This is a genomic window from Streptomyces hazeniae (assembly GCF_031845485.1).
Classification (GTDB): domain Bacteria; phylum Actinomycetota; class Actinomycetes; order Streptomycetales; family Streptomycetaceae; genus Streptomyces; species Streptomyces hazeniae.
In genome coordinates, this window is record NZ_JAVREQ010000001.1 from 677,650 (window position 1) to 792,992 (window position 115,343).

The 115,343-nt window shown below is 73.1% G+C and carries 87 protein-coding genes, 1 tRNA gene and 1 riboswitch (2 of these 89 only partly in view); of the genes, 47 read left to right on the forward strand and 41 right to left on the reverse strand.

What is annotated here, in order from left to right; all coding sequences use genetic code 11:
* From RM572_RS02760 to RM572_RS02790, 7 genes are all read left to right on the forward strand, one after another.
* Window positions 1-682, forward strand: partial view of an aminotransferase class I/II-fold pyridoxal phosphate-dependent enzyme gene (locus tag RM572_RS02760; protein ID WP_311671625.1) — the 3' portion only. The gene continues 533 nt to the left of window position 1, outside the view; 682 of the gene's 1,215 nt are visible here — the last part of the coding sequence; its start codon lies off the left edge, out of view; its stop codon occupies window positions 680-682.
* 93 nt (window positions 683-775) lie between these two features.
* Window positions 776-1,219 (forward strand): sugar 3,4-ketoisomerase, encoded by a 444-nt coding sequence (locus tag RM572_RS02765; RefSeq protein WP_311671626.1) that lies wholly within the window; start codon window positions 776-778, stop codon window positions 1,217-1,219.
* The gene (locus RM572_RS02770; protein ID WP_311671627.1) at window positions 1,216-2,337 is read left to right on the forward strand and encodes a DegT/DnrJ/EryC1/StrS family aminotransferase; all 1,122 of its coding nucleotides are present in this window, start codon (window positions 1,216-1,218) and stop codon (window positions 2,335-2,337) included. The genes RM572_RS02765 and RM572_RS02770 overlap by 4 nt, the downstream gene beginning before the upstream one ends.
* A gap of 153 nt (window positions 2,338-2,490) precedes the next feature.
* Window positions 2,491-3,672 (forward strand): macrolide family glycosyltransferase, encoded by a 1,182-nt coding sequence (locus RM572_RS02775; RefSeq protein ID WP_311671628.1) that lies wholly within the window; start codon window positions 2,491-2,493, stop codon window positions 3,670-3,672.
* Window positions 3,673-3,872: 200 nt separating this feature from the next.
* The gene (locus tag RM572_RS02780; RefSeq protein WP_136184081.1) at window positions 3,873-4,847 is read left to right on the forward strand and encodes a UDP-glucuronic acid decarboxylase family protein; all 975 of its coding nucleotides are present in this window, start codon (window positions 3,873-3,875) and stop codon (window positions 4,845-4,847) included.
* On the forward strand, window positions 4,844-5,560 hold the full coding sequence (locus tag RM572_RS02785; protein ID WP_311671629.1) for an SDR family NAD(P)-dependent oxidoreductase: 717 nt from the start codon (window positions 4,844-4,846) through the stop codon (window positions 5,558-5,560). The genes RM572_RS02780 and RM572_RS02785 overlap by 4 nt, the downstream gene beginning before the upstream one ends.
* Window positions 5,553-6,665 (forward strand): FAD-dependent oxidoreductase, encoded by a 1,113-nt coding sequence (locus RM572_RS02790; protein ID WP_311671630.1) that lies wholly within the window; start codon window positions 5,553-5,555, stop codon window positions 6,663-6,665. The genes RM572_RS02785 and RM572_RS02790 overlap by 8 nt, the downstream gene beginning before the upstream one ends.
* A gap of 49 nt (window positions 6,666-6,714) precedes the next feature.
* Here the strand turns inward: RM572_RS02790 and RM572_RS02795 are convergent, their stop codons facing one another.
* Window positions 6,715-7,890 carry an alpha/beta hydrolase gene (locus tag RM572_RS02795; RefSeq protein WP_311671631.1) on the reverse strand — a complete coding sequence of 392 codons (1,176 nt, stop codon included), beginning with the start codon at window positions 7,888-7,890 and terminating at the stop codon, window positions 6,715-6,717.
* Between the two features lie 147 nt (window positions 7,891-8,037).
* On the opposite strand from RM572_RS02795, the gene RM572_RS02800 reads away from it, so the two are divergent.
* Window positions 8,038-9,003 carry an ACP S-malonyltransferase gene (locus tag RM572_RS02800; RefSeq protein WP_311671632.1) on the forward strand — a complete coding sequence of 322 codons (966 nt, stop codon included), beginning with the start codon at window positions 8,038-8,040 and terminating at the stop codon, window positions 9,001-9,003.
* A gap of 95 nt (window positions 9,004-9,098) precedes the next feature.
* Here RM572_RS02800 and RM572_RS02805 read toward each other — a convergent pair whose 3' ends face one another.
* The 3 genes from RM572_RS02805 to RM572_RS02815 all read right to left on the reverse strand — a co-directional run bounded on the left by RM572_RS02805 (window position 9,099) and on the right by RM572_RS02815 (window position 20,326).
* Window positions 9,099-17,207 carry a type I polyketide synthase gene (locus RM572_RS02805; protein ID WP_311671633.1) on the reverse strand — a complete coding sequence of 2,703 codons (8,109 nt, stop codon included), beginning with the start codon at window positions 17,205-17,207 and terminating at the stop codon, window positions 9,099-9,101.
* 139 nt (window positions 17,208-17,346) lie between these two features.
* Window positions 17,347-18,432 carry an arylcarboxylate reductase gene (locus tag RM572_RS02810; RefSeq protein ID WP_311671634.1) on the reverse strand — a complete coding sequence of 362 codons (1,086 nt, stop codon included), beginning with the start codon at window positions 18,430-18,432 and terminating at the stop codon, window positions 17,347-17,349.
* A 190-nt stretch (window positions 18,433-18,622) separates the two neighbouring features.
* Complete coding sequence (locus RM572_RS02815; protein ID WP_311671635.1) at window positions 18,623-20,326, reverse strand: beta-N-acetylhexosaminidase; 1,704 nt, start codon at window positions 20,324-20,326, stop codon at window positions 18,623-18,625.
* A 9-nt stretch (window positions 20,327-20,335) separates the two neighbouring features.
* Between RM572_RS02815 and RM572_RS02820 the strand changes: the two genes are divergently transcribed.
* The 5 genes from RM572_RS02820 to RM572_RS02840 are packed head-to-tail and all read left to right on the forward strand — an operon-like array spanning window position 20,336 to window position 26,256.
* Window positions 20,336-21,673 carry a macrolide family glycosyltransferase gene (locus tag RM572_RS02820; RefSeq protein ID WP_311671636.1) on the forward strand — a complete coding sequence of 446 codons (1,338 nt, stop codon included), beginning with the start codon at window positions 20,336-20,338 and terminating at the stop codon, window positions 21,671-21,673.
* Window positions 21,670-22,551, forward strand: coding sequence for a glucose-1-phosphate thymidylyltransferase RfbA (gene rfbA / locus RM572_RS02825; protein WP_311671637.1), 882 nt, complete (start codon window positions 21,670-21,672; stop codon window positions 22,549-22,551). Before RM572_RS02820 ends, rfbA begins: the two co-directional genes overlap by 4 nt.
* On the forward strand, window positions 22,548-23,777 hold the full coding sequence (locus RM572_RS02830; protein WP_311671638.1) for a macrolide family glycosyltransferase: 1,230 nt from the start codon (window positions 22,548-22,550) through the stop codon (window positions 23,775-23,777). Before rfbA ends, RM572_RS02830 begins: the two co-directional genes overlap by 4 nt.
* Window positions 23,774-25,015, forward strand: a complete 1,242-nt coding sequence (locus RM572_RS02835; protein WP_311671639.1) for a macrolide family glycosyltransferase — start codon at window positions 23,774-23,776, stop codon at window positions 25,013-25,015. The genes RM572_RS02830 and RM572_RS02835 overlap by 4 nt, the downstream gene beginning before the upstream one ends.
* Window positions 25,012-26,256 carry a cytochrome P450 gene (locus RM572_RS02840; protein WP_311671640.1) on the forward strand — a complete coding sequence of 415 codons (1,245 nt, stop codon included), beginning with the start codon at window positions 25,012-25,014 and terminating at the stop codon, window positions 26,254-26,256. Before RM572_RS02835 ends, RM572_RS02840 begins: the two co-directional genes overlap by 4 nt.
* A gap of 89 nt (window positions 26,257-26,345) precedes the next feature.
* Here the strand turns inward: RM572_RS02840 and rfbB are convergent, their stop codons facing one another.
* The 5 genes from rfbB to mqnE are packed head-to-tail and all read right to left on the reverse strand — an operon-like array spanning window position 26,346 to window position 30,996.
* A complete protein-coding gene (rfbB, locus tag RM572_RS02845) occupies window positions 26,346-27,305 on the reverse strand; it encodes a dTDP-glucose 4,6-dehydratase (RefSeq protein WP_311671641.1) in 960 nt (319 codons plus the stop codon).
* 15 nt (window positions 27,306-27,320) lie between these two features.
* Window positions 27,321-28,529 (reverse strand): cyclic dehypoxanthinyl futalosine synthase, encoded by a 1,209-nt coding sequence (gene mqnC, locus RM572_RS02850; RefSeq protein ID WP_311671642.1) that lies wholly within the window; start codon window positions 28,527-28,529, stop codon window positions 27,321-27,323.
* 46 nt (window positions 28,530-28,575) lie between these two features.
* On the reverse strand, window positions 28,576-29,481 hold the full coding sequence (locus tag RM572_RS02855) for a menaquinone biosynthetic enzyme MqnA/MqnD family protein (protein ID WP_311671643.1): 906 nt from the start codon (window positions 29,479-29,481) through the stop codon (window positions 28,576-28,578).
* On the reverse strand, window positions 29,481-29,774 hold the full coding sequence (locus RM572_RS02860) for a ferredoxin (RefSeq protein WP_311671644.1): 294 nt from the start codon (window positions 29,772-29,774) through the stop codon (window positions 29,481-29,483). The genes RM572_RS02855 and RM572_RS02860 overlap by 1 nt, the downstream gene beginning before the upstream one ends.
* Before the next feature lie 55 nt (window positions 29,775-29,829).
* Complete coding sequence (mqnE, locus tag RM572_RS02865; RefSeq protein WP_311671645.1) at window positions 29,830-30,996, reverse strand: aminofutalosine synthase MqnE; 1,167 nt, start codon at window positions 30,994-30,996, stop codon at window positions 29,830-29,832.
* Window positions 30,997-31,412: 416 nt separating this feature from the next.
* Between mqnE and RM572_RS02870 the strand changes: the two genes are divergently transcribed.
* The 5 genes from RM572_RS02870 (at window position 31,413) to RM572_RS02890 (ending at window position 36,821) form a co-directional block, all read left to right on the forward strand.
* Window positions 31,413-31,841: a DUF6069 family protein gene (locus tag RM572_RS02870; protein WP_136184064.1), complete on the forward strand. Its 429-nt coding sequence runs from the start codon at window positions 31,413-31,415 to the stop codon at window positions 31,839-31,841.
* A 191-nt stretch (window positions 31,842-32,032) separates the two neighbouring features.
* Window positions 32,033-33,775, forward strand: coding sequence for a thiamine pyrophosphate-binding protein (locus RM572_RS02875; RefSeq protein ID WP_311671646.1), 1,743 nt, complete (start codon window positions 32,033-32,035; stop codon window positions 33,773-33,775).
* A complete protein-coding gene (locus tag RM572_RS02880; protein WP_027764863.1) occupies window positions 33,747-34,400 on the forward strand; it encodes an SRPBCC family protein in 654 nt (217 codons plus the stop codon). Before RM572_RS02875 ends, RM572_RS02880 begins: the two co-directional genes overlap by 29 nt.
* A complete protein-coding gene (locus RM572_RS02885; RefSeq protein WP_311671647.1) occupies window positions 34,397-35,404 on the forward strand; it encodes a 3-oxoacyl-ACP synthase III family protein in 1,008 nt (335 codons plus the stop codon). Before RM572_RS02880 ends, RM572_RS02885 begins: the two co-directional genes overlap by 4 nt.
* 61 nt (window positions 35,405-35,465) lie before the next feature.
* Window positions 35,466-36,821, forward strand: a complete 1,356-nt coding sequence (locus RM572_RS02890) for an aminotransferase family protein (protein ID WP_311671648.1) — start codon at window positions 35,466-35,468, stop codon at window positions 36,819-36,821.
* Window positions 36,822-36,901: 80 nt separating this feature from the next.
* Here the strand turns inward: RM572_RS02890 and RM572_RS02895 are convergent, their stop codons facing one another.
* The 6 genes from RM572_RS02895 to RM572_RS02920 all read right to left on the reverse strand — a co-directional run bounded on the left by RM572_RS02895 (window position 36,902) and on the right by RM572_RS02920 (window position 45,613).
* The gene (locus tag RM572_RS02895; protein WP_311671649.1) at window positions 36,902-37,630 is read right to left on the reverse strand and encodes a 4'-phosphopantetheinyl transferase family protein; all 729 of its coding nucleotides are present in this window, start codon (window positions 37,628-37,630) and stop codon (window positions 36,902-36,904) included.
* Between the two features lie 151 nt (window positions 37,631-37,781).
* On the reverse strand, window positions 37,782-40,553 hold the full coding sequence (locus RM572_RS02900) for a helix-turn-helix transcriptional regulator (RefSeq protein WP_311671650.1): 2,772 nt from the start codon (window positions 40,551-40,553) through the stop codon (window positions 37,782-37,784).
* 379 nt (window positions 40,554-40,932) lie between these two features.
* Complete coding sequence (locus tag RM572_RS02905; protein WP_311671651.1) at window positions 40,933-42,525, reverse strand: acyl-CoA carboxylase subunit beta; 1,593 nt, start codon at window positions 42,523-42,525, stop codon at window positions 40,933-40,935.
* A 49-nt stretch (window positions 42,526-42,574) separates the two neighbouring features.
* Window positions 42,575-43,438 (reverse strand): metallophosphoesterase family protein, encoded by an 864-nt coding sequence (locus RM572_RS02910; protein ID WP_311671652.1) that lies wholly within the window; start codon window positions 43,436-43,438, stop codon window positions 42,575-42,577.
* 38 nt (window positions 43,439-43,476) lie between these two features.
* Window positions 43,477-44,742: an FAD-dependent monooxygenase gene (locus tag RM572_RS02915; protein WP_311671653.1), complete on the reverse strand. Its 1,266-nt coding sequence runs from the start codon at window positions 44,740-44,742 to the stop codon at window positions 43,477-43,479.
* A 268-nt stretch (window positions 44,743-45,010) separates the two neighbouring features.
* Entirely contained in the window at window positions 45,011-45,613 is a 603-nt protein-coding gene (locus RM572_RS02920) for a response regulator transcription factor (RefSeq protein ID WP_311671654.1), read from the reverse strand.
* 801 nt (window positions 45,614-46,414) lie between these two features.
* Window positions 46,415-46,572: riboswitch (cyclic di-AMP (ydaO/yuaA leader) on the forward strand.
* Window positions 46,573-46,574: 2 nt separating this feature from the next.
* On the opposite strand from RM572_RS02920, the gene RM572_RS02925 reads away from it, so the two are divergent.
* Together RM572_RS02925 and RM572_RS02930 are read left to right on the forward strand one after the other, a co-directional pair.
* Window positions 46,575-47,237, forward strand: coding sequence for a transglycosylase family protein (locus RM572_RS02925; RefSeq protein ID WP_311671655.1), 663 nt, complete (start codon window positions 46,575-46,577; stop codon window positions 47,235-47,237).
* Window positions 47,238-47,818: 581 nt separating this feature from the next.
* A complete protein-coding gene (locus RM572_RS02930) occupies window positions 47,819-48,754 on the forward strand; it encodes an aminoglycoside phosphotransferase family protein (protein ID WP_311671656.1) in 936 nt (311 codons plus the stop codon).
* A 60-nt stretch (window positions 48,755-48,814) separates the two neighbouring features.
* Here the strand turns inward: RM572_RS02930 and RM572_RS02935 are convergent, their stop codons facing one another.
* The gene (locus RM572_RS02935) at window positions 48,815-49,921 is read right to left on the reverse strand and encodes a PucR family transcriptional regulator (RefSeq protein WP_027763583.1); all 1,107 of its coding nucleotides are present in this window, start codon (window positions 49,919-49,921) and stop codon (window positions 48,815-48,817) included.
* Window positions 49,922-50,216: 295 nt separating this feature from the next.
* Here RM572_RS02935 and nhaA point away from each other — a divergent pair, with 295 nt between their 5' ends.
* A complete protein-coding gene (nhaA, locus tag RM572_RS02940) occupies window positions 50,217-51,605 on the forward strand; it encodes a Na+/H+ antiporter NhaA (RefSeq protein WP_311671657.1) in 1,389 nt (462 codons plus the stop codon).
* Window positions 51,606-51,622: 17 nt separating this feature from the next.
* Here nhaA and RM572_RS02945 read toward each other — a convergent pair whose 3' ends face one another.
* The 4 genes from RM572_RS02945 to RM572_RS02960 form a co-directional block, all read right to left on the reverse strand.
* Window positions 51,623-52,975 carry a hypothetical protein gene (locus RM572_RS02945; RefSeq protein ID WP_311671658.1) on the reverse strand — a complete coding sequence of 451 codons (1,353 nt, stop codon included), beginning with the start codon at window positions 52,973-52,975 and terminating at the stop codon, window positions 51,623-51,625.
* A gap of 25 nt (window positions 52,976-53,000) precedes the next feature.
* Window positions 53,001-53,660: a hypothetical protein gene (locus RM572_RS02950; protein WP_311671659.1), complete on the reverse strand. Its 660-nt coding sequence runs from the start codon at window positions 53,658-53,660 to the stop codon at window positions 53,001-53,003.
* Window positions 53,661-53,810: 150 nt separating this feature from the next.
* Window positions 53,811-54,476 carry a response regulator transcription factor gene (locus RM572_RS02955; protein WP_311671660.1) on the reverse strand — a complete coding sequence of 222 codons (666 nt, stop codon included), beginning with the start codon at window positions 54,474-54,476 and terminating at the stop codon, window positions 53,811-53,813.
* Between the two features lie 77 nt (window positions 54,477-54,553).
* Entirely contained in the window at window positions 54,554-56,146 is a 1,593-nt protein-coding gene (locus tag RM572_RS02960) for a sensor histidine kinase (protein WP_311671661.1), read from the reverse strand.
* 136 nt (window positions 56,147-56,282) lie between these two features.
* Here RM572_RS02960 and RM572_RS02965 point away from each other — a divergent pair, with 136 nt between their 5' ends.
* Both RM572_RS02965 and RM572_RS02970 read left to right on the forward strand, forming a co-directional pair.
* The gene (locus tag RM572_RS02965) at window positions 56,283-57,248 is read left to right on the forward strand and encodes an ABC transporter ATP-binding protein (RefSeq protein WP_311671662.1); all 966 of its coding nucleotides are present in this window, start codon (window positions 56,283-56,285) and stop codon (window positions 57,246-57,248) included.
* The gene (locus RM572_RS02970; protein ID WP_311671663.1) at window positions 57,245-58,063 is read left to right on the forward strand and encodes an ABC transporter; all 819 of its coding nucleotides are present in this window, start codon (window positions 57,245-57,247) and stop codon (window positions 58,061-58,063) included. Before RM572_RS02965 ends, RM572_RS02970 begins: the two co-directional genes overlap by 4 nt.
* A 128-nt stretch (window positions 58,064-58,191) precedes the next feature.
* Here the strand turns inward: RM572_RS02970 and iolD are convergent, their stop codons facing one another.
* The 3 genes from iolD to RM572_RS02985 form a co-directional block, all read right to left on the reverse strand.
* Window positions 58,192-60,084 (reverse strand): 3D-(3,5/4)-trihydroxycyclohexane-1,2-dione acylhydrolase (decyclizing), encoded by a 1,893-nt coding sequence (gene iolD / locus RM572_RS02975; protein WP_311671664.1) that lies wholly within the window; start codon window positions 60,082-60,084, stop codon window positions 58,192-58,194.
* Window positions 60,081-60,980: a 5-deoxy-glucuronate isomerase gene (gene iolB, locus RM572_RS02980; RefSeq protein ID WP_311671665.1), complete on the reverse strand. Its 900-nt coding sequence runs from the start codon at window positions 60,978-60,980 to the stop codon at window positions 60,081-60,083. The genes iolD and iolB overlap by 4 nt, the downstream gene beginning before the upstream one ends.
* A gap of 74 nt (window positions 60,981-61,054) precedes the next feature.
* Complete coding sequence (locus RM572_RS02985) at window positions 61,055-62,137, reverse strand: 5-dehydro-2-deoxygluconokinase (protein ID WP_311671666.1); 1,083 nt, start codon at window positions 62,135-62,137, stop codon at window positions 61,055-61,057.
* 114 nt (window positions 62,138-62,251) lie between these two features.
* Here RM572_RS02985 and RM572_RS02990 point away from each other — a divergent pair, with 114 nt between their 5' ends.
* From RM572_RS02990 to RM572_RS03000, 3 genes are all read left to right on the forward strand, one after another.
* The gene (locus RM572_RS02990) at window positions 62,252-63,154 is read left to right on the forward strand and encodes a sugar phosphate isomerase/epimerase family protein (protein WP_311671667.1); all 903 of its coding nucleotides are present in this window, start codon (window positions 62,252-62,254) and stop codon (window positions 63,152-63,154) included.
* Window positions 63,155-63,382: 228 nt separating this feature from the next.
* Window positions 63,383-63,580 (forward strand): helix-turn-helix transcriptional regulator, encoded by a 198-nt coding sequence (locus RM572_RS02995; RefSeq protein WP_027763577.1) that lies wholly within the window; start codon window positions 63,383-63,385, stop codon window positions 63,578-63,580.
* A 181-nt stretch (window positions 63,581-63,761) separates the two neighbouring features.
* A complete protein-coding gene (locus RM572_RS03000; protein ID WP_311671668.1) occupies window positions 63,762-63,980 on the forward strand; it encodes a heavy-metal-associated domain-containing protein in 219 nt (72 codons plus the stop codon).
* A 425-nt stretch (window positions 63,981-64,405) separates the two neighbouring features.
* On the opposite strand, the gene RM572_RS03005 is transcribed toward RM572_RS03000, so the two are convergent.
* Both RM572_RS03005 and recD2 read right to left on the reverse strand, forming a co-directional pair.
* Window positions 64,406-65,719 carry a citrate synthase gene (locus RM572_RS03005; RefSeq protein WP_311671669.1) on the reverse strand — a complete coding sequence of 438 codons (1,314 nt, stop codon included), beginning with the start codon at window positions 65,717-65,719 and terminating at the stop codon, window positions 64,406-64,408.
* 115 nt (window positions 65,720-65,834) lie between these two features.
* The gene (recD2, locus tag RM572_RS03010) at window positions 65,835-68,120 is read right to left on the reverse strand and encodes an SF1B family DNA helicase RecD2 (protein WP_311671670.1); all 2,286 of its coding nucleotides are present in this window, start codon (window positions 68,118-68,120) and stop codon (window positions 65,835-65,837) included.
* 298 nt (window positions 68,121-68,418) lie between these two features.
* Between recD2 and RM572_RS03015 the strand changes: the two genes are divergently transcribed.
* Entirely contained in the window at window positions 68,419-69,342 is a 924-nt protein-coding gene (locus RM572_RS03015) for a bifunctional helix-turn-helix transcriptional regulator/GNAT family N-acetyltransferase (protein WP_311671671.1), read from the forward strand.
* A gap of 48 nt (window positions 69,343-69,390) precedes the next feature.
* On the opposite strand, the gene RM572_RS03020 is transcribed toward RM572_RS03015, so the two are convergent.
* Both RM572_RS03020 and RM572_RS03025 read right to left on the reverse strand, forming a co-directional pair.
* Window positions 69,391-70,806: a S28 family serine protease gene (locus RM572_RS03020; RefSeq protein WP_311671672.1), complete on the reverse strand. Its 1,416-nt coding sequence runs from the start codon at window positions 70,804-70,806 to the stop codon at window positions 69,391-69,393.
* A gap of 90 nt (window positions 70,807-70,896) precedes the next feature.
* A complete protein-coding gene (locus RM572_RS03025) occupies window positions 70,897-72,375 on the reverse strand; it encodes a hypothetical protein (protein WP_311671673.1) in 1,479 nt (492 codons plus the stop codon).
* A 108-nt stretch (window positions 72,376-72,483) separates the two neighbouring features.
* Here RM572_RS03025 and RM572_RS03030 point away from each other — a divergent pair, with 108 nt between their 5' ends.
* Both RM572_RS03030 and RM572_RS03035 read left to right on the forward strand, forming a co-directional pair.
* Window positions 72,484-72,969, forward strand: coding sequence for an NUDIX hydrolase (locus RM572_RS03030; RefSeq protein ID WP_311671674.1), 486 nt, complete (start codon window positions 72,484-72,486; stop codon window positions 72,967-72,969).
* A 14-nt stretch (window positions 72,970-72,983) separates the two neighbouring features.
* The gene (locus RM572_RS03035; RefSeq protein WP_311671675.1) at window positions 72,984-73,208 is read left to right on the forward strand and encodes a hypothetical protein; all 225 of its coding nucleotides are present in this window, start codon (window positions 72,984-72,986) and stop codon (window positions 73,206-73,208) included.
* A 13-nt stretch (window positions 73,209-73,221) separates the two neighbouring features.
* On the opposite strand, the gene RM572_RS03040 is transcribed toward RM572_RS03035, so the two are convergent.
* Window positions 73,222-77,040 carry an ABC transporter ATP-binding protein gene (locus RM572_RS03040; protein ID WP_311671824.1) on the reverse strand — a complete coding sequence of 1,273 codons (3,819 nt, stop codon included), beginning with the start codon at window positions 77,038-77,040 and terminating at the stop codon, window positions 73,222-73,224.
* A 566-nt stretch (window positions 77,041-77,606) separates the two neighbouring features.
* Window positions 77,607-78,605: an agmatinase gene (gene speB / locus RM572_RS03045; RefSeq protein WP_311671676.1), complete on the reverse strand. Its 999-nt coding sequence runs from the start codon at window positions 78,603-78,605 to the stop codon at window positions 77,607-77,609.
* A 113-nt stretch (window positions 78,606-78,718) separates the two neighbouring features.
* On the opposite strand from speB, the gene RM572_RS03050 reads away from it, so the two are divergent.
* The 3 genes from RM572_RS03050 to erm all read left to right on the forward strand — a co-directional run bounded on the left by RM572_RS03050 (window position 78,719) and on the right by erm (window position 80,715).
* Window positions 78,719-79,525: a phosphatase gene (locus RM572_RS03050; protein WP_311671677.1), complete on the forward strand. Its 807-nt coding sequence runs from the start codon at window positions 78,719-78,721 to the stop codon at window positions 79,523-79,525.
* 99 nt (window positions 79,526-79,624) lie between these two features.
* Window positions 79,625-79,762 carry a hypothetical protein gene (locus tag RM572_RS03055; protein WP_311671678.1) on the forward strand — a complete coding sequence of 46 codons (138 nt, stop codon included), beginning with the start codon at window positions 79,625-79,627 and terminating at the stop codon, window positions 79,760-79,762.
* 191 nt (window positions 79,763-79,953) lie between these two features.
* On the forward strand, window positions 79,954-80,715 hold the full coding sequence (erm, locus tag RM572_RS03060) for an ErmE/ErmH/ErmO/ErmR family 23S rRNA (adenine(2058)-N(6))-methyltransferase (protein WP_311671679.1): 762 nt from the start codon (window positions 79,954-79,956) through the stop codon (window positions 80,713-80,715).
* 57 nt (window positions 80,716-80,772) lie between these two features.
* On the opposite strand, the gene tesB is transcribed toward erm, so the two are convergent.
* The 3 genes from tesB to RM572_RS03075 are packed head-to-tail and all read right to left on the reverse strand — an operon-like array spanning window position 80,773 to window position 83,539.
* Window positions 80,773-81,690: an acyl-CoA thioesterase II gene (tesB, locus tag RM572_RS03065; RefSeq protein ID WP_311671680.1), complete on the reverse strand. Its 918-nt coding sequence runs from the start codon at window positions 81,688-81,690 to the stop codon at window positions 80,773-80,775.
* Window positions 81,691-81,695: 5 nt separating this feature from the next.
* A complete protein-coding gene (locus RM572_RS03070) occupies window positions 81,696-82,853 on the reverse strand; it encodes an acyl-CoA dehydrogenase family protein (RefSeq protein ID WP_311671681.1) in 1,158 nt (385 codons plus the stop codon).
* A 50-nt stretch (window positions 82,854-82,903) separates the two neighbouring features.
* On the reverse strand, window positions 82,904-83,539 hold the full coding sequence (locus RM572_RS03075; protein WP_311671682.1) for an SACE_7040 family transcriptional regulator: 636 nt from the start codon (window positions 83,537-83,539) through the stop codon (window positions 82,904-82,906).
* 96 nt (window positions 83,540-83,635) lie between these two features.
* Between RM572_RS03075 and RM572_RS03080 the strand changes: the two genes are divergently transcribed.
* The 4 genes from RM572_RS03080 to RM572_RS03095 are packed head-to-tail and all read left to right on the forward strand — an operon-like array spanning window position 83,636 to window position 89,500.
* Entirely contained in the window at window positions 83,636-85,267 is a 1,632-nt protein-coding gene (locus RM572_RS03080) for a carboxyl transferase domain-containing protein (protein WP_311671683.1), read from the forward strand.
* A gap of 17 nt (window positions 85,268-85,284) precedes the next feature.
* The gene (locus RM572_RS03085; RefSeq protein ID WP_311671825.1) at window positions 85,285-87,372 is read left to right on the forward strand and encodes an acetyl/propionyl/methylcrotonyl-CoA carboxylase subunit alpha; all 2,088 of its coding nucleotides are present in this window, start codon (window positions 85,285-85,287) and stop codon (window positions 87,370-87,372) included.
* Complete coding sequence (locus tag RM572_RS03090) at window positions 87,369-88,337, forward strand: hydroxymethylglutaryl-CoA lyase (RefSeq protein WP_311671684.1); 969 nt, start codon at window positions 87,369-87,371, stop codon at window positions 88,335-88,337. Before RM572_RS03085 ends, RM572_RS03090 begins: the two co-directional genes overlap by 4 nt.
* A gap of 2 nt (window positions 88,338-88,339) precedes the next feature.
* Window positions 88,340-89,500: an acyl-CoA dehydrogenase family protein gene (locus RM572_RS03095; protein WP_311671685.1), complete on the forward strand. Its 1,161-nt coding sequence runs from the start codon at window positions 88,340-88,342 to the stop codon at window positions 89,498-89,500.
* Window positions 89,501-89,594: 94 nt separating this feature from the next.
* Here RM572_RS03095 and RM572_RS03100 read toward each other — a convergent pair whose 3' ends face one another.
* On the reverse strand, window positions 89,595-90,578 hold the full coding sequence (locus RM572_RS03100; protein WP_311671686.1) for a sigma-70 family RNA polymerase sigma factor: 984 nt from the start codon (window positions 90,576-90,578) through the stop codon (window positions 89,595-89,597).
* A gap of 104 nt (window positions 90,579-90,682) precedes the next feature.
* Between RM572_RS03100 and RM572_RS03105 the strand changes: the two genes are divergently transcribed.
* Entirely contained in the window at window positions 90,683-91,444 is a 762-nt protein-coding gene (locus RM572_RS03105) for an SDR family oxidoreductase (protein ID WP_311671687.1), read from the forward strand.
* Window positions 91,445-91,474: 30 nt separating this feature from the next.
* Window positions 91,475-92,404 (forward strand): DUF4429 domain-containing protein, encoded by a 930-nt coding sequence (locus RM572_RS03110; RefSeq protein ID WP_311671688.1) that lies wholly within the window; start codon window positions 91,475-91,477, stop codon window positions 92,402-92,404.
* A 69-nt stretch (window positions 92,405-92,473) separates the two neighbouring features.
* Here RM572_RS03110 and RM572_RS03115 read toward each other — a convergent pair whose 3' ends face one another.
* Complete coding sequence (locus RM572_RS03115; RefSeq protein WP_311671689.1) at window positions 92,474-94,099, reverse strand: beta-N-acetylhexosaminidase; 1,626 nt, start codon at window positions 94,097-94,099, stop codon at window positions 92,474-92,476.
* Window positions 94,100-94,334: 235 nt separating this feature from the next.
* On the opposite strand from RM572_RS03115, the gene RM572_RS03120 reads away from it, so the two are divergent.
* Window positions 94,335-94,613 carry a hypothetical protein gene (locus tag RM572_RS03120; protein WP_311671690.1) on the forward strand — a complete coding sequence of 93 codons (279 nt, stop codon included), beginning with the start codon at window positions 94,335-94,337 and terminating at the stop codon, window positions 94,611-94,613.
* 74 nt (window positions 94,614-94,687) lie between these two features.
* Window positions 94,688-96,502 carry a glutamine--fructose-6-phosphate transaminase (isomerizing) gene (gene glmS / locus RM572_RS03125; RefSeq protein ID WP_311671691.1) on the forward strand — a complete coding sequence of 605 codons (1,815 nt, stop codon included), beginning with the start codon at window positions 94,688-94,690 and terminating at the stop codon, window positions 96,500-96,502.
* A 345-nt stretch (window positions 96,503-96,847) separates the two neighbouring features.
* On the opposite strand, the gene RM572_RS03130 is transcribed toward glmS, so the two are convergent.
* A complete protein-coding gene (locus RM572_RS03130; protein ID WP_311671692.1) occupies window positions 96,848-97,390 on the reverse strand; it encodes a universal stress protein in 543 nt (180 codons plus the stop codon).
* Between the two features lie 611 nt (window positions 97,391-98,001).
* On the opposite strand from RM572_RS03130, the gene RM572_RS03135 reads away from it, so the two are divergent.
* The 3 genes from RM572_RS03135 (at window position 98,002) to RM572_RS03145 (ending at window position 100,088) form a co-directional block, all read left to right on the forward strand.
* Window positions 98,002-99,282, forward strand: coding sequence for a helix-turn-helix domain-containing protein (locus RM572_RS03135; RefSeq protein WP_311671693.1), 1,281 nt, complete (start codon window positions 98,002-98,004; stop codon window positions 99,280-99,282).
* A gap of 10 nt (window positions 99,283-99,292) precedes the next feature.
* Entirely contained in the window at window positions 99,293-99,907 is a 615-nt protein-coding gene (orn, locus tag RM572_RS03140) for an oligoribonuclease (RefSeq protein ID WP_311671694.1), read from the forward strand.
* 108 nt (window positions 99,908-100,015) lie between these two features.
* Window positions 100,016-100,088 (forward strand) — tRNA-His (locus RM572_RS03145).
* A 160-nt stretch (window positions 100,089-100,248) separates the two neighbouring features.
* Here the strand turns inward: RM572_RS03145 and RM572_RS03150 are convergent.
* The gene (locus tag RM572_RS03150; protein WP_311671695.1) at window positions 100,249-101,025 is read right to left on the reverse strand and encodes a hypothetical protein; all 777 of its coding nucleotides are present in this window, start codon (window positions 101,023-101,025) and stop codon (window positions 100,249-100,251) included.
* 215 nt (window positions 101,026-101,240) lie between these two features.
* On the opposite strand from RM572_RS03150, the gene RM572_RS03155 reads away from it, so the two are divergent.
* Entirely contained in the window at window positions 101,241-102,878 is a 1,638-nt protein-coding gene (locus RM572_RS03155) for an adenosine deaminase family protein (RefSeq protein ID WP_311671696.1), read from the forward strand.
* Between the two features lie 41 nt (window positions 102,879-102,919).
* Here RM572_RS03155 and RM572_RS03160 read toward each other — a convergent pair whose 3' ends face one another.
* From RM572_RS03160 to RM572_RS03175, 4 genes are all read right to left on the reverse strand, one after another.
* Window positions 102,920-107,845 carry a DNA repair ATPase gene (locus RM572_RS03160; RefSeq protein ID WP_311671697.1) on the reverse strand — a complete coding sequence of 1,642 codons (4,926 nt, stop codon included), beginning with the start codon at window positions 107,843-107,845 and terminating at the stop codon, window positions 102,920-102,922.
* 83 nt (window positions 107,846-107,928) lie between these two features.
* Entirely contained in the window at window positions 107,929-109,938 is a 2,010-nt protein-coding gene (locus RM572_RS03165; protein ID WP_311671698.1) for a flotillin family protein, read from the reverse strand.
* A 42-nt stretch (window positions 109,939-109,980) separates the two neighbouring features.
* Window positions 109,981-110,592 carry a hypothetical protein gene (locus RM572_RS03170; RefSeq protein WP_311671699.1) on the reverse strand — a complete coding sequence of 204 codons (612 nt, stop codon included), beginning with the start codon at window positions 110,590-110,592 and terminating at the stop codon, window positions 109,981-109,983.
* 193 nt (window positions 110,593-110,785) lie between these two features.
* Window positions 110,786-111,814 carry a LacI family DNA-binding transcriptional regulator gene (locus RM572_RS03175; RefSeq protein ID WP_311671700.1) on the reverse strand — a complete coding sequence of 343 codons (1,029 nt, stop codon included), beginning with the start codon at window positions 111,812-111,814 and terminating at the stop codon, window positions 110,786-110,788.
* Between the two features lie 122 nt (window positions 111,815-111,936).
* Between RM572_RS03175 and RM572_RS03180 the strand changes: the two genes are divergently transcribed.
* Genes RM572_RS03180 through RM572_RS03190 form a run of 3 tightly spaced genes read left to right on the forward strand, consistent with a single transcriptional unit; the run spans window position 111,937 to window position 115,093 of the window.
* Window positions 111,937-112,845: a nitrilase-related carbon-nitrogen hydrolase gene (locus tag RM572_RS03180; RefSeq protein WP_311671701.1), complete on the forward strand. Its 909-nt coding sequence runs from the start codon at window positions 111,937-111,939 to the stop codon at window positions 112,843-112,845.
* Window positions 112,842-114,251 carry an MFS transporter gene (locus RM572_RS03185; RefSeq protein ID WP_311671702.1) on the forward strand — a complete coding sequence of 470 codons (1,410 nt, stop codon included), beginning with the start codon at window positions 112,842-112,844 and terminating at the stop codon, window positions 114,249-114,251. Before RM572_RS03180 ends, RM572_RS03185 begins: the two co-directional genes overlap by 4 nt.
* Window positions 114,248-115,093: a carbon-nitrogen hydrolase family protein gene (locus RM572_RS03190; protein ID WP_311671703.1), complete on the forward strand. Its 846-nt coding sequence runs from the start codon at window positions 114,248-114,250 to the stop codon at window positions 115,091-115,093. Before RM572_RS03185 ends, RM572_RS03190 begins: the two co-directional genes overlap by 4 nt.
* A 175-nt stretch (window positions 115,094-115,268) precedes the next feature.
* Here the strand turns inward: RM572_RS03190 and RM572_RS03195 are convergent, their stop codons facing one another.
* Window positions 115,269-115,343 carry the end of a M23 family metallopeptidase gene (locus tag RM572_RS03195; RefSeq protein ID WP_311671704.1) on the reverse strand. Its footprint extends 561 nt past the window's final position, so the window shows 75 of its 636 coding nt (coding positions 562-636); its start codon lies beyond the right edge, outside the window; the stop codon is at window positions 115,269-115,271.

Here is a 115,343-nt window from a genome sequence, read left to right on the forward strand (position 1 = left end):
CGCCGCACCGGCGGTGGGCTGCACCCACGACGACACGCAGATCGGCGCCTTCGGGGACGCGGAGGTCTTCAGCTTCCACGCCACGAAGGTCGTCAACAGCTTCGAAGGCGGCGCCGTCGTCACCAACGACGACGCCCTCGCCGAACGGCTGCGCCAGGCACGGAACTTCGGCTTCACCTCGGACGGCACGGTGGGACTGGTCGGCACCAACGGCAAGATGAGCGAGGCGGCCGCCGCCATGGGCCTGACCTCGCTGGAGTCGCTGGAGGAGACGATCGCCCACAACCGGGCGAACCACCGCACCTACCTGCGTGCGCTGGCTGACGTGCCCGGCGTGACCCCGTACGACTACGGGCTCCGGCACCGCAACAGCCATCACTACATGATGGTCACCGTCGAACCGGAACAGGCCGGACTGGACCGCGACCTGCTGCTCCGGGTGCTGCACGCGGAGCACGTGCTGGCCCGGCCGTACTTCTCCGAGCCGCTGCACCGGATGAAGCCCTACGCCGGAGCCGCCCCGGCCACCCTGCCGGGTGCCGAGTACCTGTGCCGGCGTCTCCTCGCGCTCCCCACCGGTCCCGCGGTCCGCGACGAGGACATCGAGATCATCTGCGACGTCGTCCGCGTCGCCGTCGCGCACGGCCCGGAGATCACGCGAAGACACGCGGCACGGGCGTGAAGCAGCACACGACGTAGCGGACGGCGGCCGGCCGGGGCGTCGGACCGTCCGGTGCGCAGCGCCGGGGAGCATCAGGGGCAAGGAGAGAGAGTGATGGTGGCCAGAACCACCGACACGCCCGTCGGCAGGGTCAAGCCCTGCCGGCTCATCGGGCTGGAGCAGCACCACGACGAACGCGGCAGCCTGTCGATCGTCGAGTCGGAGTGGACCACCGGGTTCCCCATCCGGCGCATCTACTACCTGCATAACACGCGCACCGGCACCGCGCGCGGCGCCCACGCGCACCGCGCGCTGGAACAGCTCTTCGTCGCGGCGCACGGCAGCTTCACGGTCAAGGTGGACGACGGCCACCGGCAGCGCGCGTACCGGCTGGACGATCCGGGCACCGGCCTGTACGTGGGTCCGATGGTGTGGCGCGACATCACCGACTTCTCGGACGACAGCGTCTGCCTGGTCCTCGCCTCCGAGCACTACGACGAGACGGACTACTACCGCGACTACGCGGCGTTCCTGGAAGACGTCAGGAGGCAGCCGTGAGCTGCGTTCCGTTCTTCGAGGTCCGGCGGCTGCACGAACTGAACGACGTCCAGGGGGAGATCGACGCCGCGGTCCTCCGCGCCACCCGCTCGGGGTGGTACACGCTCGGGCCCGAACTCGACTCCTTCGAGGCGGAGTTCGCGGCCTACTGCGAGAACGCCCACTGCGTCGGCACCGGCAACGGCCTCTCCGCCCTGGAACTCGCCCTGCGGGCCCACGGGGTCGGCCCGGGCGACGACGTGCTCGTCCCCTCGCACACGTTCATCGCCACCTGGCTGGCGGTGTCCGCGACAGGTGCGCGCCCGGTCCCCGTCGAGCCCGCCGAGGACGGCTTCCTGCTCGACACCGAGCAGCTCGAATCCGCGGTGACCGCTCGCACCCGGGCGGTGATACCGGTCCACCTGTACGGGCACCCGGTCGACCTCGACGCCGTCGGCCGCTTCGCCGCCCGGCACGGCCTCGCCGTCGTCGAGGACGCCGCTCAGGCCCACGGCGCACGCCACCGCGGCCGCCGGGTCGGCAGCGGCAACGCCGTCGCGTTCAGCTTCTACCCGGGCAAGAACCTCGGAGCGCTGGGCGACGGCGGCGCCGTCGTCACGGACGACCCCGCACTGGCCGACCGGCTGCGGCTGCACCGGAACTACGGCGCCCAGCAGGGCTACGACCACCGGATGCAGGGCACCAACTCCCGGCTCGACGAGGTGCAGGCCGCGGCGCTGCGGGTCAAGCTGCGCCACCTGGACGACTGGAACGCGCGGCGCAACCGGGTCGCGAGCCGCTACACGGCGGCGCTGGCCGGTGTTCCGGGGGTCGTCACGCCGGACGTGGCACCGTGGGCCGAGCACGCGTGGCACCAGTACGTGGTACGCGTCACGGACCGGGACGCCGTGCAGGCACGCCTGTCGGCCGCCGGGGTGGAGACGCGGGTCCACTATCCCGTGGCCGTGCACCGCACGCCGGCCTACGCGGAGGAGGGCTTCGGAGCGGACGGCGGGCTGCCCCGTGCCGAACGGCTCGCCGCGGAGGTGCTGAGCCTGCCCGTGGGGCCGTACCTGTCGGACGAGGCCGTCGACACCGTCACCGAGGCGCTCGGCGCCGTCCTCGCCCCGTCCTCCTGAGGGGCCCTCTAGATGTTCACTCAGACCCCGGCCGCACCACGCCGTCCGGCCCCGCGGAGCCGCCATGCTGACCCGTGCCCGCACCCGCGGCGGACCGCACGGCCTCGTTCGCGCCCTGCCCACACCGACCCACGTTGAACGGGTGATCTCCCCTTGACTCGTCGAAACGCCCACGTCGCCGTGATCGGCAACCCGGACCCCGGCCACATCATGCCCATGCTCGAGGTCATCCACGAGCTGGTCTCCCGCGGCCACCGGGTGACCGTCGCCAACGAGCCGGCCGTCGCCCACCTGGCGACGGTCACCGGCGGCGAGTTCGTGCCGGTGCTCCGCGAGCTGCCGGAGGCGGGCGGCGAGTGGGCCGAGGACGCGCTCTCCGCGATCAACGTGTTCCTCGACGGCAACATGCGGGCCCTGCCGCAGCTGAAGGCCGCCTACGACGACGACCCCGCCGACGTCTATCTCTACGACACCGGCTCCTACGTCGGCCGCCTGCTGGCCGAGTCGCAGGGCCGCCCGTGCGCCCACCTCTCGCCGACCATCGTCACCCCCCGGAGCGACGCGGACGCGGAGCCGGAGCCCGCGCCGAGCACGGACGCGGTGCGGGAGGCCGAGTACCAGGAGCGGTTCGCCAAGTGGCTGGCCGAGAACGGCGCCGTCACCACGGACGTGGGCGAGTTCACGGGCAGGGCGCCGCGGCTGGTGAGCCTGTGCGCGAAGGTGCTCCAGCCGAGGGCCGACGACTTCGACCCGGAGCGGGCGGCGTTCGTCGGTCCGTGTCTCGGCGGACGCGAGGCGCAGGGCAGCTGGACGCGGCCGGACGGCGCGGAGAAGGTGCTGCTGATCTCCTTCGGGTCCTCCTTCACCGACCAGCCGGAGTTCTACCGCCAGTGCCTCGCGGCCTTCGGCGACCTGCCGGGCTGGCACGTGGTACTCGTGATCGGGCTGAAGGTCGACCAGGCGGACCTCGGGCCCATCCCCGCGAACGTCGAGGTGCATCCCTGGGTGCCGCAGCTGGCGGTGCTGGAGCAGGCCGACGCGTTCGTCACCCACGCGGGGACCGGCGGCTGCGCGGAGGCCCTGTACCACGGGGTGCCCATGGTCGCCGTGCCGCAGGGGGCCGACCACTTCAGCAACACCGAGCAGCTGGTCGGACTGGGCGTGGCCCGCCACGTCCCGGCCGCGGACGCCACCGCCGAAGCGCTGCGGGACGCGGTGACCGCGATCGTCGCCGACCCGGAGGTGCCGGCCCGGCTGGCGCGGCTGCGCGAGGAGGTCCGGTCCGCGGGCGGTGCCGCGCAGGCCGCCGACCTCATCGAGGGCATGCTCGGCTGAGCCGCCGCTCCACGGGCGGCACGGGCGGGGGAACGCCCGTGCGCGGGCCGGGTTTCCCCGTGCCCGCCGCCCGCCTCGCCTCTATGACATTCACTAGCCGATCCACTTTTATGATCCTGGCTCCAGTCTCCTCTGGGATGCCCCCGTTCCCCCTGGGTGCATGCTCCGGAATTCGCAAGTGAGCCCGCAGGGAGTCGACGATGAGTCATGCCATTCCACCCGAGAAGGAGACGGGGCGGACGGCGCAGCACACCGTCGTCACGGGCGGCGCGGGATTCGTCGGCTCCCATCTGTGCCGGACCCTGATCGAATCCGGGGAATCCGTCACCTGCGTCGACAATCTGAGCACCGGGCGGCTGAAGAACATCGCCGACCTGAGGGAGAATTCCCGCTTCACCTTTCTCGAGGCGGACATCGTCGAGCCGTTCCAGGTCGCGGGCGACGTCGACTGCGTCCTGCACCTCGCGTGCCCGGCCTCGCCGGTCGACTACTTCGGCATGCCGGTGGCGACGCTCCGCGCCGGCGGACACGGCACCTTCCACACGCTGGAGCTGGCGCGTGAGAAGCAGGCCCGGTTCGTGATCACCTCGACCTCCGAGGTCTACGGCAACCCGCTGGAGCACCCGCAGCGCGAGGAGTACTGGGGGAACGTCAACCCGGTCGGGCCGCGCGCCTGCTACGACGAGTCGAAGCGCTTCTCCGAGGCGATGACCATGGCGTTCCGGCAGGAGTACCAGGTGGACGCCGCGATCGCGCGGCTGTTCAACTCCTACGGACCGGACATGCGCGGCGACGACGGGCGCGTGGTGCCCACCTTCATCAAGCAGGCACTCGCCGGCGAGCCGCTGCCGGTCATGGGGGACGGCTCCCAGACCCGGTCGCTGTGCTACGTCGAGGACACCGTGCAGGGCATCCTCGCCCTCGCCCGCAGCGGCGAGACCGGCCCGGTCAACATCGGCAACCCGCAGGAGATCACCGTGCGGGAACTGGCCGAGCACGTACTCGAACTGACCGGCAGCACCTCCTCCGTCTCCTTCGTCGAGGCCCACCCGGACGACCCGCAACGCCGCCGGCCGGACATCGCCAAGGCACGCCGGGTGCTGGGCTGGGAGCCCCGCGTCCCGCTCGCCGACGGGCTGAAGAGGACCATCGCGTCGTTCGCCGAGGAAGCATGACCCCCCTCCCCCACGACCTTCCCCGCAACACGCTCGTCGTCGGGGCGAGTTCCTCGATCGGCGCCGCGGTGGTCGACGCCTTCGCACAGCGGGGCGACCACGTCCACGGAACCGGGCGCACGGGGGTGGTGCCGGGGCTGGCCCCGGACCGGACTCTCGCGCTGGACCTGCGCGACCCGGCGTCGCTGGACGCCGCCGCCGCTGCCTGCGCCGAACGCGTCGCGCGGCTGGACGTCGTGGTGTTCCTCGCCGGAATCCTTCCCGGGGATTCGCTGGACGCCTACTCCGACGAGCAGATCGCCGACGTGCTGACGGTGAACGTCGGGGCGCAGGCCGCGCTGCTGCGCCGCCTGCTGCCGCTGATGGGCGACGGCGGCCAGGTCGTCATGACGGCCTCCGTCTCGGGCGAGCGGGGAAGCTTCGACCCGGTCTACGCCGCCTCCAAGGCGGCCGTGATCGGCCTGGTCAAGTCGCTGGCCACCTGGCTGGCGCCGCGGATCCGGGTGAACGCCGTCTCGCCCGCGCTGATCGAGGACAGCACGATGTACCGGGACATGGCGCCGGAGCGCCGCTCGGTGCACCGCGAGCGCACGCCGACCGGCCGGCTGGTGACCGCTCAGGAGGTCGCCGGAGTGATCGCGGGCCTCTGCGACCCGGCCTGGGCCGGCCTGAACGGACAGATCATCGGGGTCAACGGAGGCGCTCATGTCTGAAGCGGGTGGTGTGGCCGTCGTCGGCTGCGGGGTGTTCGGCGCCGTCGCGGCGCTCCGGCTGGCCGAGGAGGGCTACCGGGTCACGGTCTTCGAGCGGAACCGGCAGCCGCTCGCCCAGGCGTCGTTCAACAACCAGAACCGCCTGCACCTGGGCTTCCACTACCCGCGCGACCGGACCACCGCGGAGCAGTGCATCCGCGGCTACGAGAGGTTCCGCAAGGAGTTCTCCGAGTGCGTCGTGACGGACTTCCCCAACGGCTACTTCGTCGCCGAGGAGGACTCTGCGGTGACGCCGCAGGAGTACCTGGACTTCTGTGACGGGGTGGGCCTGACCTACGAACTGGTCGAACCGGCGCGCTACAGCCCGCCGGTGACCGGCGTCTCGCTGGGGATGCTCACCGAGGAAGCCGTCATCGACTGCGCGCACCTCCGCGACATGCTCGTCCGGCGGCTCGACGCGTCGCCGGCGACCGTGCGTTTCGGCACGGACGTGGAAGCCGTCGAGGCCCGCGGGGAGCAGTTCGCCGTGCGCACCGCCGACGGCGTCGCCGGCGTGTTCGACGCGGTGGTCAACTGCACCTTCTCCGACACCAACCGGCTCACCCGGCAGCTCGGCCTGCCGGCGCCGGACCGGCAGTACGAGTACACGGCGGTGTTCGTCGTCGACTGGGACCACCCGCCGGTGGGCGTCACCGTCATGGACGGGAAGTTCACCACGCTGCTGCCGTTCGGCCGCTCCGGGAAGTTCCTGCTCTACCACGTCGAGCACAGCGTGCTGGAACGCGTCACCGCCGACCTCGCCCCGTCCGCGTGGCGCGACCCGGACTTCGGCACGCTCGACCGCACCGGTCTGGAGGCCAGGTTCGGCCGGGTGCTGGAGGGAGCGACACGCTTCGTCCCGTCCCTGCGCACGGCCCGGCTGCACGACGTGCTGCACGGCCCCCGGGTGGTGCTGGCGCGTCGTGACGACACCGACGCCCGGCCGTCGATGGTCGAGTCCCCCGGCCCCGGCTACATCACGGTCTTCTCGGGGAAGCTCGACCACTCGGTCTGGGCGGGCGACGAAGTCGTCCGGATGGTGCGCGCCCACACGGCGGCCCGGTAGCCGACGGCCGGGGCGTCCCGCGTCTTCGGGACCGCGGCGCGCCCGGAGTTCAGTCGGTGCGGGTGGCGGACGTCGCCCGCACCCATGCCGCGAACGCCTCGACGCCGTCGACGACGGCCTCGGAGCGGATCGAGTGGAACAGGTCGTACACGTGGTGCGCCCCGGGCAGCTCCGCGTACACCACCGGGTTGCGGGAGACCTCCCGGAGCCGCCGCACGAACTGCCGCGCCCCGTCCACGTGCACCAGCGGGTCCTTGTCGCCGTGCGTGACGAAGAACGGCGGCGCGTCCTCCCGCAGCACGCCGTGCGGCGACGACGGCACCCGCTCCCCCGCGTTCACGTTCCCGTACCACCCGTACAGCGAGACCACCGCGGTGACGGAGGTGTCCGCCGACTCGAAGCCGGGCTGGTACGCCGGATCGTTCGGGGTGAGGCCGGCGCACGCCGCCAGGTGGCCGCCCGCCGAGCTTCCCCCGACGAACACCGTCGACGGGTCCGCGCCGAACTCCGCCCCGTGCCGCCGCACCCATGCGAGGACCTTCTTGACGTCGACCAGGTGGTCGGGCCAGACCGCCGGGGGGCTCAGCCGGTAGTTGGCGCTGACGCACACCCAGCCCTGCCGGGCGAGCCGGTGCAGCAGCGGCAGCGCCTCGCGGTTCTTCCTCCCGCTGACGAAACGGCCGCCGTGCAGGTAGACGAAGACGGGGGCGTCCGACGTTCCGCCCCGCCTGCGGTAGAGGTCGAGCGTGTTCCGGCGGCCCGCCGGCCCGTACGCGACGTCCGCGATCCGCTGCACGCGCCACCCGCGTCCCAGGAACGGGAAGGGCCACAGCGCGATCCGCGCCCACGGCGTCCGGCGCCGCAGCGCCGCCGCGGCCCCGGGCGGCAGCGACCGGCGCCACTCCTCCCCCAGGCCGTCGGCCAGCGCGTCCCGCACGGCCCCCGGGGCGGGCAGCGCCCGCACCGCGACCACCACGAATCCCAGGGCCGCCAGCATGGCGACGCCGAAGGCGACCCACTCGGCGGGGGTGTCCAGGTCGCCGCGCACCGCCCTGGGCAGCGCGGACGCGGCGATCAGCCAGGAGGCGACGAAGGGGAGTTCGTTGAAGACGAGGCCGAAGTAGTAGCCGACCCCGCTGAGCGGCAGGGGCCTGCGGATCGGGACGAGGGCGAAGAAGGCGAAGCATCCGTCGATCACAGCCGACACCAGGTAACCGTGGCCCATGCCCGGCACTGTAACCAGCGGCTCCCGAGCCGGGCACGACGCACCGGGGGCGCCGTCCAGGCCCTAGGAGACTCACTCGAATCACGCGCCTAGCATCAGGAACTCCGCGCCCCCGCTTTCCTGCTCCGACCTTCTTCGAGGTGACCCGTGGCTCTCGCGTCCATCTTCGGTACGAACCTGTTCCAGTACCAGCCGGACGGGGTCATCGAGTTCTACGACGCACACGAGGAGGTGCGCGAGTCCTTCCGGCAGGCGTCGGAGTGGACCGGCATCGACGTGGAGCCGCTGCTGAAGCAGAACGGCGAGTACGCCGACGACGGGGAGCGCATCCAGGTCGTCTCCGTCGGCCTGGCCGCGGCGCAGCTCGGCATCCAGGACGTGCTGATGAAGAAGGGGCTGCGCCCGGAGATGACCGGCGGCCTCAGCCTGGGCGGCCTGGTCGGCAGCTGCGTCGCCGGCGCGATCGAGCGGCGCGACCTGATGGAGCTGCTGACCCGGGGCGAGCACAGGCCGCAGGACGAGGAGACGGGCGGCGGCCGTCCCGAGGGCATCGCCGCCGCGTACCTGGCCCTGGACCACGACCCGGACCACTACTACGGCGAGCAGCGCGAGGGTGTCTGGAAGGCCGCGGACTTCGGGTGCGACGCCGGCGGGAAGATCCGCATCGTGCTGCTCGCCGGCTACCGCGACGCGCTGGAGAAGCTGGCCGCGGGCGAGCCGGAAGGGGTCGTCAACGTCACCGAGGGCGCCGACCTCGCGGTGCACAGCCCGCTGCGGGCGGCCGCTCGCGAGGCGAGCCGGGCACGCATCGAGCGGGTCCCGTTCAAGGACCCCGCGCTGACGCTCTGCTCCTGCCTGGAGCAGAGGACCCTGACGCGGGCGGACGAGGTCTGCGCGATGTTCGTGGACAACGTCTCGGCGCCGATCAGCGTGGTGGACCTGACACAGGGGATGAAGGACCACCGGGCGCAGCTCGGCCTGGTCATCGGCCCCTCCCCGGTGATGAACGCGCTGCAGTACCCGTTCCCGGTGGTGTTTGTGGACCGTCCGCAGGCGGTGTCGCAGGCCGTCGCGGCCGTCTTCGAGCACGGCGTCCGCCTCCGCCGCGGCTGAGGCCCGCAGGGCGAAGGGCGCCCGGCGACCGGTGCGGTCGCCGGGCGCCCTTCGCGTGCGCCGGTCCCCCGCGGAGAGGCCGGTCGGCGGACGGGTCAGGCGCCGAGCCGGGACAGCCAGCCGCGTACGGCGTCGGCCGTGGTGTCGGCGTGCGCCTCCATCAGCGTGAAGTGGTCGCCGGGCACGTCGAGCACGGTGCCGGCGGCCGACCAGCTCGTGCGCCACCCGTCGTCCCCGGCGTCGGGGAGCAGCGACTCGGAGGCCCGCAGCAGGAGCTGCGGTACGTCGAGCGACGGCTGCGTCCAGTCGGCGAACAGGTCGAAGTAGCGGCCCATGGCGGTGAGCCGGGCGAAGTCCATGCGGGCGACGCCGTCCTCCTGGCGCCGGTACATGCCGTCGACCAGGGCGTCCAGGAAGTGGTTCAGCGGCGAGTCGACCGGGGTCGGCGGATAGGTGTCGAGCAGGACGACCGCCTCGGGGGCCTTGCCCTCTCCGGCCAGGCGGGCGGCGACGGTGTGGGCGAGGACGCCGCCGGAGGAGGAGCCCACGAGGACGAACGGGCCGTCCTCGGCGGCCCGCAGCGCCGTTTCGGCGAGCAGGCCGACGACGGCGTCGGCGGACTTCGGCAGCGGGTCGTCGGCGTCGAAGCCGGGGTTGGCCAGGGCGCGCACGGCGCGTTCGCCGCGGAACTGCGCGGCGAGGCGGGCGTACTCGTGCACGCCGCCCAGCGCCACGTACGAGCTGAGGCAGACCAGGGTCGGCCGTGCGGTGTCGCCGCCGGGGGCGAGACGGGTGGCCTGGAACGCCCGCCCGAAGTCCCCGGGCGTGGTGTACGCGGGGCGCAGTCCGGCGGCACTGTGCAGGAAGGCGAATCCGGCCTGGGAGCGCCCGTCGAGGCAGGCCCGGCGGAACAGTGCGCTCAGGGTGTGTTCGGCGCCGTCGCCCAGCAGGGCGAAGAGCGAGTCGGCGGGGACGGGCGCGTCCGGCGACTGGGGTTCCCTCGTGGGCGCGGCGCCGGGGGACGGCGGACCCGCGGGTGCGGGCGGATCGGCGGGCGCGGAGGTGCCCGCGGGCGCGGCCTGCCCTGCGGCGAGGCGTTCGCCCAGGTGGGAGGCGAGCGCGGCCGGGGTGGGGTGGTCGAAGACCAGGGTGGTCGACAGCCGCAGGCCGGTGGCGGCGCCCAGCCGGTTGCGCAGCTCGACGGCGGTCAGCGAGTCGAACCCCGACTCGCCGAGGCTCTGCTCGGCGGTGACGTCCTCCGGGCCGGCGAAGCCGAGCACGGCGGCGACCTCGGTGCGCACCAGCTCGCGCAGCGCGGCGTCCCGTTCGGCCGGGGGAAGCGCGGCGAGGTGCTGCCGCACGTCGGGTGCCGGGGCGGCGGCCGCGGCGGTGCGGCGGGCCGGACGGACCAGGCCGCGCAGCAGGGCGGGCAGGGGCGTCGTGCCGGCGCGCAGCGCGGCCAGGTCCAGCCGTGCCGGGACGAGCAGCGCCTCCCCGCGCGCCCGGGCGGCGTCGTACAGCGCCAGGCCCTCGTGTGCGGAGAGCGGGCGCATGCCGTCGCGGGACATCCGTTGACGGTCGGCGGCGGTGAGGTCGGCCGCCATGCCGGTGGCGCCGGAGTCGTCGCCCTGCGGTTCCCACAGGCCCCAGGCGAGCGAGGTGCCGGGCAGGCCCTGGGCGCGGCGGTGGTGCATCAGGGCGTCGAGGAAGGCGTTGGCCGCGGCGTAGTTGGCCTGTCCGGGGCCGCCGAGGACGCCCGCGACGGAGGAGAAGACGGTGAACTCGGCCAGGTCGTGTTCCCGGGTGAGCCGGTGCAGGTGGAGCGCGGCCTCGGCCTTGGGCCGCAGCACCCGGTCCAGGCGCCGGGGGTCGAGGGCCTCCACGACGCCGTCGTCCAGGACGCCCGCGGTGTGCACGACGGCGGTGAGCGGGCGGTGGAGTCCGGCCAGCAGCGCGGCCAGCGCGTCCGGGTCGCCGGCGTCGCAGGAGGCCGTCCGCACCTCGGCGCCCAGCTCGGCCAGTTCGGCGGCCAGGGCCTCGGCGCCGGGGGCCTGTGCCCCTCTGCGGCTGGCCAGCAGCAGGTGCCGGGCGCCGCGTTCGGCCACCAGGTGGCGGGCGAAGGTGCGGCCGAGCGCGCCGGTGCCGCCGGTGAGGAGCACGACGCCCTCGGGGTCGAGCGGCCGCACCTCGCCGTCGGGCGCGGGAGCGGGGGTGCGGGCCAGACGCGGCACCAGCACCGCGTCGCCGCGCAGCGCGAACTGCTCCTCGCCGGACTCCACGGCGGCGGCCAGCGCGCGCCAGTCCGCGGCGCCGGTGCGGTCCGGTGAGGACGGGTCGAGGTCGGCGAGCACGATCCGGCCGGGGTGCTCGGTCTGGGCGGAGCGGGCCAGGCCCCAGACCGCCGCGTGCACCAGGTCGGTGACCGTGCCGGGCGTGCCGGGGGCGGCCGGAGCGGCGACGGCGCCGCGGGTGGCGATCACCAGCCGGGTGGACGCCAGCCGGTCGTCGGCGAGCCATTCCTGCAGCCGTCGCAGCACCAGCGCCACCGTGTGCCGTACGGCCTCGGCGGGCGGCAGGTCGGGGGCGTCCTCCGGCTTGGCGCAGGGCACCAGCACCAGGTCGGGGCTCGGCGCGCCGCCGCCCACGGCGGCGCTCAGCGCGGCGGCGTCCCGGTAGGACGGAACCAGGGCGCCGGCCGCGCCGGGGGCGGGACCGGTGCCGTTCAGCACGGCCCAGCGGCGGCCGGGGACCGTCGTGGGGGCCGGGACGGGCGACCAGTCGACACGGAAGAGCGCGTCCCGCACGGCCGCGCCGGGAGTGGCCCCGGCGCGGGTCACGGGCCTCGTGCGCAGCGCGGCGATCTCCACCACGGGGGCGCCGGTGTCGTCGGCGGCGTGCACGGCGAGTTCGCCGTCCGGCCCGGGGCGCAGCAGCACCCGCAGCCGGGTGGCGCCGGAGGCGAAGAGGCGGACCTCGTGCCAGGAGAACGGCAGCCGCATCTCGCCCGCCTCGCGGGTGGCGGCGCCGTTGACGACGTCGGCGTGCAGCGCCGCGTCCAGCAGTGCGGGGTGGATGCCGAACCCGTCGGTGTCGCCGGGGATCTCGACCTCGGCGAGCAGGGCGTCGTCGCTGCGCCACAGGGCCCGCAGCCCCTGGAAGGCGGTCCCGTAGCCGTGGCCGCCCTCGGCCAGCCGGTCGTAGACGCCGTCCAGCGGCACGGCTTCGGCACCGGCCGGCGGCCAGGCGCTCAGCTCGGGCCTCGGCGCGGGGCCGCCGGCCGCCGGGGCGGCGGTGAGGTGGCCGCCAGCGTGGCGGGTCCAGACGGTGTCGGCCTCGGGGGCGCCGTCGTCGGTGGCGGCGTGCACGTCCACCGGCCGGCGGCCGGAGGCGTCCGGTTCGCCGACGCGCACCTGGAGGCGCACGTCGCCGTGTTCGGGGAGCGGCAGCGGTGCTTCTACGACGAGTTCGTCCAGCACGGTGCAGCCGACCTCGTCCCCGGCCCGGATCGCGAGCTCGACGAAGCCGGTGCCGGGGAAGAGTGCGGTGCCGCCGATGACGTGGTCGGTGAGCCAGGGCTGCTCGCGGACGGAGAGCCTGCCGGTGAGCAGCACCTCGTCGGTCTCCGCGAGCCGTACGGTGGCGCCGAGCAGCGCGTGGGAGGCCGGCCGCTGGCCGAGCGCCACCGGGTCCTGGGCGGTGGACGCGGGCTGGAGCCAGTAGGTCTGCCGCTGGAACGGGTAGGTGGGCAGGTCGGTGGGACGGGCGCCGGTGCCGGCGAAGAGGGCGGACCAGTCGACGTCCGCGCCGACGGTGTGCAGCCGGGCGAGCGCTTCGGCGGTGGCGTCGGCCTCGGGCAGCGTGCGGCGCTGCGCCGCGACGCAGGCGGTCTCCCCCGGGGAGGCGTACCCGGCGAGGCAGTCCTCGGCCATGGCGGTGAGCACGCCGTCGGGGCCGAGTTCGAGGAAGGTGCGCACGCCGGAGTCGTACAGGGCGCGGATGCCGTCGGCGAACCGGACCTCCTCGCGGACGTGCCGCACCCAGTAGTCGACGGTGCGGATCTCGTCGGGGTCGGCGAGCCGGCCGGTGAGGTTGGAGACCACGGGGATGCGCGGACGGTGGTAGGTGAGGCTGTCGGCGACCTTGCTGAAGTCGGCCAGCATCGGTTCCATCAGCACCGAGTGGAAGGCGTGCGAGACCTGGAGGCGCTTGACCGGCCGGCCGGTCACCGCGATGTGCCCGGTGACGCGCAGCACGTCGTCCTCCAGCCCGGAGACGACCACGGACTCGGGGCCGTTGACGGCCGCGATGTCGACGCCGTCGGTGAGCAGCGGCCGCACCTCCTCCTCGGAGGCCCGCAGCGAGACCATGGTGCCGCCCTCGGGCAGCTCCTGCATCAGCCGTCCGCGTTCGGTGACCAGGACGGCGGCGTCCTCGAGGGAGAGCACCCCGGCGACGTGGGCGGCGGTCAGTTCCCCCACCGAGTGGCCGCAGACGGCGTCCGGGCGGAGCCCCCAGGAGGCGTACAGCCGGAACAGGGCGGTCTCCACGGCGAACAGCGCGGGCTGGGTCCAGGCGGTGCGGTGCAGCAGCGCCGGCTGGTCCAGGACGACCTGGCGCAGCGGACGGTCCAGCTCGCGGTCGAGCGCGGCGCACACCTCGTCGAACGCGTCGGCGAACACCGGGTAGTGCGCGTGGAGTTCGCTGCCCATCCCGGCGCGCTGCGCGCCCTGCCCGGTGAACAGCACGGCCAGGCCGCCGTCCAGCGCGCGCCCGGTGCGGGCCCGGGCGAAGTCGCCCCCGACGACGGCCGCGCGGTGCTCCAGGTGGGCGCGGCCGGTGGCCAGGGTGCGGGCGATGTCGCCGCCCTCCCGCTCGTCGTGACCGGTGGTCGCGATGAGCAGCCGGTCCAGCTGGTCCTCCAGCGCGGCTTCGGTGCGGGCGGAGACCACCCACGGCAGCGGCGGCGTGCTCGCCGCCCGGTCGGGTGCGTCCGGCTGCCGGGCGGGGGCCTGTTCCAGCACCAGGTGGGCGTTGGTGCCGCTGACGCCGAAGGAGGAGACGCCGGCGCGGCGCGGGCGGCCCTCGTCGGGCCAGGGCAGCGCCTGGGCGAGCACCCGCACCGCTCCGGCCGACCAGTCGACGTGCGGCGTGGGCTCGTCGATGTGCAGGGTGCGGGGCAGCAGGCCGTGGCGCATCGCCATGACCATCTTGATGACGCCGCCGACGCCTGCGGCGGCCTGCGTGTGGCCGATGTTGGACTTCAGCGAACCCAGCCACAGCGGCCGTTCGCCGTCGCGTCCCCGGCCGTACGTCGCGAGCACCGCCTGGGCCTCGATCGGGTCGCCGAGGGTGGTGCCGGTGCCGTGCGCCTCGACGGCGTCGACGTCGTCGGCGGCGAGCCCGGCGTCGGCCAGCGCCTGCCGGATGACGCGCTGCTGGGACGGGCCGTTGGGCGCGGTGAGGCCGTTGGAGGCGCCGTCCTGGTTGACCGCGCTGCCGCGGATCACGGCCAGCACCGGGTGACCGAGGCGGCGGGCGTCGGACAGGCGTTCCAGCAGCAGGAGCCCGGCACCCTCGCCGAAGGCGGTGCCGTCCGCGGTGGAGGAGAAGGCCTTGCAGCGGCCGGCCGTGGACAGCGCCCGCTGCCGGCTGAACTCGACGAACGGCGACGGCGTGGCCATCACGGTCACGCCGCCGGCCAGGGCCATGTCGCACTCGCCGGACCGCAGGGACCGGGCGGCCAGATGCAGCGCCACCAGCGAGGAGGAGCACGCGGTGTCGACGGTGAGGGCCGGGCCCTCCAGCCCGTAGGTGTAGGCGACACGGCCGGAGGCGACGCTGCCCGCGCTGCCGTTGCCGAGGTAGCCCTCGACGCCGTCCGGCAGCCGCTGGTGCAGCCGCGTGCCGTAGTCGCCGAACATCACGCCGGCGAACACGCCGGTGCGGGTGCCCTTCAGCGACGTCGGGTCGATGCCGGCGCGTTCGAAGGCCTCCCAGGAACACTCCAGCAGCAGCCGCTGCTGCGGGTCCATGGCCAGGGCCTCGCGGGGGCTGATGCCGAAGTGCGGGGCGTCGAAGTCGGCGGCGTCGTGGAGGAATCCGCCGGCGGGCGCGTACGACTTGCCGGCGCGGTCCGGGTCGGCGTCGAAGAGGTCGTCCAGGTCCCAGCCGCGGTCCGTGGGGAAGTCGCCCATGACGTCGGCCTCGTCGGCGACCACGCGCCACAGGTCCTCGGCGGAGGCGACGCCGCCGGGGTAGCGGCAGCCGACGGCGACGATCGCCACGGGGTCGTCGGCGTCGGCGGGACGGGGGGCGGCGGGGGCCGGTTCCTCGCCGGGGGCGTCGTCCCCGTACAGCAGGGTGGTCAGGTGGGTGGCGACCGCGGCGGGCGTGGGGTGGTCGAAGGCGAGTGTCGCGGGCAGCCGGGTGCCGACCGCCCCGGAGAGCCGGTCGCGCAGCCGTACGGCGGTCAGCGAGTCGAAGCCGAGGTCCTTGAAGGCGCTGCCGGTACGGACGTCGTCCACGCCCAGCACCTCGGACGCCACCGCCCGGACCAGGTCGAGCAGGACGCGCCCGCGTTCCTCGGGGGCCGCGTCGGCGAGGCGGCGGGCGTGCGCGTCGGCCGCCTCGCTGCTCACCGCGCCGGCCTCGGGCCTGCCGTGCACCTGCCGGGCGGGCAGGCCGAGCAGGGCCTGCCGCTGGATCTTGCCGATGGCGGTGCGCGGGATGGCGTCGACCTCGTACACCTCGGTCGGGACCTTGAAGTACGACAGCCGGTCGCGGCAGTGGGCGAGCAGCGCCTCGGGGTCGACGCCTCCGGGCCCGGTCACCACGAAGGCGACCGGCACCTCGCCGAGCAGTTCGTCGGGCGCGCCGACGACAGCGGCCTCGGCGACCCCGGGCACCTGAGCGACGACGTCCTCGACCTCGCGGGGGTGGATGTTCTCGCCGCCGCGGATGATGAGTTCCTTGATGCGGCCGGTGATGGAGAGGTAGCCGTTCCCGTCTGCGCGGGCCAGGTCGCCGGTGCGGTACCAGCCGTCGGTCAGCACCTCGGCGGTGGCCTCGGGTCTTCCGTGGTAGCCCAGCATGGTGGCGGGGCTGTCCACCCAGATCTCGCCCTCCTCGCCGTCCGGCACTCCGGTGCCGGTGCGCGGGTCGGTCAGGCGCACGGTCAGGCCGGGGACCGGCAGGCCGCAGGAGCCGGGCGTCCAGGGGCCGCCGGGGAGGTTGGTGGTGATGGGCCCGCCGGTCTCGGTACTGCCGTAGCTGTCCAGCAGCCGCATGCCGGTGGCGGCCTCGAACTCCTGGTGCAGCGGGGTGGGGCAGGCCGAGCCGGCCACCATGCACAGCCGCAGATCCGGGGCGTCCAGCCCGCCGTCGCGGGCGACGTCCAGCATCTGCTGGTACAGCGTCGGTACGCCGCAGAGGAAGGTGAGGCGTTCCTCGCGCAGCGCGGTGACGACGTCGTCGACGGCCAGGCCCTCCATGATGCGCGCGGTGGCACCGACGGCGACGACGCCGAGCACGCCGAGGTTGTGGGCGACCATGTGGGTCAGCGGCAGCGGCCACAGCACCCGGTCGTCCTCGCTCAGCCCGAGGACGGGCGCGTAGCAGGCGGCCGTCCCCCACAGCGACTTGCGGTGGGTGGAGAGCACGCCCTTGGGTCTGCCGGTGGTGCCGGAGGTGTAGAGCATCCACGCCGGGTCGTCCAGGCCGGCGTCGTCGCGGGCGGGCTGCGGGGGCTCGGAGGCGGCCAGCGCGTCGAAGCCCACGAGGCCGTCGGGCAGCGGGCCGTCGCCGGTGACCAGGACCCGCAGTCCGGGGTGGTCCGGCAGCAGCCGCAGCACCTGCTCCAGATGCGGCCGGTCGGTGACGAGCAGGGCGGCCCCGCTGTCGGTGAGCAGGTGGGTCAGTTCCTCGTCGGTGGCGTGCGGGTTGAGGGGCACGCCGACGGCGCTCGCCCGCGCGACGGCCAGGTAGCTCTCCACGGTCTCGACGCGGTTGCCGAGGCAGACGCCGGCCCGTGCGCCGCGGACCAGGCCGAGCGCGGCGAGGTGCCCGGCGAGCCGGCGGGTGCGTTCTTCGAGGGCGGCGTAGTCGACCGCCCGGTGCTCGTCCCGGAAGGCGGTCTTCGTCCCGAGGCGGTCGGCGTGTTCGCGGAGCAACTCGTGCAGCGGCCTGATCAACTCGGTGCGCAACATTCCGCCATGCCTCTCGAAGGAGTGTCGAGGTGATACGGGAACGGCCGCCGGGCGGCACCGGCGGCCGGAACGTGCGGGGCCCGCGGCGCGGAGCCGTCCCCGGGCGGGAGCCCGGGGAAGGACGCGCGGCGGGCCGCCGTCAGTACAGGCCCTCGGGTTTGTCGGCGGACACGACGAGCGGCTGCACGTTGGCCACGCCGTCGCACGGCCAGTCGTCCCCGGTGTCGAAGCGGATCGCCTGGTCCCGCTCCAGGACGTTGGGCATGAACAGGTCCTCGTGCAGGACCATCAGCCGCACCCGGCCGATCTCGCCGTACTCGACGACGCGGGACTCGTCGGTGCGGTCGACGATCGTCATGGTGGTGTGCGGGAAGTTCGGCACGTACGGCAGCGTGGCCCCGCCGTCGGGCGAGGGCATGCCGTTGGCGTTGCCGAAGGTGTTGCCGTAGGTCATGCCGATGACGCCGTGCGGCATGGCCTCGGCGAACTTCCGGTACGCGTCGGGGGTGAACTGGGTGCCGCCGAGGTAGACGCCGGACAGCTTCGCCATCAGCTCGGGGCGCTGGTTGATCAGGGCCTGCACGGTCGCCGGCGTGGTGCGCAGGTAGTCGACCGGGCGGGTGTCCAGGATGTCGACGATCTGCTCGACGACGTGGTCGACGTACTCCTGCATCTCCGCGAGACGGCCGCCGCGGATGAGCGTCTTGATCCAGCGCGGGTCGAGGTCGATGGAGTAGACCGTCGAGCCGTACATGTCGGCCAGGTGGTCGGCCTCCTCGCCGACCAGGTGCGGTCCGCTGGGGCAGGCGTCGATCCACACGCCGCCCGGCCGGAACCCGGCCATCAGACGGCCCTTGTGCCGCCACGCGGCCCAGTGCTGCGCCATCGCCTCGGTGTAGAAGGCGCGGCACGGCTTGCCCGTGGTGCCGCCCGACTCAAAGACCCGTCCGGCCAGCGGACGCGGCACGCTCTGCGGCACGAAGTCGGCGGGGTCGGAGTCACGGAGGATCGCCAGGTCGAAGTGGTCGAAGGCGGACAGCTCGTCGTACCGCTCGATCTCCAGGGGGTCGAAGTCGAGTTCGGCCCGCTTCTTGAGCCAGTAGGCGGAACCGCCCTCGGGATCGAAGTGGCGCCTCAGAACGTGGCGTGTCCACGCGTCGAGGTCCTCGGCGAGCCAACCATCGGTCAGCCCCTGCAGCGTTTCCGTACTCACCCTTACCGACATGCGCCGAGTATCGGAGCGAACGGAGTGGGGAGGTCCCTAAGACTTCGTCCGGCTCACGTCCGTGAGCCGGTCCGGAGCCCCTGGTCGGCAGGCAGGCCGTCCGCCCCGCAGAGCCGCCGTCCGCCCCGCTTCCGGTGGCATGGGGACACGCGACCGGAAGGGGGCGGACGGCGGACGGCCGAGGCGGCTGTCAGCTGCCGAAGGGCCAGCGGACCTCGGGGGTCCGGTAGTAGTTGACGCCGGCCTGCCGCAGCCGGGGGCCCTGTGCCGCGACCCGCTCGGCGAAGCCGTCCCAGTCCTTGGCGGCGGCGGGCGACCAGCCGGTCTCCGCCACGGCCAGCAGCCGCGGGAAGGCCAGCAGTTCGGCCTGGTCGATACCGAAGACGACCTCCGTCCACAGCGCCGCCTCCACGCCCATCACGGCCTTGGCGGGGAGCCCGTCGAGCAGGTCCTCCGGCTGCCACGCGTAGGACTTGCGCAGGTCCACGGTGCCCGCCCAGTCGGTGCCGACGGGGTACTCGGGCTTGCCGGGCGCGTAGCGCATGTCGAGGTAGGCGTGCTCGCAGGGCGCGACGATGACCTTCGCCCCGCCTTCGGCCGCGGCGATCAGCTGCTCGTCGTTGCGGCCCTGCACCCAGAACTCGGTGACGGTGTCCGCCGGCTCCAGGTGGGCTGCGGACTCCTGCCAGCCGATCAGCTGCTTGCCGTACTTGCGGACGAGCTGAGCGACGCGCCCGAAGTAGTGGGCCAGGTCCTCGGGCGTGCGGTTGTCGGTCTCGTCGCCGCCGACGTGCAGGTAGGGGCCCGGCGTCATCGCCGCGACCTCGCGGATCACGTCGTCGAGGAGCGCGTAGGTCTCCTCCCCCTGGATCGCGAGGCCCTGCTGGCTCGGGCCGTAACCCACGTGCAGCGGTGGCGCCGCGCCGTCCTCGGTCAGCTCGCCGTAGGAGGCGAGCGCCGCGTGCGCGTGGTTGGGGCCCTCGATCTCCGGGACGACCGTGATGCCGCGCGACCAGGCATGGGCGACCAGGTCCCGGTACTCGTCCTGGGTGTAGTGGCCCTTGCTGATGCCGCCCGCGCCGCTGCCGCCGCCGGTCGCCGTCAGCTCCGGCCGCGAGGTGATCTCGATGCGCCAGCCCTGGTCGTCGGTGAGGTGCAGGTGCAGGTGGTTGATCTTGTAGCGGGCGAGGGAGTCGATGTACCGCTTGACGTCGGCCGCGGGCATGAAGTTGCGCGCCACGTCGAGCATCGCCCCGCGGTACACGTACCGGGGCCGGTCGATGACGCGTCCGCCGGGTATCCGCCACGGGCACCCCTCGACGCGCTCGGGGCTGTCGATACGCACGGGCAGCAGCTGCCGCAGCGTGGCGACGCCGTTGAAGAGGCCCTCGCGTTCCCCGGCGCGGATCGTCACCCCGCGCGGGGTGACGTCCACCGTGTAGCTGCCCGGATCGGTCGCGGTGTCCGCCTCGTCGAGCAGCAGCGCGACGCCGCCCGGCGCCTCCTCGCCGGCGGGCACCTCCCGCACCGGCAGCGGGAATCCGGTCGGGGTGCGGAGCAGTTCCGCCAGGAAGCCGGCGGCGTCCTGCGCGGCCCGGGAGCCGGCGGTCGCGTGCACGGCGTCGCCGGCGGTGAGTTCGTACGCGGCCCCGGCGTCGGGCTGTACGCTCACGGGCTGCGGCACCACGGAGATCCGGGGCGCGGCTCCACCGTCCGAAGGACCGCCCGCACCCTGCGTCGTCACACTCATCTGGGACCGGCTCTCCTTTGCGAAGGCGTCTGGGGGCTGTCGAATCTCACCGGCCGGGGCCGTGCGATCAGCTTCGTCGGTGCTCTCTAGCGAGAGCCCTAGTGTTGACCGTGCTGTCCGAAACGTGCCTCTCCTCCGTCCCATACTCGCCGCGTGCACGGAATCCCCGCAGCCCGCACCGAGCGGGCACGCCGCAGCCACGTGGCCGTGTTCACGTTCCCGGCCTACGCCCACATCGCCCCGGCGCTGCCCACGCTGACCGAACTGGTCCGGCGCGGGCACCGGGTGACGTGCTTCGTCGCGAAGCGGTTCGCGGACGAGGTGCGTGCCGCGGGTGCGGAGCCGGTGGAGTACGCGTCGTCCTTCCCCTGGCAGGACGGTCCACCCGGGTTCGGGGCGGAGAACCTGCTGGCCTTCTTCGAGGAGGGCCTGGCGCCGCTGCCGACGGCGGTCGCACATCTGGAGGACGACCGGCCGGACCTGATCGCGCACGACCTCGCGGCGTCCGAGTCGGCCCGGCTGCTGGGCCGCAACTGGAACGTGCCGACGGTGCAGCTGTGCCCCACCTTCGCCGACAGCCCGGACTTCTCCATGACCGACCGGCAGGCACAGGAGGCCACGGACGAGAACCCCGTCGAGCCGATCGACCCGCAGGACCCGGCGATCACCGCGTTCGTCGCCCGGCAGCAGCGGCGCCTGGCGGAGACGGGTCTGGAGGTCCTGTCCTGTCACGACGTGCCCGGAGCGGAGCACGGCGACAACCTCGTGTTCCTCCCCGAGGCCTTCCAGATCGCCTCCGAAACCTTCGACGCTGAACGCTGCGCCTTCGTCGGGCCGTGCACCGGGCCTGCCGAGGACGGCCCGGGCGACCCGGACGACGAGCCGTCCTGGACGCCTCCCGGCAACGGCCGCGAGGTCGTTCTGCTGTCTCTGGGCAGCTCGCACACCCCCGGCCAGACGGAGTTCCTGCGCTCCTGCGTCCGGGAACTCGCCGACTCCCCGTGGCACCTGGTGGTGACGCTCGGCCACCGCGTCGCTCCCGACGAGCTGGGTCCGCAGCCCGACCACGTCGAGATCCACCAGTGGCTGCACTACCCGGACGTGCTGCGGCACGCCGCCGCGTTCGTCACGCACGGCGGGATGGGCAGCCTTCTGACGTCCATGGCCTGGGGCGTGCCGACAGTGCTGGTCCCCTACCACTGGGACCAGCGGGTCGCGGCTCGCCGGGCCGCCGAACTGGGACTCGGCCGGGCGCTGTTCCGGGAGAGCAGCGGCCCCGGGGACCTGCGCACCGCGGTCGACGAGGTCGTCGGCAGCAGCCGCGTCCGTGCCGCGGTGACCGGCATGCGCCGCCACATCGAGGAGGCCGGCGGCGCCGTGCGGGGCGCGGACTTCCTCGAGTCACGTCTGCCCGCCGCCGACCGGCCGGCCGCCCCTGCGCCGCAGCCCCGGCCCGATCACCCGCAACCTACGGAAGTGACGCAACGATGAAGGGCATCATCCTCGCGGGAGGCGCCGGAACGCGTCTGCACCCCGTGACGTTGGCTGTGTCCAAACAGCTGCTCCCCGTCTACGACAAGCCGATGATCTACTACCCGCTGTCCGTGCTGATGCTCGCCGACATCCGGGACGTCCTCATCATCTCCACCGCCGAGGACCAGCCGCTGTTCCAGCGCCTTCTCGGCGACGGCTCCGAGCTGGGCATGCGGTTGGAGTACGCCGTGCAGGACGAGCCCAACGGGCTCCCGGAGGCGTTCCTGATCGGCGCGGACTACGTCGGGGACGACTCCATGGCGCTGATCCTGGGCGACAACATCTTCCACGGCCCCGGCATGTCCGACTTCCTCCGCGACAGCCGCCGCGACCTGGACGGCTGCGTGCTGTTCGGCTACCACGTCTCCGACCCGGAACGGTACGGCGTGGGCGAGGTGGACGAGAACGGCCTGCTGGTCGCCATCGAGGAGAAGCCGCAGCAGCCCAAGACCAACCGCGCGATCACCGGCCTGTACTTCTTCGACAACCGGGCGCTGGACATCGCGAAGAACCTCACCCCGTCGGCGCGCGGCGAACTGGAGATCACCGACGTCATCCGCCCCTACCAGCAGGAGGGCAGGGCCAAGGTGATCGACCTCGGCCGCGGCTTCGCCTGGCTGGACACCGGCACCCACGACTCGCTGCTCGACGCGGGCCAGTACGTGCAGGTGCTGGAGCGCCGGCAGGGGGTGCGCATCGCCTGCATCGAGGAGATCGCGCTGCGGCGGGGCTTCATCGACGCCGACGCCTGCTACCGGCGCGGTGCCGCCCTGACCAAGTCGGGTTACGGCGAGTACGTCATGGAAACGGCACGGAGGGAAAGGGAAGCCCGATGACCGAGGGCCGGCACATCGCCTTCTTCAACTACGCGGCCCACGGGCACATCAATCCGACGCTGCCCGTGGCCGCGGAGCTGGTCCGGCGCGGGCACCGGGTGACGTACACCGTGGCCTCGCACTTCGCCGACGTCGTCGCCGCGACCGGCGCCGAGGTGATCGCGTACGACTCCGTGGTCCCCAAGTCCTGGAACACCGTGGCCATCCCCGAGAAGATCACCGGCGACGACATCGCCGAGGCGTCGATCGCCCATCTGAGGGAGGCCTTCACGCCGCTGGCGGACGCGGAGCGGCAGCTCGACGGCGACCGGCCCGACCTGATGGTCTACGACTCCTTCGGCTTCGCCAGCGGCCGGCTGCTGGCCCGCAAGTGGAACGTGCCCGCCATGCTGACGGCGACCACCTTCGTGGTCGGCGAGCACGCCAACCCGTACGCCGACATGGCCATGGCCCCGGACTTCACGCCGCCCTCCCCCGACCACCCGTCGCTGGTGCAGGCGCAGGAGCTGATGCGCGAGACGCTGGATGCGCACGGGCTGGAGGACGTCTCCAACGAGGAGTTCTCCGCGGGCGGCGAGGAGAAGCAGACGCTGGTGTTCGTCCCGCCGGAGTTCCAGCCGGGTTCGGACACCTTCGGCGCCACGCACGCCTTCGCCGGACCCTGCATCGGCGACCGGGCCCACCAGGGCGAGTGGCAGCCCCCGGGCGACGGCAGGCCGGTGGTCCTCGTCGCCCTCGGCAGCTTCGGCTACGAGAACCAGGCCGATTTCTACCGGCACGCCCTCACCGCGCTCGCCGACCTGCCCTGGCACGTGGTGCTGTCGCTGGGCGGCCTGGTCACCGCCGACGACCTGGGCCCGCTGCCGCCCAACGTCGAGACCCACGCCTGGGTCCCGCAGCTCGCCGTGCTGGAGCACGCCTCGGCGTTCGTCTCGCACGCCGGGATGGGCAGCACCATGGAGGCGCTGTACCACGGCATCCCGCCGGTGGTGGTGCCGCGCACCGCCGAACAGCACGTGGTGGCCGGCCGGCTCGTCGAACTCGGGCTGGGCCGCACCATCGCGCCGTCCGAGCTGACCGCCGAAGCGCTCCGCGAGGCCGTCGTCGGTCTGTACGAGGACGGCGCGACCCGGCAGCGGGTGAAGGACATGGCCGCGAGCATCGCCGGCCGCAAGGGCCCGCAGTTCGCCGCCGACGCCATCGAGGCGCAGCTGGCGGCGTCATGACGGGGACGTCGCCCGCGGAACGGCCGCGCCGGCACCTCGCGTTCCTGCCGTACCCGTCCTACGGCCACACGATGCCGGTGATCGCCGTGCTGTCGGAGCTGGTGGCACGCGGGCACCGGGTGACCTGTTTCGCCAGCGAGGAGTTCGCGGAGCGGGTACGGGCGACGGGAGCCGAGGTGCGGCTCTACGAACCGCCGCTGTCCACCGCCTCCCCGCCGGAGGTGATCGACGCCGACGAGTCAGCCCGCTCCGCGCTGCGGCTGCTGGAGTCGAGCACCGCCGTCATGCCGGCGATCGAGGCGGCGTTCGCCGACGGGCCGCCGGACGCCGTGGTCTACGACACGACGCTGTGGCTCACCGGGCGGCTGCTCGCGGCCGGCTGGGAGCGCCCCCGGGTCCAGGTGTCCCCCACGTTCATCTCCAACGAGCACTTCAACCTGTCGGACGAGTGCAACGAGTTCGCCGGGGAGATCGACCCGAAGCACCCGGCCCTCGCCGAGTTCGCGGCCCGGCTCACCGAGCTGGTGACCGGCAGCGGGCTGCCCGAGGAGGCTCAGGCGGAACTCTTCCACGGCCACGAGGAGTTCACGGTCGCGTTCCTGCCGAAGGAGTTCCAGTTCTCGGCCGGGACGTTCGACGCGCGCCACGCCTTCGTCGGTCCGACGGTCGGGCAGCGCCGGGAGGACCACGCCTGGACGCCTCCGGCGGACGGCAGGCCGGTGCTGCTGGTGTCGCTGGGCACCACCATCCACGGCCGGCCGGACTTCTTCCGCGACTGCGCCCGCGCGTTCGCGGACTCGCCCTGGCACGTCGTGATGGCCCTCGGCAGCCGCGTCGACCCGGCGGACCTCGGCCCGCTGCCGCCCAACGTCGAGGCCCACTCCTGGGTCCCGCTGAGCGCCGTGCTCGCCCACACCTCGGTCTTCCTGTGCCAGTCCGGCATGGGGAGCATCATGGAGTCGCTGCACAAGGGCGTGCCCATGGTGGTCGTCCCGCACCACCCCGAGCAGAAGGTGAACGCCAAGCGTCTCGCACAGCTGGGGCTCGCGGAGACGGTCCGGCCGGAGGACGCCTCGGTGGAGGCGCTGCAGGCGGCCGTGACCCGGGTCTGCGAGGACTCCGGGATGCGGGAGCGGGCGCAGGAGATGCGGCGCCACATCCACGCGGCCGGCGGTGCGGCGCGCGCCGCCGACGTCATCGAGGACCGGCTGTCCACCCGTTCGCTGGAGCACTCGTGACCGACACGACCGACGACCACCCCACCCCGGCGACGCTCCCGGTCGAACGGACCTGCCCGTTCGACCCGCCGCCGGCGTACGCGGAGCTGCGCGAGACGTGCCCGGTGTCGCCCCTGAAGCTCACCGTCGGGCCGGGCGACGGCGGCGGCTGGCTGGTCACGCGCCTCGCCGCGGCCCGCGCGGTGCTGAGCGACCGCCGTTTCAGCCACCGCAACGAACTGATCGGCCTGCCGATCCCGCCGCCGTTCCCCCTCACGGAGTACCAGCCACCGGCCGCGGGGCCCGGCGCGTTCATCAAGATGGACCAGCCCGACCACTCGCACTACCGGCGGCTGATCACGCGTCGGTTCACGATGCGCGGGGTCGCCGAACTGACCCCGATGATCACGCGGCTCACCACCGAGCACCTGGACGCGATGGCCCGCACCCCGCGCGACGAGCGGCCGGTCGACCTGGTCGCCGCCTTCGCGGAGCCGCTTCCGGTCCGCGTCATGTGCGAGATGCTCGGCGTCCCGGACCACGTGCGCGAGCCGCTGAGCGAACACCTCGCCCTGCTCTCCCGGATGACGTACACCGTGGAGGAGCTGATCGAGTCGTGCACGGTCATCGGGGAGGCGCTGCAGAAGCTGGTCGCCGAGAAGCACGCCGAACCGGGCGACGACCTGCTCGGCGACCTGGCGGCCGGGGGGAAGGTCACCGACGAGGAACTGGTCAACATCGCGTGGGCGCTGCTCGGCGGCGGCTTCGACACCACCGCCAACATGCTGGCGCTGGGCACCTTCGCGCTGCTGGAGCATCCGGACCAGCTCGCGCTGCTGCGCGAGCGGCCGGAGCTGGCGGACAACGCGGTGGAGGAGCTGCTGCGGTACCTGACCATCTCCCACCTGGGCGCCAGCAGGGCCGCCCTCGAGGACGTCGACCTGGACGGCAGCGCGGTCCGCGCCGGCGACACCGTGGTGGTCTCCCTGCCGGCGGCCAACCGGGACCCGGAGCACTTCCCCGACGCGGACCGCCTCGACCTCACGCGTTCCACCCAGGGACACCTGGCCTTCGGCCACGGCGAGCACCAGTGCATCGGCCAGCACCTGGCCCGCAGCATCCTGCGCGTCGCCTACCCGGCGCTGTTCGCCCGTTTCCCCTCGCTCCGTCTCGCCGTCCCCGCGGCCGAGGTCCCGCTGCGGACCGACATGCTCCACTACGGGGTGCACGCACTCCCGGTCACCTGGGACGACGAGGCGTAGGCAGGGCCCGACCCGCACCGGCGTCGTCCGGAGACGACACCGCCCGGTCGGCACATGCCGACCGGGCGGTGAGGGTGCGGGGTGCAGGATCAGGACTGCGGGGCCCACCAGTCGGAGCGGTCGCGGTACCACTCGACCGTCGACTTGAGCCCGTCCGCGAAGTCGACCGCCGGGCTGAACCCGAGCTTGGTGATCTTGCCGAAGTCGAGGGAGTAGCGCAGGTCGTGGCCCTTGCGGTCCTCCACGAACCGCACGAGACCCCGGTCGGCGCCGCACAGGTCGAGCAGGTGGTCGGTGATCTCGGCGTTGGTGACCTCGACGCCGCTGCCGATGTTGTAGACCTCGCCCGGCGCGCCGTCGGTGAGCACCAGCTGCAGCGCCGCGCAGTGGTCGGCGACGTGCAGCCACTCGCGGACGTTGCTCCCGTCGCCGTACAGCCCGACGGGCTTGCCGGCCAGCAGGTTGGTGATGAACAGCGGGATGAGCTTCTCGACGTTCTGGTACGGCCCGTAGTTGTTGGAGCAGCGGGTGATCCGCACGTCCAGGCCGTGGGTGCGCCAGAAGGCACGGGCGATGAGGTCGCTGCCCGCCTTGGACGCCGAGTAGGGCGAGTTGGGCAGCAGCGGTTCGTGCTCGTCCCAGGACCCGGACTCGATCGAGCCGTACACCTCGTCGGTGGAGACGCACAGCACGGTGCGGACCTCGGCCCGCAGGCTCGCGTCCAGCAGCTGCTGGGTGCCCAGCACGTTGGTGGAGACGAACGGCTCCGCACCGGCCACCGACCGGTCCACGTGGGACTCGGCGGCGAAGTGGACCACGACGTCGTGCCCGGGGAGCACCCGGTCCAGCGCGGCGCCGTCGCGGATGTCGCCCTGGACGAACGTCAGCCGCTCGTGGTCCATCGGCAGGTTCGCCGTGTTGCCCGCGTAGGTGAGCAGGTCGAAGACGGTGACCTCGGCATCCTCGTAGTCGGCGTAGTCCCCGGCCAGCATGGCGCGGACGTACTGCGAGCCGATGAAGCCCGCGCCGCCCGTGACGAATACCTTCATCGCTCGCGCCACCCTTCAGCCGGCCGTCGGGAGGACCTTGAGGGACCGGCGCTTGCGGATGCCCTCGCCGGAGTCGACCGTGGACGACAGGTGCGAGACGACCTTCTCGTCGACCGGGTCGTGCGCCGGGTCGTCGTGCACGCGCAGGATCTCGTAGGTGGTGTTGCGCTGCGCGGGAACCCGGTCCGAGCCGCGGATGAGCTCGATCAGCTCGGGAAGGTTGGAGCGGTGCTTGGCGCCCGCGGAGGAGACCACGTTCTCCTCCAGCATCACCGAGCCGAGGTCGTCTGCGCCGTAGTGCAGGGTGAGCTGGCCCAGCTCCTTGCCCGTCGTGAGCCAGGAGCCCTGGATGTGGGCGACGTTGTCGAGGAAGATCCGCGCGAGGGCGATCAGGCGCAGGTACTCCAGGGAGGTGGCCTGCGTACGGCCCTTCAGCGCGTTGTTCTCCGGCTGGTAGGTGTACGGGATGAACGCGCGGAAGCCGCCGGTGCGGTCCTGCACGTCGCGGATCATCCGCAGGTGCTCTATGCGCTCCGCGTTCGTCTCGCCGGTGCCCATCAGCATGGTCGTGGTCGACTCGACGCCCAGGTTGTGGGCGATCTCCATGATCTCCAGCCAGCGTTCGCCGGACTCCTTCAGCGGCGCGATCGCCTTCCGCGGCCGCTCCGGCAGCAGCTCGGCGCCCGCGCCCGCGAACGAGTCCAGACCCGCCTCGTGGATGCGGCGGACCGCCTCCTCGGGAGAGACCTCGGAGACCTTCGACATGTGCGCGACCTCGGAGGCCCCCAGGGAGTGGATGACCAGCTCCGGGTAGGCCTTCTTGATCTCGCTGAACATGCGCTCGTAGTACTCGACGCCGTGGTCCGGGTGGTGGCCGCCCTGGAACATGATCTGCGTGCCGCCCAGCTCGACGGTCTCGCCGCAGCGGCGCAGGATCTCCTCCAGGTCCCGCTCCCAGCCCGCCTCCGACTTCGGCGGCGCGTAGAACGCGCAGAACTTGCACGCCGTCACGCAGACGTTGGTGTAGTTGATGTTCCGCTCGATGATGTACGTCGCCAGGTTCTCGCGGCCGGCGTACCGGCGGCGGCGCACGGCGTCGGCGGCCTGCCCGAGCGCGTGCAGCGGAGCGTCGCGGTAGAGCTCCAGCGCCTCTTCGGGCGTGATGCGGCCTCCCTCGGCGGCACGGTCCAGAGCAGCGGTGAGACGACTGGTCGGGTTGGCCACTTCGGGCCGCCTTTCTCTCTCGGGTGAGGTGCGCGGACCGGCGGCGTCAGGCCGAGGGTCCGGTCTCCAGCAGGTCGATCCGTACGTCCGGCGGGAAGCCCGCCTCGGCGCCGCCGACGCGGCGGGCGAACTCCTTGAGGCCGGCGAGCTGCCGCTCGCCGAGCTGGAAGTCGAGGGCGGACAGGTAGTACCGCTTCAGCGTCTCCGCGTCGAAGTCCTCCCAGCGCGCGGCCTTGGTGCACACCTCGTCGATCTCGTCGAGGAACAGCTCGCGGGAGGCGAGGAATCCGGCGTGCACCTCGCGGACCGTCTCCGGACGGGCCTCGAGGAACTCCCGCCGCGCCGCGAAGACGGCGAAGACGAAGGGGAGGCCGGTCCACTCCCGCCACATGTCGGCCAGGTCGTGGACCTCGAAGCCGAACGTGCCGGCGTCGAGCAGCGAGGCGCGCAGCGCCGCGTCACCGATGACCACGGCAGCCGGGGCGCCGGCCATCATGGTCGGCAGGTCGGGCGGGCAGCTGAAGTACTTCGGCTTCACCCCCACCGACTCGGCGAGCAGCAGTTCGGCGAGCCGCACCGAGGTGCGGCTGGTCGTCGTGCAGGCCAGCGGCACGTCGTCCAGCTCGTCCAGCGGCACCTTGCTGAGCAGCAGGCAGGACATCACCGGGCCGTCGGCGCCGACCGCGATGTCCGGCAGCAGGACCAGGTCCTCGGCGTTGCGCAGGTACTCCATGACGCTGATCGGGCCGACGTCCAGCTCTCCGGCCACGAGCGCGTCGCTCAGCCGCTCGGGCGACTCCTTGCGCAGGTCGAAGTCGAGCAGGTGGCCCGTGCGGGCCAGGCCCCAGAACAGCGGGAGGCAGTTCAGGAAGTCGATGTGTCCGACCCGGGGACGGCGCGCCGTCTCCCGGGTCTCCCCTCCGGCGGACGGCCGGCCCGCGACGACCGGCATCAGTCTTCTTCTGCGTTCGGTCCGTACACCTCGACGCCGTCGCTCTGCCGGCGCACGTGGATGCAGTCGCCCGGGCAGTCCTTCGCGGAGTCGCGGACGTCGCGGACGGCGATGGTGGGGACGAGGACGGAGGAGCCCTCCTTCTGGAGGAGTTCGCCCTCCTCGTCCTTCACGTACGCCAGACCGTCGATGTCGAGTTCGAAGATGTCGGGCGCGTACTGGCAGCAGATGCCGTCACCCGTGCACAGGTCCTGGTCTATCCAGACCTCGAGCTTCTCGTCCTGGTCAGTCATCACGTGCCTACCGATCTGTGAGGTCGTCTTCGGGTCGCCGTGTGCAGCGGGCGGTTCACACCCGCATCGGCTGCGGGGTGTCGCGGCGCGCGGCGTCCGGGCCGTCGAACTCGGCGATGACCTCGTAGCGGGTGTTGCGCTCCACCGGCTGGAAACCGGCGTCCCGGATCAGGTCGAGCAGGCTCTCGCGGTTCATCTTGTCGGGGGTGCCGTAGGCGTCGGCGTCGTGCGTGATCTTGTACTCGACGACCGAGCCGTCGATGTCGTCCGCGCCGTGCGAGAGGGCGAGCTCGGCGGTGCGCAGGCCGTGCATGACCCAGAAGACCTTCACGTGCGGCACGTTGTCGAAGAGCAGGCGGGAGACGGCGAAGGTCTTCAGCGCCTCGGCGGGGGAAGCCATCTTGGTCCGCTCCATGAGGCGGTTGCGGACCTTGCCGTCCATGGAGTCGTGGAAGTCGTGCTGGTAGCGCAGGGGGATGAAGACCTGGAAGCCGCCGGTCTCGTCCTGGAGTTCACGCAGCCGCAGCACGTGGTCGACGCGATGGCGCGGCTCCTCGATGTGGCCGTACAGCATGGTGCACGGGGTCTTGATGCCCTTTTCGTGCGCGAGGCGGTGGATGCGCGACCAGTCCTCCCAGTGGGTGTCGTGGTCGACGATGTGCTGGCGGACGTCCCAGTCGAAGATCTCCGCGCCGCCGCCGGTCAGCGACTCCAGGCCGGCGTCGATCAGCTCGTCCAGGATCTCCGAGGCGGGCATGCCGGAGATCCGCTCGAACCAGTGGATCTCGGTGGCGGTGAACGCCTTGACCGCGACGGTGTCCGGCAGCGCCTCCTTCAGCGCCCGGATGGAACGCGGGTAGTAGCGCCAGGGCAGCGTGGGGTGCAGGCCGTTGACCACGTGCAGCTCGGTGAGCTGCTCGTTCTCCATCGCCTTGGCGAGCTTGACGGCCTCCTCGATGCGCATGGTGTAGGCGTCCTTCTCCCCCGGCTTGCGCTGGAAGGAGCAGTACGCGCACGACGCCGTGCACACGTTGGTCATGTTCAGGTGACGGTTGACGTTGAAGTGGACGACGTCGCCGTTCTTCCGCGTCCGCACCTCGTGGGCGAGACCGCCGAGCCAGGCCAGGTCGTCGCACTCGTACAGCGCGATGCCGTCCTCGCGGCTGAGCCGCTCGCCGGCCGCCACCTTCTGCTCGACCTCGCGCTTGATCCCTGCGTCCACCCGTGCCATCTCCTCAGGTATGTGTTCGGCATGAGTACAGTCCGGTCGGCACCGCACGGGTCGTCCGCGCCGGTCCCCGCGAACGCCGCCGCGCCGACGCGGCTTTCCGCGCGTTCGGCGGGTCGGTGCGTACGGGACGCCCGAGGTGCTCCGGGCATGCGGAGGGAACGGCTCGTCACGGGAGCGGTCGGTTCGCGGTCGCCCTGGACCGGTCGGCCGAGCGAGCACAACACCCCAAGCCAGTGCGGCTCCAGCCTGGACGAGAGGCCCCTAAGGGAATCCCTACAGGCCAGCCCGGACGGTCCGCGCGCCGCCCGCAGCGCCTGCCGCTGCCGTTACCGTCGGCCGCGCCGAGAGCCTCCGCGCACCATGCCGGGGATCGGCCCACCCCCACCCCCCAGCAGGAGGCTGACGCCATGACCAGCACGAACGCCGCCCCCGGCCTGACGCCGGTGAAGCAGAGCACCAACGGCCCCCGGATCGTCACCATGGTCGTGGCGACGCTGGTGGGGGCCGCGGTGTGGTTCGTCGCCCGCGTCGCCTTCGACGTGAAGGTGATCGCGAAGACGGGTGCGACCGAGACCACCGTCCAGCTGCCCTCGGTCATCGTCGCCGGCGTCCTCTCCGGCCTGCTCGGCTGGGGCCTGCTGGAGCTGCTGGAGCGCAAGGCGTCGAAGCCCGGAACCGTGTGGAGCGTCATCGCCTCGGTGGTGCTGGTGCTGTCCCTGTTCACCGGCCCGCTGAACGGCGTCACCACGGGTGCGAAGGTCACCCTCGTGCTGCTGCACCTGGCCGTCGGTCTGGTGCTCATCGCCGGCCTCGCCCGCACCGCGCGCAAGCGCTGAGCGCCGCCGACGGCGCAGGGTTGGCCCGGCGGGGGAGGCTCTAGAACAACCACTACCGTCTGCCCCCGACCGTGGCCCGCCCCGACGGCGCGTCCCTACGCTTCCGGCCTGTTCCGAACCGTTTCTCCCGGCAGGCCGCACCCGCGTGCAGCCTCCCGTGGAGACGGGTCACCTGCTCCACGGGAGGCACCATGCACAGCGGTGGTCCGCGCGTCGCCGACTACCTGGTGGAATCCCTGGCAGCGCTGGGGGTCCGACACGTATTCGGCGTCGGTGGCGCGAACATCGAGGACCTCTACGACGCCGCCCACCACTCGGGCCGCCTCACCCCCGTGGTGGCCAAGCACGAGTTCGCCGCGGCCTGCATGGCCGAGGGCAGCCACCGCACCGGCGGCGGCCTCGGCGTCGTGATGACCACCTCCGGCGCCGGAGCGATGAACCTGGTGCCGGGTGTCTCCGAGGCGTACGCCGCACGGGTTCCGCTGCTCGCGCTCGTCGGCCAGCCACCCCGCCCGCTCGAGGGTCGCGGCGCCTTCCAGGACTCCAGCGGCCTCTCCGGCTCGCTGGACGCCGTGCAGCTCTTCGGCTCCATCAGCCGCTTCTGCGCCCGGATCGACGATCCCGCCGACGCCGGCGAACTGCTCGCGGCAGCGGTGGACGCCACCCGTGGCCCGCGCGGCGGCCCCGCGGTCCTGCTGCTGCCCAAGGACGTCCAGCAGGCGGCCGCCGAGGGGCTGCTCCCCGTGCGGGACCTGCTGCCGGTCCGCGAGGAACCGGCCGCCGTCCTGCGCGGCGCCGCCGCCGAACTGCTCACCACCGAGGCGGCGCGCGGCGCGGACGTGGTGCTCGTCGCGGGCGACGGCGTGGCACACCAGGACGCCCGCGCCGAACTCGCCCGGCTCGCCGCGCTGCTGGACGCCACGGTGGCCGTCACCCCGGAGGGCAAGGACGCCTTCGACAACCACGATCCGCGGTTCCTGGGCGTCACCGGCGCGATCGGCCACCCCACGGTGCTGCGCGGCATCGAGAAGGCCGCGGTGTGCGTACTGGTCGGCACCCGGCTGCCGGTGATGGCGCGGGCGGGCCTCGACGTGGCGCTGGCGGACACCCCGCTGGTCGCCTACGACCCCGAGCCGCCCTTTCCCGAACCGCGCCCGGGCGGCCGTCCCGCCCTGCACGTGGACGGCTGCCTGCGCACCGAACTGCACGCGCTCAACGAGGCGCTGGCCGCTCTCCCCGAGCGCCCCGCGGCCTGCGCGGCGGAGGGTCCCGAGCACCTGCTGCTGCCCGACACCGGCACCAGCGGCGTACGACTGGTGGACGCGGTGCGGGCCATCGAGGCCGCCGTGCCCGAGGACGCCACCGTCGTCTCCGACGCGGGCAACGCCAGCGCCGCGGCCATCCACTACCTGGCGACGCCCCGCCGTGGGAACTACGTCATCGCCATGGGCATGGGCGGCATGGGCCACAGCTTCGGCGCCGGCATCGGTGCCGCCTTCGCCACCGGCCGCCGCACCTACGTGCTCTCCGGCGACGGCGGCTTCTACGCCCACGGAATGGAGCTGCACACCGCCGTCGAGTACGGCCTTCCGGTGACGTTCGTGATCTTCGACAACAACGCGCACGGCATGTGCGTCACCCGCGAACAGCTCTTCTACGAGGGCACCTACTCCTACAACTCCTTCAAGCCCGCGGACATCGCGGCCGGGGCCCGGGCCATGTTCCCGTCGCTCACGGCCGTCGAGGCGCACACCGCCGAGCAGCTCCGCGAGACGCTGCTCGACACCAACGAAACGGCGGGTCCGGCCCTGATCGGCGTCCGGTGCGACCCGGACGACATGCCGCCGTTCACTCCGTTCCTCCACCTGCTGAACGCCCGGAACACCCACACCTCAGGAGCACCGCATGGCCACCCTGCCCCCCCAGTTGGCTGACATCCCCGGCATCGTCCACTGCGAGATCACGCCGCCCGAACAGCTGATCCAGGACGCCCGGGAAATGCAGAAGGACGCCTACCCGCACGACGAGATGTTCGGCGACTTCTGCCCGATCCAGAGCTACATCGACTGCCCGCCGGAGGACGTCTTCCGCTACCTCTGCGACGTCAAGAGCCTGGAGGAGTACACGGTCAGCACCCGTGACTTCGAGCCCACCGACGTCCCGGGCGTCTACCTGGGCCGGGACATCATCGTGCCGGACACCAAGATCTACATGCGCCTGGTGTCGAGCGCCGAGGCCATGACGCTGGACTACCACTGCGCGTGGGACCAGGGCGACGACCTGTGGATGCGCTACTTCTTCCGGGTGCTGCCCGCCGAGGAGGTCCTGGGCAAGCCGGGCTCGGTGGTGACCTGGATCAACTGCCACCACCAGAACTACGACAAGAACCCCTACCCCGAGCTGGCCCCGAACTCCGAGCGCCCCTGGGTCGGCGACCTGTGGGACATGTTCTACGCGGGCCACATGATCGAACTGACCAACCTCAAGCGGATCCTGGAGTACCGGCACGCCAACGGCCTGCCGATCCTCGGCTCCGAGCAGCCCGGGGCCGCCGAGTGATACCGGTCAGCCTGGTCGACGTCGACGCGTTCCTCCCGGAGCGCGTCGTCGGCGCCGACTTCTACCTCTCCCCGGACGCGGCCGAGGCCGACTCGGACAACCACTTCCTGCGGGCGCCCGCCGAGCGGCGGCACATCGACCCGCGGGAGACCGCGTCCCAGTTGATGGAGCGGGCCGTCGCGCCGATGCTCGAACGCATCCGTGCCCGGGGCGAGGACGCCCACGTGGACATGGTGCTGACCAACGTCACCATCCCGGACCGCATCATCAACGGTTCCGGTGCGGAGCTCGTCAACCGGCTGGGCCTGAAACCGGCTCCCGAGTGGATCATCGACGTCCACAACAGCGGGTGCATCTCCTTCGTCCACATGATGAAGATCGCGCGGCAGGTCATCGCGAGCGGAGGCGCCCGCAGCGCACTGATCTGCAACGTGGCCAACATGGCCGGCCAGTTCTTCGCCCGGCCCGAGATGCGGCACCGCCGGCACGCGCCGATCCCCGGCGACGGCTGCGGCGTCGCGTTCCTGCGGGCCGGGGACGAGTCCCCGATCCTGGACTCGGTGACGCTGCACGAGCCGCGCTACACCTACGACATGAACCTCTCCGTCGACACCCGCAAGTACTGGGAGCCGGGCGAGGGCGAGGTCGACTTCGGGTTCACCAACTCCGGTGTGCAGGAGATCGTCGAGCGGGGCAACCGCATGGTCCCCCGGGTCACCACCGAGCTGTGCGAGCGCCTGGGCACCCCGACGGCGGACATCGACCTGCTGGTCACCAACCAGCCGAACCGGATGTTCCTCGCCAACTGGCGGGAGTCGCTGGGGGTCAAGCCCGAGCGGCACCCGGACACCTTCGACTCCTACGGCAACCTCTTCGGCGCCGGCGTCCCGGTGACCCTGGCCAAGGCACGCGACGACGGAATGCTGCGCAAGGGCGACCTCCTGGTGCTCTCCGGCTTCGCCTACGCGGGCGACTTCGCCGCCGCCACCGCCGTCCGCTGGTGACCTTCCGCACCAGGCGCCGCACGCACCCGACTCCCCCGGTCTTCCCCTGGAGATACCGCCGATGAACGACACCCCGTCCACCGCACCGACCTCGCCGAGCGGTGACGAGCTCGTCGCCCTGGACCGCCGTCACCTGCTGCACCCGTGGACCCCGCACGGGGTCTCGGAACAGCTGATGATCGTCGCCGGGCAGGGCTGCGAGGTGACCGACGCGCACGGCCGCACCTACCTCGACGGCCGCAGCGGCCAGTTCAACGCCACCCTGGGCTACGGCAACAAGCGGGTGCTGGACGCCCTCTCGGAGCAGGCCGGCAAGCTGATGACGTACGCCCTGCTGGGCGCCTCCAACGAGCCGGCCGTGCTGCTGGGCGCCCGCCTGGCGGAGCTGCTGGGCGAGCCGCTGACCCGGACGCTGTTCTGCAACTCCGGTTCGGAGTCGACGGAGGCGGCGCTGCGCATCGTCCGCATGTACCACGCGATCAGCGGGCGCCCGGAGCGGACCACGATCATCTCGCTCGCCGACTGCTACCACGGCACCACCACCGCGGCCACCGCCATGATGGCCAACCCCATGGCCTGGACCGGCTGCGGGCCGCGCCCCGAGGGCTTCGTCCAGATCCCGTCGCCGACGCGCTGCGGCGCGTGCGCCGCGGGCGCGGAGCACGAGGAGTGCGTGGTCCCGGGCCCGGAGGCGCTGGAGGAGGCCATCCTCGCGGCGGGCGCCGACACCGTCGCCGCGTTCTTCGTCGAGCCGGTGCTCGGTGTGGGCGGCATCCGCCCGCTCCCGGACGGCTACCTCCGCGCGGTGCGCGAGATCTGCGACCGGCACGGCGTCCTGCTCGTGCTCGACGAGGTGACCACCGGGCTGGGCCGCACCGGCGCCTGGTTCGCCCACCAGCGGGAGGGGATCACGCCCGACCTGGTCACCATGGCGAAGGGCCTGACCAGCGGGTACGCGCCGCTCGCCGCCGTCACCATGACCGAGCGGATCGCGGACGTGTTCGCGACCGACCCCATGCTGGGCGGCCTGCGCCACGGCCACACCACCAGCGGGCACGGCCTCGGCACCGCGGTGGCGCTGTCCGTGCTGCGGGTCATCGAGGAGGACGGCCTGGTCGAGAACGCCGCGGCGATGGGCGACCGGCTGCAGAGCGGGCTGCGGGAGCAGATCGGTTCCCTGGACGGCGTGCGCGACGTGCGCGGGCTCGGCCTGATGGTCGGCGTCGAGTTCGACTCCATGGCGCGCGGTTTCGAGGTGCAGGCCGCGTGCGCGGCCGCCGGCGTGATCGTGCGCTGCGAGGGGACCGTGCTGTCGGTGGCGCCGCCGCTGATCGTCACCGCCGAGCAGGTGGACCGGATCGTCGGGGCCCTGCGGGACGCCGTGGCGGCGAGCACCGGGGAGTTCCCGGGCGTCTGACGCGGGACGGTGACAATGCCGGTGGCGGCGCCCCTGCGTGGGGCGCCGCCACCGGCATGTCAGGGGGGCGAGGGTGCTCCTCAGGCGAACACCTCGTCGCCGGCGCGCCGTGCGTCGCGGCCGGCGCCCACTCCCACGCCGGCGGGGACGCGTGCGGGGAAGGCTATGGCGGTGACCAGCAGGCCGTGTGCGGCGACCCAGCGCCCGGTGAATTCCTCGGGCGCTCCGGAAATGCCGCGTACGGCGTGCGGAAGCAGTCGAGCGGTGAACTCCCCGTCGGCGGGGTCGAAGGTGATGAGGGCGTCCTCGAATTCCAGCGGACGGCGCATCATCGGAAACCACGTCTTGTAGACGCTTTCCTTGGCGCTGAAGAGCAGCTTGTCCCAGTGCACGGCGGGCAGGTCGCCGAGCAGTTCCTTGACCGCCACCTGTTCCTCGGGCAGGGCGACGGCTTCCAGAACGCCTTCCGGAAGCGGTGCGTCCGGTTCGGCGTCGATGCCGAGGGAGACGGTGCGGGAGACGTCGGCGACGGCGGCGGCGCGGTAGCCGCGGCAATGGGTGATGGTTCCGGTGACCCCGTCGGGCCAGGTCACGGCACCCCGGGGGCCGCGGGGCAGCGGCTGCGGGGTGGCGACGCCGAGGCGGGTCAGGGCGGTGCGGGCGCAGTGCCGGCCGGTGATGAACTCGCGTCTTCGGGACTCCACCGAATCCCGTATCAGTGCCCTCTCCTCCGGGAAGAGATAGGCGTCGGGCCGGTCGTGGAACGTGTCGAAGGTGGCGACGTGCGTCGGCAGAATCTGTTCAATCATCAGCTTTCCATGGATGGGGGGCCATGACCGTGCGACAGCGGTGTACCGACTCTCCCGGGGAGGCCCCGGGCTCAGCCCGGAGCCTAGGGAGCCGGCCTGCGCGGCGGCAGCCCCGGCACCCCCCTTGTAGGGGGTTCACCAGGGAATGTCCTCACCGCACGGAAGGCGGAGCGAGTTCGAGTTCGAGCTCCAGCTCGACGGGGAGATCCGTGCGGCTCTTCACCTTGAGCTTGCGGAAGACCTTCGTCAGGTGCTGTTCCACGGTGCTGACGGTGATGAAGAGCTTCGCGGAGATCTCCCGGTTGGTGTAGCCGAGGGACGCGAGCGCGGCCACCTTGCGTTCGGAGAGCGTGAGCACGTCCGTCGCCTTGACCGGTGCCGGCGGCGTGACCGGCCACCGGTCGGCGTCGGACGGGAGGAGGACGGCGGGCTCCTCCTCCTTCGCGGCCGCGGGCTGCGCCGGAGGCTGCGGGGCGCCGCATTCCCGGGCCAGGCGTGCCGCCCGGCGGGAGATCATGCGGGCCTTGCCGACCTCGCCGGCCGCCTGGTGCGCCCGGCCCAGGTCGTGCAGCGCCTGTGCGAGCTGCAGCCGGGCGCCGCAGGCCTGGAGCACCTCGACGGCCTCCTGCAGGAGCCGCAGCCGGTCCCGGACACCGGAGGTCGCGGCGAGCAGGCGGAGCGCCGTGCCGTGGGCACGGCCGCGGCGGGTGCCGTCCAGCGCGAGCTGTTCCTCCGCGTAGCGGCGCGCGGTCTGCTTGTCCCCCATGCGCAGGTGCACCTCGGCCAGGTCGTTGCGCCAGGGGAGGAAGGCGGGGGCGTCGATGCCCCAGGAGGTCATCAGCTCCGCGCAGTAGCGGAAGTCGTCGAGGGCGGCCTGGAGACGGTCGGTGGCCAGGTAGAAATGGCCGCGCGCCTGGAGGAACTGGAGGCCGTACCGGGTCTGGAAGGTGCCCTCGGGCACGGGCTTGCGCAGGTAGGCGCGGGCGCTGTCGAAGTCGCCCATCGCGGTGGAGACCCGCAGCAGCATCCCGAGCGGGGCGCCGACGACGACACCCCAGCCGGACATGCCGATCAGCGACAGCGCACGGGCGGCGTACCGTTCGGCCTCGGCCAGTTCGCCGCCGCGCAGCGAGATCTCGGCGCGGCAGCCGGCGAGGATGGCCTGCCACCAGGCGACCTTGCGGGTGGCCGCCTCGGCGAGCAGTTCGTCGCACCAGCGGGCGGCCAGCGGAAGGTGGTCGGTGAAGATCAGCGCCTGGAGCGCGGACGCCACCGGTTCGATGGAGTCGTCGGAGAGCGGGGTGCTCTGGAGGATCTGCTCCGCGACCCGGCTGCACCGCTCGTCCTCCTCCGGACCCTCGGTGAAGAGGACGCTGAGCAGCGTGGCGGCCTGCGTCTTCCGGCCGGGCGGCCGGGCGGTGGGACGGTCGGCGTCCCGGGGGGCCAGTTCGGCTCCGTGCGGCAGGAAGTGCGGGAAGGCGTGCCGCAGCCAGTGCTGGGTGCTGGTCAGCACCGCTTCGGCGTGCTCGCTGCGGGGCGGCGTGGCCGCCGCGAGGTGGTCGATGATCTCGGCGCCGTCCCGCATCCGGCCGTGCCACATGCCCACCCGCAGCAGTGCGGTGAGCTGGGAGGCGTCCAGCAGACCGGCGTGGTGGGCGCGCATCAGCTGCTGCCAGTGCCGGTCGACGGCCTCCAGGTCGTTGCGTCGTTCGGCTCGCAGCAGCCGCAGGCGCAGCGCCGCGCTCTCCTCGGGGTCGCCGCACACCGACAGGGCGAACTCGAGGTAGCGCACGGCCGACTTCTCGTCGTCCTCCGCCAGGGCCTCCTCGGCGGCGCGGCGGAGCTCGGCGACGGCCCAGTCGGCGTTGACGCAGCGGGCGGAGACCAGGTGCTCGGCGACCTCGCTGAAGTGGCCGTCCTTGCACATCAGGCGGGCTGCGCGGGTGTGGAGGTCGGCGAGATCCCCGGTGTCGAGGTCGTCGTAGACGGCGGACCGGGCGTGCGGGTGGCGGAAGCGGCCGTCGGCGACCAGTCCCACGGTGTCGAGCCCCTGGAGGGCCCGGGTCACGGCGTGCGGGTCGCGGTCGAGGAGCTGGGCGATGCGACTCACCGAACCGGTCGCGTCCAGCACCGCCATGGCGCGGGCGGCCTCCAGCACCTCGGGCCCGCTGCGGTGCAGGCAGGTGAGGACGGCCTGCCGGTAGCTCTCGCCGACCTCCCAGGCACCGCCGCCGACGTGGTCGAGGGAGTCGAAGTAGTCCTCGACCAGCGCACGGACGAGGAGCTGGTTGCCGCCGGTGGTGCGGTGGACCTCGGCGGCGATGCTCCGGGCCGCCTCCGGGCCGAGGTGCCGGGAGAGGACCTCGCAGACGCCGCCGATGCTGAGGGGCGCCAGCCGTATGCGGCGGAAGTGCGCCTGACGGACCAGTTCGATACGGCAGCCGGCGTGCGTCGGCCAGTTGGAGGCGGATTCCGCGAGGGTCAGCACGATGCGTTCGGAGCGGATGCGGTTGGCGAGCCGCAGCAGCCATTCCATGGACGCACGGTCGGTGAAGTGGACGTCGTCGACGACGATCACCAGCGGTGCGGTGGCGGAGAGGTCGAGCAGGGCGGTGGCGGCCGCCCGGGCGGTGTCCGGGCCGACGTCCTGCACCGCGAACTCGTCCAGGCCCGGTGCGTCGGCGGGCACGCAGTCGAGGAGCTGGCGGACGACGCCGTACGCGTCCTCACGGTCCGCCGTGCTGGCCGTGGCGGACAGGACCAGGCCGCCGTCGGACGCGCACGCGTCGGTGAAGGAACGCAGCAGCTCGGTCTTCCCGCTGGCGACGGCTCCGCTGATCAGCGCGATGCGGCCATGCCCCTGGACGCATTCCGAGAATGCCGTCTCGAGAAATCTGGTTTCACTTTCTCGTTCCACCAACATTGTCGGGATACACCTTCCCCCGCAATTCCATTCCGAATGCCAAGAAGGGAGCGAGGCCGCCGACCGGACTTCCGTGGAAAATTCTTCCAGTCGAGGTGCGCCGGCAACCTGACGTTCTCTCAGTCATGCTGTGACCTGGTTCCTCGTGGTCGTCGAGCCCTGGTCACGTCCGGAACACTAGGCGGCGGTCAGCGGACTGTAAACCCTTGCCCAAGGCACTCCGTGCCACCCCGGAAACCGTCATTGGACGTGACCAATCCGGGCGGGCGGCGCCGCGGGCGCCCTCCGTCGCAGGTCGCACCGTCATGACGTCGGCGGGTCAAATCGGGGCCCGTCACCGGTGGGGTTCAGGCCGGCGCGGCGAATTCCATGACACCTGTCACTGGGGCGGGTTGCCGTGCTTGCGGGAGGGCAGGTCCGCGTGCTTGCTGCGCAGCATCCGCAGCGAGTCGACGAGCACCTGCCGCGTCTGCGCCGGGTCGATCACGTCGTCGACCAGCCCCCGCTCGGCCGCGTAGTACGGATGCATCAGCTCCGCCTTGTACTCCTTGACCATCCGGGCCCGCATCGCCTCCGGATCGTCCGCCGCCGCGATCTGCCGCCGGAAGATCACGTTCGCCGCGCCCTCCGCGCCCATCACCGCGATCTCGTTCGTCGGCCACGCGAACGTCAGGTCCGCCCCGATCGACTGGGAATCCATCACGATGTACGCACCCCCGTACGCCTTGCGCAGCACCACCGAGATCCGCGGCACCGTCGCGTTGCAGTAGGCGTACAGCAGCTTCGCCCCGTGCCGGATGATCCCGCCGTGCTCCTGGTCCACCCCCGGAAGGAAGCCGGGGACGTCGAGCAGCGTCACGATCGGGATGTTGAACGCGTCGCACATCTGCACGAACCGCGCCGCCTTCTCACTGGCCTCGATGTCCAGCACACCCGCCAGCACCTGCGGCTGGTTGGCCACGATCCCCACGACCTGGCCATCCATCCGCGCCAGCACGCACAGGATGTTCCCCGCCCACCGCTCGTGGACCTCCAGCAGCTCACCGTCGTCGACGAGCTGCGAAATCACCGCCCTCACGTCGTAGGGCACCTGGCCCTCGGAGGGGACGAGTTCCAGCAGCGCCTCGCTCCGCCGGTCCGCGGGGTCCTCGCAGTCGGCGGACGGCGGCAGTTCGCGGTTGTTCTGCGGGAGGAGGGACAGCAGGTACCGGACCTCCTCCAGGCACGTCTGCTCGTCGTCGTACGCGAAATGACACACGCCCGACGTCGCCGCGTGCACGTCCGCACCACCCAGACCGTTCTGCGACACCTGCGCACCGGTCACCGCCTGCACCACATCCGGACCCGTGATGAACATCTGCGAGGTCTCCCGCACCATGAACACGAAATCCGTCAACGCCGGCGAATACGCCGCACCCCCCGCACACGGCCCCAGCATCACACTGATCTGCGGAATCACCCCCGACGCCCGCGTGTTCCGCTGAAAAATCCCCCCATACCCCGCCAGCGCCGAAACACCCTCCTGAATCCGCGCCCCCGCACCGTCGTTCAACGACACCAACGGCGCACCCGCCGCGATCGCCATATCCATGATCTTGTGAATCTTCGCCGCATGCGCCTCCCCCAGCGCACCACCGAAGATCCGGAAATCGTGGGCGTACACGAACACCGTCCGCCCCTCGACCTCACCCCACCCCGTCACCACACCATCGGTGTACGGCCGCTTCGCCTCCAGCCCGAACCCCGACGCACGATGCCGCCGCAACGTCTCCACCTCACGGAACGACCCCGCATCCATCAGCAGATCGATCCGCTCCCGAGCCGTCAGCTTGCCCTTCGCATGCTGCGCCTCCGTCGCCCGCTCACTCGGCCCTGCATGAGCCTGCTCCCGCATCGCCCGCAGTCCGGTGACCAGGCGCCGTGTGGTGGCGGCGGGCGGCGCATCCTCGGTGCCGCCGTGCGGGACGCTCATCTCACACCACTCCAACTCTGCGACGGCCCGGGCCCCGAGCCGGATCGGGTCAGGAAGGGGAACGCGCGGGTTCGGCCTCGGGCAGGACGGGCACCAGCCGGCCGGGCACGCCCTGCCGCCGCTGCCACTCGCGCGGGTAGCCCAGGGAGACCTCCCGGTGAGGGACCCCGTCCCGGCTGATGGCCCGGGGGATGTGCAGGTGTCCGTAGACGACGGTCCGGGCCCGGAAGCGCCGGTGCCAGTCGGCCGTGGCGGTCGTTCCGCACCACAGCGCGAACTCCGGGTGCCACAGCACGCGTGTGGGTTCGCGGATCAGCGGCCAGTGATTGATCAGGACGGTGTCCCGGTCGGCGGGGATCTCCGCAAGGCGCGCCTCGGTGGCCGCCACGCGCGCGCGGCACCAGGCCTCCCGGCTCGGGTACGGGTCGGGGTGCAGCATGAACTCGTCCGAGCAGATGACTCCGGCCTCGTCGGCGACCCGCAGGGCCTCCGTCTTGTCGGCGGTGCCGTGCGGGCGGAAGGTGTAGTCGTAGAGCAGGAAGAGCGGAGCCACGACGACGGGCCCGCCGCGGCCCTCCCACAGCGGGTACGGGTCCTCGGGCGTGACCACGCCGAGGGCCCGGCACATCTCGACCAGATGCCGGTACCGCTTCTCGCCGCGCAGCTGCAGCGGATCGTCGGGGACGGTCCACAGCTCGTGGTTGCCCGGCGTCCACACCACCTTGGCGAAGCGACGGCTCAGCGTGCGCAGCGCCCATTCCACGTCGGCCGCCATCTCGCCGACGTCTCCGGCCACGATGAGCCAGTCCTCGTCCGACTGCGGCCTGATCTCGTCGACGATCCGCCGGTTCTCGGCGTAACGGACGTGCAGGTCGCTGACGGCGAAGAGCCCTCCCGGCCGGTTCTCAGACACACGTCCACTCCAGCGCAGGCCCCGGAGTGCGACAACCCCTAACCGACGGTCGCGTACCCCTGTCCGGGGCGGCCGGTGTCGTAGGCGTAGAGCGGGGCGAGGTGCTGGAGGGTGGAACGACCTCGCAGCGCCAGGTCCCTGGCCCGCTGTTCCGGCCCGTCGGGCAGCAGCAGGCCCGCGCCGTCCTCGCGTGCGGCTGCTTCCACCGCGGCCACGCGCGGCGCGCGCAACGACGCGTAGCGGGCCAGCGCCTCGGGCAGTCCGTCGCGCGGCTCCCCGGCCAGGCATGCGGCGAGGTCGAAGGCGTCCTCCAGCGCCTGTGCGGCGCCCTGCGGGCCGAGGAGCAGCGCGGGGTGCGCCGCGTCGCCCAGCAGCGCCGTACGCCGGGTGTTCCAGCGGGCCGGCGGTTCCCACTCCTGCGGGACGAGGCGTCGTACGGTGCCCGCGCCGCGGGCGGCCGCGGTGGCGAGCTGGGCGGGGATGCCGCGCCAGTGCCCGAAGTCCTGGACGAGATCCTTGGGTTCGGCGACCGCGGTCCCCTGATCGGCCGGCTGATCGGCCGGCCCGGGGGCGTCCGCCGCGTCCGGGTCGTCCGGACGGAGCGCGGTGGCGGTGAAGGCGACCTGGGCGCCCCCGGCGACGGGGTAGCAGACGAGATGGGCCCCGGGGCCGAGCCAGCGCCGGACGAGGGCGTCCCGTGCCACCGCCCGGGGCAGGCGTTCGACGGGCAACAGACCCTGGTGAACGGTGAGTCCGGCCGGCCTGGGTGCCGGTGTCTCGGGGCTGATCGCGGCGCGCACCGCGGACCGTGCGCCGTCGGCGCCGACGACCGCGTGGGCGCGGTGCGTGCCGCCGTCCGCGCAGTGCAGGGTCACGCCGTCGGCGTCCTCGGTCAGTCCCGTCACGGTCCGGCCGGTGTGCAACGCCCCGGCGGGGACGCCTGCGCGCAGGGCGGCGCGGAGGTCGGTGTGCCGGACGGTGTAGTAGGGCGCGCCGAAGAGCCGTTCGCAGGGAACGCCGTGGGGGATGCGGGCGACGGGACGGCCGTCCCATCCGCGGATCTCGGTCGCCTCCACGCGGACGGCGCAGGCCCTCAGTACGGGTCCGAGGCCGAGCCGGCACAGGGGGCGGACCGCGTTCGGCGCGAGTTCCTCACCCGCGCCGTCCCCGGCCGACTCCCGCTCCCGCTCGAAGACCTCGCACCGCGTACCGGACGCGGTGAGTGCGGCCGCCAGTGCCAGTCCGCCGATACCGGCACCGACCACAGCGATGCGCGGCCGGTCCTCCACTCCTGCAACGCGCACCGCTCTGCCTTCTCTCCACATCTCAGGCACAGAGGATGTCCACGCCGCGGGGCGGACACAACGCCGCCCGGGAGGCTGCTGACTTCTGTCGCGAGTGGCATGACATCGGTCACCGTCCCGTCCGTTCCGGTCGCCTACCGGCCGGGGGTCGCCGCAAGCTGACGTCACCGCAGCGGCGCACCGGCGGCGTCCGGAGTCATCCGGGCGTGCGTCGCGGCGGGGCGCCGGACGTGGAGGACCGAGGAGAGGGGCTGAGGCGATGGCGTGGTCAGAGCCAGCCGCGGCTGTTCGCTATCCGGGCGGCGTCGAACCTGTTGCGCCCCTCCAGCTTCTTGATCGCGCTGGAGGTGACGTTGCGGACCGTGCCGGGTGACAGGTAGAGCTCTGCGGCGATCTCCTTGATCGGTGCTCCGCCGGCCGTCAGTCTCAGCACTTCTCTCTCCCGGTCGTTCAGCTGGCGGCTGTTGCGGGAGGGAGGGCGGAGCAGGGACGGGTCGATCGTCGGACAACCCGCCACGATGCCCCGGATGGCATGCACCAGATGAGTTAAACGGGCGTGGTTCGGGATGACGCTGAAGACGCCGGCCACGGCGCGGTCCAGGACCGCTCTGCTGGGCTCGGCCGCGATGACGGCGATGCCGCAGTCGGGTGCGGCGGCGCGCAGTTCGTCGGCGAGGTGGAGTTCGTCGCGACCCGTGGTGGTCGCGCCGAGGACGGCGACGGTGGGACGTACGCGCAGCACCGCCGGGACGATCTGCCGGCTGTCGTTGACGGTCTCCACGACGTCGAAGTCCCGTACCTGCTTGAGGGTTTCGGCCAGGGTCTCCGAGATCAGGCGACGTTCGTCGGCCACTAGGATGCGAATTGTCACTGCTTGAACTCCCCGCGTGGACCCGGTGAGCCCGTGGTTTCCAGGCACGCCGAAGTCCCAGCTTGAATGTGAACATACACTGGCCCGTACCGCGATAACGCCCCGGAGGGTGCCACCCTCCAACCCCAGTGTCGGCACAAATTCAAACGAACAGCAGAATCCTCTCGGACGCTCTGCCGTGCTCCACCCCTGTCGGTTCACCCCCGTTCGGCGTTGCTCCAGGGTGGAGATCCAAGGCGGTCGACCACACCGCCTGCGTTCCGTAGAGTTACAGACCGACTTGAGACCGGTCAATGGCCCTTCACAAAGAGAAGGCGCCCGGGATGTCGCCCTACCTCCCGCTATGCCGGGAAGGCCGATGGCGATTTGAGCTGGACCTGAGCTTCTCCGGTGTGCTACCCACACGTAGCCGACACGTGCGCATCAGCTGTAACACCCACGACTCCGGCCCGGCACTTCCACGGTCGCACTCCGTCTCTTCACAAGGTGAACGTCCGGCCCCTCCCTCCCGGCGAACCGACCCCCGAGCGCGACCGGCCGGCTCGACGCCACGTCAGGAGAAGGCCTGCGGCGGCGCGTTCGGCCTCCCTCCAGAGGAGTGACGCTCCCGCGGCGGCAGGCACGTCCGACACACCGTCACCACCTGCGGAATCACCGGTTCGGCGCAACACCGGAACGCCCGGACGCCCTGTATGTCGGTTTTTGAACACTCCGGTGCGATGTGCTTACGGTCGCATCGCTCGTCGCCTGACGGGCACCGCGGCCGTCACGCCGAATCCTGCCGGCGGCCGGGGACACTTCGTCGCGTGAGCGCCGTAGGCAGGAGCGGGGGACCCAGGTAGGCCGCCGCACCCGAAGGAGGGAGCGGCTCGGGGCGTATCCGCCCGCGTCAGCGGACGGACGGGCACTCTCCGGCCCGAGCCCGACAGCTCACCTCGCAGGCGTCGGTGAGGAGACGAACATGCTGTTCACTGGCAAGTACCGGGCACACCTGTCCAGCACCCGCGCACGCGTCGCGGCCCTGGTGAGCACGGCGGGAGCCGCGGTCGCGCTTCCGCTGATGTCGGCGTCCAACGCCAGAGCCGCTTCCGTCGACACCTGGGAACAGGTCGCCGCATGCGAGTCCAGCGGAAACTGGCGGATCAACACCGGCAACGGCTACTACGGCGGGCTGCAGTTCTCCCAGTCCAGCTGGGAGGCCGCCGGCGGCACGCAGTACGCACCGCGTGCGGACCTGGCCAGCAAGCAGGAGCAGATCGCCGTGGCCGAGAAACTGCTGGAGATGCAGGGCCCGGGCGCCTGGCCGGTCTGCGGCAGCGAGGGCGGGCTGACCGCAGGGGCTCCCCCCGCGGAGGTGGCCCCCGACACCGGCGCGCCGGAGCAGCAGGCGCCGGAGCAGCAGGCGCCGGAGCCGGCGGCACCGTCGGCTCCCCAGCAGCAGTCCCAGCCCGTGCAACCGGTGCAGCCGACCGGGTCGGACTACACCGTCCGCTCGGGTGACACCCTCGGCGCCATCGCCGTCGCCTACGGCACCACCTGGCAGCAGATCTACGAGGACAACCGCTCGGTCGTCGGCGACGACCCCGATTTCATTCTTCCCGGTCAGCAGCTCGTGATCCGCTGACCCGCCGTCAGGCCACCCGCACGACCTTTCCGGCTCCGCGGTCCGCGCCCGCCCGGCTCCCCCTCCGGCGCAGGCGCGGACCGCTCCCCCGTCTCCTCCCCCGTCCTCCTCCCCCGAGGCAAGAACCGGGCAACCAGGCCCGGCAATCGCCCTCCCCCCGGCCGGGCGCACCGGGACCTCCCCGGCACGACCCCCCCCTCGGGCCGCGGGCGGCTCCGGCGTGCCGGCGCCGATACCCCCACCCCCGTGGGAGGTATCGGCGCCCACGCCTTTCACCTGCACAGACAGCCGGTGTCCGATCCCCTCCCGTGGGCGGACCCGATCGGACCGGCGAGGGAAACCCGGCGCTTGACGCGCCGAGGACTCCTGCGCCGCACCCCCGTGCCGGCTGCCTTGCGGGCCTCATCGTGACATGCAGCGCAGGACTCGCACATTGCCAGAACCCGGCAAAGTTCACGGCGCGTTGACGTCCGACTCCAGCGAGCACGCCCCCCGTTCCGCCCCTGCGGGGCGCTCAGTGGTTCTCCTACATCCGCGACGACGGGGCGCCGCCCCTCCGCGCGCGGCCGTACGTTGCACCGATGACACGTGAAATCCCGCTGCTGTTCGCGCGGAGCATCGTCGACCGCGAGGGAGCCTCCGGCAAGAGATGGCTGGCGGACCTGCCGGGCCTCGTGGAGGCCCTGCTGGGCCAGTGGGACTGCGTACCGGACGGCGAGGCGGCGCACGGCGGCATCGGGATGGTCCTCCCGGTGTCCGGGCCCGCCGGGCGGCGCTGCGTGCTGAAGGTGTCGTTCCCGCACCCCGACCGCGTCCACGAGCCGGACGCGTTCGCGGTATGGGCCGGGCGCGGGGCCGTCCTGCTCCACGAACGCGACGACGACCGGTGCGCCATGCTCCTCGAGCGGGCCCGCCCCTCGACGCTGGCCGACGTCGCGGACGGCGACGAGGTGATGGAGGTCGCCGGACAGCTCAGCCGCCGGCTCGCCGTGCCGGCTCCGCCCGGCCTGCCGAGGCTGCGGGACCGGGCCGACGCCTGGGAGGAGCAACTGCTCAAGGACGCCGCGGAACTGGAGCCGCGGCTACCGGATCACCTGGTGGACGCCGCCCTGGCGACCGTCCGCGAACTCGGCCGGGACCAGCCGGACACGCTGCTCCACGGCGACCTGCACGAGCGCAACATCCTGCGCGCGGACCGGGAACCGTGGCTGGCCATCGACCCCGAGGGCTGGGCGGGGGACCCCGCGTTCGACGCCGGGACGCTGCTCAAGTCCCGCGCCCTGGCGTTCCTGACGACCGGCGAGGTGCCGAAGAGCGCCCTGCTCCGGGCGCTGAACGTGTTCGCGGACGCCGCGGGACTCGACCGTGAACGGGCCCGCCGCTGGGCCCAGCTGCACGCCGTCCAGGACGCGTTCCACGGGCGCCGCCACGGCATGCGCACGGGCACCGGCCCCTCCGGACTGGACTGGCTCACCGCGCTCGGCGACCACGTGGCCCAGTCCCTGGCCCAGCGGTAGGGACCCCCGGCTCCCGGGCCTTCCCCGGCCCCGCCCGGCTCCTGGGGGAAGGCGGCCTCGTCACAGCCCGTCGGCGGGCCAGTTCAGCAGGCGCGCACCCATCGCGGCGGTCTCCAGGGTGTAGCGGTGCAGGGCGTCGCCGGGGTCGTACCCCGTGAGGCTGCGGATGCGCTCCAGCCGGTACGACAGGGTGCGCACGCTGACGCCCAGCCGGCGCGCGGCCTCGGCGTTCACGTAACCGGCGGCGGCGCACTCGGACAGGGTCTCGAGCAGGGGCTCGGCACCGCCGCGCGCCTCCGTCAGCGGGCCGAGCACGGTGCGGACCAGGTCGGCCATCGCCTCCCGGTCGCGCAGCAGCACCGGAAAGACCAGGAGTTCCGACGCGTGCAGCCGCACGCCGTCCAGACCCAGGCGATCCGCGAGGTCGAGGGCGTTCAGCGCCTCCTCGTAGGAGCGGACCACCCCGCTCGCACCGCTGTGCTGCCGCCCGAACGCGACCCGCCGGGCCGGGGCGTAGGCGGGCCCGCCCGCCTGCGCGTGCGCGGCGAACGCCTCCAGCACGGTGGCCTCGGTGCTGGGCGCGATGCACACCAGCCGGCCGTCCTTGGTGGACAGCAGCACGTCCCGCTCGCCGAACCGGCCCAGCAGCTCGCGCTCGATCCAGCGCACCTTGGGGTGCACGTCGTCGTACTTCTCCGGCCCGCACGCCACCGCCACCGCGTGCGCGCCCGCCAGCCGCAGCCCGAAGCGCTGCGCGCGTTCCGCGAGGCGGCCCAGGTCGCTGCGCCCGTACAGCAGGTCGTCGATGAACTCGCGGCGCTCGCCCTCCTCCTGCCGCATGGCGAAACGCAGCGCCCGCTCGTGCCCCTCGCCGAGCGCGGCGACCGCGGCGTCGAGCGCGGCGAGCAGGGCGTCGCCGGTACGGGCCCGCTCGGCGCCGGTCGCGGAGCGGGCGATGCCGGGCAGCGAGCCCCAGAGCGCCCGCGTCGAGCCGATGTACAGGCCGGCGAGGCGCCGCAGGCCGTACCCGCGCTCGGCGGCGCGTTCGCCGAGTTCGCGGAACGCGTCCAGTTCGTCCCGGCGCGGCAGGCGGCCGGTCTCGGAGACCTCTGTCAGCAGCTCCGGGTAGGGACCGAGGAACTCGTCGGAGATCGCGTCGTCCTGCACCGTGGCGTCCGCCCCCCTGGCGTCGTTCGGCCGTGCTCCGGCCCTGTTCGGGGGCTCAGCGTAGGCGAGCGGGATCTCCGGGGCCACGGACGGGCCCCGGCACGGCACGGCGCGTCGCCGCCGCCGACGGCGAGCCGGACGGCGACCGAGGTGTCGGCGACTGTGACGGCGACCACTGTGCCGACCTCGGGTGATGCGTATACGGTGGAGGAACAACGTCAAGATCGCACACAGGTGAGCCGGGAAGTCTGGTCGGCAGCGCTTCGCCCTGCCCAGACGCACTCCGGAGTCCCTGATGCGCCTTTTTTCCGACAAGCAGCCCACAGCCCTGTTCGGGCTGCCCTCCCCCCGTGAACGGAAGCTGCTCACCGACGCGCTGCGCACCGAGACGGCCGGCGGCCTCCTGCTGCTGATAGCCGCGGTGGTGGCGCTGGTCTGGGCGAACAGTCCGCTCGGCGACGTGTACGAGACCGTACGCGACTTCCACTTCGGCATCCCGGCTCTGGGCCTCGACCTGTCCGTCGGCCACTGGGCCTCGGACGGCGTCCTCACCATCTTCTTCTTCGCCGCGGGCATCGAGCTCAAGCGCGAACTGGTGGTGGGCGAGCTGCGCCGGCCCGCCGCCGCCGCGCTGCCGATCGTGGCGGCCGTGTGCGGCATGGTCGTGCCCGCGCTGTTCTACGTAGGGGTCAACGTCGCGGGCGGCGGGCAGCTGGAGGGCTGGGCGGTGCCGATGGCCACCGACATCGCCTTCGCGCTCGGCGTGCTGGCCGTGATCGGCACCAACCTGCCGTCCGGTATCCGCGCCTTCCTGCTGACGCTGGCGATCGCGGACGACCTCGGCGCGATCCTGGTCATCGCGGTCTTCTTCACCTCGACGCTGAACCTCTTCGCCTTCGCCGGAGCGGTCGCCGGCCTGGTCCTCTACTGGCTGCTGCACCACAAGCTGCGTGTCCACGGCTGGTACGTGTACGTGCCCCTCGCCGTGGTGATCTGGGCGCTGATGTACAACAGCGGCGTTCACGCCACCATCGCCGGCGTGGCGATGGGCATGCTGCTGCGCTGCACCCCGCGCAACGGCGAGGAGACGTCCCCGGCCGAGCACATCGAGCACCTGGTGCGTCCGCTGTCCGCGGGCTTCGCCGTGCCCTTCTTCGCCCTCTTCGCGGCCGGGGTGAGCGTGTCCGGGTCGGCGCTGGCCGAGACCTTCCGGGAGCCGGAGGCCCTCGGGGTCATCCTCGGCCTGGTCGCGGGCAAGTTCCTGGGCATCTTCGGCGGCACCTATGTCGCGGCCCGCTTCACGAAGGCCAAGCTCAGTCCCGGCCTGTCCTGGACGGACGTGGCGGGTCTCTCCCTGCTCGCCGGCATCGGCTTCACGGTGTCGCTGCTGGTGGCCGAGCTGGCCTTCACCGACGCGGCCACCCGGGAGCACGTGAAGGCCGCGGTGCTGATCGGCTCGCTGATCTCCGCGGTGCTGGCCTGCGTGCTGCTGAAGCTGCGCGACGCGCAGTACGCGAAGCTGTGGGAGGACGAGATCCGGGACGAGGACCTCGACGGCATACCGGACATCGACCAGCCGGAGGACCTGGAGCACCGGCCGACGGAGTACAAGCGCCGTGCGATGGCCGCTGCCAAGGCCCGCCTGGAGGCGGAGGCCCAGCGCCGCGTGGAGCAGGAGGAGTAGGGCAGCCCGGGTCCGGGTCAGCCCGGTCGGTCCGGTCGGTCCCCGTCTTCCGGGTCGAGGCCGACACGCAGGAAACGCGGCCGGTACCGGGCCGCGTCAACGTGCACGGCGCTCGGGTCGCCGAGCACGTTGACGTCGTAGGAGAGCAGCAGCCCGCGCCCGTCGGGGTCCCCGTGGGCCTGCACGTTGTACGCCGTCGCCCCGGCCTGCCGGCCGCCCGGCGGCAGGCCGGGGACGGTCACCGCGTCCGGTCCGTGCCACGGCCCGTGCGGTGTGCACGACCAGTACGACACGACCGTCTGCGAGGGGCGCCCGTCCGGCCCGCCCGCGTCCATGCTGAACAGCAGCCACGTGCCGCCGTGCCGGGTCACGGTGTAGGTGTTGGTCACGGCGCTGCCCGCCCCGCGCGCTGCGCCGCCCTCCGCCGCGTCCGGCCGCCGCGTCGTGACGTCCATGGGCCGCGCGGCCGTTCCGTCCGGGGACCAGCCGGCTCCCGTCCGGTAGCGCCAGGCCGCCGGGTCGTCGAGGCTGCCGCGCGGGGCCCGCGCCACGTAGGTGCGGGACGGGCCGCCGCCCTCCGTACCCCGCTCGTCGGCCCCGAAGACGTAGGTCCAGCCGCCGTCCCGTACCGCCGAGGTGCCCCACAGCACGCGGTCCCCCGGCGGGGACGAGGGCGGCGGCCGGTGGACCTCGCGGAGGTTCTCCAGGCGCAGGCCGGGCAGGGACAGCGTGGCCACCTCCGTCGCTCGCGGGCTGCCGAAGAGCCACGGCGCTCCGGCCGCCTCCCGCTGCCACAGCAGCACCCGGACGACCCGCTCGCCGGAACCGGGACGGCGCGGCTCCACCACCGCGTCGACCGGCCACCGCCACACCTCGCGACCGTCCGGCGTGGCCGTGCCGGGGAAGAGGGCGGTGGGGCGGCCGTCGGCGGCCGGAAGGTCGCCCGTGAGGGTGCTGCGCGGCTCACCGGCCGGGGACGTCACGACGGCCGAGTTGCGCACCCAGGCGGGCTGCGGGACGCGGCGTCCGCCCGGGTGGACGCGGTCGAGGAAGGTGTCGGCGAACAGCCACAGCGTGCGGCCGTCCGGCAGCCGCACGGACCGGGTGCCGTCGCCGCCGGTCCAGTCGTCCGTACGGCTGCCGTCGTCGCCGTAGCGGGCGAAGGTCCCGGTGATCTTGCGGTCCGGCCGCACCCGCTCGGCCCGCACGGGGGCGCAGTCCGCGGCCTCGTCACGCCCCGCCTGGTCGTCACCCGGCAGCGCGACGACCAGCGCGGCGACCACCACCAGCAGCAGCACGAGCAGCACGGCGTACCGCGGGCGCGGCGTGCGCCGCCGGCGGTCCTGCGGTCGTACGGCCGGTCGCTCCATCACGCGTCAGCGTAGGACCTGCCGGTCAGCACCAGGGGATCTCCGCGCACTGGGAGGGGGTGGGCCAGGTGGAGGGCCAGGAGAACGAGGGCCGGGGAGTGGTGGGGGCCGGTTCCGGTACGACCGGGGTCGGGGCGGGCGGCGTCGGCGACGGGGGCGGCGGGGACGGTTCCGCCGTCTTGGTGGAGGGCGCGGGCCGGGGGTCGGAGCCGGCGATCCGGGGGCTGGGCGTGGCGGAGGGCGTCGGGGCGGAGTCGCTCGGGCGGTCCGTGCGGGGCTGTTCGGTGCGGCGGGTCCCGGGCGTGCCCCCGGCCTGTTCACCGGCGGGCGCGAACACCAGGAAGCCTCCGCATGCGAGCGCGGCGACCAGGACCGCCGCAGCCGCGCCCTTGGCCAACGGCCCGCCCCGGCGACGCCGGTCCGGTACCGCGGGCGGCTCGGCGGGACGGGCGGCGCCCCTCGGTGCGGCGGGCGCCGCGGGCGGCAGCGGTCCCGGGCCGACGGGCGTCACGCCCACGGGTATCGGCGCCGTGTCGCGGGCGTCCGCCTCGGGGGGCAGCGGGCCGGGTCCCTGCCCGGGCCCCGCTGCGGAGCGGTCCGGATCCACCGGCGTGCCGCAGTCGGGGCAGCACAGCGCTCCGTTGAGGGTTCTCCCGCAGGTCTGGCAGGGGGTGGCGGGTGTCATGGGCGGTCACCTTGTCGCGACGGGCCGGGCGGGGGGCCGCTGCATCCTCCCACCCCCGCCCGGACCGCGGGCAACCCCCGTACGCCGGGATCGCGTTCGCACCTCCGGCGGCCTGACGCACCGTCGTGCAACGTGCCGGGGCACCGCCGGTCAGGCCGGTTCCGCGGGGTCCACCAGACTCGCCTCGTGGGCGACGATCGCCGCCTGCACGCGATTGCGCACGCCCAGCCGGGCGAGGATCGTGCTCACGTAGCCCTTGACCGTGCCCTCCACCAGATGCAGGCGCCGGGCGATCTCCGCGTTCGACAGTCCGGCGCCCAGCAGACCGAGCACCTCCTGCTCACGGGCCGTCAGGGCGGCCGTGCGCGCGGCGGAGTCCTGCGCGCGGGGCGGGGACGTCCTGCGCATCTCGGTGATCAGCCGCCGCGCGACCAGCGGGGAGAGGCAGGCACCGCCGGCCGCCACGGCGTGCACGCCGGAGATCAGGTCCCGCGGGTCGGACGCCTTGAGCAGGAAACCCGCCGCCCCCTGGTCCAGTGCCCGGGAGATGTACGCGTCCTCGCCGAAGGTGGTCAGCACGACCACGGCCGTCTCCACCTTCGCGGCCCGCAGTTCGGCTGCCGCCGCCAGCCCGTCCAGCTTCGGCATCCGGATGTCCATCAGCACGATGTCCGGGCGGTGCCGACGGCACGCCTCCACCGCTTCGTGGCCGTCGGCCGCCTCCGCGACGACCTCGACCCTCGGGTCGGCGGTCAGGATCGACCGAACCCCCGCCCGGATCATCGCCTCGTCGTCGGCGATCACCACGCGCACCATGCTCTCTCCCTCGTCCGTCCGCGGGGATCCCGCGCCGGCCCGCCCGGCGGAGGACACCGGCGCCGGACGCCCGGCGCTCACCGCGCGGCCCCGTCGTCGAACGCGTCCTTGGCCACCAGCACGTCGCCGTCGAAGCACAGCCGGTAGACCGTGCCGGAGGACCCGAGCACGCCGCCACCGGCACGGTAGTACGCGCAGTCCGCTCCTGCCGGTACGGGCGACTCCCGTACCAGGGGCGGCGGTTCGCCGATGGTACGGGCCGGAAGAGACGCGGCCAGCTCGGCCCGCGGCTGCCCGACCCGCAGGCGCGCGTAGTCCTCCGGCGCCAGGGAGGTGGTGACCGAGGTGAGCACGTGCAGTCCCATCAGCACGACCACGAGAGCCGTGCCGAGCAGTACCGGAACCAGCGCGGCGCGCGCCGTGCGGCGCCGCAGCCCGGTCCTGGCGCGCCGCAGCTCCGAGTCGGCGGCGGTCTGCGCCGGGGGGTGCGCGCCGGGCGCCCCCGGCGCGCCGGCGTCCGCCGGGGAAGCGGCCGACGGGTCGTGCGGCAGCCGTGCCCGCACCTCGAATCCGCCGCGGCACGGCCGGGTGCGCAGCGAACCGCCCAGTACGCGCACCCGCTCGTCCATGGCGATCAGGCCCGAACCGCTGCCGACGGCCCGAGGCGGAGCCGTGGACGCCGCCTCGGGGGACGGCTCGGGCGGCGGCTCGTTGACGACCGCGACCAGGCTCTCGGCGGCGCCGTGCCGGACGTCCACGGTGACCGGTGCACCAGGTGCGTGCTTGACGGCGTTGGTGAGCGCCTCCAGCACCACCCGGTAGGCGGCCCGTTCGGCGGGCGGCGTGAGGAGGCCGCGGTCGCCGTGCTCCTCGAAGCGCAGCGGCACGGTGTCCGCGAAGCGCCGCACGAGGTCGTCGAGGGTCTCCCCGGCGGGTTCGAGCGGCGGGGCCGCCGCCTCCCGCAGCAGCCCGACGACCTGGTGCAGCCGCTCGGTGGCCAGCACCGAGCGCTCGCGGAGCGACCGCACCGCGGCCCGGTGACGCTCGGGCAGGTCCGGGTCCACCTCGAGCCCGCCGGCCAGCAGTGCCATCACGCTCAGCTCGTGCCCCAGCGAGTCGTGCATGTCGTCGGCGATCTGGGCGCGCTCCTTCAGCCTGGCCCGTTCGGCGACGAACCGCTGCTCCCGCTCCAGCCGGTCGGCCAGCTCCCACCCGGCATGCACCAGTGCGGTCCGCTGCCGCCACCAGTCGCCCGCCCACCAGGGCAGCACCGCGGCTGCGAACGCGACCATCAGCAGGCTCACCCAGTCGCCGCCGCCGAGGAGGGCACCCACCGCGAGCGCCACCGACGCGACCGCGGCGAACGCCACCTGGACGTCCCTCAGCCGGGTCGCCCGGTGGCCGGCCAGGAAGCACAGCACCGCGGAGGCCGCCACGGTCCAGAGTCCGGAGTGCGCCCACACGGTGAACAGGCCCAGCGAGGCGGCCAGTCCCAGCGACACGGGCGGGGCGGCACGCGCCGTCGCCGCCGCCGCGGCGGCGGTCGCCACGGCACCGGCCCACGCCACCGGCCGCTGCGCGAGGTCGGCGGCGTCCAGCAGCGAGGACACCGGCAGCAGGAGCAGGACGGCGTCCGTGCGGCGCCCCGCGTGTCCTTTCCCCAGGTCCATTTCCCGCACGCTATACGAGCGCCCCCGCCGGGAGACCTGCCGAAAGTCAGGTCGGTCACCCGCCGATCGCCGGATGTCCGGCGGGCGGTGGTCTTCCTACGGTTCCGGCCATGACGTGGGAAGGAGCCGAAAGGCCATGATCACACTGGACCGACTGACCAAGAGGTACGGCGAGAAGACCGCCGTGTCCGACTTCTCCTTGCAGATCCGACCCGGCAGGGTCACGGGATTCCTCGGCCCGAACGGCGCCGGGAAGTCGACCACGATGCGGCTGATCACCGGCCTCGACACGCCCACGGGTGGCCGGGCGCTCATCGACGGCACACCGTACGCACAGCTCTCCCACCCGCTGCGCGAGGTCGGCGCGCTGCTGGACGCCAGGGCCGGACACCCCGGCCGGTCCGCCCGCGGGCATCTGCTCGGCATGGCCCGCAGCAACGGCATCCCGGCCGGCCGGGTGCGCGAGGTCCTGGAGACGGTCGGGCTCGCGGAGGTCGCCGGCAGGCGCATCGGCACGTTCTCACTCGGCATGGGGCAGCGCCTGGGCATCGCCGCGGCACTGCTGGGCGACCCCCGGGTGCTGCTGTTCGACGAGCCGGTCAACGGACTGGATCCGGACGGCGTGCGCTGGGTCCGGGAGCTGATCCGCTCGCTGGCCTCCGAGGGGCGTACGGTCTTCGTCTCCAGCCACCTGATGAGCGAGATGCAGGACACCGCGGACCACCTGGTGGTCATCGGGCGCGGCAGGATCCTCGTCGACGAGCCCGTGGAGACGGTGATCGCCGGCAGTTCGCGGAACGCGCTGCGCGTCCGCACGCCCGAACCGGCCCTGCTGCGGGCGGAGCTGCGGGCGGCCGGGCTGACCGTCGAGGAGCGGCCCGAGGCGGCCCCTGACGAGCTGATCGTCCTGGGCGCGGGCCTCGAAGAGGTGGGCGCGCTGGCCTTCCGCAGCGGGGTGCCGCTGCACGAACTCAGTCTGCGCAGGGCCAGCCTGGAGCAGGCGTACATGGAACTCACCGCCGGCAGCGTGGAGTACGGCGTCGCCGCTCCCGCGCCGGACGGCGCCGACGACGTGGTGCGGGGAAAGGCGGGGACGCGATGACGAGGACGGAACCGACGCGCGGGGGGCCGCCGGTTGTCGGCCGAGCGGGGACGGTCACCGGCGGAGGGCTGCGGGGCGCCCTCGCGTTCGAGTGGACGAAGCTGTGGAGCGTCCGGGCGACCTGGTGGAACCTGCTCATCGGCGTGGTGCTGGCCGTGGGGTTCGGCGCGATGCTCGGCCTGTCGGCGGACGCGAGCGCGCAGAAGGGTCTCGACGTCGCCCTGCCCGCCCCTCATGTCGCCGCGCAGGGCATCACGGTCGCGCAGCTGACCGTCGTGGTGCTGGCGACGCTGGCGCTCACCGGCGAGTACACCGGCGGCTCGATCCGCAGCACTCTGCAGAGCGTCCCGGTCCGGGGTCGCATGCTGCTGGCCAAGACGGCGGTGGTCGGCGGTGTGGTCGCGGTCGTCGGCGCCGTCCTATTCAGCCTGCCTGCGACGCTCGCGGCGGCCGGCTTCATGGGCGACCTCGGCGCGTACACGAGTGGTGAGGCGGCCGGCACCGCGCTGGGCGTCGGCACCTACCTCGCGCTGCTGGCCGTCATGGCGGTCGGCACCGGTGCCCTGCTCCGCAGCGGCGCCGGCACGATCACCACGCTGATCATGGTTCTGATGGCGCTGCCGGAGCTCACCAAGGTCGTCGGCGCGGACTGGCTGGTGCGGGTCGGGGCGTACATGCCGAGCGTCGCGGGCGAGGTGCTGATGACGCACCGGTCCGAGCCCTACGGCGGGGGGACCGCGCTCGTGGTCCTCCTCGCGTGGGCGGCCGCGGCCCTCGGGGGAGGCTACGCGGCCCTGCGCTCGCGCGACGCGTGACGGCCCGGCGGGGGTGGATGCGTGGGTGCGCCCACCCCCACCGGACACCCCGCCGGACACCCCCGCCGGACACCCCCGCCGGGGCCGTACACCGGACCACGGCGGACGGCCCGGGCTGGCCGCGAAGGTCAGAGGTGCCGGCGGCGGTGGGCGGCGTGCCGGTCGTACTCACGGCGCGCCTCGACCGCGGCCGGGCGGCTCGCCGTCTCGGCGACGGGCACGTCCCACCAGGCCTGCGGCGCCAGCGCCTCCCGCACCCGGGGGCGCTGGTCCGCGTCGGCGGCACGCGTCTCCACGTACACGCAGGTGGGGCGGCTGGACGCGCGCGCCGCGCGCAGCGCGGCCCGCAGTTCGTCGACCGTTCCGGCGCGCAGCACCTCCAGGCCCAGCGAGGCGGCGTTGGCGGCGAGGTCCACGGGCAGCGGGTCGCCGGTGAAACGGCCGTCGGCGTCGCGGAAACGGTAGGCGGTGCCGAGGCGTTCGCCGCCGGTGGCCTCGGACAGACCGCCGATGGAGGCGTAACCGTGGTTCTGCACCAGCACCACGTTGATGTTCAGGTTCTCCTGGACGGCGGTCACCAGTTCGGTCGGCATCATCAGGTAGGTGCCGTCGCCGACCAGCGCCCACACCGTGCGGTCGGGAGCGGCGAGGCGGACGCCGAGGGCGGCGGGGATCTCGTAACCCATGCAGGAGTACCCGTACTCCACGTGGTACTGCTGCCGGGAGCGGGTGCGCCACAGCTTGTGGAGGTCGCCGGGGAGCGACCCCGCGGCGTTGATCACCACGTCCTCGTCGCCGACGACGGAGTCGAGCGCACCGAGGACCTGCACCTGGGTGGGCCGCACCCCGCCGTCCTCGGCTCCCAGCGCCGTCTGCACGAGGCGGTCCCAACGGGCCTTCGCCCCTTCGTACTCCGTCTCGTACCGCGCCGGCACCCGGTGGCCGTCGAGCGCCCCGGCCAGGGCCTCCAGTCCGGCCCGGGCGTCGGCGACGAGGGGCAGTCCGCTCATCCGGCCGCCGTCGCACGGCGCGATGTTGAGGTTGACGAAGCGGACTCCCGGCTGCCGGAAGAGCGTCATCGAGGCGGTGGTGAAGTCGGTCCAGCGGGTGCCGACGCCGAGCACCACGTCGGCCTCGCGGGCGCGGTCGTCGGCGTTCGGGGTGCCGGTGTGGCCGATCCCGCCGAGGTCGCAGGGGTGGTCGTGGCGCAGCGAACCCTTCCCGGCCTGGGTGGAGGCGACGGGGATGCCGGTGGCCTCGGCGAAGGCGGCGAGGGCCGCTTCGGCCCCGCTGTGGCGGACGCCGCCGCCGGCGACGATCAGCGGGCGTTCCGCCGCGCGGAGGACGGCCGCCGCCTCGGCGAGGGCGTCGGGGTCGGGGAGCGGGCGGCGCACCCGCCAGACGCGTGGCGCGAAGAAGTCCTCCGGCCAGTCGTACGCCTCGGCCTGCACGTCCTGCGGCAGGGCGAGGGTGACGGCGCCGGTCTCCGCCGGGTCGGTGAGCACCCGCATCGCCTCCAGCGCAGCGGGGATCAGCACCTCGGGGCGGGTGATCCGGTCGAAGTAGCGGGAGACCGGCCGCAGCGCGTCGTTGACGGACACGTCGCCGGCGTGGGGGACCTGGAGCTGCTGGAGCACGGGGTCGGCGGGGCGGGCGGCGAAGACGTCGCCGGGCAGCAGCAGTACCGGCAGCCGGTTGACGGTGGCCAGGGCGGCGCCGGTGACGAGGTTGGTGGCGCCGGGGCCGATGGAGGTGGTGACCGCGTGGGTGCGCAGCCGGTCGCTCTGCCGGGCGTAGCCGACGGCCGCGTGCACCATGGCCTGTTCGTTGCGGCCCTGGAGGTAGGGCATGGCGTCGCCGCTCTCCAGCAGCGCCTGTCCGACGCCGGCCACGTTGCCGTGGCCGAAGACGCCCCAGCAGGCGGTGACCAGGCGCTGCCGGGCGCCGTCCCGTTCGGTGTGCTGGGCGGTGAGGAAGCGGAGCAGGGCCTGGGCGACGGTGAGCCGTCGGGTCAGGGTCATCGGGGCGTCTCCTCCCGGGCGGTGGTCAGCGGCAGCCGCGGGTCGATCTCCTGGTCGCGCCAGCTCCGCCGGATCCAGGCGTGGTCGGGGTGGTCGCGGATCAGCCACCGGCGTTCCGTGTCGGGGCCGGCCATCACGTTCAGGTAGTACATCGCGTGGCCGGGGGCGGCGATGGACGGTCCGTGCCAGCCGTCGGGGATGAGGACCGCGTCACCGGTGCGCACCTCGGCCAGCACGTCGGTGCCGGCTCCCCGCCCCGAAGGGGTGACGCGCTGGTAGCCGACGCCCTCGGTGCCGTCGTGCGGGGCGATCTCGAAGTAGTAGATCTCCTCCAGCTCGCTCTCTTCTCCGGGCCGGTGCTCGTCGTGCTTGTGCGGCGGGTAGGAGGACCAGTTGCCTCCGGGGGTGAGGACCTCGACGGCGATCAGCCGGTCCGCCTCGAAGACGTCGGCGGCGGCGAAGTTGTTGACCTGCCGGGAGCAGTTCCCGGCGCCGCGCAGTTCGACGGGGACGCCGGACGCGGGCCCGTAGCGGGCGGGCAGCCGCTCCGTGCAGCGGGCGCCGGCCAGGGCGAAGCGCCCGCCGGCGGAGCTGTCGATGCGGACGTGGGCGTCCCGGGGTACGTAGGCGAAGTCGGTGACGGCGGTGAACGGCGACGCGCGGCCGTCGAGGAGGAACGTCTCCCCGTCGGCGTTCACTCCGCAGCCGCCGGAGAGCGGCAGCACGATCCACTCGCTGTCTCCGGTGTCGAAGCGGTGGCTGCCGCGTGGCGGGAGTTCCAGCACGCGCAGCGCGGAGTGCTGCCATCCGGCGTCAGCGGGCGTGATGTCCAGCCGGTACGGGCCGGGCGCGGCGTCGGCCGGGGTGCGGTGGTGGTGGCCGTGGTGCGAAGTCATGTCGTTCAGCCTCCCCCGGGAGGGGCGTGGTGATGACTTCCCGCGCGCGGAGACGGTGAACCCGGGTCGGGGTGTCAGCCGGTCGGCGTGCGCGCGGGCGGGTTCCCGTCGGGTGCGCCGAGGAAGTCGTCCAGCTCGGCGTCGGTCGGCATGGCGGTGGAGCAGGCGAGGCGGGAGGCGACGAGAGCACCGGCCGCGTTGGCGCGGCGCACGGTGTGCTCGAGGTCCCAGCCGGCGAGCAGTCCGTGGCACAGCGCGCCGCCGAACGCGTCGCCGGCGCCCAGGCCGTTGAGCACCTCCACGGGGTGCGGCGGGACCTGCACCCGGGTGCCGTCGCGGTGGGCGGCGAGGACGCCGTCGCCTCCGAGTTTGACGACGGCGAGCTCGGCGCCGCCGTCCAGCAGGGCGTCGGCGCAGGCGGCGGGGTCGCGCACGCCGGTGGCGACCTCGCACTCGTCGAGGTTCCCGACCGCCACGGTGGCGTGTGCGAGGGCGGCGCGGTAGACGGGGCGGGCGGCCTGCGGGCCGTCCGGCCAGAACATGGGACGCCAGTCCAGGTCGAGGACGGTGGCGACGGTCCCGGGGGCGCGGTCCGCTCCGCCGCTGCGGGGGTCCGCTCCGCCGCCGCGGGGGTCCGCTCCGCCGCTGCGGGGGTCCGCTCCGCCGCTGCGGGCCGCCAGGGCGGCCAGGGTGGCCTCGCGGCTCGGTTCCTCGCACAGCCCGGTGCCGGTGGCCCAGAAGACGCGGGCGGCCCGGACGGCCGCCAGGTCGAGTTCGCCGGCGGCGATCCGGAGGTCGGGGGCGGACTGCCGGTAGAAGTACAGCGGGAAGTGGTCGGGCGGGAAGATCTCGCAGAAGGTCACGGGCGTGGCCAGGCCGGGAACGGGCGTGACCCAGCGGTCGTCGACGCCGAAGTCGGTCAGTGCGCGGTGGCAGTAGTCGCCGAACGGGTCCTGCCCGGTGCGGGTCACCACGGCGGTGCGGCGGCCGAGCCGGGCTGCGGCGACGGCCACGTTCGTCGGGGAGCCGCCGAGGAACTTGCCGAACGTCTCGACGTCGCTCAGGGACACGCCCGCCTGCAACGGATAGACGTCCACGCCGATGCGTCCCATGGTCACGACGTCGAAGCTGTCGGCGGGCGGGGCGGTTGTCGGCATCGGCCCTCCTGTGGCGGCGGACGGGGGATCGCACACGGCTCGGTGTCCCATTGTGGACCTGGGCGGTGGTGGCATGGGTAGTTTGAGGCGACAGCGACGTGAGGAGTTCTCTCCATGACCGTCACCCTCGACCGCCTGCGCGTCGGCTCCGCGCCCGACTCGTGGGGTGTCTGGTTCCCCGACGATCCCCAGCAGGTCCCCTGGCAGCGCTTCCTGGACGAGGTCGCCGCGTCGGGCTACGAGTGGATCGAGCTGGGTCCGTACGGCTATCTGCCGGTCGATCCGGCCCGGCTGGCGGACGAGGTGGGCAGGCGGGGGCTGCGCGTCTCGGCCGGCACCGTCTTCACCGCCCTGCACCGGGGGCCCGCCGTGTGGGAGGAGACCTGGGCGCACGTGCGGCGCGTCGCGGAGCTGACCCGCGCCATGGGTGCGGAGCACGTGGTGGTGATCCCGTCGTTCTGGCGGGACGACCGGACCGCGCGGGAGATCGAACCGCCGGAGCTCACCGCCGGGCAGTGGCGGCATCTGGCCTCCGGCATGGAACGCCTCGGCCGCGAACTGAGGGACGGGTACGGCCTGGACATCGTGGTGCACCCGCACGCGGACACGCACATCGACACCGAGGAGCACGTCGGGAGGTTTCTCGACGCCACCGACCCGGACCTGGTCGGACTCTGCCTGGACACGGGCCACTACGCGTACTGCGGCGGAGACAGCGTCAAGCTCATCGAGACCTACGGCGAACGCATCGGCTACCTGCACCTGAAGCAGGTCGACCCGGAGGTGCTGGCGGACGTCCGGGCCCACGGGACGCCGTTCGGGCCGGCGGTGCGGCAGGGCGTGATGTGCGAGCCGCCGCGCGGCGTGCCGGCGCTGGAGCCGGTGCTGGCGGCGGCGCAGAAGCTGGGCGTCGACATGTTCGCGATCGTGGAGCAGGACATGTACCCGTGCCCGCCGGAGCAGCCGATGCCGATCGCCGTGCGCACCCGGCGGTACCTGCGGGGCTGCGGGGCCTGACTCCCGCCCGTACGTGTGGAGTCGCGGGGCAGCACCCGGCCGGACACCGCCGCACGGCCCGCCGTGCGGACGGCCGTTCGGCCGGTTCCCCGGGGGTCACCGGGGTCACCGTTTCGCGCGTTCCGCGTCACGGGGCGGCTACAGGGCCCCGCGGCGGCGGCCGGCGGTCGCCCTCCGGTCACAGGGTGGCCCGGGACATACCGCCGCCCCGTGGGAGGTGCAGGGACATTGACCGACCGTCGGCTCTGGTCCTACAAGGAGATCGCCGCGCACATCGGCGTCCAGCCGGACACCGTGCGCTCGTACCGCAAGCACGGCCTGCTGCCGCCACCGGACCTGGTGGAGGGCGGCAGGCCCTTCTGGTGCGCGGACACCGTGCGGGAGTGGGTGGCCCGGCGCCCGGGAAACCGCGGGGGACGGCGCTGAGGGGCACCGGGTGGCGCGACCGGCGGGGCGAGCGGGGGAGTCCCCTCGCGCCCCGCATCCCGGGAGGAACCCCTGCGGTGCTCATCCCGGGAGGAGCCCCTGCGGTGCGATACCCTTGGGGGGTATCACACGGATGAGCGAGGACCGGAGACGTACCGGCCCGAGGGCGAGGAGCACTGCGATGAGCACCGTCACGACCACCTACAAGGTCACCGGCATGAGCTGCGGCCACTGCGAGAAGGCCGTCGCCGAGGAGGTCGGCGGCGTCGCCGGCGTGACCGCCGTACAGGCCGACGCGAAGAGCAGCCTGGTGACGGTGACCTCCGCCGCCGAGCCGGACGACACGGCGATCGGCGTCGCGGTGGACGAGGCCGGCTACGAACTGGTCGGGCGCACCTGAGACGCCGTCCCCACGGGTGGCGCGGCGCGTGGCGACACGCAACGGAACGCAACGGAAAACGCCCCGGCCGGCAGGTCCCCCCACGGGCCCACCGGCGGGGCGTTTCCATGTCCCGGTCATGGATTCCCCCCACGGGATCCTGGCCGGGTGTCTTCGGGTGCATCCGCTCCGGGAGGGCCGCTCAAAGCTCTTTCGGTCCGGTTGCACCGTGGGCCGACTCCGCCGGGTGTCGACTCACACCCCTTAGACCCACGACCCCCGAAAAGGGTTGGACTCCTCTTGCTGTGACCTGCGTCACATTTTTGCACCCTCTTCACCACCGGCGCCAGACCCGCACACCGCGTGCGAACAGAACGAGCCGAGGCCCCGGTCCGGGGACCGGGGCCTCGAAGGGCGGTGCGGGGGGGGGCGGGGCGCGGGACGCGTCAGCGGGACTCGACGGGGACGTACTCGCGCTCGACCACACCCGTGTAGATCTGCCGCGGACGACCGATGCGGGAGCCCGGCTCCTTGATCATCTCGTGCCACTGGGCGATCCAGCCGGGCAGCCGGCCGATGGCGAACAGCACGGTGAACATGCTGGTCGGGAAGCCCATCGCGCGGTAGATCAGGCCGGTGTAGAAGTCCACGTTCGGGTAGAGCTTGCGCTCGACGAAGTAGTCGTCCGCGAGCGCGTGCTCCTCCAGCTTGAGCGCGATGTCCAGCAGCTCGTCGCTCTTGCCCAGCGCGGACAGCACGTCGTGCGCGGCCGCCTTGATGATCTTCGCGCGCGGGTCGAAGTTCTTGTAGACCCGGTGGCCGAAGCCCATCAGCTTGACGCCGTCCTCCTTGTCCTTCACGCGGCGGATGAAGGAGTCGACGTCGCCGCCCTCGCGCTGGATGCGCTCCAGCATCTCCAGCACGCTCTGGTTGGCGCCGCCGTGCAGCGGACCCCACAGGGCGTTGATGCCGGCCGAGATGGAGGCGAACATGTTCGCCTGCGAGGAGCCGACCAGGCGGACCGTGGAGGTGGAGCAGTTCTGCTCGTGGTCCGCGTGCAGGATGAGCAGCTTGTCCAGGGCGCTGACCACGACCGGGTCCAGCTCGTACTCCGCGGCGGGGACGGAGAACGTCATCCGCAGGAAGTTCTCGACGTAGCCGAGGTCGTTGCTCGGGTAGACGACCGGGTGGCCGATCGCCTTCTTGAAGGCGTAGGCCGCGATGGTCGGGAGCTTGGCGAGCAGCCGGATCGTCGAGAGGTGCCGCTGCTCCTCGTCGAACGGGTTGTGGCTGTCCTGGTAGAACGTCGACAGCGCGCTGACCACCGAGGACAGCATGGCCATCGGGTGGGCGTCGCGCGGGAAGCCGTCGTAGAAGCGCTTGACGTCCTCGTGCAGCAGGGTGTGCTGGGTGATCTCGTTCTTGAAGTTCGCCAGCTGGTCGACGGTGGGCAGCTCGCCGTTGATGAGCAGGTAGGCGGTCTCGATGAAGGAGCCGCGCTCCGCGAGCTGCTCGATCGGGTAGCCGCGGTAGCGCAGGATGCCCTGCTCACCGTCGAGGTAGGTGATGGCGGACTTGTAGGCCGCCGTGTTGCCGTAACCGGAGTCCAGGGTCACCAGACCGGTCTGAGCGCGCAGCTTGCCGATGTCGACGCCACGGTCGCCGACCGTGCTGTCCACCAGCGGGTAGCTGTACTCGCCGTCCCCGTACCGCAGTACTACGGCGTTGTCATCGCGGTTGTCGCTCACGTCTTCCCTCACCGACGTCGTGCCTCTTCTTCGAGGTGCCCTGACTCTCTCCACTGTCCCCCATCCGGTGCCGTGCGGTGCACTCGGGGTCGGCGAACGGGCCCCACGGTGGCACGGAGTGCCGCCGTCAGGACCATCCTGCACCCTCCCGGGGGCGCTGGTCACCCCCGCCGACACGGGCACCTCCCCCGCCGGGCCGGGGAGCGGGCACCGCCCCGCTCAGCCGGTGGTCCAGCGCCGTGCACCGGCGGCCGGCCGACACCGTGCGCACCGCCTGGGCGATCGCCCTGCGTGCACCCACCAGAACGACCAGTCGCCTGGCCCGCGTGACCGCCGTGTAGAGGAGGTTCCGCTGGAGCATCATCCAGGCACTGGTGGTGACGGGGATCACCACCGCCGGATACTCGCTGCCCTGCGAGCGGTGGATGGTGACGGCGTAGGCGTGGGCCAGTTCGTCCAGTTCGTCGAAGTCGTACCCCACCTCCTCGTCCTCGTCGGTGCGCACCGTGAGGCGCTGCTCCTCGGCGTCGAGCGCGGTGACGACGCCGACCGTGCCGTTGAAGACGCCGTTCGCCCCCTTGTCGTAGTTGTTGCGGATCTGCGTGACCTTGTCGCCGACCCGGAAGACGCGGCCGCCGAACCGCTTCTCCGGCAGGTCCGGCCGGGCGGGCGTGACGGCCTGCTGGAGCAGCCCGTTGAGCGTGCCGGCGCCGGCCGGGCCCCGGTGCATGGGGGTGAGCACCTGTACGTCCCGTCGCGGGTCGAGCCCGAACTTCGCCGGGATGCGCCGGGAGACGACGTCGACGGTGAGCCGGCCCGTCTCCTCGGTGTCGTCCTCGACGAAGTGGAAGAAGTCCGGCAGGCCGTGGGTCACCGGGGGCACACCGGAGTTGATGCGGTGCGCGTTGGTGACGACGCCGGACTGCTGCGCCTGCCGGAAGATCCGCGTGAGCCGTACGGCCGGGACCGGGCCGCCCTCGGCGAGCAGGTCCCGCAGCACCTCCCCCGCGCCGACGGAGGGCAGTTGGTCGACGTCGCCGACCAGCAGCAGGTGGGCGCCCGGGGGCACGGCTTTGATCAGCTTGTTCGCCACCAGCAGGTCGAGCATCGACGCCTCGTCGACCACCACCAGGTCCGCTTCCAGGGGACGGTCCCGGTCGTAGGCGGCGTCGCCACCGGGCTTGAGCTCGAGCAGCCGGTGCACGGTGGACGCCTCGGCACCGGTCAGCTCGGACAACCGCTTCGCGGCCCGGCCGGTGGGCGCGGCCAGCACCACACGCGCCTTCTTCGCGCGCGCCAGCTCCACCACGGAGCGCACGGTGAAGGACTTTCCGCAGCCCGGGCCGCCGGTGAGCACGGCCACCTTCCGCGTCAGCGCGAGCCGGACGGCCTGCGACTGCTCCGGGGCGAGGTCGGTGCCGGTGCGACGGCCGAGCCAGCTCAGCGCCGCCTCCCAGTCGACGTCGCCGAAGGCGGGCAGCCGGTCCTCGTCGGTCCGCAGCAGCCGCATCAGCTGCGCGGCGAGGGAGATCTCGGCCCGGTGGAAGGGCACCAGGTAGACCGCGGTCACCGGCTCCCCGTCCTCCCCCGGCACCTGCTCCCGCACCACGCCCTCCTCGTCCTGCGCCAGCTCCGTGAGGCACTCGATGACGAGCCCGGTGTCGACCTGGAGGAGCTTGACCGCGTCGGAGATCAGCTGCTCCTCGGGGAGGAAGCAGTGGCCCTGGTCGGTGGACTGGGAGAGGGCGTGCTGCAGGCCGGCCTTGACCCGCTCCGGGCTGTCGTGCGGGATGCCCAGCGCCTGCGCCAGCCGGTCCGCGGTGAGGAAGCCGATCCCCCAGACGTCGGCGGCCAGCCGGTAGGGCTGGTTCTTCACCACGGAGATGGAGGCGTCGCCGTACTTCTTGTAGATGCGGACGGCGAGCGAGGTCGAGACGCCGACCCCCTGGAGGAAGACCATCACCTCCTTGATGGCCTTCTGCTCCTCCCAGGCGGCGGCGATCTTCTTCGTCCGCTTGGGCCCCAGGCCCGGCACCTCGATCAGCCGCTGCGGCTCCTGCTCGACGACGTCCAGGGTGTCCAGGCCGAAGTGGTCCACGATCCGTTCGGCGATACGCGGTCCGATGCCCTTGATCAGCCCCGATCCCAGGTAGCGGCGGATGCCCTGCACCGTGGCGGGGAGCACCGTCGTGTAGTTCTCCACCGTGAACTGCCGCCCGTACTGGGGGTGCGAGCCCCAGCGCCCCTCCATCCGGAGCGACTCGCCCACCTGCGCGCCCAGCAGCGAGCCGACGACGGTGAGCAACTCACCGCCCCGGCCGGTGTCCACCCGGGCGACGGTGTACCCGTTGTCCTCGTTGGCGTAGGTGATGCGCTCGAGGACGCCCTCGAGCACGGCGGGCTGGAACGACATGTGACAGACCGTAGCCCCCGCCACCGACATCCGCACCGGTACGGCGGCGGTGAACGGCCGGAGACGACCGAGCGTCACCCTCAGGGGTGAGATGCCGGGCGGGGTCTTCCGCCGGCCGCCCGGAGGTGCCTATCCTTGACTCAGTCAAGTTTCTCGGGGCTCCGGGCCCCGGGTCCGGGTCCGGGTCCGGGTCCGGGCTGCGAGTCCGGGCCCCGGGCCCCGGGTCCGGGCTGCGAGTCCGGGCCCCGCCCGGTGGCTGCACGCCCCGGGGCCGGCGTCGTTCCCCAGGGGGCCTCTCATGACCGTCCAGGAAGTCCGCGCGTTCAACCGCTTCTACACCAACCTGATCGGCGCCCTCGACTACAGCCGTCACCTCTACACGCCGTACACGCTCACCGAGGCCCGCATCCTTTACGAACTGGCGCACGGCAGCCGGCTGGACGCCGCCGACCTGCGCACCTCGCTGCACCTGGACGCCGGCCACCTGAGCCGGCTGCTGATGAAGTTCGAGAAGGACGGGCTGCTCACCCGGGAGCCCTCCGCCGAGGACGCACGGCGGCAGCGGATCACCCTCACCGAGGGCGGACGCGAGGCGGCGACACTGCTGGAGGAACGCTCCCTGGAATCGGTGGGGGCCCTGCTCGACCGGGTCTCCTCGGACGACCGCGACCGGCTGGCCGAGGCGATGGGCACCATCCGCACCGTGCTGGGCGAGGAGCGGTCCGTGCGGCCCTCGTCGCGCGTGCGGCTGCGCGGGCCGGAGCCCGGCGACCTGGGCTGGATCGTCCAGCGCCACGGCGAGCTGTACGCCCGCGAGTACGGCTGGGACGCGGGCTTCGAGGCGCTGGTGGCCCGCATCGTGGGCGAGTTCGCGGCCGGGCACGACGCGGAGCGGGAGCGGGTGTGGATAGCCGAACTCGACGGGGAGCGCGCGGGTTCGGTGATGTGCGTAAGGGACACCGGCATACCGGGCGCCGCCCGGCTCCGGCTGCTGCTCGTCGAGCCCGACGCCCGGGGCCACGGGCTGGGCGACCGCCTGGTGCGCGAGTGCGTCGGTTTCGCCCGTGAGCAGGGGTACCGGGAGATGGTGCTGTGGACCAACTCCGTCCTGGACGCGGCCCGGCGCATCTACCAGAGGGCCGGCTTCACCCTGACGGGAGAGAAGCCGCACCGCAGTTACGGGGCGGACCTGGTGGGGCAGGACTGGCGCCTGGAGCTGTGAACGGACGGCGTGGGGGCGCTGCCGCCACCCACGCCGTCCGTGGTCAGGTCACGGGCGGAAGGTCCGCTGCCGCTCGACCTGCTTGTCCAGCTTCCGGTCCGGCTCGGTCAGCCGCTTGGTGGCGGTGTCGGCCTCCGGCTGCTCGTTCTCCACGTCCGCCCAGTCGAGCAGGGCCTCGGTGGCGATCCGCCGCTCCCCGTCCTTCAGGCTCGCGATGTCGGCACCGTGGTTGGCGCCCGGCGCGGTGAAGACATAGGAGTCGTCGGCCTTCTTGCCGACGCGGAAGGGCTCGGCGCCCCACGGGTCGTTCTCGCCGTTGACGAAGAGCATCTCGGAGGAGTGCTTGCGCACCCAGCGGTCGATGTCCCGCATGGCGCGCCGCTCGAACTCCATCGGGATGTCCTCGGGCACGAAGCTGCGCGGCGCGTTGATGCCCGGGTAGCGCAGCAGCCCGTCGAGGTGTGCGTTCTCCATGTCCGGGTTACCCATCTGGGTGCCCGCCTGGTAGTAGTACGGCACGTACGGCGTCAGGCCCTGGTCGGTGTAGAAGGAGAAGCCGGAGACGGCGTCGACGAAGTTCCAGATCTCGTCCGTCGAAGCGTCGGCAGCGGGCACGTCCGCGCACTCGGACTCCGGCTGGTACTGCCAGAAGGCGTACACCAGGTCCAGCACGACGACCTCGTAGGCCCGGTCGACGTCGCCGATCAGGTCGAAGGTCCAGCCTTCCGCCTCCGCCTGCTGCCGGTAGCGCTCGACCATCTCGTCGCGGCGCACGAACGCCTCGCGCTGCACCGCGTTGAGCGCGGTCCGGCATTCCTCGGTGCCCACGGTGGCGAAGAACTCGTCGTAGGCCCGGTCGTCGCGGTCGTCGACGTTGTTCGGCGCCACGTAGGCGATGGTGCCGTCCATGTCGTACGGGTAGAAGCGGCGGTAGTAGGTGGCCGTCATGCCGCCCTTGCTGCCGCCGGTGGCCACCCAGTTCCGGTCGTAGACGTCCTCGAGCGCGTCGTGGATGCGGTGCTGGTCGCTGGCGGCCTGCCAGATGGTCAGCTTGCTCCAGTCGGCGGGCTCCGGCCGCGAGGGCGTGAAGAACCGGTACTCCATGGACACCTGGTTGCCGTCCACGATCTGCGTCGGTTCGCTGCGGCGCGGCTGGGTGCTCAGGTTGTAGCCGGAGGTGAAGAAGACCGTGGGCCGGTCGACGTGCTTGTGCAGGATCGAGATCCGCTGCTGGAACGTGCCGGCCTCCGGGTTCCGGTGGTCGACGGGCTGTTCGTAGTTCAGGAGGAAGAAGCGGTAGCCGTCGACCGGCTTCTCCTCGATGAGACTCATCCCGGGTATGGCCAGGAGTCTCTGCTTGATGTCCGCGTTCTCGGCCGGTTCGGCCGACGCGGAAGCGGTGCCGATCCCGACGGTGCCTATGAGCACCACCAGCGACAGCAGCCACCTCAGCGCCTTGTGCATACGCCCTCCCCTGGGTCGCAAAGGTCGCCCGCGAACCTATCCCCGCACCGCGCGGCCCGCCAGAGTCGTTCGGGGATTCCAGCCGACCGGCTACCGGAGGGCCCCGGAACGGGTTCCGTCCGCGGCGCCGCGCGCGGCGCCGTCCGCGGCGAAGGAGGTCGTGGCGAAGGAGGTCACGTCGTCGGAGCCGGTGCCCTCGGTGATCCACCAGTGGGTCGGGTACTCGCCGTACAGGCCGAACGACAGGCCCGGACCCCAGTGGAGGACCAGTTCGTCGTCCCCGTCGGCGTCGAAGTCGGCGGCTCCGGCGGGACGCGCGTGCAGGTACTCCTCCGGCGTGCGCTCTCCGCCCTCGTCCGTCGCAGGTGCCGGGTCACGCGCGACCTCGACGCGCCGGTCACCGTCGATCAGCGTGGCGCCCCGGTAGGTGGCGACCAGGATGCCGTCGCGGCCGTCGCCGTCCGGGTCCGCGGCGAAGAACGCGCCCGGACCGTAGTCCGTCGCGCGTCCCTCCGGCACCTCTGGCAGCGTGTGCGTCACCGGTGCCTCCCCACTGCCCGGATACACCGCCAGCGACCCGGCCACTTCCGGCGCCTCCGTCCGGTAGCCCGGTTCGTCGTTGCGGCTGCCGCTGTCGCCGACCGCCACGTCCCGCAGCCCGTCGCCGTCGAAGTCCCCGAAGGCATGGGCGTTGCCCGGCCGCAGTTCCTCGCCGTCGCGGGAGAGCCCGGTGCCGCGCCGCGCCCGGTGGAGGGTGTTCCCGGCCTGCTCGCCGTCGCTCATGCCCCGGACGAGCAGGGAGGTCGCACGCGGCGCGCCGGACGTGCCGGGTTCGTCCGCCACGAGATACCCCTCCGACCACGGCAGGTCGGTGTCCTTCCGGGCGGGCTCGCCGGACCGGGCGAACGGCCCGTACAGCACCACCAGCGAGGACTCGTCGGCGGCGAAGGCGGCGAGGTCGTGGCGCCCGTCGCCGTCGAAGTCCCCGCGGACCAGGGACCGCAGGCCCTCCTCGGCCACGCTCCGCGGCAGCCGCACCGGAGTGGCCCCGCCCTCCTCCGCCCCGGGACCGCGGGGACCGCCCCAGGTGACGTAGGGGACGACCCGCCGGAAGGCGCCCGGTTCCCCTGCCGTGCCGCGCTGCTCGGAGACCTCCGTGACGAACTCCGGAAAGCCGTCGTCGTCCAGGTCGGCGGTGAGGACCTGGGAGGGAGCGATGCTCTCCCCGGCGACCGCGGGCAGCCCCAGTTCGATGCCGTCGTGGACGGTGCGGGTCACCGGGTCCGGCCCGTCGGCGGAGCCGTACACCACCCCGATCCTCCGGCCGGTGGGGTCGTCGTCCCCCTGGCCGCCGACGTAGACGGGCACGAGCAGGTCGCGGTGCCCGTCGCCGTTGAGGTCGTCCGGGTCCTCGGAGCCCGTTCCGGCGGCCGGACGGCGACTCTCGGCGGGCTCGGCCGGCAGCTCGTCCGCGGAACATCCGGTCAGGCCCGCGAGGAGGACGGGAACGGCGAGGAGGAGCCACACCACGGGCGGTTGGGGCCCGGACGGGCGGGCGGGACGCGTCATCGTCCGAGCCTCACCCGCGTACCACCCCGCGCTCCAGCGGGACGACGGGCTTGTTGCGGAATCGTCGCACGCCCGCGCGGTCCGGAGCGCGCGGCATAGGGTCGGGGCATGAGCGACGCCGAGGCGAGGACGCCCCTTGTGACCGGTCCGCTGGGCTTGGAGCTGCTGTCCTTCCACCCCGAGCCCGAGGACACCGGGTTTCCCGACGCCGCGGTGGGCTACGCGCTGGTCGTGCTCCGGCACGAGGACCGGGTGCTGATGGTGCTGGAACGGCACCGCGGCTGCTGGGAGATCCCGGGCGGCGGCATCGAGCCGGGCGAGACGCCGCGCGAGGCGGCGGTGCGGGAGCTGCGGGAGGAGGCGGGCCAGCACGTCGCGCCGGAGGACCTGCGCTTCGCCGGATTCGCCCGCACGAAGTTGCCGGACCGGTCCGTGCTCTACGGCGCGGTGTTCACCGGGAGCGTGACCGTCCGGCAGCCGTTCACCCCCAACGAGGAGATCTCCGCGATCCGTTGGCGTCGCGAGAGCGAGAGCCTGCCCGGAGGTCGGGTGCAGACGGTCGACGAATATCTGGTGGCGCGCTGCGCAGGGTGACGTACTGTCGCGGCATGCCGAGACCTCACGGGTTCGCCTACGCGCAGCACGGCGACGGAACCGTCGTCGTCACCCACCACGGCCGGGAGGCCGCCACCCTCCGCGGGGGCCGCGCCGCGCGGTTCCTCGCCGAGGTGGCGGCCGGGGACGGGCAGCTGGTGATGGCCCGCTGGACCGGCGCCTACAAGCACGGCAACGAGCGCACCGCCCGCAACCATCCCCGCAACCGGGGGCGTTGACCGCCCCCGGCGCTCACGCGGTGGGTGTGGGCGCGGCCTCCCCCGCGTAGACCCGCCACAGCTCGGCGTAGCGGCCGTCGCGGGCCAGGAGTTCTTCGTGCGTGCCGGACTCCGCGATGCGGCCGTGGTCGAGCACGACCACCCGGTCCGCGCGTGCCGCGGTGGAGAGCCGGTGCGCCACCACGAGCGTCGTGCGGCGGCGGGCGAGCCGGTCCGTGGCGCGGTTCACCAGCGACTCGGTGGCCAGGTCGAGCGCGGCGGTCGCCTCGTCGAGCAGCAGCACGTCCGGGTCGACGAGCTGTGCCCGGGCCAGGGCGATGAGCTGCCGCTGACCTGCGGAGAGGTTGCGCCCGCGTTCGGAGACCGGGTGCAGGTAGCCGCCGGGCAGGGAGGCGACCATGTCGTGTGCGCCGACCGCACGTGCCGCCGACTCGACGTCGGCGTCGGTGGCGTCGGGGCGGCCGTAGGCGATGGCCTCCCGGACGGTGCCGGGGAACAGGTACGGCTCCTGGGGCACGACGCCGAGGCGGTGCCGGTAGGTCGTGAGGTCGAGTTCGCGCAGGTCTGCGCCGTCCACCCGTACCGTGCCGCGGGTCGGGTCGTAGAACCGGGCGACGAGCTTGACCAGGGTGGACTTGCCGGCGCCGGTCTCGCCCACGAAGGCCACGGTGGTGCCCGCCTCCACCGTGAGGTCGATGCCCGCCAGCGCCGCCTCGTGCGGGTCGGAACCCGTCCCGTCGGCGGTGGCGTAGTGGAAGTGGACGTCCTCGAAAGCGACTTCGCCGCGCAGCTCACGGACCTCGCGCGGCGTCGCGGCGGGCGGCGTGGTGGTCTGCTCGCCGAGGAGCTGCTGGATGCGGCCCAGCGCGACGACTGCCTGCTGGTAGCCGTCGAAGACCTGTGAGAGCTGCTGCACGGGGGCGAAGAACAGCTCGATGTACAGCAGGTAGGCGACCAGGGCGCCGGCCGTGAGCGTGCCGTCGTCGACGCGGCCGGCGCCGACCACCAGCACCGCGGCGGTCGCGAGGGCGGCGAGCAGCTGCACGAAGGGGAAGTAGACGGAGATCAGCCACTGGCCGCGGATGCGGGCCCGCCGGTAGGCGCCGCTGCGGGCGGCGAACCGCTCGGCGCCACCGTCCTCCCGGCGGAACGCCTGCACCATGCGCAGCCCGGCGACGCTCTCCTGGAGGTCGGCGTTGACCACGCTGACCCGCTCACGGGCGAGTTCGTACGCCTTCACGCTCTGCCGGCGGAAGAAGACGGTGCCGACGATCAGCAGCGGCAGCGCGGCGAACACGACCAGCGCGAGTTGCAGGTCGATGACCAGCAGGGCCACGAGGATGCCGAAGAAGGTGAGCAGCGCGACGAGTGCGGTGACCAGCCCGGTCTGCAGGAACGTAGACAGCGCGTCGACATCCGTGGTCATGCGGGTCATGACGGCGCCGGTCAGGTGCCGCTCGTAGTAGTCGAGGCCGAGTCGCTGAAGCTGGGCGAAGATCTTCACACGCAGCGCGTACAGCACGCGCTCGCCGGTGCGGCCGGTGAAGCGCATGGCGGCGAACTGGGCGCCCCACTGCCCGACGACGACGAGCAGTGCGAGCACGGACGCCCACCACACGGCGTCGAGGGCGCGCTGGGAGACGCCCTCGTCGATGCCGTGCCGGATCAGGACGGGCAGCATCAGCGCGGCGAGCGCGTCGAGGGCGACGAAGGCGAACGCGACGGAGAGCGGGCGGCCGAAGCCGTGCAGCAGCCGGCGCAGGCCGTAGGAGGGCTCGGGGCGTGTGGCGTGCCGTTCGTCGACCTCCGGTTCGTCGTCGGCGGGCGGCAGCGCGGCGACGCGGGCGAGGAGTTCGGGGCTGCCGGGCATGCCGGCGAGTTCGGCGGCGAAGCTTCCCGGGCGTCCGGCCTGGGCGTGGGCGGTCGCCGTGTGGCCGCCGTCGGAGCCGGTGGCGGCGGCGTCCTCGTCCTCCTCCGGGCGCACCCACAGCTCCGGGGTCACCCCGTCGACCCGGCGGTGCGCGTCGTGGCCGGCGAGTCCGGCCGGGTCGCGTTCGACGTCGGCGAGTTCGTCGGGGTCGGTGAGCAGGCGGCGGTACAGGGAGCAGCGGCCGGTCAGTTCGTCGTGGGTGCCGACGTCGACCAGGCGACCGCCGTCCAGGACGGCGATGCGGTCGGCCAGCGCGAGGGTGGAGAGGCGGTGCGCGATGAGCAGCGTCGTCCGGCCGGCCATCACGCCGCGCAGCGCCTCGTGGATCTCGTGCTCGACGCGGGCGTCCACGGCGGAGGTGGCGTCGTCCAGGACGAGGAGCCGGGGGTCGGTGAGGATGGCGCGGGCGAGCGCGACGCGCTGCCGCTGGCCGCCGGAGAGGGTCAGGCCCTGCTCGCCGACCATGGTGTCGTAGCCGTCGGGCATCTCGGAGATGAAGCCGTCGGCCTGGGCCGCGCGGGCGGCGGCGCGGACCTGCTCGTCGGTGGCGTCCGGGGCGCCGTAGGCGATGTTGTCCCGCAGCGACTCGGAGAAGAGGAAGCTGTTCTCCGGGACGAGGCCGATCGCGGCGCGCAGCGAGCCCGTGGAGAGGTCGCGCACATCGTGGCCGCCGACCCGGACGGCGCCGCCGGTGACGTCGTAGTAGCGGGGCAGCAGCAGCGAGACGGTCGACTTCCCGGATCCGCTGGTGCCCACGACGGCGACCGTCTCGCCCGGCTCGATGCGCAGGCTGAGCCCGTCCAGCACCGGTGGGCCGTCGCCGTAGCCGAAGGTGACGTCGTCGAACTCGACGGAGGCGTCCGCGTCGGCGGGCAGTTCGTGCGCGCCCGGGCGTTCGGTCAGCTTGGGCTCGGTGTCGATGAGGTCGAAGACGCGCTCGACGCCGGCCCGCGCCTGCTGGCCGACGGTGAGCACCATCGCCAGCATCCGTACCGGTCCGACGAGCTGGGCGAGGTAGGTGGAGAAGGCGACGAACGTGCCGAGGGTGATGCGCCCCTCGGTGGCGAGCCAGCCGCCGAGCGCCAGCATGGCGACCTGGCCGAGCGAGGGCACCGCCTGGAGGGCGGGGGTGTAGCGGGCGTTGAGCTTGACGGTGCGCAGCCGGGCGGCGAAGAGCGTGCGGCTGATGCGGCGCAGCTTCCCCGTCTCCTGCTCCTCCTGGCCGAAGCCCTTCACCACGCGCACGCCGGTGACCGCGCCGTCCACGACCGAGGCCACCGAACCGGCCTGCTGCTGGGCGTACCAGGTGGCCGGAAACAGTCGGGTGCGGCTCCGGTTGGCGATGATCCACAGCAGCGGCGCGACGGCCAGCGAGACGAGGGTCAGCAGCGGGGAGAGCACCAGCATGACGACCAGCGCGACCAGGAAGAGGAGAACGTTGCCGATCATCATGGGGAGCATGAACAGCAGGCTCTGCACGAGCTGGAGGTCGCTGGTGCCGCGTCCGACGACCTGGCCGGTGCTGAGTTCGTCCTGCCGGTGGCCGTCGAGGCGGACGATCGCCTCGTACATGTCGGTGCGCAGGTCGTGCTGGACGTCGAGCGCGAGGCGTCCGCCGTAGAAGCGGCGGACGTAGGTGAGGCCGTAGACGGCGACGGCGACGGCGATCAGCAGGCCGACCCAGATCTCCAGGCCGCCCTGGTCGCCGACCACGACGTCGTCGACGACCACCTTGACGAGGAGCGGCACGAGGGCCATCAGACCCATGCCGGCCAGCGAGGCGCCGAGGGCCAGCAGCACGTTCCGCCGGTAGTGCCAGCAGTACGCGCTCAGCCTGCGGGCCCATCCGCGGCGGCCCTCCGGCCCGTCTCCGCTTCCGGTCCGCCCGGCGGCTCCGGTCACCTTCTCCCCCACGCTCGCGCTCCCCTCCGGTCGGTCACTGACGGAAGGGTGCAACGCCGGGGGCGGGGGATTTCATCCCGGAGGCTGCTGCCGGTGGGGCATTCCCTCCGCGATCGGGGGAAGAATCCGGTCGGGCCCCGGAGGAGCCGCATACTTCTCCGGGGCCGTACCGGCTGGGGGCGTCCGTCTCGGTGGCCTTCGGTGGACCAGGCACCCCCCACAGGGCCGGCCCTCCGTCCGTTCGACGGCGCCCCATCCCGCGGGGCAGCGCTCAGGATTCTGTCGGAAACTTCCACGCCGTGCACATCGACCGCACAGAATCGGTAACGTTGCGTATTAAACTGCTTTCATAACGTCACATGACAACAGAGTGTCACCCGGGGGTCGCACGCCACCCACCAGCGGTTTTCCGCCAGTGGTCTCCACCAGGGAGTGTGACGCACCGCACAGGGTTCGCCACGAACGGTGCCGGGCCTGTGGCGCCAAGTTGGCCGAGAACCGATGCTCCCCGGCGTGGAACCGGCGTTCGACGAGGCGTCGGAGCACCGGCCGGCCGGGCGGGCGCTTCAGGAGGTCCCGTCCCGTGCCTCGGCGATCTGCCGCGTCATCAGGGTGGTCAGCTCGTACGCGGTGTGCGAGGCGGCGACCGCGGTCATCTCCGCGTGGTCGTACGCCGGGGCCACCTCCACCAGGTCGGCCGAGACCAGGTGACACCCGGCCAGGCCGCGCAGGATCTCCAGCAGCTCGCGCGAGGTCAGACCGCCCGCCTCCGGAGTGCCGGTGCCGGGCGCGTGCGCCGGGTCGAGCACGTCGATGTCGATGGACACGTACAGCGGGCGGTCGCCGATGCGCTCCCGCAGCTGCTGCGCGACCTCGTCCACGCCGCGCCGCATCACGTCGGCGGAGGTGACGATGCCGAAGCCCATCTTCTCGTCGTCGGTGAGGTCCTTGCGGCCGTACAGCGGGCCGCGGATGCCGACGTGGCTGAGCGCATCGGTGTCGAGGGTGCCCTCCTCCACCGCCCGGCGGAACGGCGTGCCGTGGGTGTAGGCGGCACCGAAGTAGGTGTCCCAGGTGTCCAGGTGCGCATCGAAGTGCAGCAGGGCCACCGGACCGTGCTTGCGCGCGACCGCGCGCAGCAGGGGCAGCGCGATGGTGTGGTCGCCGCCCAGCGTCATCATCCGGGCGCCGGAGTCGAGGATCTCGTCGGCCGCCGCCTGCACCGTCTCCACGGCCTCGTCGATGCGGAACGGGTTCGCCGCGATGTCCCCCGCGTCCGCGACCTGGGCCAGGGCGAAGGGCGACGCGTCCTGCGCCGGGTTGTAGGGGCGCAGCAGCCGGGACGCCTCCCGGATCGCGTTGCCGCCGAAGCGGGCGCCCGGCCGGTACGAGACGCCGGTGTCGAACGGCACGCCGACCACCGCGACGTCGGTCCGGCCGCCCACCTCGTCCAGGCGGGGCAGCCGGGCGAAGGTCGCCGGCCCGGCGTAGCGGGGAATGCGGGAGGAGTCGACGGGCCCGACGGGCTCGGGGCGTGCAGCGGACTGCTCGGAGGGGGTGCTCATGAGGGGAAGGGTAGGCAGCCCGCGAGGGCGTCCCCATGGACGGATGTGCAGATACCGGGCCGCCTATTTGGACACTCCGTCCATCGACCAGGCGTACGGGACACAATGGCGGCATGTCTTCGTCGCTCCCACTGCCCGCCGTTCCCAGCCGCACCTCGCTCCTGGAGCACCTGGTGCACACCCGGATCGCCGGGCACGTGGCCACGCCGCGCGAGAACAACCTGTCCCACTACCGCGAGCTGGCGAACGGCAACCGGCACTACTGGCTGGGCCTGGAGCTGGGCGACCGGTGGTCGGACGAGCAGGACGTGCTGGCGGTGATGGCCGAGCGGGTGGGGGTGAGCGACGACCCCGACCACCGGCACGGCCAGGACACCATCGACCCGGAGCTGACCGTCGGCGCCCTCGACCGGGCCGCCGCGGAGCTGCGCAAGGCGGCGGAGGACCGCAAACGGGTGCTCTTCGCCACCGGCCACCCCGGCGGCCTGCTGGACGTGCACGGCACGGTCGCCCGGGCGCTGCGGTCGGCGGGCTGCGACATAGCCCGCGTGCCGCTCGGGCTGTACGCCGACGAGGGCGTGGTGGTGCAGTTCGCGGGAGTCGCCGTGCACGAACGGGGCGCCTCGCTGTGGCACACCCACTCGCCCGAACCGATGCGGCAGATCCTCGACGCCTACGAGCGGGCCGGGCACGGCATGCCCGACCTGGTGTTCGCCGACCACGGCTGGGCGGGCTGCGCGGCGCAGCGCGGCCTCGACACGGTCGGCTTCGCCGACTGCAACGACCCCGCGCTCTTCCTCGGCGAGGCGGAGGACACGCTCTCCGTCGCCGTGCCCCTGGACGACCACGTGGCCGACCCCCGGTTCTACGAACCGATGATCGCGTACCTGCTGGACGCGGCCGGCCTCACCGACGTCTGACCCTCGGCGCCCCGACACCCGCGCGGTTCGGGCGGTGCCCTGCGGCGGCCCCCGGGAAACCGCTTGCCGCGCCCGTCCCGGGCGGCCTAGCGTTCCCCCATGTCCGCCTCCTTCGCGGCGATCATCGACGGCGCGCACGCCGACGCGCGGCGCACCGGCTGGTCCGCCCGGCTCAGCCTCCGCCCGCGCGCTCGGCGCTGGGCCCTGGCCGCACGCCAGGACGCCCTCGGCGCCTGAGTCCGCCCCGCGCTTCCCCGCCCGCCGCACGCACCGTCGTGCGCGCGGCGGGTCGCACCCTCGCGCACTCCTGATCCGAGCCGCGCTCCGTCAACGTGCCCGCTCCAGGGCCTCCGGTGTCCCCATCACCCCGGACAGGCCCGGCCGCCGCCTGCGCGCCCCCGCCTGTCCTCACACCAGAGGACTTCACCGTGGCACGCCGCCGCAGCACGCTCTCCCAGAACTTCCTGCACGACCCCGCCGTCGTGCACCGCCTCGTGCACGCCTCCCGGCTGCGCCCGGACGACCTGGTGGTCGAACCGGGCGCGGGCGAAGGGGTGCTGACCCGCGCCCTGGCCCGCCGTTGCCGGCAGGTGGTGGCGTACGAGATCGACCCGCGCCTCGCCGCCGCGCTGCCCCGGCGGCTGCGGAACGAGCCCAACGTACGCACCGTGACCGGCGACTTCCTGCGGGCGCGGCCGCCCCGGGAACCGTTCGCCGTCGTCGGCAACATCCCCTACGCGCGCACCTCGGACATCGTCCCGTGGTGTCTGGGCGCGCCCGCGATGACCTCCGCGACCCTGCTCACCCAGCTCGAGTACGCACGCAAGCGCACCGGCGGCTACGGGCGCTGGTCACTGGTGACCGTGGGCAGCTGGCCGGAGTTCGCCTGGCGGGTGGAGGGGCGCGTGCCGCGCGAGTCCTTCACGCCGGTGCCGCGGACGGACTCGGCGGTGCTGCGGATCGCACGACGGCCGGCCCCGCTGCTGCCGCGTCCGGCGCTTCCCGCCTACCGGGAGTTCGTCGCCCACGGCTTCACCGGCGTCGGCGGTTCCCTCGGCGCCACCCTGGCCCGCCGGCACCGCACCCGCCGGGTCCGCGACGCCTTCGCGGCCGCCGGGCTGGAGCCGGGCACGCCGGTCGGCCTGGTGCCGCCGGACACCTGGGTCGAGCTCTTCCGGCGCCTGGGCTGAACCCGCGCGGTGACGCCGGGGCGCGCCAGATGGCGGGGCACGGAGTCGTCGTCCGGATCAGCGCGGGACGCGGACGACGCCCTCCTGGATGACGGAGACCGCGAGCCGGCCGTCGCGGGTGAAGATCCGTCCGGCGGCCAGCCCGCGGCCGCCCTGCGCGGTCGGCGACTCCTGGTCGTACAGCAGCCATTCGTCGGCCCGGAAGGGACGGTGGAACCACATCGCGTGGTCCAGGCTCGCGCCCACGACGTCGCCGACCGCCCAGCCGCCGCGCCCGTGCGCCAGCAGCACCGAGTCCAGCAGGGTCATGTCCGAGACGTAGGTGGCCAGGCAGATGTGCAGTGTGGGGTCGTCCAGGAGACCGTCGAGCTTGCCGTTGGTGCGGAACCACACCTGGGAGCGCGGCTCCCGGGGCTCGCCGGCGCGGGCGAACGGCGGGGCCTCCACGTACCGCAGGTCGACCGCCGCCCGGGCCTTGAGCAGCTTCTGAGGCACCCGCGGGTCGCTGAACAGGTGCGCGTACCGCGGCATCATCTCCTCGGCACGCGGCAGCGTGTCGGGGTCCGGCGTGCCGGGCATCCGCGCCTGGTGCTCCAGGCCGTCCTCGTGCGCCTGGCAGGAGGCGGAGAGGTGGAAGATCGGCTGCCCGTGCTGCACGGCGACGACCCGGCGGGTGGTGAAGGACCGGCCGTCGCGGATGCGGTCCACCGTGTAGACGATGGGCGCCCCCGGGTCTCCGGGACGCAGGAAGTACGCGTGCAGCGAGTGCGGCAGCCGCCCCTCCGGAACGGTGCGGCAGGCCGCGACCAGGGCCTGCGCCGCCACCTGGCCGCCGAAGACCCGGGGGATCACGGCCTGGCGGCTCGCGCCGCGGAAGATGTCCTGCTCGACCCGCTCCAGGTCGAGCAGATCGAGCAGGTCGAGCAGGTCCTCCGGGGCCGGGTCGTGCGGTTCGGAGGTGCCGGGGTCGTTCACACTCCTCACAGTCCCATGGACTTGGCGATGATGGAGCGCATGACCTCGCTGGTGCCGCCGTAGATCCGGGTGACGCGGGTGTCGGCGTACAGCCGGGAGATGGGGTACTCCGTCATGTAGCCGTAGCCGCCGTGCAGCTGGAGGCACTTGTCGATGACGTGCGCGGCGGTCTCGGTGGTGAAGAGCTTCGCGGAGGCGGCGTCGGCCGCGGTCAGCTCGCGGGCGTCGTGCGCCTCCAGGGCGCGGTCGACGACGGCCTGCATGGCGTCGACGTCGGCCTGGCAGTCGGCGAGCACGAACTTGGTGTTCTGGAAGGAGGCGACCTCCTTGCCGAAGACCGTGCGCTCCTTGACGTACTCCTTCGCGAAGCGGACGGCCGCGGCGGCCTGCGCGTAGGCCCCGAACGCGATGCCGAGGCGCTCCTGCGGCAGGTTGTGGGCGAGGTAGCCGAACGCCTCGCCCTCCTCGCCGAGCAGGTCCTCGACGGGCACCTTGACGTCGGTGAAGGAGAGCTCCGCGGTGTCGGAGGACTTCAGGCCCAGCTTGTCGAGCGTGCGGCCGACCGCGTACCCCTCCGAGGAGGCGTCCACCACCAGGATGGAGATGCCGGCCCGGCGGTCCTCGGGGCTCGGGGGCGCGGTGCGGCAGCAGACGAGCACCCGGTCGGCCTGCGCGCCGCCGGTGATGAAGGTCTTGGCGCCGTTGAGGACGTAGTGGGTGCCGTCCTCGGACAGCTTGGCCGTGGTGCGCATGCCGGCCAGGTCGGAACCGGTGCCGGGCTCGGTCATGGCGATCGCGGTCATCATCTCGCCGGACACGAACGCGAGCAGCCAGCGCTGCTTCTGCTCCTCGGTGCCGTAGGCCAGGATGTAGGGCAGGCACAGCGCGGTGTGCACGCTGGAGCCGCCGAAGCTGACCCCGGCGCGGGCGCACTCCTCGCTGATGACCGCGTTGTACTTGAAGCTGGTCTCGCCCGCGCCGCCGTACTCCTCGGGCACCTCGATGCCGAAGACGCCCAGCTCGCCGAGCTTCTTGTAGAAATCGCGCGGGACGTATCCCTGCGCGGCCCACTCGGGGTAGACCGGGACGACTTCGGCCTCGATGAAGTCGCGGACGGTCCGTCGGAACGCCTCGTGGTCGTCGTGGAACACCGTACGCCGCACTGCGCCACCTCCCGCTGTCTAAGCGCTTGCTCAGACAAGTTACCCGGGAGTCAGTGCGGCTGTCCAGAGCCGCCGTCCGCCCGGGCGGCCGCCAGCGCGCCGCGCGCCAGCCGGTGCAGCAGGGCGGCGGTCGTACCGCGGTCCGGGAGCGAGGAGGGCCCGGAGAGGTGGGGCGTGGAGTTGAGCAGCCCGAAGACGGTGTGCACCGAGACCCGGGCCTCCAGCTCGGTGAGCCCCGGGTACACGGCCCGCACGGCGCCCACCCAGAGCTCGACGTACTGCCGCTGCAGCTTGCGCACCTGCTTCCGGTCGTCGTCCCGCAGCCGGTCCAGTTCCCGGTCGTGCAGGGTGATCAGCGAGCGGTCGTCGAGCGCGAAGTCGATGTGACCGGCGATCAGCGCGTCCAGCGTGGCCTCCGGGGCGAGACCGGCGGAGACCGACTCCTCCATCCGCGCCACGCCGCCCTCGTGCAGCCGTTCACTGATGCCCACCAGCAGCTCCGCCAGCATCGCGTCCTTCCCGGCGAAGTGCCGGTAGAGACCGGGGCCGCTGATGCCGACGGCCGCACCTATCTCGTCGACGCCCACGCCGTGGAAGCCGCGCTCGGCGAAGAGCCGGGCCGCCTCCCGCAGGATCTGGTCGCGCCGGGTCGGGGTGGCTCGGTCACGTGCCGCACTGGTCGTCATGCCGACCATTCTAGACAGGCACGTTAATGAGCGTTAACCTGTGGGCACGAGGTTAACGCTCATTAACGCACGCACGGAGCAAGGGGGCTCAGCGGCATGGAGCAGGCAACGGCGCTGGTCAGCGGCGTCGACCCGGCATCGGACAACTGCCGGGCGAACGAGGCCGCGCACCGCGAACTGGCGGGGCGGCTGCGCGAGAAGCTCGCCACGGCCCGGCTGGGCGGCGGCGAGAAGGCCCGCGCCCGGCACACCGCGCGCGGCAAGCTCCTGCCGCGCGACCGGGTGGACGCACTGCTCGACCCGGGCTCCCCGTTCCTGGAGATCGCACCGCTGGCTGCCGACGGCATGTACGGCGGGGCCGCTCCCGCGGCCGGCGTGATCGCCGGCATCGGCCGGGTGTCCGGCCGCGAGGTCGTGATCGTGGCCAACGACGCCACGGTCAAGGGCGGCACGTACTACCCGATGACGGTGAAGAAGCACCTGCGCGCCCAGGAGATCGCCCTGGAGAACCGCCTGCCGTGCGTCTACCTCGTGGACTCCGGCGGTGCGTTCCTGCCCATGCAGGACGAGGTGTTCCCGGACCGCGAGCACTTCGGCCGCATCTTCTACAACCAGGCGCGCATGTCCGGCGCCGGCATCCCGCAGATCGCCGCCGTCCTCGGCTCCTGCACCGCGGGCGGCGCGTACGTCCCCGCCATGAGCGACGAGGCCGTCATCGTCCGCGAACAGGGCACGATCTTCCTCGGCGGCCCGCCGCTGGTGAAGGCCGCGACCGGCGCGGTCGTCACCGCGGAGGAGCTCGGCGGCGGGGAGGTCCACTCGCGCACCTCCGGCGTCACCGACCACCTCGCCGAGGACGACCCGCACGCGCTGCGCATCGTGCGGAACATCGTCGGCACCCTGCCCGGCCGCCCGGCTCCGCCCTGGACGGTCACCCCACCGGAGGAGCCGCGGACGGACCCGTCCGGCCTCTACTCCGCCGTCCCGGTCGACTCGCGCACGCCCTACGACGTGCGCGAGGTCATCGCCCGCGTGGTGGACGGCTCCCGCTTCCAGGAGTTCAAGGCCGAGTACGGCACCACCCTGGTGACCGGCTTCGCCCACATCCACGGCCACCCGGTCGGCATCGTGGCGAACAACGGCATCCTCTTCTCCGAATCCGCCCAGAAGGGCGCCCACTTCATCGAGCTGTGCGACCAGCGCGGCATCCCGCTGCTCTTCCTCCAGAACATCTCCGGCTTCATGGTCGGCAAGGACTACGAGGCGGGCGGCATCGCCAAGCACGGCGCCAAGATGGTGACGGCCGTGGCCTGCACCCGGGTGCCCAAACTGACCGTGGTGATAGGCGGTTCGTACGGCGCGGGCAACTACTCGATGTGCGGCCGGGCATACAGCCCTCGCTTCCTGTGGATGTGGCCGAACGCCAAGATCTCGGTGATGGGCGGCGAACAGGCCGCCTCCGTGCTGGCCACCGTCAAGCGCGACCAGATCGAGGGCCGTGGCGAGGCGTGGAGCGAGGAGGAGGAAGAGGCCTTCCGCGCTCCGGTCCGCGCCCAGTACGACGAGCAGGGCAACGCGTACTACGCCACCGCGCGCCTCTGGGACGACGGCGTGATCGACCCGATGGAGACGCGCCAGGTGCTGGGCCTCGCGCTGACCGCCTGTGCCAACGCTCCGCTGCCGGAGAAGGATCCGAACGCGCCCGCCTTCGGCGTGTTCCGGATGTGAGGGGGACGACGATGACCATGTTCGACACCGTGCTGGTGGCCAACCGCGGCGAGATCGCCGTGCGGGTCATCCGCACCCTGCGCGCCGAGGGCGTCCGTTCGGTCGCCGTCTACAGCGACGCCGACGCCGACGCCCGCCATGTGCGGGAGGCCGACACCGCCGTGCGCATCGGCCCGGCCGCCGCAGCCGAGAGCTACCTGTCGGTGGACCGCCTGCTGGACGCCGCACGCCGCACCGGAGCCCAGGCCGTGCACCCGGGGTACGGCTTCCTCGCGGAGAACGCCGCGTTCGCCGCGGCCTGCGCCGACGCCGGGCTGGTCTTCATCGGGCCGCCCGCCGCGGCCATCGACCTCATGGGCGACAAGATCCGCGCCAAGGAGACCGTCGCGGCGGCCGGTGTTCCGGTCGTCCCCGGCTCCTCCGGCTCCGGCCTGTCCGACGCCGAACTCGCCTCCGCAGCCCGGGAGATCGGCATGCCGGTGCTGCTCAAGCCGTCCGCGGGAGGCGGCGGCAAGGGCATGCGCCTGGTGCGCGACGAGGCGCTGCTGGCCGACGAGATCGCCGCCGCGCGCCGCGAGGCCCGGGGCTCCTTCGGCGACGACACGCTCCTGGTGGAGCGCTGGATCGACCGGCCCCGGCACATCGAGATCCAGGTGCTGGCCGACGCCCACGGCAACGTCGTGCACCTCGGCGAGCGCGAGTGCTCCCTCCAGCGCCGCCACCAGAAGATCATCGAGGAGGCGCCCAGCCCGCTGCTCGACGAGGCCACGCGGGCCGCGATGGGCGAGGCCGCGGTGAACGCCGCCCGTTCCTGCGGCTACCGGGGGGCGGGCACGGTGGAGTTCATCGTGCCCGGCGGCGCACCGGCGGCCGACGGGCGGCGCGACTACTTCTTCATGGAGATGAACACCCGCCTCCAGGTCGAGCACCCGGTCACCGAGCTGGTCACCGGGCTGGACCTGGTGGAGTGGCAGCTCCGGGTGGCCGCGGGCGAGCCGCTCGCGTTCGGCCAGGACGACGTCACCCTCACCGGACACGCGGTGGAGGCCCGGGTCTGCGCCGAGACCGCCCGGGTGTCCGGCGCTCGCGTGGACTTCCTGCCCTCCGCCGGCACGGTCCGGCTGCTCCGCGAACCGCAGGGCGAGCGGGTCCGCACCGACTCCGGACTGTCCGAGGGCACCGAGGTCGGCACCTCCTACGACCCGATGCTCTCCAAGGTCATCGCGTACGGCCCGGACCGGGCCGCGGCGCTGCGCGGGCTCCGCGCCGCCCTGGGCGGCACCACCGTGCTCGGCGTGGACACCAACGTGGCGTTCCTGCGGGCGCTGCTCGCGCACCCGGACGTGGTGACCGGCGACCTGGACACCGGGCTGGTCGACCGCGACGCGGCCGGCCTGGTCCCCGCCGGCGTCCCGGCCGAGGTGTACGCCACCGCGGCGCTGCTGCGTCACGCCGGGCTGGAGCCCGCCGCACCGCGCGGCGGCGCGGGTGACTGGGTGAACCCGTTCACCGTGCCGTCCGGCTTCCGGCTAGGCGGCGAGGCCGCCTGGACGGTGCACCACGTGCGCGTCCCCGGCCACGACCCGGTGGCCGTGCGGGTCCGCGGCCTGGCGCACGACGCGCTGGTCCGCGTCGGGGACGCCGAGCCGGTCGTCGCGCGGCTGGCCGACACCGCTCCCGCCGGTACCCGGCTGGAGTGGGGCGGGCTCACGCACCGCTTCACCTGGGTGGCCGACGACGGCGGTGCCTGGCTCGGGCGCGACGGCGAGGCCTGGCACGTACAGGCCCACGACCCGGTCGAGGCGGCGTTGCGCGGCGGCGCCGGAGCGCACGGCGCGGACGCGCTCACCGCTCCCATGCCGGGCACGGTCACCGTCGTCAAGGCCCAGGTCGGCGAGGAGGTCGCCGCGGGCCAGAGCCTGCTGGTGGTCGAGGCGATGAAGATGGAACACGTCATCGCCGCCCCCTACGACGGCGTGGTCACCGAGCTGGACGTGTCGGCGGGGAGCACCGTCGCGATGGACCAGGTGCTCGCCGTCGTGGAGCCGAAGGAGCCGCAGGACTCCGAGGAGGCGCAGCAGCCGAAGGGGGGCGATCCGGCATGACCGCCGCACCGCGCACCCCGGGCGTCGAGGGCCTGCCCATGGCGGTGCCCGCCCCCGGGCTGCCGCCCCGCGTCCGCATCCACGAGGTCGGTCCGCGAGACGGCCTGCAGAACGAACAGGCGATCGTCCCGGTCGAGGTGAAGGCGGAGTTCGTCCACCGGCTCGCCGACGCCGGCCTGCGCACCGTCGAGGCGACCAGCTTCGTCCACCCCAAGTGGGTGCCGCAGCTCGCCGACGCGGAAGAGCTGTACCCGAAGCTCTCCGACCTCGGCGACGGCGTGCGGCTCCCGGTGCTGGTGCCCAACACCCGCGGTCTCGAGCGCGCGCTCGCGCTGGGCGCCCGCGAGATCGCGGTGTTCGCCAGCGCCACCGAGTCCTTCGCCAAGGCCAACCTCAACCGCACGGTCGACGAGGCGCTGGCGATGTTCGAGCCCGTGGTGCGCGGGGCCCGGGAGGCCGGAGCAAGCGTCCGCGGCTACCTCTCGATGTGCTTCGGCGACCCCTGGGAGGGCCCGGTGCCCGTCGAGCAGGTGGTGCGGGTGTGCCGCAGCCTGGTGGACATGGGCTGCGACGAGCTGAGCCTCGGGGACACCATCGGCGTCGCCACGCCCGGACACGTCGGTGCCCTGCTCGCCGCACTGGACGCCGAGGGCATCGGCGCCGAGCGGATCGCGGTCCACTTCCACGACACCTACGGCCAGGCACTGGCCAACACGCTCGCCGCGCTCCAGCACGGCGTGCAGACGGTGGACGCGTCCGCGGGCGGCCTCGGCGGCTGCCCGTACGCGAAGAGCGCCACCGGCAACCTCGCCACCGAAGACCTCGTGTGGATGTTGCACGGCCTCGGCATCGAGACCGGGGTCGACCTCGGCCGGCTCACCGCCACCAGCGTGTGGATGGCCGAACGGCTGGGACGCCCCAGCCCCTCCCGTACCGTCCGAGCGCTCTCCCACAAGGAGCAGTAGTCATGTCTCTCGACCACCGTCTCGCCCCCGAGCACGAGGAACTGCGCCGCACCGTCGAGGAGTTCGCGCACGACGTCGTGGCTCCGAAGATCGGCGAGTTCTACGAGAACCACGAGTTCCCCTACGACATCGTCCGGCAGATGGGCGAGATGGGCCTGTTCGGGCTGCCGTTTCCCGAGGAGTACGGCGGCATGGGCGGCGACTACCTCACCCTGGGCCTGGCCCTGGAGGAGCTGGCCCGGGTCGACTCCTCGGTCGCCATCACCCTGGAGGCGGGTGTCTCGCTGGGCGCCATGCCGGTCTACAGCTTCGGCACCGAGGAGCAGAAGCGCACCTGGCTTCCGAAGCTCTGCTCCGGCGAGATGCTCGGCGCGTTCGGCCTCACCGAGCCCGAGTGCGGCTCGGACGCCGGCGGCACCCGGACCACCGCCGCCCGGGACGAGAAGACCGGCGAGTGGGTGATCAACGGCTCGAAGTGCTTCATCACCAACTCCGGCACCGACATCACCGGCCTGGTCACGGTCACGGCCGTCACCGGACGCAAGCCCGACGGAGCACCGCTGATCTCCAGCATCATCGTGCCGTCCGGCACGCCGGGCTTCACCGTCGCCGCCCCCTACTCCAAGGTCGGGTGGAACGCGTCGGACACCCGCGAGCTGTCCTTCTCCGACGTCCGCGTCCCCGGCGAGAACCTGCTGGGCGAGGAGGGCCGCGGCTACGCGCAGTTCCTGCGCATCCTGGACGAGGGCCGCATCGCCATCGCAGCGCTGGCCACGGGGCTGGCGCAGGGCTGCGTGGACGAGTCCGTGGCGTACGCGAAGACCCGCAGGGCGTTCGGCAAGGCCATCGGCGAGAACCAGGCCATCCAGTTCAAGCTGGCCGACATGGAGATGCGCGCCCACACCGCGCGCCTGGCCTGGCGGGACGCCGCGTCCCGGCTGGTGGCGGGCGAGCGGTTCAAGAAGGAGGCGGCGCTGGCGAAGCTCTACTCCTCCGAGATCGCCGTGACCAACGCCCGGGAGGCCACCCAGATCCACGGCGGGTACGGCTTCATGAACGAGTATCCGGTGGCCCGCATGTGGCGGGACTCCAAGATCCTGGAGATCGGTGAGGGGACGAGCGAGGTGCAGCGCATGCTGATCGCCCGCGAGCTGGGCTTCTGACCGCTCTCGCCGCGCCCGCCCGCCCGCCCGCGCGCGGGCGGGCGGGCGGGCGGGCGGGCGGGGAAAGCGGAGCCCGAACCCGGCCCGGGGCGGGTCAGGCGCCGGGGCCGTCGACGTCGTCCGGCCCCTCCGGGCCCTCGGACCCGTTCAGGTCCTCGCCCGCGTCCCTGCGTACGGCCGCGTCCAGGACGTCGACCCGCAGCGCGCTCAGCCGCTCGGGCTCGGCGATCAGGTCGATGCCGGTGATCAGTTCATCGGTGATCGTGAAGGCCATCACCAGCGCCAGCCGTCCGCCGTCGGCCATCAGGAGCGCCGGCGCCCCGTCCACCAGTGCCGGCTGAGTGCCCCGCGCCCGGGCCGTGGCGGCCGACGCGCCCCTGGCCACGTTGCGGGCACCGGCCACCACCAGCGGGTGCCGTGTCGGGCCGACCGCCGCGTCCGCCCGCAGCACCACCTCGGGATCGAGGACCGCGAGCAGCGCGTCGAAGTCGCCTTCACGGGCCGCGGCGAGGAACGCCTCCACGACCCCGCGCCGCCGCGCCAGGTCCGCCGAGGGCACCACAGAGCCGCCGCGCACCCGGCGGCGTGCGCGGCTGGCGAGCTGCCGGGCCGTTGCCGGGGACCTCTCCAGCAGCTGCCCGATCTCGTCGAAGGGCACGGCGAACATGTCGTGCAGCACGAACGCGACGCGTTCGGCCGGGGAGAGCGTGTCCAGCACCACCAGCATCGCCAGCCCCACCGACTCCGCCAGCACCGCTTCGTCCTCCGGCGCGGGGGCTTCCATCGCGCTCCGGACGCCCTCGGCAAGCCCGCTCTCCAGCGCCTCGACGGCCTCGAGCCCTTCCTCGCGCCGCGCTTCCCGGGAACGCAGCAGGTTCAGGCACACCCTCGCCACCACCGTGGTGGCCCAGCCGCCGAAGTTGCGCACCTCGGCGGTGTCGGCGCGGCTGATGCGCAGCCACGCCTCCTGCACGGCGTCCTCCGCCTCGCTCACCGAGCCGAGCATGCGGTAGGCCACCGCCCGCAGCCGTCCGCGCTCACCCTCGAATCGCTCCGCCAGCAGCTCGCCCTCGCCCACCTGTCACATTCCTTCCTTGCCGCGTGTCACAGCAGTAGAACCCGAAACCCGGCACGACGGAGCCGGGAAGCGCCACCTTCGGGCCGACGCGATGAGGAGAGACGATGGCTTCCACGATTCTGGTCACCGGCGGTACCGGCACCCTCGGACGGCACGTGGTGCCGCTGCTGCGCGGCGCGGGCTGCTCCGTGCGCGTCCTGAGCCGCCGGGAGCGGCCGGACGAGGACGGCGTCGTGTACGTCACGGGGGACCTGCGGGAGAACGCGGGCGTGGCCGCCGCCGTGGCGGGCTGCGCGACCGTACTGCACCTCGCCGGTGGTCCCAAGGGGGACGACGAGGCGACCGCACACCTGGCCCGCGCCGCCGCAGAGGCGCAGGTGAAGCACCTGGTGTACATCTCCGTCATCGGCGCGGACCGGGTGCCGCTGGCCTGGCTCCGGTCCAAGCTCGCCGCCGAACGCGCCGTCGCGGACTCCGGCGTGCCCTGGACGACCCTGCGGGCCGCCCAGTTCCACGACCTGACGCTGGCCATGGTGGAGAAGATGGCGAAGCTGCCGGTGGTCCCCTCCCCCGGCGGGCTCCGGCTCCAGCCCGTGGACGCGCGCGAGGTGGCGGAACGGCTGGTGGAGCTGACGCTCGGCGCGCCGGCGGGGCTGGTGCCGGACCTGGCGGGACCGAGGGTGTACGACCTCGCCGAGCTGAGCCGCGGCTACCTGCGGGCGCGCGGCAAGCGGCGCCCCCTGATGCCGGTCCGCATCCCGGGCAAGGCGGGTCGCGCCTACCGGGCGGGTGCCAACCTGACGCTGGAGGGCGCCACCCTGGGCGAGCGCACCTGGGAGGACTTCCTGTCCGAACGGGTGGCCTGAACGCCGTGCCCGTGCGCGAGAATCGTCGGCATGGCGGAAATCATCCAGCGCGCGGGCACCTGGACGTTCGACGGCGACACGCTGCGGATCGTGCCGGGGAACGGCAAGTCCACTCACACGCTGCGCCGGGAGCTGGGCGAGGTCGCCGTGCCGTTGGAGGCGGTGGCGGGGATCGCGTACGAGGCGGGGCACGGCCGGAAGGCGGGACGCCTGCGGGTGCGGCTGCGCACCGGCGCGGATCCGCTGGCCCATGTCGCGGGCGGACGGCTCCCGGACGCCGCCGACCCGTACCAGCTCGCGGTCGACGGCGACCGGGCGGGCGTCGCCGAGTACGTCGTGGACGAGGTGCGGAACGCGCTGCTGCTGGAACAGGTGGCGGACGGTCCGTGCGACCGGTACCTGCTGCCCGGCCCGTCCGTGCCGCGCACGGCGGCCGGTACGGACGGCACGGCCGTCTTCGACGGCGAGCGGGTGCAGTTGGAGTGGAACTGGATGGCCGAGGAGAGCAAGTCCTCCGGTGGCCCGAGAACGTTGCCGCTCGACGAGCTGACCGCGGTGGAGTGGACTCCGGCGGTGGGCTGGCAGAACGGCAGCCTGCGGTTCCGGCCGCGCGGCGGCCACACGGCGCCGAAGCCGGAGCACGACCCCAACTGCGTGCTGCTGTGGGGGGTGCGGCAGGCGCGGGAGACGGGTGGCGCCGTGCTGCTGGCCGCCGCCGTCGCGGCCCGGCTTCCGCACCCCGGGGCCGGGCCGCCTCCCGCACTCGCGGAGGGTGCCTCCGCGGTGGCGGCCGGGGCGACGGCCTCCGCGCCGCCGTCCCTGGTGAAGTCCGCTCCCGAGGACGCGGACCACGACGCGCTGCTGCGCAGGTTGCGGGAGCTGGGCGAACTCCACCGCGAAGGCATCCTGACGGACGAGGAGTTCGCGGCGGCCAAGCGCGCGGTGCTGAACCGCTTCTGACACGGCCGCCCGGCCGGACGTCCGCTGCCCGGCCGGGCGACGTCCGCCGCACGGCCGGGCCTGCACGCGTCAGCGCGTCCCGGAGTCCCAGGGGACCTGCGGGGAGCGGTAGTAGTCGATGCCCAGGGCCTCCCAGCGCGGCGCCTGCGCCGCGAGGCGGACGCGGTAGTCCTCCCAGTCGTGGGTGGCCGCGGGCGACCAGCCGAGTTCCGCGACGCCCGGCAGCCGCGGGAACGCCATGTACTCGATGTGGTCGCTGTTCTCCAGGGTCTCCGACCACAGCGGCGCCTCGACGCCGAGGACGGCGCTCTCCGGCACGCCCTGGAAGTAGCGGCCCGGGTCCCAGTCGTAGGACTGCCGCACCTCGACGTATCCGGCCCAGCTCAGCCCCAGCGGCGTGTCCTCGTTGTACTTCATGTCGAGGTAGACCCGGTCGGCGGGCGAGAGCACCAGCCGGTTGCCGTTGCGGGCGGCGTCCGCGACGTCCTCCTCCTCGCCCGTGACGCCCCAGTACTGCACGACGGCGTCCTCGGCGGGCTCGGCGCCGGTGAGCTGGTGCCAGCCGACGACGGTCTTGCCGTACTTCCCGACGACGGCCTGGGCGCGGTCCATGAAGGCGACGTAGTCCTCGTGGCTGGTGGAGTGCGCCTCGTCGCCGCCGATGTGCAGGTACGGTCCCGGTGTCATGGCCGCGATCTCGCGCACCACGTCGTCCACGAAGTCGTACGTGCGCTCCAGCGGCACGCACAGCGAGCTGAAGCCGACCTCGATGCCGGTGTAGAGCGGCGGCGCGACGCCGTCGCAGTTGAGTTCGGCGTACGAGGCGAGGGCCGCGTTGGTGTGGCCGGGCATGTCGATCTCCGGGACGACCATCAGCTGGTGGTCGTCCGCGTAGCGCAGGATTTCCCGGTACTCGGCCTTGGTGTAGTAGCCGCCGGGTCCGCCGCCGACCTCGGTGCTGCCGCCGTGCGTCGCGAGCCGCGGCCAGGAGTCGATGGCGATGCGCCAGCCCTGGTCGTCGCTGAGGTGCAGGTGCAGGCGGTTGAACTTGTAGAGGGCGAGCTGGTCGATGTAGCGCTTGACCTCCTCGACCGTGAAGAAGTGCCGGGAGACGTCGAGCATCGCACCGCGGTGCTCGAAGCGGGGGGTGTCGGTGAGGGTGCCGCCGGCGATCCGCCACGTCCGCGTCCCGGTCCGCGCGGCGTCCGACTCGACCTGCGCGGGGAGCAGTTGCCGCAGCGTCTGCACGCCGTGGAAGAAGCCTGCGGCTGCCCGCGCCTGGAGCACGACGCGCTGTTCGCCCACCCGCAGCCGGTAGCCCTCCTCCCCGAGGCTGCGCGGCCCGCCGTGGGCGAGCACGATCGCGCCGGAACCGCGGTGTGCGTCGCCGCGGGTGGTGACCGGCAGGTCGTAGCCGGTGGAGGGTCGCAGGATCTCGGCGAGTTCCTGCGCCGCGTCCCGCGCTCCCCGTGCGGCCGCGGCGTGTCCGCCCACCCGGATGCGGGTGTCGTCGGTGAGGGTGAACGGGTCGCCGTGCGCGCGCACGGACGCCGGTGCGGGGATGACCTGGTCCAGTGGCCGGGGGTCTCCCCCGGCTCCGGCCTGGGCGGGGGCGGCGTTCGCCGCGGCGCCGGTCGCCGGCACGGCGCCGAGCAGCAGCGCGGCGCTGAGCAGGAGGGGCCTGAGACGTCTCACGAGCGATCCCTTCGGCGGCGGTCCGTCCTCCGGGCCTCTCGCGGCCGGGAGCACGTTCCGAGCGATGGCATGTGCATGAAGTGACGCACGCTGACGTTCGTACCGCGCCCGGACCCCGGGGTCAAGGTGTAGACCATTTCCCGCGACCGGACACGAGAGCCGCCTTTTCTCGCGATCCTGCCCGGTATCGGGCAGAAATGTTGCGAAGGCCGCCCCGGACGCGCACTATCGACGGGTGCTGGAGCGCCGGACGCCGGTCCACGAGGACCTGATCGACCACCTGACCCGCACCACCACGCTGCCCCGCAACGAGGCGGTCCGGGTGGTCCTCGACGTGCTGGCGTACTTCGACGAGACGACCGAGGACTACGTACGTCGCCGCCACCGCGAGCTGAAGTCCGGCGGGCTGGTGAACGCCGACATCTTCGAGCGGATCGCCGCCGAACTGCCGCACCGCGCGGTGGCGCCGCCGGAACTGTCGCTGCGGCAGATCCGGCGCATCGTCTACGGCTGACGCGACGCGCCGCCCCGCGGCGCACCCGCCTCGGCGCGCCGGCACACCGACCGACCGTTCGAAGGAGAAGCGCCATGTGCGGGATCGTGGGATACATCGGGAAGCGCGACGTCGCGCCGCTGCTGCTGGAAGGACTTCAGCGCCTGGAGTACCGGGGCTACGACTCCGCGGGCATCGCCGTCCAGACCCGCGGCTCCGGCCTGAAGTCCGTCAAGGCCAAGGGCCGGGTGCGCGACCTGGAGGCGAAGCTCCCGAAGCGCTTCGCCGGCACCGCCGGCATCGCGCACACCCGCTGGGCCACCCACGGCGCCCCCAACGACGTGAACGCACACCCGCACCTCGACCCCGAGGGCAAGGTCGCCGTCGTGCACAACGGCATCATCGACAACGCCTCCGACCTGCGGGCCAAGCTCGCCGCCGACGGCGTTGAGCTGGTCTCCGAAACCGACACCGAGGTCCTCGCCCACCTGGTCGCCCGCGCCCAGGCCGACACCCTCGAAGGGCGCGTGCAGGAGGCGCTGCGGCACATCGACGGCACGTACGGCATCGCGGTGCTGCACGCCGACTTCCCCGACCGCATCGTCGTCGCCCGCAACGGCTCGCCGGTCGTCCTGGGCATCGGCGAACACGAGATGCTGGTCGCGTCCGACGTCGCCGCGCTCGTCTCGCACACCCGCCAGGTCGTGACCCTGAACGACGGCGAGATGGCCACCATCAAGGCCGACGACTACCGCACCTACACCACCGAGGGCTCCCGCACCTCCACCTCGCCGGAGACCGTGGAATGGGCCGCCGAGTCCTACGACATGGGCGGCCACGACACGTACATGCACAAGGAGATCTCCGAGCAGGCGGACTCCGTGGACCGGGTGCTGCGCGGCCGCATCGACGACCGGTTCGCCACCGTCCACCTGGGCGGTCTCAACATGGACGCCCGCGAGGCGCGCGGGGTGCGGCGGGTGAAGATCCTCGGCTGCGGGTCCGCGTACCACGCCGGCATGATCGGCGCGCAGCTCATCGAGGAGGTGGCCCGCATCCCCGCGGACGCGGAGCCCGCCAGCGAGTTCCGCTACCGGAACGCCGTGGTGGACCCGGACTGCCTCTACATCGCCGTCAGCCAGTCCGGGGAGACCTACGACACCCTCGCGGCCGTGCAGGAACTCAAGCGCAAGGGCGCCCGGGTGCTGGGCGTGGTGAACGTCGTGGGCTCGGCGATCGCCCGCGAGACGGACGGCGGCGTGTACGTGCACGCCGGTCCCGAGGTGTGCGTCGTCTCCACCAAGTGCTTCACCAACACCGCGGTGGCGTTCGCGCTGCTGGCCCTCCACCTCGGCCGCATCCGCGACCTGTCCGTCGCGGACGGCAAGCGGCTCATCGCGGGCCTGCGGAGGCTCCCGGAGCAGATCGCCGAGATCCTGGACGGCGAGGAGGCGATCCGGCGGCTGGCCGCGGAGTACGCCCAGGCGCGCAGCATGATGTTCGTGGGACGGGTGCGCGGCTATCCGGTCGCGCGTGAGGCGTCGTTGAAGCTGAAGGAGGTCTCCTACATCCACGCCGAGGCGTACCCGGCGTCCGAGCTCAAGCACGGTCCGCTCGCGCTGATCGAGCCCGCCGTGCCGACGGTGGCGATCCTGCCGGACGACGAGCTGCTGGAGAAGAACCGCGCGACGCTGGAGGAGATCAAGGCGCGCCACGGCCGGATTCTGGCGGTCGCCCACGCCGAGCAGGAGAAGGCCGACCACACCATCGTCGTGCCGCGCAACGAGGTCGAGCTCGACCCGATCCTGATGGGCCTGCCGCTCCAACTCCTCGCCTACCACACGGCGCTGTGCCTGGACCGGGACATCGACAAGCCGCGGAACCTGGCCAAGTCGGTCACCGTCGAGTAGCCGTCGCCGGCCCTCGCGGCCGGAGCAGGGCTGCGGAGCCGAAAAGGGGCCGGACAGACGGGGGCGGACTTCCGCGCGGGCCACCACCGCGCGGGAGTCCGCTCCCGAGGTAGCCGGCGTCGCCCATTACGCCGGCTGGTGCTGCCGCTCCCGGGACCGTCACCTCCCGGCGGGCAGCATGTCGTTGTTCTCTGTATGCCCCTCACAAGCGCACAATGCACCTCCCGGCCTCGACGGATTTCCGGGGACCGGGACGACCGGCGCGGAGAGGACCGGGACGACCGGCGCGGAGGGGTGACGTCGGCTCAGCGCGAGGGCGGGGCTGCGGGCAGGGCTGAGGCGGGGTCAGGGGATGGTGACCACGGGGCGTTGGGCGCGGCGGGCGAGGCGGCCGGCGACGGAGCCGAAGAGGCGGCCGACCAGACCGTGCGTGGAGCCGACCACGATCGCGTCCGCCTCGTACTCCTGCCCGACCTCTTCCAGCTCGTGGCAGATGTCGCCGCCGCGCTCGACCAGGACCCAGGGGACCTCGGCGAGATGGTCGGCGCAGGCCAGTTCGAGGCCGAGGACTTCGGTGCGGTGGTCGGGGACGTCCACGAAGACGGGGGGCTCGCAGCCCGCCCACACGGTGGTGGGCAACCGGTTGGCGACATGCACGATGATCAGGCCCGAGCCCGACCGCCGGGCCATGCCGATCGCGTACGCGAGGGCGCGCTCGCTGGAGGTGGAACCGTCGAAGCCGACGACCACGCCGTGCCGGAAGGCGGGATCGCAGGCGTGGCGCGTGTGCTCCTCCGCCTCGGGCACCGCGGGCACCGCATCCGGTGCCGCCCGGGGGTCGGCGACCTGTCTGCGGTCCGCGGGTTCGGGGATCTCGTGTCCAGCCATGGATGTCTCGGAGCTGTGAGTCCTCTGCGGGAAGCGGTTGTGGAAGGAGCCGGAGCCCGGAAGGGACGAAGGCGGCCGTCACGCGCGGGAACCCTCTTTCCCCTTCCTTTACCCCGAGGATACGGCGGCACTCCCCCGTGCCCGCAACGGGAGGAAGCGGTGCGGAGGCGCGCGCTGACCCCGGAGCATGCACCAGCACCGCCGCTTTGCGCAACGTGCCTCCGCGCCCCTTACACCCCCGGCACCTGCCCGTGAGCCGGCCGGACGGCCCGTCGTCACCCCCGCGCTTTTCAGCCAACTTCTCCGCCGGCCTCACCGGCCGCCGCCCCCACCCGTCAATACGGCTCCCACCAGGGCAGAAACGGGTACTCCGGGTGTGTGGACGGCCCCCCTGAGGGGCAGTGAGGTTATGCGTACTACCCAACGAGCCCGGTCAGTGCAACGCTTCGTGATCGAATGCTTCACGCCACGTGGCCATGTCGACATAGCACCGCGTGCTGAAGTTGGTTCGCCGAGGTCACGCGACACAGTAGATTCGATCTTGGCTATCGCCGCGGGGGAGAGAAGTGCAGGATCTTGAGGACGCGACGATGAGGGGGGCTTACAGTCCGATGAGCGTTCCCACGAGCCAGGAGGACTCCAGGGAAGGTCCGGCGTCGGCCACCGCACGCAAGCTGGCCGCGCGCCGGCGGCGAGAAGTCGTCGCCGTGCTGCTGTTCAGCGGCGGACCGATATTCGAGAGTTCCATCCCGCTCTCGGTGTTCGGCATCGACCGTCAGGACGCCGGTGTCCCCCGCTACCGGCTGCTGGCCTGCGCCGGCGAGGACGGCCCGCTGCGCACCACCGGCGGGCTCCAGCTGACCGCCCCGCACGGCCTGGAGGCGCTGTCCCGGGCCGGCACCGTCGTCGTCCCCGCCTGGCGTTCGATAAGCCAGCCGCCGCCTGCCCCCGCACTGGAGGCCCTCCGTCAGGCGCACGACGAGGGCGCCCGGGTGCTGGGCCTGTGCACCGGCGCGTTCGTCCTCGCGGCCGCGGGCCTGCTGGACGGGCGCCCCGCGACCACGCACTGGATGTATGCGCCTACATTGGCCAAACGCTACCCGGCGGTCCACGTCGACCCGCGGGAGCTGTTCGTCGACGACGGCGACATCCTCACCTCCGCCGGCACCGCGGCCGGAATCGACCTGTGTCTGCACGTGGTCCGCACCGACCACGGCGCCGAGGCCGCCGGCGCGCTGGCCCGCCGCCTGGTCGTGCCGCCGCGCCGGGCCGCCGGAGCGGACGGCGCGCACCCGCGCCACCTGGACAGGTCTTTACCGGAGGAGATCGGCGCCGACCCGCTGGCCGAGGTCGTCGCCTGGGCGCTGGAGCACCTCCACGAGCAGTTCGACGTGGAGGCCCTCGCCGCGCGCGCGTACATGAGCCGCCGCACCTTCGACCGGCGGTTCCGCACGCTGACCGGCAGCGCCCCGCTCCAGTGGCTGATCACCCAGCGGGTGCTCCAGGCGCAGCGGCTCCTGGAGACCTCCGACTACTCGGTGGACGAGGTCGCGGCCCGCTGCGGCTTCCGCTCGCCGGTGGCGCTGCGCGGCCACTTCCGGCGCCAGCTCGGCGCCTCGCCGGCCTCGTACCGCGCGGCCTACCGGGCCCGCCGCCCGGACGGCGGCGGCGCTGACGCCCCGCGGGTGCCGCACGCCCGCAAGGTCCCGGCGCCGCACGAGGGCGGCCGCGACCCCGACGGCCCCCGGAGCCACACGACCGCCCCGGGCGGCACGGAGGGCCGCGCCGAGGCCCGCGCCGACGGCGCCGCCGAGCCGGGGAAGCCGCAGTCGGACGCCTGGTCGCACCGGCTGCCCCGGCAGCGGGGACGCGGCCACGGGCGGGCGACGTAGGGTAAAGCGCATGAATGATCGCATGGTGTGGATCGACTGCGAGATGACCGGCCTCTCGCTGACCGGGGACGCGCTGGTCGAGGTGGCGGCGCTGGTCACCGACTCGGAGCTGAACGTCCTCGGCGAGGGCGTGGACGTGGTGATCCGTCCGCCGGCCGAGGCGCTGGCGCAGATGCCCGAGATCGTGCGGAGCATGCACACGTCATCCGGTCTGCTCGAAGAGCTGGACGGCGGCACCACGCTCGCGGACGCCGAGGAGCGGGTCCTCGCCTACATCCGGGAGCACGTGCCGGAGGCGGGGCGGGCGCCGCTGTGCGGGAACTCCGTCGGCACCGACCGGGGATTCCTTGCCCGGGACATGCCGAAGCTGGAGTCCCACCTGCACTACCGCATCGTGGACGTGTCCTCGGTGAAGGAGCTGGCCCGCCGCTGGTACCCCCGGGCGTACTTCAACAGCCCGGAGAAGAACGGCAACCACCGGGCGCTGGCCGACATCCGGGAGTCGATCGCAGAGCTGCGCTACTACCGCGAGGCGGTCTTCGTGCCGCAGCCCGGCCCGGACTCCGACACGGCGAAGGCGATCGCCTCCCGCCACGTGCTGTCCGGGCCGGAGCAGCCGGAGTAGCCCGAGCAGCCGGGGAGCCCGGGGAGCGGCGGCGGGAAAGCCGCGCGCGAGCACCCCGGCGGACCCTGTACACTCTTTCTCGGCCGGTGCGGAACACAGCCGGTCATGGTGGGCGTAGCTCAGTTGGTAGAGCACCTGGTTGTGGTCCAGGAAGTCGCGGGTTCAAGTCCCGTCGTTCACCCTTCAGGAGAGGCCCCCGACCAGGCGGAAACACGGTCGGGGGCCTCTCGCGTTCTCAGCGCGGGAGCATCACGGGACGACCGCGGGACACGGGACACCGGACACCGGACACCGGCCTCCGTCCACCACGCCACGCCCTCCCGTCCCACGCCGGCGTCCGGTCAGCGGCACCGCGGGGGAAGGCCCAGCAGGGTGTCCAGCTTCCCCGTCGAGAGGGCGGCCACCACGCTGCCACCGCGATCCGGCGCACGCGCCGCAGCCATGTCCGCCGTCCAGCCGTCGTCGGCGACCAGCAGCCCCAGGACCTGTCCGGCGCGGGAGTGCCCGGCCGGCACCTCTATACCGCCGATCTGCGCCAGCCGGGCCGGCACGTAGCGCAGGGTGGCGCTCTCGGCCGGTTCCGCGCCGGCCCCGCCGTCCGTCCGGGCCGCCGCGAAGGCACCGGTCGCCAGCCTGCGGTACAGCGGCAGCGTTCGCCGCCCGAGGAAGCGCAGCCACTCTTCGTCGAAGACCCGGCTCAGGGCCTGGGTGTAGTCCTCGGGCTCCCCTGTCGCGGGATCCCGCGACTGCTTCCAGAACCGTCGATAGGCCGCCGTCGTCATGGACCGGGCCATCGTCCCTCTGCTGCTGTGAGCCAGGGAATCGCCCTCGTCGGCCAGTTGCAGGGCCAGACGCAGCGACACTGCGGCCAGATCGCACCATGCCGCCTCAGGTACGGCCTCCTGCCCGGGGGCGTTCCGCAGGTGTCCTGAGGACCATCGCCGGAGTTCGGTCAGCACGCCCTGCAGCGAGACGCGCGACATGGCCGTCCGTAAGCCCGCCTGCAGCAGACCCGGGCCGGCCGGCACTCCGGACGGAGACAGATCCGCCTCCTCCACGAGGCGCAGCAGGTGGTCGTGCACCGTGGTGAAGGGGGCACCCTCCGTCGGCGTCTCCATGCCCACCCCTCCCTCCGCCCGTCACCGGTCGTGGTGCGCGGCGCGGGACCCGTCACAGGCCTTCGATGCTCCCAGACCGCCAGGACCAGGACCAGACCGTCATACCGGGCCGCCCCCGCGGGACCGGGCCGGCCGGCGGGCCTCCGATGGAGTGGAGCTTCGCCTGACAGCGCGTCAGGGGCCGCTTCCCGGACGGTTCTGCCGATCATGGTCCGATGAACTTCGCACACCGTCGTGCCGGGGGCCGTGGCCGGATCGTCCTCCCCGCCGTGGTCGCCGCTCTCGGCCTGCCGCCCCTGCTCTCCGCTCCGCCCGCCGGGGCCACCGACGTCTCCGGGGCCGCCCGGGCCACGCCGGTGGTCGCCCGGGACGCGGCCCCGTCTCCCCCCGCGACCGCCGCCGAGATGGGTACGGCCGCGTACCTGGAGACGATCCGTGACGATCCTCGTCTGCTGCGCGGCTTCTTCCGCCGTCTGCCCAAGGGCGCCGATCTGCACAACCATCTCTCCGGCGCGGCGTCGACCGAGTACCTGATCGAGCTGGCCGCCGACGACGGCCTGTGCATCGAGACCGCGACCACGACCGCGGTCGCCCCGCCCTGCGGGCCGGGGACGCGCCCGGCCGCCGAGGCCCGGACCGATCGTGCCTTTCACGACGCCCTCGTGCGGGCGTGGTCGATGGAGGACTTCCCGCCGGACGGGAACGGCCACGACCACTTCTTCGCGGCGTTCGGCAAGTTCGGGGAGGTCACCTGGCGGAACCGCGGCAAGCTGCTCGCCGAGGTCGCCGACAGCGCGGCGGAGCAGAACCAGTCCTACCTGGAGACCATGGTCACCCCGGCTTCCGAGGGCGCGAAGAAGCTGGCCGACGAGGTCGGTTGGGACGCCGATCTCGCCGGCCTGCACCGCGAGCTGGTGGCCGGCGGCAGGCTGGACGCGCTCGTCGCCGAGGCTCGTGAGGAGGCCGCGGAGGCGGACGCCGCGTTCCGCGAGGCCGCCGGGTGCGGCACGGGCCGTCCCGAGCCCGGCTGCCGTCTGCCGGTGCGTTTCGTCTCCCAGGTCTCCAGGGGCGCTTCGCCGGAGCGGGTCTTCACCCAGATGGCTCTCGGCATGCGCCTGGCCGAACGGGACTCCCGCTTCGTCGCGGTCAACCTCGTGCAGCCCGAGGACTGGGACAGCTCTCTGCGGAACTACCGGCTGCAGATGCGCATGCTCGCCCATCTGCGCGGCGCGTACCCCGGGGCCCACCTGACTCTGCACGCGGGCGAGCTGTGGCCGGGCCTGGTGAAGCCCGCCGACCTGGACTTCCACATCGGGGAGGCCGTCGACGTCGCACGGGCCGAGCGCATCGGACACGGTGTCGACCTCGTCCACGAGGACGACTGGCGCCGCACCGTCCGCACGATGGCCCGGCGGGAGGTCGCCGTCGAGGTGCCCTTCACCAGCAACGCCCAGATCCTGGGCGTACGCGGCGACGAGCACCCGTTCGCCACCTACCGTGCCCACGGAGTCCCGGTCGTCCTGGCCACCGACGACCCGGGCATCAGCCGCACGGACCTCAGCCGCGAGTACCAGTACGCCGCCACGACGTACGACCTCTCCTACCGCGAACTGAAGAACCTCGCCCGCGCCTCCCTGGAGTACGCCTTCCTGCCGGGCCGCAGCCTCTGGCGCGGCAACCCGACCCGGGACGGCTACCGCCCCGGGGCCGCCTGCCGCGGTCGGCTGCCGGGCGGCGCGCGCCCGGTGGGCCCCGCCTGCCGCCGTCTGCTCGACGCCAGCCCCAAGGCGGCCGCGCAGTGGCACCAGGAGACCGCCTTCGCCGGCTTCGAGCGCACCTTCGGCAGCCGCTGACCCCCTCGCGTCCGGCCTGGCGGCGTCCGCAGGGCGAGCGGTCAGGCCGCGGCGCGTTTCAGGTGCTCCCAGCGCTCGCGCTGCTCGGGGGTCAGACGTCCCCGCAGCTCGGCGAGCTTGAGCAGCGCGGCCTCCGCTCCCGAGGCCAGCGCCTGCGCCTCGGCCGCGTAGTGGTCGTCCAGCAGCCGCTCCAGCTCCTCGCCGTTCATCACTCCGGCCAGCCGTCCCGCGAGACGGTTGGTGTCCCGGTAGGACCCCTGGAGGAGGAACGGAGGTTCGGTGCGGGCCGTCTCCGCCTGGCCGGCGGACGCGATGTAGGCGGCGTTGACGCGCAGCACCGTGTCCCGGACCGTGAGCAGGTTCCGCAGCACGGCCACGATCCGCTCCCGCTCGTCCGCCGGGTACGGGTGGGCCAGCCTGTCGGGCCGTACGGCGGGGTCGCCCTCCGCCATCCGCAGCAGCAGATCGAGGTCGGAGCGCTCCCGCGCGGCGAGCGGCGCGAGTTCCGGGTGCGAGGTCAGGGCGTTCTCGACGTGGCTGAGCGCGAAGAGGTCCGCCCGGCCGTCGACCACGTCGCCCAGGTTCCAGACGTCCGCGCGGTTGGCCAGCATGTCGGGCACCCGGAACCGGGTGCCCGACTCGGTGAACGGGTTGCCCGCCATGCACACCGCGAAGCGCTTGCCGCGCAGGTCGTGGCGCCGGCCGGCCCCGTCGATCCGGCGCTGCGCGTCGCACAGCGGGATGAACTTCTGCAGGAGCTCGGGCGAGGTGTGCTGGATGTCGTCGAGGTGCAGCAGCACGTTGTCGCCGAGCCGCAGCGCCAGATCGATCTTCTCCAGCTCGCGCCGGGCGGCCCCGTCCGGTGCGGCCGCCGGGTCCAGAGAGGTGGTGTGCCGCCCCAACGCCGGCCCGTCCACCGCCACGAACAGCATGCCGAGCCGGGAGGCCACGTACTCCATCAGCGTGGTCTTGCCGTAGCCCGGCGGGGACAGCAGCAGCAACAGTCCCTGTCCGGCCGGGCTCTCCACACCGGCGGACCCGATCTGCCGGGCGAGCGCCTCCCCGACCAGGGGCAGGTAGACCTCGTCGATGAGCCGATTGCGCACGAAACCGGACTGCACCCGGGGTTGGAACCGCTCCAGGGCCAGCCGCTCCCGCGCCTGCGCCAGCAGGCCGTCCCGCCGTCTGCGGTAGGCGCGGTGGGCGGGCACCCGGACGGTGCGGAACTTCTCGGCGCGGGCGAGGAACTCGTCGATGCGGACCGGCAGCAGGCCCTGCCGCACCCGCGGGTGGACACCGAGCAGACCGGTCGCCGGGGTCGCCTCCGGTGAGGCGGCGTCCCGGCGGGGCAGCGCGCTGCCGCACACCTCCAGCGCGACGGCCTCCGCCAGCGCGGACCGTTCGGCCTCGTGCGCCGACGCGTAGGCGTGCAGCCAGGTGCCGGCCAGCTGGTAGCGGGCCCGCAGGTCGTCCCCGACGGCGCGCAGTTCCTCGGTGTACTCCTTCACCGCAGGAGCGTCCTCTCCGCCGAGGGCGTCACGGAACCCGGCCGCGAGATCCCGTGCGGCGCTGCCCGTGACGAACCGGGGGCCGGGCGCGTCGCCGCCGGATGCGGCGAGCTCCTCGAACAGGTAGGCGCCCGCGCCCAGACGGGCACTGCCGACCGCCTCCCGGCCGGGCGCCCAGGAGGCCCCCGGCGGCAGCCGGTCGGTGAGGAAGCCGGTCACGGCGGCGGTCAGTTCCTCGGACAGCTCGGCCGCGGCGGTCGCGTCGCCGAAACGGGCGCGCGCACGTCCCAGCGACCGGGCACGGACCGCCCACGCCTCACGCGCCTCCTGCTCCGCCCCACGGGCCCAGAACACCTGTGCGGCGGCGCGGACCTCCGGGGAGAAGCGGAGCAGACCGGCCGCACGGTGCTGCGCGAGCAGCACGGCCAGGATGCGGGCCGCGTCGTGGTCGTGGACGCCCCGGTCGTAGCCCTCGTCGTGCGCGGCGGTCGCGGCCTCCCGCACGGCGGCGAGCAGCCTGTCGTGGCCCTCGTCGCCGTCGGTCGCCGCCTCGAGCGCTGCCGACGTCTCCGGGTCGCCGCCCAGACGGTCCAGGACCGTCGCCGCCAGGTACTCGGCGCGGTAGACGTCCGGGGACTCGGAGGCGAGCGGCTGGTCCCAGAACTCCTCCGTCCCGGCAAGAGCGTCCGCGGGAAGGTCCTCCCGGTAGCCGGTGCCGGTGACCGCCAGGCACATGGCCCCGTCGCGCGGCGACAGCGTCAGGGCGATCGGCGCCTCGTTGACCGCGAACCGGTGCCGTCCCAGCCGCACGGTGCCTGCGCCGTCCCGCAGTTCGGCCCGGTCGCGCTGCCCCCGCAGCGCCTCCTGCCGGGCCGCCCGGAGCCGCCCGTCGAACTCGGCGGCGCGCAGCGCGTCGCCCGCCGCGCGCAGCTCCTCCACGGTGGCGCGCACCCGGGACACCATCGGGTCGGCGGCGAAGTAGGCACGGACGTCCTCGGCGTCCTCCAGCGCGGCGGCGCGGCGGCCGACGGTCTCCAGGCCGCGCTCGACGGAGGCGGCGAGACGTTCGGCCCTGCGGGCGCGCTCGTCGAGCAGCGTCTGCCGGCGGCCGGCGAAGGCGTCCTCGATCTCCGCCCGGCGGTCGTCGAGCAGCGACGCCCGCTCCTCCAGCCCGCCGAAACGCCCGGACAGCCCCTCCACCCGGACGAGCAGCGCACCGACCTGCTCGTCGCACGCCTCGGGCGTCGCGGCGCCCGTCAGAGCACCGCTCAACGCCTGCCCGAGCAGCGCGAGTTCGGCCTCGAACTCCTCCCGGTCCTCCTGCTCCACCAGGTCCCGGCGCCGCCCGTCGGCCACTGCCCGTGCCCGGTTGAGGGCCGCGTTGACCTCGGAGAAACGGCCGAGCAGCGCCGTCCGTACGGAGGCGTCGCCCACCTCGAGCGCCTCGAACACGTCGGTCAGCGCGCGCAGCCGCTCGACGTGGGCGGCGAGCGCCTCGGCCGGCGCCTCGGTCGCGGCGGCCGTGGCCGCCTCGGCAGCCTCCGTCTCGAGCCCGGCGATCTCCGCCAGCGTGTCGGAGAACGCCTCCGGACGCGCGAGACGGCCGACGGCCCGCCGGCCGGTCTCGTGCAGCGCCTCGTCGAGGCTCTCCTCCAGCGCCGCCACGCGGGCGGTGTCGGTGTGGCGGAGTTCGCGCAGCGCCTCGGCCTCGCCCCGGGCGCGCCGCAGCCCGGTCAGCAGCGTCACCCACTGCCCGGAGTGCGCCGGCGACTCGCCGCGGGCCCGCCGCGTCAGGCCGAGGGCGTCCTGCTCCGCGGCGACGAGCGCCGCCTCGCCCCGCGCCCGCGCCTCCTCCTCCCGGGCCTGCTCCGACACGATCAGCTCGGCCGCCTCCCGCAGGTCGGCGAGCGGCTCGTGCAGACTGCCGAGGCCCTCGTCCGGGAGCCACGGAAAGCGGTCGGCGGCCTGCCGGCAGGCCGCCGCGACGTCCGTGAACACCTCGGTACCCGGGGGCAGATGGGCGGCCGTCCGCGCGACGTCGAGGCATTCGGCCACGCAGCGGACCAGCTCGGCGTTGCCCACCCGGGCCAGCGGCCCCGTCACCGGACGCGCACCGTCGGCGTGCTCCTCCACGGCGAACGGCGTACGCCAGAGCTGCACCGCGTGCTGCCGCACGCCGTCGCCCGCCGCGTCCTCGGCGGTTCTGAGGACGGCCAGGCCACCGTCCTCGAAGAGCGTCCAGGCGCGGACCGCCAGCGGCGGGCCGGCCTCCTGCCGCACCCGGTTGTACGGCACCAGCAGGGCGCCGCCTTCGCCGTCGCCCCCGCCGTCGGCGTCGCCCCCGGCGTCGCGGAAGACGTACAGCGTGTCCTCGCCGTTCGGCGCGGCGACGCTGCGCTCGACCTGCCAGTCGCCGTCCGGCACCGGGAACGCGCGGACCGCCTCGCCCGCGGGGGCGGAGGCCGCGTAGCACCCGCCGGGGAACAGCACGCCCTGGTCGTCGGGCAGCCGCAGCGCCGTCCGCGCGGTCCCGTCGAGACGGGCGACCTCGCCGTTCCGCCGGTTCACGACCAGGTGCCGGTACGCGGACTCGTTGTAGGGGCGGACCCGCAGCAGCACGAGGGGACCGACCCGGGCCCACCGCACGTCGGCGTCGGCCAGCGACTGCAGCGGTTCCTCGACCGGCTCCGACCAGACGCCGTCGGCGGTCTCGGTGTCGTCCTCCGTCTTCACGGTCAGGCGCCCGCCCTCGGTGCTGACGAAGACCACGCCGTCCACCGAGACGTGCGGATGCCGTCCCGGCACGTGCGCGTCGCGTCCGGCGACCGTCCAGGCCAGGCCGGACGGGACGGCGGCCGGAGCGACGTCCGCCCGGTCGCCGCGGGCGTCCACGTACCGCGGAGCGCCGCCGTCCGCGGGGAGCCGCCAGTGCAGCACCCGCAGGTCCCCGGCGCCCTCGCCCGTGCGGAAGACCGCCAGCAGCCGGGAGCCGGTGCGGCGCAGCCGCAGCAGGCGCGCGCCCCGGAAGAAGCGCTGGAGCTCGGCGAAGTCCTGCCGGAAGGCGGGGTCGTCCAGCAGGCCGGGCAGGGCCGACGCGGAAAGCGCCTCGAGCCCGTCGGCGGTGCGGCGGTGGAGGGCGAGGACGTCCTCCACGCCCGCCTCGCCTCCGCCTCCCCGTGCCGGCTCCCCGCCGGTCAGCAGCAGTCCGCCGACCTGCGCCACGTCACGCAGGACGCAGGGGACCGTGGTCCCGACCCGGTGGGTCGCCTCAAGGGTGATCCGGCCCGAGCCGAAGCTCTCGGTACGGCGGTCGTTGAGGGCCGTCGTACGCCGGGACAACTCCGCGGCGGCCACGGCGATGCGGCGCCGCAGCACCTCGTACGTCGTGTCGTCGCGGTCCGTCTCCGGCCCGCTCCCGGCGTTGCCGGAGCCCTGCCCGGCCTGCTGCCGACCGTCCATCCCTGCTTCCCTTCCCGTTCCGCCCCGTCGTTCCGCTGAGCCGCCGCCCCCGCCGCGCCCGCCGTGTCTGTGCGGCGGAGGCCTCAGGCGGCGAGTGCCGAGACCGGCACCTCGCCCGCGTCCGTGCCCCGCACCGCTTCCAGCAGCGCGGTCAGCTGCGCCGTGTGCGGCCCCTCCGCCGAGACGAGCTTGCTGAGCAGGCCCGCCACGGTCAGGTCGCGCATGCCCCCGGCGCCCAGGCCCGCGACCATGCGGGTCACGTCCCGGGTGAAGGTCGAGCCGTCTCCGTCCGCGTTCAGCCACGGACCGGCCATGGTCTGCACCGACGTGCTGCCGTCGACGAACGCGTCGACGCTGCGGCCCGCGGAGATGGCGCCGACCAGCTTGTCGAAGAAGACCGAGTCGCCCCCGACGATGTCGATGTTCGCCTTCTCCAGACCTGCGCCGACCAGCGTGGCCTGTGCCTCGGCGATCTGCCGGTGCACGTCGATGCCGGCGATGCGGATCTCCTTCTCCGCGTCGAGACGCAGCCGGTACTCCTCGTGCTCCCGGCTCGCCTCGTCGAGCGCCGCCATGGCCGCGGCCTTCTCGTTGATGCCCTCGGCCTCGGCCTTGAGCAGCTGGCGCTTGGCCTCCGCCTCCGCGAGCCCCATGTCCTTCGCGGCCTGCGCCTCCACCTGGCGGCTGCGGGCGAGCGCGTCGGCCATCCGCTCCTGGACCTCGGCCTCGGCCAGCCCGCTCGCCGAGGCCTCCGCCCGCCGGCCTTCGGCGAGCCGGACGGCCGACTGCGCGTCCAGGTCGGCCGCCTTGCGCCGGGCCTCGGCCATGGTCAGCTCCTCCGCCGCGCGGTGCCCGGCCGCCTGCTCGGCGGCCTCCGCGGCCTTGATGTCCTTCACCAGGCGCTCCTGCGCCTGCGCCTCGGCGGCGATGATGAGGGCCTGCCGCTCGCGCTCGGCCTCCTCGACCGTGCGCAGCTTCTTGATCTCCTCCTCCTGCTGCGCGACGGTCTTCTCCACCGCGATGCGCTCGCGTACCACGTCGGCGATGTCGCGCTTCTCCGCCTCGACCTCCTTGTCGGCGGCGATGCGGCGCAGCTCGGTCTCCCGGTCCCGGGCGATGACTTCGAGCAGGCGGTCCTTCTCGATCCGCTCGTTCTCGATCGCGACGACCCGGTCGCGGTTGAGCTTCGCGACGGCGATCTCCCGCTCGCGGTTCTCGTTCTGGATGCCGAGGGCCTCCTCGGTCTTCAGGTGCGCGGTGTGCGAGCGGAGGCGCTCCTCGGCCTGCACCCGTGCGGTCTCGGCCTCCTCGCGCGCCCGCACCGTCTCCACCTCGCGCTGCTGGCGGATCTCCGCGTCGGCCTGCCGGCGTTCCAGCTCCAGCACGGCCTCGCGGGCGTCGACGTTCTGGCGGGTGATCTCCTTCTCCTCGTTCCGCTGCCACTCGTTGGTACGGATGTGCTCGGCCGCGGTGAGTTCGGTGATCTTGCGGATGCCCTGGGCGTCCAGGATGTTGTTCCCGTCGAGCTGCGCCAGCGGGGTCTGCTCCAGGTAGTCGATGGCGGCGTCCTCGAGGCTGTAGCCGTTGAGGTCGGTGCCGATGACCGCGACGATGCGGTCGCGGAACTCGTCGCGCTTGGTGTAGAGGTCGGCGAAGTCCAGCTGCTTGCCAACGGTCTTGAGCGCCTCGGAGAACTTGGCGTTGAACAGGTCCTGCAACGTCGCCCGGTCGCTCGCGCGCTCGGTGCCGATGGCCTGCGCGACCTTGACCACGTCCTCGACGGTCTTGTTGACGCGCACGAAGAACGAGATGCGGATGTCGGCGCGGATGTTGTCCCGGCAGATCAGGCCCTCGCGGCCGGTGCGGCCGATCTCGATGGTCTTCACCGAGATGTCCATGACCTCGGCCCGGTGCAGCACGGGCAGCACGACCGCGCCGGTGAAGGTGACGTCCACCTTGCGCATCCGGGAGACGATCAGCGCCTTGCCTTGCGGCACCTTGCGGAACAGGCGGCCCAGCACGAAGAGCAGGGCGACCGTGACGAGCAGCGCGGCGGCGATCAGCACGCCGAGTCCGGTGGAGATGACGTCCATGCGGGATGTCCTTCGTTCGGGAGGCTTCCGGAGGCTTCGGCTTCAGGAAGCGTCGTAGGGCGCGACGTGGAAGTGACCGCCTTCCGCGTCGTACGCGTAGATCAGGGCCGTGTCGCCCGCGGCGAGCTCCGGGCCGAGGGCGTCGTCCGCGCGGACCTGGACCAGGGCCGTCGCCCCGTCCGGTGCGGCGACCTCGGCCTGGCCGAAGCGCGCGTTCACCCGTCCGGTGCGGATCACGCACACCCGGCCGACGAACTCCGCGTGCGAGATGCCCTCTTCGGGACGCGCGAAGCGGCGCAGGGGCCGCAGCGTCAGCCGGGTGAGGGCCAGGGCGGCCCCGAGCACCGCGGGCAGCGCGGCGAGCCGGAGCAGCGTGCCCGGCACGAGCACGGTGACGGCCAGGGACAAGAACCAGGCAATCGCGACGAGCAGCGAGACCACCACCGCCGACGGCGCTCCGTGAAACGGCGACAGCGCCGAACGCTTCACCGCGCCGGCGCCCCCGGGGAGCCGCCGGCCACCTCCGCCTTCCGCGAAGGTGCCCAGCGGCACGCCCCCGAGCAGCACGAAGAGCCAGTAGGCGAGCACCGCCGGCAGCGCGGGAGTGAAGAGAACGGCCGGGAATTCCAGCGTCGCCCGCAGGAAATCCCCCATCGCCGCACCCCCGTGCCCGTTGTCGTGTGGCCTCACCGTGCCACAGCGCGTGCACACGCGGCATTGCCGGAATCCGGCAGTCTTCACGCCGTGTTCTCGTCTCACACCTCGCCCCGACACGTGTCGGGAGTCGGGCGGCTTCCCTCCCCCCGGCACCCGCGGCGGAACCCGGCTGCGGGCTACCCGGACGGCGTCATCGCCGCGCCGTCGAGGCCCTCCACTGCACGACGGGCTGGAATCTCGGGGGCTGCTGCGGAGGCGCTTCGCCGTTGAGCCGGCGCATCAGCAGGTCGACGGCGGCGACGGCCAGGTCCTCGAGCACGAGGTCGACCGCAGTGATCGGCGGCAGGTGCCCGCGGGTGTACTCGCTGTCGGTGAGGGACGCCAGCATCACGTCCTCGGGGATCCGGAGGCCGAGGGCGTGGGCGGTCCTCGCCACGCCCGACGCGAACCGGCTGGCCGCCGCGACGACGGCGTCGGGACGCTGCGGGCCGTCCAGCACCCGTACGGCCAGGCGCTCCGCGCCCTGCACCCCCTCGCCCTCGTAGAGGGACTCGTGCCGGGGCGGCAGACCGTGCCGGGCGGCCCACGCCCGATACGCCTCACCGGCACGCCGGTTCCAGGCGTTGTCCTCGGTACCGGTCAGCAGCAGGACGCGGCGGGCACCCTGGTCGTACAGGCGGTCGAGCACGGTGGTGGCGGCGTGGCCGTGGTCGGACAGGACTCCCCAGGGGAATTCGGGCCGGTCCGGGTCCTCGTCCACGGTCACGACCGGCACCTCGCTCCGCAGGAGCTCGGCCAGGACTTCGTCGTCCCCGTAGGGGTGAGCGACGATGCAGCCGTCCATCGGCACCCGGGGGGCGGCGGGGTCCAGGATGTCGGGCACGTGGATGAGACCCAGCCGTTTCTCGAGCGCGGCGGTGGCCATGGCGCCCGCGAGCCGGGTGAAGGTCTCCGTGCCTCCGAGTGATCCGTGCACGGCGTCCCGGGGCCGGAGGATGAGGCCGATCACCCCGGACCGGCCGGTGCGCAAGGACCGTGCGAGGGGGTTGGCGTTGTAGCCCAGCGCTTCCGCGGCCTCCTGGATGCGCGTCCGGGTGCTCGCCGAGATGCTGCGGCGGCCGGACATCGCGTGCGAGACCGTGGAGATGGACACGCCGGCGCGCTGCGCCACGTCCCGGATGGTCACGCGGCGCTGCGCGCCGTCGTGCTGCTTGGTCATCGGCCCTCTCTCACGTAGCCCGGAATCGCACACCTCGAAGTCTTGACCTGTGGCGTCGCCGCGCTCATTCTAGGCGAAAGGTTTTGACTCAAAACGTTTTGACAGCGAGAAGGAGGTTGCCCGTGACGTCGCCCCATCCGCCGCAAGCGCTGCACGCGGCCGTCGCCCAGTTCGCGGCGAGCACGGACGTGCGCGCGAACCTGCGCCGCGTCCGTCAGCTCGCAGCAGCGGCGGCGGCCGAGCGCGCGGAACTGGTCGTCTTCCCGGAAGCCGCGATGTACGCCTGGGACGTGCCGGCCGCAGAGATCGCCGACGCCGCGCGGCTCCACTACGAGCCGTTCGTCGACGGCCTCGCCGCGGTCGCCGAGGACACCGGGGTCACCCTGGTGGCGGGAGCCTTCGCCCCGGTCGACGGCGACCGCGACGCCGCACCGCACAACCGTCTGGTCGTCACCGGCCCCGGCGGCGTGCCGCAGGCGCGCTACGACAAGGTGCACCTGTTCGACGCGTTCTCCTGGCAGGAGTCCGACAAGGTGACCGCGGCCCGCACCGCACCCGACTTCGCCGAGCTGTGCACGGTCCCCGTGGGCGGTTTCACCGTCGGACTGCTCAACTGCTACGACCTGCGGTTCCCGGAGATGGCTCGCGCGCTCGTCGACCGCGGCGCCGACGTGCTGGCCGTCAGCTCGGCCTGGGTCGCCGGCCCTCACAAGGAGATGCACTGGGAGACGCTGCTCCGGGCCCGGGCCATCGAGAACACCTGCTACGTACTGGCGTCCGATCAGCCGCCGCCGCGCAGTGCGGGGCTGAGCCAGATCCTCGACCCGCTCGGTCTCACCGCGGCAGCCTGCCTGGGGACCGAGGGCGTCGCCGTGCACCGGCTCGACGTCGCGCACCTGCGGGAAGTCCGTACGGCCATCCCGTCGCTGAAGCACCGCCGCTACCAGGTGGCACCCCAGGTCACCCCTCTGTCCAAGGAACCGGCAGGTGCCGGCCCCTCCCTGCCCGTCACCACGGGAGAAGCACGATGAGCAATCCGTCCACCCCCTCCCTCACCCCCCGCTCGGCGCGCCGCCGCGTGGTCACCTCGGCGGCCATCGGACAGTTCGTCGAGTGGTACGACTTCGTCGTCTACGCGTACGCCGCCTCCATCGTCGCCACTCTGTTCTTCCCCGCGGAGGACCGTGTCGCGTCCCTGCTCTCGACGTTCGCCGTGTACGCCGTCGGCTTCCTGATGCGCCCGCTGGGCGGTCTCCTCTTCGGGCACCTCGGCGACAAGCTCGGCCGGCGAGGCGTGCTGGCCGTGATCATCCTCCTCATGGGCGTCTCCACCGCCGGTATCGGCCTGCTGCCCACCTACCAGCAGATCGGCATCGCGGCCCCGGTGCTGCTCCTGGTGTGCCGACTGCTCCAGGGGCTGTCGGCCGGCGGCGAGGCCATGGGCTCCAACGCCCTGGTCGCCGAGCACGCGCCGCAGGGGAAGCGGGGCATGTACGTGGGCTTCACCTACTCGTTCGCCAATCTGCCCGCGGTCTTCGCGGCACTCTTCGTCCTGCTGCTGACCAACACGCTCAGCTCCGCCTCCTACGAGTCGTGGGGGTGGCGGGTGCCGTTCCTGGTGGGCGGTCTCCTGTCCCTGGTCGGCCTCTACATCCGCAGCCGCGTCTCGGAGTCCCCCGCCTTCCGCGCCACTCAGGCCGCGGAGCGCGTGACCAAGGCGCCGATCGTCACCGTGCTGCGCGATCACCGCCGCAGCCTCGGCTTCTCCTTCGCCATGGCCGCCCTCTCCGGCCTGGGCTTCTACACCCTCACCGGCTACTTCTCCACCTACCTCAGCGAGTCTGTCGGACTCGACAGCAACGAAGCGCTGATCTCCAACTGCGTGGCTCTGACCGTCGCGTTCGTGACGATGCCGCTCGCCGGGCAGTGGTCCGACCGCATCGGCCGGCGTCCCGTCCTCGTCGTGGGCGCCGCCGCCAGCGCCGTGCTCTCGCTTCCGGCCTACCTGCTGGCGAGCGCGGGTTCGCTGGCCACGGCGGTTGCCGGCCAGAGCCTGCTCGCCCTCGCCCTGGGGGTCTTCTTCGGGCCGGTCGGCATCGTCTTCCTCGAACTCTTCCCCACCCGCACGCGGTACAGCGGGTCCTCCATCGGCTACAACAGCGCCTACGTCGTCTTCGGCGGCACCGCGCCCCTCTTCGGTACCTGGATCGTCGACGTCAGCGGAAGCCTGCTGGCCCCCGCCGTCTACATGGCGGTGCTCTCGGCATGCGTGTTCGTCGTCGCTCTGCGCATCCCCGAGTCCCACCGTGACTCCCTGATCCGGAACGAGGACACCGGTGGTGCGGGTGACGAGGCGCCGGCAGACGCCCACCCCTCCACCGAACCGACACCGAGCAAGCCCTCGGCCGACCCCGTCAGGAAGGAAGCGACGCGATGACCGCGGACACGCTCACCGTCTCGTGCGTGCAGTTGACCGCCCGGGACGACGACAAGGAAGGCACCGTCGACACCTGCCTCCGGCTGATCGACCGCGCAGCGGCCCAGGGCGCGCAGCTCGTCGTCCTGCCGGAGGTGTGGACGGGGCTCGGATACTCCGACCCCGACTGCTACCGCCGTATCGCCGAGCCCGTGCCGGGGCCCACGACGGAGCGCCTCGCCGCGAAGGCGAGGGAACACGGACTGCACATCGTCGGGTCCCTCTACGCCGAGACGCCCGGAGGCGGGTATCAGAACCTCGCTCCGCTGATCGGCCCGAACGGGAACATCATCGGGTCCTACGTCAAGACGCACCTCTTCGATGCGCCCGACCGCGTCGACATCCGTGGCGGCATCCGCGAATCAGACAAGGTGCAGGCCGGGGACGACCTCCCGGTGTTCGACACCGACCTGGGCCCCTTGGGCGTCACCGTCTGCTCCGATCTCCGCTTTCCCGAGGTGTACCGCGTGCTCACCTTGCGCGGAGCGCGCGTCGTCGTGTGCGCCTCGGCGTTCCTCAGCCCACGGCTCGACCACTGGGAGTTCTTCATCAGGGCGCGAGCCGCGGAGAACCAGGTGTTCGTGGTGGCCTCGGGACAGGTCGGAACCGAGCCGGTCAGCGGCATCGGATTCGTCGGCCGTTCCATGATCGCCGACCCCTGGGGGACGGTCGTGGCGACGGCCTCGGACACCGAGGGCGTCGTGACCAGCCACCTCGACCTCGGGCTGATCGAGACCATGCGCCGTCGCTACCCGCTGCTCGACCAGCGCCGTCCCGACCTCTACAAGGACCTCTTGTCCTGACGGGACGCCCGCCCGCGGCCGCCGCAGGAGCCGCGTCGAGCCGCGCGCACCTCTCACAGGCTGGGGAGCCGTCCGCCGGACGGCTCCCCAGCACCATGCCGGGCGCAGGACCGTCGAGGACGACGGCAGTACGGCCCGGCGGGCGTCCACGGCGCACGAAGGACCGGACGGCTCGTCAGACGACCTCGACGCCGCGTTCCTCCAAGTAGGCGACGGGGTTGACGTCCGTGCCGTAGTCACGCCCCTCGCG

Bases quoted from the DNA above. Each gene is read 5' to 3' on its own strand.
- RM572_RS02815 (WP_311671635.1), bottom strand. From the start codon at position 20,326: ATGGGACGGAGGAGAGGCACGTTTCGGACAGCACGGTCAACACTAGGG.
- RM572_RS02990 (WP_311671667.1), top strand. From the start codon at position 62,252: ATGACCGTCACCCTCGACCGCCTGCGCGTCGGCTCCGCGCCCGACTCG.
- RM572_RS02860 (WP_311671644.1), bottom strand. From the start codon at position 29,774: ATGACTGACCAGGACGAGAAGCTCGAGGTCTGGATAGACCAGGACCTG.
- RM572_RS02785 (WP_311671629.1), top strand. From the start codon at position 4,844: ATGACCCCCCTCCCCCACGACCTTCCCCGCAACACGCTCGTCGTCGGG.
- RM572_RS03160 (WP_311671697.1), bottom strand. From the start codon at position 107,845: ATGGACGGTCGGCAGCAGGCCGGGCAGGGCTCCGGCAACGCCGGGAGC.
- RM572_RS02955 (WP_311671660.1), bottom strand. From the start codon at position 54,476: ATGGTGCGCGTGGTGATCGCCGACGACGAGGCGATGATCCGGGCGGGG.
- iolD (WP_311671664.1), bottom strand. From the start codon at position 60,084: ATGACCCTGACCCGACGGCTCACCGTCGCCCAGGCCCTGCTCCGCTTC.
- RM572_RS03090 (WP_311671684.1), top strand. From the start codon at position 87,369: ATGACCGCCGCACCGCGCACCCCGGGCGTCGAGGGCCTGCCCATGGCG.
- iolB (WP_311671665.1), bottom strand. From the start codon at position 60,980: ATGACTTCGCACCACGGCCACCACCACCGCACCCCGGCCGACGCCGCG.
- RM572_RS02855 (WP_311671643.1), bottom strand. From the start codon at position 29,481: ATGCCGGTCGTCGCGGGCCGGCCGTCCGCCGGAGGGGAGACCCGGGAG.
- RM572_RS03055 (WP_311671678.1), top strand. From the start codon at position 79,625: ATGTCCGCCTCCTTCGCGGCGATCATCGACGGCGCGCACGCCGACGCG.
- RM572_RS02900 (WP_311671650.1), bottom strand. From the start codon at position 40,553: ATGTTGGTGGAACGAGAAAGTGAAACCAGATTTCTCGAGACGGCATTC.
- RM572_RS02870 (WP_136184064.1), top strand. From the start codon at position 31,413: ATGACCAGCACGAACGCCGCCCCCGGCCTGACGCCGGTGAAGCAGAGC.
- speB (WP_311671676.1), bottom strand. From the start codon at position 78,605: ATGAGCACCCCCTCCGAGCAGTCCGCTGCACGCCCCGAGCCCGTCGGG.
- RM572_RS03050 (WP_311671677.1), top strand. From the start codon at position 78,719: ATGTCTTCGTCGCTCCCACTGCCCGCCGTTCCCAGCCGCACCTCGCTC.
- RM572_RS03135 (WP_311671693.1), top strand. From the start codon at position 98,002: ATGAGCGTTCCCACGAGCCAGGAGGACTCCAGGGAAGGTCCGGCGTCG.
- RM572_RS02780 (WP_136184081.1), top strand. From the start codon at position 3,873: ATGAGTCATGCCATTCCACCCGAGAAGGAGACGGGGCGGACGGCGCAG.
- RM572_RS02925 (WP_311671655.1), top strand. From the start codon at position 46,575: ATGCTGTTCACTGGCAAGTACCGGGCACACCTGTCCAGCACCCGCGCA.
- RM572_RS02880 (WP_027764863.1), top strand. From the start codon at position 33,747: ATGGCCACCCTGCCCCCCCAGTTGGCTGACATCCCCGGCATCGTCCAC.
- RM572_RS02875 (WP_311671646.1), top strand. From the start codon at position 32,033: ATGCACAGCGGTGGTCCGCGCGTCGCCGACTACCTGGTGGAATCCCTG.
- RM572_RS03095 (WP_311671685.1), top strand. From the start codon at position 88,340: ATGTCTCTCGACCACCGTCTCGCCCCCGAGCACGAGGAACTGCGCCGC.
- RM572_RS03080 (WP_311671683.1), top strand. From the start codon at position 83,636: ATGGAGCAGGCAACGGCGCTGGTCAGCGGCGTCGACCCGGCATCGGAC.
- RM572_RS03150 (WP_311671695.1), bottom strand. From the start codon at position 101,025: ATGGAGACGCCGACGGAGGGTGCCCCCTTCACCACGGTGCACGACCAC.
- RM572_RS02805 (WP_311671633.1), bottom strand. From the start codon at position 17,207: ATGTTGCGCACCGAGTTGATCAGGCCGCTGCACGAGTTGCTCCGCGAA.
- RM572_RS03020 (WP_311671672.1), bottom strand. From the start codon at position 70,806: ATGCACAAGGCGCTGAGGTGGCTGCTGTCGCTGGTGGTGCTCATAGGC.
- RM572_RS03110 (WP_311671688.1), top strand. From the start codon at position 91,475: ATGGCGGAAATCATCCAGCGCGCGGGCACCTGGACGTTCGACGGCGAC.
- RM572_RS03155 (WP_311671696.1), top strand. From the start codon at position 101,241: ATGAACTTCGCACACCGTCGTGCCGGGGGCCGTGGCCGGATCGTCCTC.
- RM572_RS02835 (WP_311671639.1), top strand. From the start codon at position 23,774: ATGACGGGGACGTCGCCCGCGGAACGGCCGCGCCGGCACCTCGCGTTC.
- RM572_RS03105 (WP_311671687.1), top strand. From the start codon at position 90,683: ATGGCTTCCACGATTCTGGTCACCGGCGGTACCGGCACCCTCGGACGG.
- RM572_RS02905 (WP_311671651.1), bottom strand. From the start codon at position 42,525: ATGAGCGTCCCGCACGGCGGCACCGAGGATGCGCCGCCCGCCGCCACC.
- RM572_RS02950 (WP_311671659.1), bottom strand. From the start codon at position 53,660: ATGACACCCGCCACCCCCTGCCAGACCTGCGGGAGAACCCTCAACGGA.
- RM572_RS03000 (WP_311671668.1), top strand. From the start codon at position 63,762: ATGAGCACCGTCACGACCACCTACAAGGTCACCGGCATGAGCTGCGGC.
- RM572_RS02830 (WP_311671638.1), top strand. From the start codon at position 22,548: ATGACCGAGGGCCGGCACATCGCCTTCTTCAACTACGCGGCCCACGGG.
- RM572_RS02810 (WP_311671634.1), bottom strand. From the start codon at position 18,432: ATGTCGGTAAGGGTGAGTACGGAAACGCTGCAGGGGCTGACCGATGGT.
- RM572_RS02795 (WP_311671631.1), bottom strand. From the start codon at position 7,890: ATGGGCCACGGTTACCTGGTGTCGGCTGTGATCGACGGATGCTTCGCC.
- RM572_RS03075 (WP_311671682.1), bottom strand. From the start codon at position 83,539: ATGACGACCAGTGCGGCACGTGACCGAGCCACCCCGACCCGGCGCGAC.
- RM572_RS02985 (WP_311671666.1), bottom strand. From the start codon at position 62,137: ATGCCGACAACCGCCCCGCCCGCCGACAGCTTCGACGTCGTGACCATG.
- RM572_RS02930 (WP_311671656.1), top strand. From the start codon at position 47,819: ATGACACGTGAAATCCCGCTGCTGTTCGCGCGGAGCATCGTCGACCGC.
- RM572_RS02890 (WP_311671648.1), top strand. From the start codon at position 35,466: ATGAACGACACCCCGTCCACCGCACCGACCTCGCCGAGCGGTGACGAG.
- RM572_RS03025 (WP_311671673.1), bottom strand. From the start codon at position 72,375: ATGACGCGTCCCGCCCGCCCGTCCGGGCCCCAACCGCCCGTGGTGTGG.
- recD2 (WP_311671670.1), bottom strand. From the start codon at position 68,120: ATGTCGTTCCAGCCCGCCGTGCTCGAGGGCGTCCTCGAGCGCATCACC.
- RM572_RS03130 (WP_311671692.1), bottom strand. From the start codon at position 97,390: ATGGCTGGACACGAGATCCCCGAACCCGCGGACCGCAGACAGGTCGCC.
- RM572_RS02765 (WP_311671626.1), top strand. From the start codon at position 776: ATGGTGGCCAGAACCACCGACACGCCCGTCGGCAGGGTCAAGCCCTGC.
- RM572_RS03175 (WP_311671700.1), bottom strand. From the start codon at position 111,814: ATGACCAAGCAGCACGACGGCGCGCAGCGCCGCGTGACCATCCGGGAC.
- RM572_RS03035 (WP_311671675.1), top strand. From the start codon at position 72,984: ATGCCGAGACCTCACGGGTTCGCCTACGCGCAGCACGGCGACGGAACC.
- RM572_RS03165 (WP_311671698.1), bottom strand. From the start codon at position 109,938: ATGGACGTCATCTCCACCGGACTCGGCGTGCTGATCGCCGCCGCGCTG.
- RM572_RS02965 (WP_311671662.1), top strand. From the start codon at position 56,283: ATGATCACACTGGACCGACTGACCAAGAGGTACGGCGAGAAGACCGCC.
- RM572_RS02970 (WP_311671663.1), top strand. From the start codon at position 57,245: ATGACGAGGACGGAACCGACGCGCGGGGGGCCGCCGGTTGTCGGCCGA.
- RM572_RS02945 (WP_311671658.1), bottom strand. From the start codon at position 52,975: ATGGAGCGACCGGCCGTACGACCGCAGGACCGCCGGCGGCGCACGCCG.
- RM572_RS03170 (WP_311671699.1), bottom strand. From the start codon at position 110,592: ATGGGGGATTTCCTGCGGGCGACGCTGGAATTCCCGGCCGTTCTCTTC.
- RM572_RS02960 (WP_311671661.1), bottom strand. From the start codon at position 56,146: ATGGACCTGGGGAAAGGACACGCGGGGCGCCGCACGGACGCCGTCCTG.
- rfbA (WP_311671637.1), top strand. From the start codon at position 21,670: ATGAAGGGCATCATCCTCGCGGGAGGCGCCGGAACGCGTCTGCACCCC.
- glmS (WP_311671691.1), top strand. From the start codon at position 94,688: ATGTGCGGGATCGTGGGATACATCGGGAAGCGCGACGTCGCGCCGCTG.
- RM572_RS03015 (WP_311671671.1), top strand. From the start codon at position 68,419: ATGACCGTCCAGGAAGTCCGCGCGTTCAACCGCTTCTACACCAACCTG.
- orn (WP_311671694.1), top strand. From the start codon at position 99,293: ATGAATGATCGCATGGTGTGGATCGACTGCGAGATGACCGGCCTCTCG.
- RM572_RS03085 (WP_311671825.1), top strand. From the start codon at position 85,285: ATGTTCGACACCGTGCTGGTGGCCAACCGCGGCGAGATCGCCGTGCGG.
- RM572_RS03185 (WP_311671702.1), top strand. From the start codon at position 112,842: ATGAGCAATCCGTCCACCCCCTCCCTCACCCCCCGCTCGGCGCGCCGC.
- rfbB (WP_311671641.1), bottom strand. From the start codon at position 27,305: ATGAAGGTATTCGTCACGGGCGGCGCGGGCTTCATCGGCTCGCAGTAC.
- RM572_RS02790 (WP_311671630.1), top strand. From the start codon at position 5,553: ATGTCTGAAGCGGGTGGTGTGGCCGTCGTCGGCTGCGGGGTGTTCGGC.
- nhaA (WP_311671657.1), top strand. From the start codon at position 50,217: ATGCGCCTTTTTTCCGACAAGCAGCCCACAGCCCTGTTCGGGCTGCCC.
- RM572_RS03190 (WP_311671703.1), top strand. From the start codon at position 114,248: ATGACCGCGGACACGCTCACCGTCTCGTGCGTGCAGTTGACCGCCCGG.
- RM572_RS02895 (WP_311671649.1), bottom strand. From the start codon at position 37,630: ATGATTGAACAGATTCTGCCGACGCACGTCGCCACCTTCGACACGTTC.
- RM572_RS03030 (WP_311671674.1), top strand. From the start codon at position 72,484: ATGAGCGACGCCGAGGCGAGGACGCCCCTTGTGACCGGTCCGCTGGGC.